Origin of the sequence: Micromonospora sp. NBC_01412, assembly GCF_045040215.1 — a bacterium.
GTDB classification, from domain to species: Bacteria; Actinomycetota; Actinomycetes; order Mycobacteriales; family Micromonosporaceae; genus Micromonospora; species Micromonospora rubida.
The window spans coordinates 978764-1094106 of record NZ_CP109528.1 but is presented as its reverse complement, the minus strand read 5'-3'; the positions used below and the strand labels follow the sequence as shown (position 1 = coordinate 1094106).

General features: G+C 73.6%; 101 protein-coding genes, 1 tRNA gene and 4 pseudogenes (2 of these 106 running past the window's edge). 67 read left to right on the top strand and 39 right to left on the bottom strand.

Annotation, left to right across the window (positions count from 1 at the left end; translation table 11 throughout):
• From hisD to hisF, 12 genes are all read left to right on the top strand, one after another.
• On the top strand, positions 1-687 hold the 3' portion of the coding sequence (hisD, locus tag OG617_RS04650; protein WP_405098977.1) for a histidinol dehydrogenase. Its footprint begins 636 nt before the window's first position; 687 of the gene's 1323 nt are visible here — the last part of the coding sequence; its start codon lies off the left edge, out of view; the stop codon is at positions 685-687.
• A gap of 22 nt (positions 688-709) precedes the next feature.
• Positions 710-1783, top strand: coding sequence for a histidinol-phosphate transaminase (locus tag OG617_RS04645; protein ID WP_405098975.1), 1074 nt, complete (start codon positions 710-712; stop codon positions 1781-1783).
• Positions 1780-2391, top strand: coding sequence for an imidazoleglycerol-phosphate dehydratase HisB (gene hisB / locus OG617_RS04640; RefSeq protein WP_405098973.1), 612 nt, complete (start codon positions 1780-1782; stop codon positions 2389-2391). The genes OG617_RS04645 and hisB overlap by 4 nt, the downstream gene beginning before the upstream one ends.
• 28 nt (positions 2392-2419) lie before the next feature.
• A complete protein-coding gene (locus OG617_RS04635; RefSeq protein WP_405098971.1) occupies positions 2420-2590 on the top strand; it encodes a hypothetical protein in 171 nt (56 codons plus the stop codon).
• On the top strand, positions 2590-3225 hold the full coding sequence (gene hisH / locus OG617_RS04630) for an imidazole glycerol phosphate synthase subunit HisH (RefSeq protein ID WP_405098969.1): 636 nt from the start codon (positions 2590-2592) through the stop codon (positions 3223-3225). Before OG617_RS04635 ends, hisH begins: the two co-directional genes overlap by 1 nt.
• Positions 3226-3285: 60 nt before the next feature.
• The gene (locus OG617_RS04625) at positions 3286-3609 is read left to right on the top strand and encodes a hypothetical protein (RefSeq protein WP_405098967.1); all 324 of its coding nucleotides are present in this window, start codon (positions 3286-3288) and stop codon (positions 3607-3609) included.
• Between the two features lie 48 nt (positions 3610-3657).
• The gene (gene priA / locus OG617_RS04620; RefSeq protein ID WP_405098965.1) at positions 3658-4383 is read left to right on the top strand and encodes a bifunctional 1-(5-phosphoribosyl)-5-((5-phosphoribosylamino)methylideneamino)imidazole-4-carboxamide isomerase/phosphoribosylanthranilate isomerase PriA; all 726 of its coding nucleotides are present in this window, start codon (positions 3658-3660) and stop codon (positions 4381-4383) included.
• A complete protein-coding gene (locus OG617_RS04615; protein ID WP_405098963.1) occupies positions 4380-4769 on the top strand; it encodes a RidA family protein in 390 nt (129 codons plus the stop codon). Before priA ends, OG617_RS04615 begins: the two co-directional genes overlap by 4 nt.
• A gap of 92 nt (positions 4770-4861) precedes the next feature.
• On the top strand, positions 4862-5308 hold the full coding sequence (locus OG617_RS04610; RefSeq protein WP_405098961.1) for a MarR family winged helix-turn-helix transcriptional regulator: 447 nt from the start codon (positions 4862-4864) through the stop codon (positions 5306-5308).
• Between the two features lies 1 nt (position 5309).
• A complete protein-coding gene (locus OG617_RS04605) occupies positions 5310-5741 on the top strand; it encodes an organic hydroperoxide resistance protein (RefSeq protein WP_405098959.1) in 432 nt (143 codons plus the stop codon).
• A 45-nt stretch (positions 5742-5786) separates the two neighbouring features.
• On the top strand, positions 5787-6785 hold the full coding sequence (locus OG617_RS04600; RefSeq protein ID WP_405098957.1) for an NADP-dependent oxidoreductase: 999 nt from the start codon (positions 5787-5789) through the stop codon (positions 6783-6785).
• Positions 6786-6865: 80 nt separating this feature from the next.
• Positions 6866-7633: an imidazole glycerol phosphate synthase subunit HisF gene (gene hisF, locus OG617_RS04595; RefSeq protein ID WP_405098955.1), complete on the top strand. Its 768-nt coding sequence runs from the start codon at positions 6866-6868 to the stop codon at positions 7631-7633.
• Positions 7634-7679: 46 nt separating this feature from the next.
• Here hisF and OG617_RS04590 read toward each other — a convergent pair whose 3' ends face one another.
• Both OG617_RS04590 and OG617_RS04585 read right to left on the bottom strand, forming a co-directional pair.
• Positions 7680-8141, bottom strand: coding sequence for a hypothetical protein (locus OG617_RS04590; RefSeq protein ID WP_396682962.1), 462 nt, complete (start codon positions 8139-8141; stop codon positions 7680-7682).
• A gap of 68 nt (positions 8142-8209) precedes the next feature.
• Positions 8210-8944, bottom strand: a complete 735-nt coding sequence (locus OG617_RS04585) for a YitT family protein (RefSeq protein WP_405098953.1) — start codon at positions 8942-8944, stop codon at positions 8210-8212.
• Between the two features lie 59 nt (positions 8945-9003).
• Between OG617_RS04585 and OG617_RS04580 the strand changes: the two genes are divergently transcribed.
• Both OG617_RS04580 and OG617_RS04575 read left to right on the top strand, forming a co-directional pair.
• Positions 9004-10461, top strand: a complete 1458-nt coding sequence (locus OG617_RS04580) for a PLP-dependent aminotransferase family protein (RefSeq protein ID WP_405098951.1) — start codon at positions 9004-9006, stop codon at positions 10459-10461.
• 109 nt (positions 10462-10570) lie between these two features.
• A complete protein-coding gene (locus tag OG617_RS04575; RefSeq protein WP_405098949.1) occupies positions 10571-11872 on the top strand; it encodes a low temperature requirement protein A in 1302 nt (433 codons plus the stop codon).
• A 55-nt stretch (positions 11873-11927) separates the two neighbouring features.
• Here the strand turns inward: OG617_RS04575 and OG617_RS04570 are convergent, their stop codons facing one another.
• From OG617_RS04570 to OG617_RS04560, 3 genes are all read right to left on the bottom strand, one after another.
• Complete coding sequence (locus OG617_RS04570) at positions 11928-13754, bottom strand: AMP-dependent synthetase/ligase (protein WP_405098947.1); 1827 nt, start codon at positions 13752-13754, stop codon at positions 11928-11930.
• A 126-nt stretch (positions 13755-13880) separates the two neighbouring features.
• Entirely contained in the window at positions 13881-14819 is a 939-nt protein-coding gene (locus OG617_RS04565) for a terpene synthase family protein (RefSeq protein WP_405098945.1), read from the bottom strand.
• Positions 14820-14948: 129 nt separating this feature from the next.
• The gene (locus OG617_RS04560; RefSeq protein WP_405098943.1) at positions 14949-15578 is read right to left on the bottom strand and encodes a TIGR03085 family metal-binding protein; all 630 of its coding nucleotides are present in this window, start codon (positions 15576-15578) and stop codon (positions 14949-14951) included.
• A 149-nt stretch (positions 15579-15727) separates the two neighbouring features.
• Here OG617_RS04560 and OG617_RS04555 point away from each other — a divergent pair, with 149 nt between their 5' ends.
• From OG617_RS04555 to OG617_RS04545, 3 genes are all read left to right on the top strand, one after another.
• A complete protein-coding gene (locus OG617_RS04555) occupies positions 15728-17602 on the top strand; it encodes an ABC transporter ATP-binding protein (protein ID WP_405098941.1) in 1875 nt (624 codons plus the stop codon).
• Positions 17603-17654: 52 nt separating this feature from the next.
• Positions 17655-19442, top strand: coding sequence for an ABC transporter ATP-binding protein (locus OG617_RS04550; protein WP_405098939.1), 1788 nt, complete (start codon positions 17655-17657; stop codon positions 19440-19442).
• 114 nt (positions 19443-19556) lie between these two features.
• A complete protein-coding gene (locus tag OG617_RS04545) occupies positions 19557-20309 on the top strand; it encodes a DUF2470 domain-containing protein (protein WP_405104105.1) in 753 nt (250 codons plus the stop codon).
• Positions 20310-20403: 94 nt separating this feature from the next.
• Here OG617_RS04545 and OG617_RS04540 read toward each other — a convergent pair whose 3' ends face one another.
• Genes OG617_RS04540 through OG617_RS04530 form a run of 3 tightly spaced genes read right to left on the bottom strand, consistent with a single transcriptional unit; the run spans position 20404 to position 22567 of the window.
• Positions 20404-20997 (bottom strand): TetR family transcriptional regulator, encoded by a 594-nt coding sequence (locus OG617_RS04540; RefSeq protein WP_405098937.1) that lies wholly within the window; start codon positions 20995-20997, stop codon positions 20404-20406.
• Positions 20998-21044: 47 nt separating this feature from the next.
• A complete protein-coding gene (locus OG617_RS04535) occupies positions 21045-21800 on the bottom strand; it encodes an ABC transporter permease (RefSeq protein ID WP_405098935.1) in 756 nt (251 codons plus the stop codon).
• Positions 21797-22567: an ABC transporter ATP-binding protein gene (locus OG617_RS04530; protein ID WP_405104104.1), complete on the bottom strand. Its 771-nt coding sequence runs from the start codon at positions 22565-22567 to the stop codon at positions 21797-21799. Before OG617_RS04530 ends, OG617_RS04535 begins: the two co-directional genes overlap by 4 nt.
• A gap of 90 nt (positions 22568-22657) precedes the next feature.
• On the opposite strand from OG617_RS04530, the pseudogene OG617_RS04525 reads away from it, so the two are divergent.
• From OG617_RS04525 to OG617_RS04510, 4 genes and pseudogenes are all read left to right on the top strand, one after another.
• Positions 22658-23506 (top strand): annotated as a pseudogene (locus OG617_RS04525) (hypothetical protein); the annotation flags it as partial.
• A 180-nt stretch (positions 23507-23686) separates the two neighbouring features.
• Positions 23687-24124: a phosphoribosyl-AMP cyclohydrolase gene (gene hisI, locus OG617_RS04520; protein WP_396683044.1), complete on the top strand. Its 438-nt coding sequence runs from the start codon at positions 23687-23689 to the stop codon at positions 24122-24124.
• A complete protein-coding gene (locus tag OG617_RS04515) occupies positions 24121-25674 on the top strand; it encodes an anthranilate synthase component I (RefSeq protein WP_405098933.1) in 1554 nt (517 codons plus the stop codon). The genes hisI and OG617_RS04515 overlap by 4 nt, the downstream gene beginning before the upstream one ends.
• Positions 25675-25751: 77 nt before the next feature.
• On the top strand, positions 25752-26288 hold the full coding sequence (locus tag OG617_RS04510; protein WP_405098931.1) for a Trp biosynthesis-associated membrane protein: 537 nt from the start codon (positions 25752-25754) through the stop codon (positions 26286-26288).
• A gap of 7 nt (positions 26289-26295) precedes the next feature.
• On the opposite strand, the gene OG617_RS04505 is transcribed toward OG617_RS04510, so the two are convergent.
• Complete coding sequence (locus OG617_RS04505; protein ID WP_396682983.1) at positions 26296-26553, bottom strand: hypothetical protein; 258 nt, start codon at positions 26551-26553, stop codon at positions 26296-26298.
• 523 nt (positions 26554-27076) lie between these two features.
• Here OG617_RS04505 and trpC point away from each other — a divergent pair.
• The 5 genes from trpC to OG617_RS04480 are packed head-to-tail and all read left to right on the top strand — an operon-like array spanning position 27077 to position 32439.
• Complete coding sequence (gene trpC / locus OG617_RS04500; protein ID WP_405104103.1) at positions 27077-27880, top strand: indole-3-glycerol phosphate synthase TrpC; 804 nt, start codon at positions 27077-27079, stop codon at positions 27878-27880.
• 40 nt (positions 27881-27920) lie between these two features.
• A complete protein-coding gene (trpB, locus tag OG617_RS04495) occupies positions 27921-29156 on the top strand; it encodes a tryptophan synthase subunit beta (RefSeq protein ID WP_405098929.1) in 1236 nt (411 codons plus the stop codon).
• Between the two features lie 4 nt (positions 29157-29160).
• Entirely contained in the window at positions 29161-29964 is an 804-nt protein-coding gene (gene trpA, locus OG617_RS04490; RefSeq protein WP_405098927.1) for a tryptophan synthase subunit alpha, read from the top strand.
• A 60-nt stretch (positions 29965-30024) separates the two neighbouring features.
• Entirely contained in the window at positions 30025-31236 is a 1212-nt protein-coding gene (gene lgt / locus OG617_RS04485; protein ID WP_405098925.1) for a prolipoprotein diacylglyceryl transferase, read from the top strand.
• A 15-nt stretch (positions 31237-31251) separates the two neighbouring features.
• Positions 31252-32439, top strand: a complete 1188-nt coding sequence (locus OG617_RS04480) for an FAD-dependent oxidoreductase (RefSeq protein WP_405098923.1) — start codon at positions 31252-31254, stop codon at positions 32437-32439.
• 77 nt (positions 32440-32516) lie between these two features.
• On the opposite strand, the gene OG617_RS04475 is transcribed toward OG617_RS04480, so the two are convergent.
• Positions 32517-33368 (bottom strand): GNAT family N-acetyltransferase, encoded by an 852-nt coding sequence (locus tag OG617_RS04475; RefSeq protein WP_405098921.1) that lies wholly within the window; start codon positions 33366-33368, stop codon positions 32517-32519.
• A gap of 144 nt (positions 33369-33512) precedes the next feature.
• Here OG617_RS04475 and gltB point away from each other — a divergent pair, with 144 nt between their 5' ends.
• Together gltB and OG617_RS04465 are read left to right on the top strand one after the other, a co-directional pair.
• Complete coding sequence (gene gltB, locus OG617_RS04470; protein WP_405098919.1) at positions 33513-38210, top strand: glutamate synthase large subunit; 4698 nt, start codon at positions 33513-33515, stop codon at positions 38208-38210.
• Entirely contained in the window at positions 38203-39711 is a 1509-nt protein-coding gene (locus OG617_RS04465) for a glutamate synthase subunit beta (RefSeq protein ID WP_405098917.1), read from the top strand. The genes gltB and OG617_RS04465 overlap by 8 nt, the downstream gene beginning before the upstream one ends.
• A gap of 204 nt (positions 39712-39915) precedes the next feature.
• Here the strand turns inward: OG617_RS04465 and OG617_RS04460 are convergent, their stop codons facing one another.
• A complete protein-coding gene (locus OG617_RS04460; protein ID WP_405098915.1) occupies positions 39916-41469 on the bottom strand; it encodes a M1 family metallopeptidase in 1554 nt (517 codons plus the stop codon).
• A 199-nt stretch (positions 41470-41668) separates the two neighbouring features.
• Here OG617_RS04460 and OG617_RS04455 point away from each other — a divergent pair, with 199 nt between their 5' ends.
• The 3 genes from OG617_RS04455 (at position 41669) to OG617_RS04445 (ending at position 46038) form a co-directional block, all read left to right on the top strand.
• Positions 41669-42469, top strand: coding sequence for an SGNH/GDSL hydrolase family protein (locus OG617_RS04455; protein ID WP_405098913.1), 801 nt, complete (start codon positions 41669-41671; stop codon positions 42467-42469).
• Positions 42470-42625: 156 nt separating this feature from the next.
• Positions 42626-45151, top strand: coding sequence for an FtsK/SpoIIIE domain-containing protein (locus OG617_RS04450; protein ID WP_405098911.1), 2526 nt, complete (start codon positions 42626-42628; stop codon positions 45149-45151).
• Between the two features lie 2 nt (positions 45152-45153).
• The gene (locus OG617_RS04445) at positions 45154-46038 is read left to right on the top strand and encodes a hypothetical protein (RefSeq protein ID WP_405098909.1); all 885 of its coding nucleotides are present in this window, start codon (positions 45154-45156) and stop codon (positions 46036-46038) included.
• Between the two features lie 19 nt (positions 46039-46057).
• On the opposite strand, the gene OG617_RS04440 is transcribed toward OG617_RS04445, so the two are convergent.
• On the bottom strand, positions 46058-47017 hold the full coding sequence (locus OG617_RS04440; protein WP_405098907.1) for an FAD-dependent oxidoreductase: 960 nt from the start codon (positions 47015-47017) through the stop codon (positions 46058-46060).
• Between the two features lie 219 nt (positions 47018-47236).
• On the opposite strand from OG617_RS04440, the gene OG617_RS04435 reads away from it, so the two are divergent.
• From OG617_RS04435 to OG617_RS04425, 3 genes and pseudogenes are all read left to right on the top strand, one after another.
• Positions 47237-48145 carry a LysR family transcriptional regulator gene (locus tag OG617_RS04435; protein WP_405098905.1) on the top strand — a complete coding sequence of 303 codons (909 nt, stop codon included), beginning with the start codon at positions 47237-47239 and terminating at the stop codon, positions 48143-48145.
• Between the two features lie 86 nt (positions 48146-48231).
• The gene (locus OG617_RS04430; protein ID WP_405098903.1) at positions 48232-48684 is read left to right on the top strand and encodes a hypothetical protein; all 453 of its coding nucleotides are present in this window, start codon (positions 48232-48234) and stop codon (positions 48682-48684) included.
• A gap of 63 nt (positions 48685-48747) precedes the next feature.
• Positions 48748-49854: pseudogene (locus OG617_RS04425) on the top strand (class I SAM-dependent DNA methyltransferase); the annotation flags it as partial.
• Between the two features lie 112 nt (positions 49855-49966).
• Here OG617_RS04425 and OG617_RS04420 read toward each other — a convergent pair.
• Both OG617_RS04420 and OG617_RS04415 read right to left on the bottom strand, forming a co-directional pair.
• Positions 49967-51109 (bottom strand): trypsin-like serine peptidase, encoded by a 1143-nt coding sequence (locus OG617_RS04420; protein ID WP_405098901.1) that lies wholly within the window; start codon positions 51107-51109, stop codon positions 49967-49969.
• 428 nt (positions 51110-51537) lie between these two features.
• Positions 51538-51729 carry a helix-turn-helix transcriptional regulator gene (locus tag OG617_RS04415; RefSeq protein ID WP_405098899.1) on the bottom strand — a complete coding sequence of 64 codons (192 nt, stop codon included), beginning with the start codon at positions 51727-51729 and terminating at the stop codon, positions 51538-51540.
• Positions 51730-51833: 104 nt separating this feature from the next.
• Between OG617_RS04415 and OG617_RS04410 the strand changes: the two genes are divergently transcribed.
• The 4 genes from OG617_RS04410 to OG617_RS04395 all read left to right on the top strand — a co-directional run bounded on the left by OG617_RS04410 (position 51834) and on the right by OG617_RS04395 (position 55418).
• The gene (locus tag OG617_RS04410; RefSeq protein WP_161690106.1) at positions 51834-52022 is read left to right on the top strand and encodes a hypothetical protein; all 189 of its coding nucleotides are present in this window, start codon (positions 51834-51836) and stop codon (positions 52020-52022) included.
• A gap of 210 nt (positions 52023-52232) precedes the next feature.
• Entirely contained in the window at positions 52233-52472 is a 240-nt protein-coding gene (locus tag OG617_RS04405) for a hypothetical protein (protein WP_405098897.1), read from the top strand.
• Between the two features lie 287 nt (positions 52473-52759).
• Entirely contained in the window at positions 52760-54982 is a 2223-nt protein-coding gene (locus OG617_RS04400; protein WP_405098895.1) for a M48 family metalloprotease, read from the top strand.
• A 19-nt stretch (positions 54983-55001) separates the two neighbouring features.
• Positions 55002-55418 (top strand): effector-associated constant component EACC1, encoded by a 417-nt coding sequence (locus OG617_RS04395; protein WP_405104102.1) that lies wholly within the window; start codon positions 55002-55004, stop codon positions 55416-55418.
• A gap of 38 nt (positions 55419-55456) precedes the next feature.
• On the opposite strand, the gene OG617_RS04390 is transcribed toward OG617_RS04395, so the two are convergent.
• The 3 genes from OG617_RS04390 to OG617_RS04380 form a co-directional block, all read right to left on the bottom strand.
• Entirely contained in the window at positions 55457-55903 is a 447-nt protein-coding gene (locus tag OG617_RS04390) for a nitroreductase family deazaflavin-dependent oxidoreductase (protein ID WP_405098893.1), read from the bottom strand.
• A 111-nt stretch (positions 55904-56014) separates the two neighbouring features.
• Positions 56015-56887 (bottom strand): aldo/keto reductase, encoded by an 873-nt coding sequence (locus tag OG617_RS04385; RefSeq protein WP_405098891.1) that lies wholly within the window; start codon positions 56885-56887, stop codon positions 56015-56017.
• A 188-nt stretch (positions 56888-57075) separates the two neighbouring features.
• Complete coding sequence (locus OG617_RS04380; protein ID WP_405098889.1) at positions 57076-58701, bottom strand: GMC family oxidoreductase; 1626 nt, start codon at positions 58699-58701, stop codon at positions 57076-57078.
• Between the two features lie 365 nt (positions 58702-59066).
• Between OG617_RS04380 and OG617_RS04375 the strand changes: the two genes are divergently transcribed.
• The 3 genes from OG617_RS04375 (at position 59067) to OG617_RS04365 (ending at position 62038) form a co-directional block, all read left to right on the top strand.
• On the top strand, positions 59067-59432 hold the full coding sequence (locus OG617_RS04375) for a YciI family protein (RefSeq protein ID WP_405098887.1): 366 nt from the start codon (positions 59067-59069) through the stop codon (positions 59430-59432).
• A 279-nt stretch (positions 59433-59711) separates the two neighbouring features.
• The gene (gene pyk, locus OG617_RS04370) at positions 59712-61160 is read left to right on the top strand and encodes a pyruvate kinase (protein WP_405098885.1); all 1449 of its coding nucleotides are present in this window, start codon (positions 59712-59714) and stop codon (positions 61158-61160) included.
• The gene (locus OG617_RS04365) at positions 61157-62038 is read left to right on the top strand and encodes an acyl-CoA thioesterase (RefSeq protein ID WP_405098883.1); all 882 of its coding nucleotides are present in this window, start codon (positions 61157-61159) and stop codon (positions 62036-62038) included. Before pyk ends, OG617_RS04365 begins: the two co-directional genes overlap by 4 nt.
• Here the strand turns inward: OG617_RS04365 and OG617_RS04360 are convergent, their stop codons facing one another.
• A complete protein-coding gene (locus OG617_RS04360; RefSeq protein ID WP_405098881.1) occupies positions 62039-63805 on the bottom strand; it encodes a substrate-binding domain-containing protein in 1767 nt (588 codons plus the stop codon).
• Between the two features lie 32 nt (positions 63806-63837).
• Positions 63838-65313 carry a protein kinase domain-containing protein gene (locus OG617_RS04355; RefSeq protein WP_405098879.1) on the bottom strand — a complete coding sequence of 492 codons (1476 nt, stop codon included), beginning with the start codon at positions 65311-65313 and terminating at the stop codon, positions 63838-63840.
• Positions 65314-65529: 216 nt separating this feature from the next.
• On the opposite strand from OG617_RS04355, the gene OG617_RS04350 reads away from it, so the two are divergent.
• Both OG617_RS04350 and OG617_RS04345 read left to right on the top strand, forming a co-directional pair.
• Positions 65530-66000, top strand: a complete 471-nt coding sequence (locus OG617_RS04350; protein WP_405098877.1) for an RrF2 family transcriptional regulator — start codon at positions 65530-65532, stop codon at positions 65998-66000.
• Positions 66001-66132: 132 nt separating this feature from the next.
• Positions 66133-67116: a sulfite exporter TauE/SafE family protein gene (locus tag OG617_RS04345; RefSeq protein WP_405098875.1), complete on the top strand. Its 984-nt coding sequence runs from the start codon at positions 66133-66135 to the stop codon at positions 67114-67116.
• A gap of 484 nt (positions 67117-67600) precedes the next feature.
• Here OG617_RS04345 and OG617_RS04340 read toward each other — a convergent pair whose 3' ends face one another.
• Positions 67601-69040 (bottom strand): pyridoxal-dependent decarboxylase, encoded by a 1440-nt coding sequence (locus OG617_RS04340; RefSeq protein ID WP_405098873.1) that lies wholly within the window; start codon positions 69038-69040, stop codon positions 67601-67603.
• A 248-nt stretch (positions 69041-69288) separates the two neighbouring features.
• Here OG617_RS04340 and OG617_RS04335 point away from each other — a divergent pair, with 248 nt between their 5' ends.
• Complete coding sequence (locus OG617_RS04335; RefSeq protein WP_405098871.1) at positions 69289-71532, top strand: cellulose binding domain-containing protein; 2244 nt, start codon at positions 69289-69291, stop codon at positions 71530-71532.
• 203 nt (positions 71533-71735) lie between these two features.
• Here the strand turns inward: OG617_RS04335 and OG617_RS04330 are convergent, their stop codons facing one another.
• Positions 71736-72746, bottom strand: a complete 1011-nt coding sequence (locus OG617_RS04330) for an LLM class flavin-dependent oxidoreductase (RefSeq protein ID WP_405098869.1) — start codon at positions 72744-72746, stop codon at positions 71736-71738.
• 56 nt (positions 72747-72802) lie between these two features.
• Complete coding sequence (locus OG617_RS04325; protein WP_396681897.1) at positions 72803-73282, bottom strand: Lrp/AsnC family transcriptional regulator; 480 nt, start codon at positions 73280-73282, stop codon at positions 72803-72805.
• Between the two features lie 83 nt (positions 73283-73365).
• Between OG617_RS04325 and OG617_RS04320 the strand changes: the two genes are divergently transcribed.
• The gene (locus OG617_RS04320) at positions 73366-74544 is read left to right on the top strand and encodes a trans-sulfuration enzyme family protein (RefSeq protein ID WP_396681899.1); all 1179 of its coding nucleotides are present in this window, start codon (positions 73366-73368) and stop codon (positions 74542-74544) included.
• A 52-nt stretch (positions 74545-74596) separates the two neighbouring features.
• On the opposite strand, the gene OG617_RS04315 is transcribed toward OG617_RS04320, so the two are convergent.
• From OG617_RS04315 to OG617_RS04305, 3 genes and pseudogenes are all read right to left on the bottom strand, one after another.
• Complete coding sequence (locus OG617_RS04315; protein WP_405104136.1) at positions 74597-74962, bottom strand: hypothetical protein; 366 nt, start codon at positions 74960-74962, stop codon at positions 74597-74599.
• 276 nt (positions 74963-75238) lie between these two features.
• Positions 75239-75346: pseudogene (locus tag OG617_RS04310) on the bottom strand (terminase gpP N-terminus-related DNA-binding protein); the annotation flags it as partial.
• 32 nt (positions 75347-75378) lie between these two features.
• Positions 75379-75452 (bottom strand) — tRNA-Leu (locus OG617_RS04305).
• Positions 75453-75545: 93 nt separating this feature from the next.
• On the opposite strand from OG617_RS04305, the gene OG617_RS04300 reads away from it, so the two are divergent.
• The 8 genes from OG617_RS04300 to polA all read left to right on the top strand — a co-directional run bounded on the left by OG617_RS04300 (position 75546) and on the right by polA (position 85544).
• The gene (locus OG617_RS04300; RefSeq protein ID WP_405098866.1) at positions 75546-76166 is read left to right on the top strand and encodes an ANTAR domain-containing response regulator; all 621 of its coding nucleotides are present in this window, start codon (positions 75546-75548) and stop codon (positions 76164-76166) included.
• Positions 76167-76239: 73 nt separating this feature from the next.
• A complete protein-coding gene (locus OG617_RS04295; protein WP_405098864.1) occupies positions 76240-77439 on the top strand; it encodes a hypothetical protein in 1200 nt (399 codons plus the stop codon).
• A 265-nt stretch (positions 77440-77704) separates the two neighbouring features.
• Entirely contained in the window at positions 77705-78871 is a 1167-nt protein-coding gene (locus OG617_RS04290) for a branched-chain amino acid ABC transporter substrate-binding protein (RefSeq protein ID WP_405098862.1), read from the top strand.
• A gap of 91 nt (positions 78872-78962) precedes the next feature.
• Positions 78963-79913 carry a branched-chain amino acid ABC transporter permease gene (locus OG617_RS04285; protein WP_405098860.1) on the top strand — a complete coding sequence of 317 codons (951 nt, stop codon included), beginning with the start codon at positions 78963-78965 and terminating at the stop codon, positions 79911-79913.
• Positions 79910-81064, top strand: a complete 1155-nt coding sequence (locus tag OG617_RS04280) for a branched-chain amino acid ABC transporter permease (protein WP_405098858.1) — start codon at positions 79910-79912, stop codon at positions 81062-81064. Before OG617_RS04285 ends, OG617_RS04280 begins: the two co-directional genes overlap by 4 nt.
• Positions 81065-81071: 7 nt before the next feature.
• A complete protein-coding gene (locus OG617_RS04275; protein WP_405104101.1) occupies positions 81072-81977 on the top strand; it encodes an ABC transporter ATP-binding protein in 906 nt (301 codons plus the stop codon).
• A complete protein-coding gene (locus OG617_RS04270) occupies positions 81967-82677 on the top strand; it encodes an ABC transporter ATP-binding protein (RefSeq protein ID WP_405098856.1) in 711 nt (236 codons plus the stop codon). Before OG617_RS04275 ends, OG617_RS04270 begins: the two co-directional genes overlap by 11 nt.
• A gap of 158 nt (positions 82678-82835) precedes the next feature.
• Complete coding sequence (gene polA / locus OG617_RS04265) at positions 82836-85544, top strand: DNA polymerase I (RefSeq protein ID WP_405098854.1); 2709 nt, start codon at positions 82836-82838, stop codon at positions 85542-85544.
• A gap of 25 nt (positions 85545-85569) precedes the next feature.
• Here the strand turns inward: polA and OG617_RS04260 are convergent, their stop codons facing one another.
• The 4 genes from OG617_RS04260 to OG617_RS04245 are packed head-to-tail and all read right to left on the bottom strand — an operon-like array spanning position 85570 to position 87670.
• Positions 85570-85917, bottom strand: coding sequence for a DUF3140 domain-containing protein (locus tag OG617_RS04260; RefSeq protein ID WP_405098852.1), 348 nt, complete (start codon positions 85915-85917; stop codon positions 85570-85572).
• Entirely contained in the window at positions 85904-86122 is a 219-nt protein-coding gene (locus OG617_RS04255; RefSeq protein ID WP_396670857.1) for a DUF2945 domain-containing protein, read from the bottom strand. Before OG617_RS04255 ends, OG617_RS04260 begins: the two co-directional genes overlap by 14 nt.
• A gap of 42 nt (positions 86123-86164) precedes the next feature.
• Positions 86165-86767, bottom strand: a complete 603-nt coding sequence (locus OG617_RS04250; RefSeq protein WP_405098849.1) for a Uma2 family endonuclease — start codon at positions 86765-86767, stop codon at positions 86165-86167.
• A gap of 57 nt (positions 86768-86824) precedes the next feature.
• Positions 86825-87670 carry a class I SAM-dependent methyltransferase gene (locus OG617_RS04245; protein WP_405098847.1) on the bottom strand — a complete coding sequence of 282 codons (846 nt, stop codon included), beginning with the start codon at positions 87668-87670 and terminating at the stop codon, positions 86825-86827.
• Positions 87671-88083: 413 nt separating this feature from the next.
• On the opposite strand from OG617_RS04245, the gene rpsA reads away from it, so the two are divergent.
• Positions 88084-89577: a 30S ribosomal protein S1 gene (rpsA, locus tag OG617_RS04240; protein ID WP_405098845.1), complete on the top strand. Its 1494-nt coding sequence runs from the start codon at positions 88084-88086 to the stop codon at positions 89575-89577.
• 139 nt (positions 89578-89716) lie between these two features.
• On the top strand, positions 89717-90898 hold the full coding sequence (gene coaE, locus OG617_RS04235; RefSeq protein WP_405098843.1) for a dephospho-CoA kinase: 1182 nt from the start codon (positions 89717-89719) through the stop codon (positions 90896-90898).
• 85 nt (positions 90899-90983) lie between these two features.
• On the opposite strand, the gene OG617_RS04230 is transcribed toward coaE, so the two are convergent.
• Positions 90984-92789, bottom strand: coding sequence for a hypothetical protein (locus OG617_RS04230; protein ID WP_405098841.1), 1806 nt, complete (start codon positions 92787-92789; stop codon positions 90984-90986).
• 314 nt (positions 92790-93103) lie between these two features.
• On the opposite strand from OG617_RS04230, the gene uvrB reads away from it, so the two are divergent.
• The 4 genes from uvrB (at position 93104) to OG617_RS04210 (ending at position 97729) form a co-directional block, all read left to right on the top strand.
• On the top strand, positions 93104-95209 hold the full coding sequence (uvrB, locus tag OG617_RS04225) for an excinuclease ABC subunit UvrB (protein ID WP_405098839.1): 2106 nt from the start codon (positions 93104-93106) through the stop codon (positions 95207-95209).
• Between the two features lie 35 nt (positions 95210-95244).
• The gene (locus OG617_RS04220) at positions 95245-96261 is read left to right on the top strand and encodes a helix-turn-helix domain-containing protein (RefSeq protein WP_405098837.1); all 1017 of its coding nucleotides are present in this window, start codon (positions 95245-95247) and stop codon (positions 96259-96261) included.
• A gap of 23 nt (positions 96262-96284) precedes the next feature.
• Positions 96285-96653, top strand: coding sequence for a VOC family protein (locus OG617_RS04215; protein WP_405098835.1), 369 nt, complete (start codon positions 96285-96287; stop codon positions 96651-96653).
• Between the two features lie 116 nt (positions 96654-96769).
• The gene (locus tag OG617_RS04210; RefSeq protein ID WP_405098833.1) at positions 96770-97729 is read left to right on the top strand and encodes a helix-turn-helix domain-containing protein; all 960 of its coding nucleotides are present in this window, start codon (positions 96770-96772) and stop codon (positions 97727-97729) included.
• A 220-nt stretch (positions 97730-97949) separates the two neighbouring features.
• Here the strand turns inward: OG617_RS04210 and OG617_RS04205 are convergent, their stop codons facing one another.
• Positions 97950-98243 (bottom strand): antibiotic biosynthesis monooxygenase family protein, encoded by a 294-nt coding sequence (locus OG617_RS04205; RefSeq protein WP_405098831.1) that lies wholly within the window; start codon positions 98241-98243, stop codon positions 97950-97952.
• Positions 98244-98770: 527 nt separating this feature from the next.
• Here OG617_RS04205 and OG617_RS04200 point away from each other — a divergent pair.
• On the top strand, positions 98771-99769 hold the full coding sequence (locus OG617_RS04200; protein ID WP_405098829.1) for a TerC family protein: 999 nt from the start codon (positions 98771-98773) through the stop codon (positions 99767-99769).
• 194 nt (positions 99770-99963) lie between these two features.
• On the opposite strand, the gene OG617_RS04195 is transcribed toward OG617_RS04200, so the two are convergent.
• On the bottom strand, positions 99964-100914 hold the full coding sequence (locus tag OG617_RS04195) for an NlpC/P60 family protein (protein ID WP_405098827.1): 951 nt from the start codon (positions 100912-100914) through the stop codon (positions 99964-99966).
• A 33-nt stretch (positions 100915-100947) separates the two neighbouring features.
• The gene (locus tag OG617_RS04190) at positions 100948-102045 is read right to left on the bottom strand and encodes a mandelate racemase/muconate lactonizing enzyme family protein (protein ID WP_405098825.1); all 1098 of its coding nucleotides are present in this window, start codon (positions 102043-102045) and stop codon (positions 100948-100950) included.
• A 44-nt stretch (positions 102046-102089) separates the two neighbouring features.
• On the opposite strand from OG617_RS04190, the gene OG617_RS04185 reads away from it, so the two are divergent.
• Entirely contained in the window at positions 102090-102887 is a 798-nt protein-coding gene (locus OG617_RS04185) for a tyrosine-protein phosphatase (RefSeq protein ID WP_405098823.1), read from the top strand.
• A 169-nt stretch (positions 102888-103056) separates the two neighbouring features.
• Here the strand turns inward: OG617_RS04185 and OG617_RS04180 are convergent, their stop codons facing one another.
• Positions 103057-103929, bottom strand: a complete 873-nt coding sequence (locus OG617_RS04180) for a serine hydrolase (RefSeq protein WP_405098821.1) — start codon at positions 103927-103929, stop codon at positions 103057-103059.
• A 100-nt stretch (positions 103930-104029) separates the two neighbouring features.
• The gene (gene typA, locus OG617_RS04175) at positions 104030-105898 is read right to left on the bottom strand and encodes a translational GTPase TypA (protein WP_405098819.1); all 1869 of its coding nucleotides are present in this window, start codon (positions 105896-105898) and stop codon (positions 104030-104032) included.
• 134 nt (positions 105899-106032) lie between these two features.
• Here typA and OG617_RS04170 point away from each other — a divergent pair, with 134 nt between their 5' ends.
• Positions 106033-107475 (top strand): DedA family protein, encoded by a 1443-nt coding sequence (locus OG617_RS04170; RefSeq protein WP_405098817.1) that lies wholly within the window; start codon positions 106033-106035, stop codon positions 107473-107475.
• Between the two features lie 57 nt (positions 107476-107532).
• Here OG617_RS04170 and OG617_RS04165 read toward each other — a convergent pair whose 3' ends face one another.
• The gene (locus OG617_RS04165; protein WP_405098815.1) at positions 107533-109671 is read right to left on the bottom strand and encodes an MMPL family transporter; all 2139 of its coding nucleotides are present in this window, start codon (positions 109669-109671) and stop codon (positions 107533-107535) included.
• A gap of 191 nt (positions 109672-109862) precedes the next feature.
• Between OG617_RS04165 and OG617_RS04160 the strand changes: the two genes are divergently transcribed.
• Positions 109863-110378, top strand: coding sequence for a MarR family winged helix-turn-helix transcriptional regulator (locus OG617_RS04160; RefSeq protein ID WP_405104100.1), 516 nt, complete (start codon positions 109863-109865; stop codon positions 110376-110378).
• Between the two features lie 211 nt (positions 110379-110589).
• Positions 110590-111459: a hypothetical protein gene (locus OG617_RS04155; RefSeq protein ID WP_405098813.1), complete on the top strand. Its 870-nt coding sequence runs from the start codon at positions 110590-110592 to the stop codon at positions 111457-111459.
• 112 nt (positions 111460-111571) lie between these two features.
• Here OG617_RS04155 and OG617_RS04150 read toward each other — a convergent pair whose 3' ends face one another.
• The gene (locus OG617_RS04150; protein ID WP_161690055.1) at positions 111572-111775 is read right to left on the bottom strand and encodes a cold-shock protein; all 204 of its coding nucleotides are present in this window, start codon (positions 111773-111775) and stop codon (positions 111572-111574) included.
• Positions 111776-111991: 216 nt separating this feature from the next.
• Between OG617_RS04150 and OG617_RS04145 the strand changes: the two genes are divergently transcribed.
• Together OG617_RS04145 and OG617_RS04140 are read left to right on the top strand one after the other, a co-directional pair.
• On the top strand, positions 111992-112651 hold the full coding sequence (locus tag OG617_RS04145; RefSeq protein WP_405104099.1) for a class I SAM-dependent methyltransferase: 660 nt from the start codon (positions 111992-111994) through the stop codon (positions 112649-112651).
• A 95-nt stretch (positions 112652-112746) separates the two neighbouring features.
• Positions 112747-113409: pseudogene (locus tag OG617_RS04140) on the top strand (DedA family protein); the annotation flags it as partial.
• Positions 113410-113449: 40 nt separating this feature from the next.
• On the opposite strand, the gene OG617_RS04135 reads toward OG617_RS04140, so the two are convergent.
• Together OG617_RS04135 and OG617_RS04130 are read right to left on the bottom strand one after the other, a co-directional pair.
• Positions 113450-114103 (bottom strand): MBL fold metallo-hydrolase, encoded by a 654-nt coding sequence (locus OG617_RS04135; protein WP_405098811.1) that lies wholly within the window; start codon positions 114101-114103, stop codon positions 113450-113452.
• A gap of 4 nt (positions 114104-114107) precedes the next feature.
• Positions 114108-114824, bottom strand: a complete 717-nt coding sequence (locus OG617_RS04130) for a maleylpyruvate isomerase family mycothiol-dependent enzyme (RefSeq protein ID WP_405098809.1) — start codon at positions 114822-114824, stop codon at positions 114108-114110.
• Between the two features lie 178 nt (positions 114825-115002).
• On the opposite strand from OG617_RS04130, the gene rsgA reads away from it, so the two are divergent.
• Positions 115003-115343, top strand: the 5' portion of a protein-coding gene (gene rsgA, locus OG617_RS04125; RefSeq protein ID WP_405098807.1) for a ribosome small subunit-dependent GTPase A. It continues 712 nt past the right edge of the window; 341 of the gene's 1053 nt are visible here — the first part of the coding sequence; its start codon is at positions 115003-115005; its stop codon lies off the right edge, out of view.

The following is a 115343-nucleotide window of genomic DNA, read 5'->3' as shown; positions in this document are numbered from 1 at the left end:
GACATGATCACCGGTCCGGGCAACATCTGGGTGACCGCCGCGAAGCGGCTGCTGCGCGGGGTGGTCGGCATCGACGCCGAGGCCGGCCCGACCGAGATCGCCATCCTCGCCGACGACACGGCCGACCCGGCGCACGTCGCCGCCGACCTGGTCAGCCAGGCCGAGCACGACCCCCTCGCGGCCAGCGTGCTGGTCACCCCGTCGCCCGCGCTGGTCGAGGCGGTCGAGCGGGAGCTGGCCCGGCAGGTGCCCGCGACCAAGCACGCCGAGCGGGTCACCACCGCGCTCACCGGTGAGCAGAGCGGCGTGGTCCTCGTCGACGACCTGGAGGCCGGCCTGCGGGTGGTCGACGCGTACGCCGCCGAGCACCTGGAGATCCAGACCGAGAACGCCCGAGAGTGGGCGCTGCGGGTGCGCAACGCCGGGGCGATCTTCGTCGGCGCCTGGTCGCCGGTGTCGCTGGGCGACTACTGCGCGGGCTCCAACCACGTGCTGCCCACCGGCGGCTGCGCCCGGCACTCCTCGGGCCTGTCGGTGCAGTCCTTCCTGCGCGGCGTCCACCTCATCGAGTACACCGAGCAGGCGCTGCGCGAGGTGGCCCCGCACGTGGTCGTCCTGGCCGGGGTGGAGAACCTGCCGGCCCACGGCCAGGCGGTCAGCGTGCGCTTCCCGGGGGACGCCCCGTGAGCGGGCGAGGCGGGGTGGCGGCGTGAGCACTATCGACGACCTGCCGATCCGCGACGACCTGCGGGGGCTGTCCCCGTACGGGGCGCCGCAGCTCGACGTGCCGGTGCGGCTGAACACCAACGAGAACTCCTACCCGGTGCCCGAGCCGGTGGTCGACGCGATCGGCAAGGCCCTCGCGGCGGAGCTGCGCGACCTCAACCGGTACCCGGACCGCGACGCCGTGGCGCTGCGCGCCGACCTGGCGGCGTACCTGGGCCACGGGCTCGCCGTCGAGCAGGTGTGGGCGGCCAACGGCTCCAACGAGATCCAGCAGCAGCTGCTCCAGGCGTTCGGCGGCCCGGGGCGCAGCGCGCTCGGCTTCGCCCCGGCGTACTCGATGCATCCGTTGCTGGCCCTGGGCACCGGCACCCGCTGGGTGCCGGCCCGGCGTGGGGCGGACTTCGGGCTGACCGCCGACGAGGCGGTGGCCCAGGTCCGCGAGCACCGCCCCGACGTGGTCTTCCTCTGCTCGCCGAACAACCCCACCGGCACCGCGCTGGATCCGGCGGTGGTCGCCGCGGTGCTGGCGGAGGCCCCCGGCATGGTGGTGGTCGACGAGGCGTACGCCGAGTTCGCCCGCCCCGGCACGGTCAGCGCCCTCGCGGTGCTGCCCGGCCACCCGAGGCTGGTGGTGACCCGGACGATGAGCAAGGCGTTCGGCTTCGCGGGCGGCCGGCTCGGCTACCTGGCCGCCGACCCGGCGGTGGTGGCCGCGGTGCAGCTCGTGCGGCTGCCGTACCACCTCTCCGCGCTCACCCAGGCCGCCGCCCGCGCGGCGCTGGCGCACCGCGACGCCCTGCTCGGCACGGTCGAGGCGATCATGGGGCAGCGGGACCGGATCGTCGCCGAGCTGCGCGCCCGGGGTCACCGGGTGGCCGACAGCGACGCCAACTTCGTGCTGTTCGAGGTGGGTGGCGACCAGGCGGTGGCCTGGCGTGCCCTGCTCGACGCCGGTGTGCTGGTTCGCGACGTCGGGCTGCCCGGCTGGCTGCGGGTCACCGCCGGCACCCCCGCCGAGACCGACGCCTTCCTCACCGCGATGGAGAGACTTCAATGAGCCGGACCGCCCGGGTGGAGCGGATCACCAAGGAGACCAAGGTGTTCGTCGAGATCGACCTCGACGGCACCGGAGCGGCCGAGATCGGCACCGGGGTCGGCTTCTACGACCACATGCTGCACCAGATCGCCCGGCACGGCGGCTTCGACCTGACCGTGCGTACCGTCGGCGACCTGGAGATCGACGCCCACCACACGATGGAGGACACCGCGCTGGCCCTGGGCACCGCGTTCGACGAGGCGCTGGGGGACAAGGCCGGCATCCGGCGGTACGGCTCGGCCACCGTCCCGATGGACGAGGTCCTGGTCCGGGCCGCCGTCGACCTGTCCGGCCGCCCGTACGTGGTGCACGACGAGCCGCCGCTCGCGCCGTACATCGGGCCGGTCTACCCGACGAGCATGACCCGGCACATCTGGGAGTCCTTCGGCCAGGCGGCCCGGATCACCCTGCACGTGGACGTGCTGCGGGCGGCCCGCCCCGGCGGCCACCCGGACGCCCACCACGTGGTGGAGGCCCAGTTCAAGGCGGTCTCCCGCGCCCTGCGCGAGGCCACTGCCATCGATCCGCGCTCGGCCGGTGCGATCCCCAGCACGAAGGGCGCGCTGTGAGGCCGGGCGCGCGGAAGGGACGATCCTGATGGGATCTGTGCTGCCGACGCTGCTGTTGATCCTCGCCGGGGTGCTGGTCGGCGGGGTGTGGTCGCTGTACCGCCAGGGCGCGCCGCGTAGCGCGGTGGTGATCACCGCGTTGCTCGCGGTGGTGGCCACCGTCGGCGGGGTGCTCTGGCTGCTGCCCGGGGAGGGCTGATGGCGAAGCGGATCGTGGTGCTCGACTACGGCTCGGGCAACCTGCGCTCGGCCGAGCGGGCCCTGGAACGGGCCGGCGCGCACGTCACGGTGACCGACGACCTGACCGCCGCCGCCGAGGCCGAGGGCCTGGTCGTCCCGGGCGTCGGCGCGTTCGCCGCCTGCATGGCCGGGATCGAGGCTATCGGCGCGGGTCCGGTGATCGCCGAACGGGTCGCCGCCGGCCGTCCGGTGCTGGGCATCTGCGTCGGCATGCAGGTGCTCTTCGAGCACGGGGACGAGCACGGGGTGGTCACCAAAGGGCTCGGGCTGCTGCCCGGCGCGGTGACGCGGCTGGCCGCCGCCCGGCTGCCGCACATGGGCTGGAACACCGTGCACGCCCCGGCGTCGTCGACTCTCTTCGCCGGCCTGCCGGCGGACAGCCGCTTCTACTTCGTCCACTCCTACGGGGTGACCGACCCGGCGGCGCTGGCCGCGGCCGGGGCGACGGTGACCACCGCGCACCACGAGACGGACTTCGTGGCCGCGGTCGAGCGGGGCGCGCTGTCGGCCGCCCAGTTCCATCCGGAGAAGTCGGCCGACACGGGCGCGGCGCTGCTGCGTAACTGGCTGGCCACCGTGACCGTCGATGGCTGAGCGGGTCATCCGGCCGGGCCGCCCGCCCGCCGGCCCGGCGACGCCGAGCGGGGGCGTCCGATGAGCAAGGAGCGGGCCCGCCGCCGGGAGGCCCGCGAGGCCCAGTTGGAGCGGGAGCGGGCCGTCCGCCGCCGCCGGGTGGCCCGCCGGGAGCGCCGCCGCGCGGTGGTACGCCGGTTGCTGCCCCGCCGGTCGCGCCGCAGTTCGGGCCGGCTGGCCCGGCACACCAGGGGCGAGCGGGCCGCGATCGTGGGGCTGACCGGGGTGGCGATGGTCGGCATCTGGAGTTTCGTCGACGACCTGGCGCTGCGGGTGGTGCTGGTTGTGTTGTTGCTGCTGGTTCTGCCGGCGGCCGTGGTGATCGCCCTGGGCCGCCGGTCCTGATCCATCGTGTTTCCGATCCATCGTGTTCCTGATCCGAGGAGAAGAGCGTTGAGCCTCACCCTGTTGCCCGCCGTGGACGTCGCCGACGGCCAGGCCGTCCGGCTCGTGCAGGGCGCCGCCGGCAGCGAGACCACCTACGGCGACCCGTTGGAGGCGGCGCTGGCCTGGCAGCACGACGGCGCGGACTGGATCCACCTGGTGGACCTGGACGCCGCGTTCGGCCGGGGCTCCAACGCGGCCCTGCTCGCCGAGGTGGTCCGCCGGCTCGACGTCAAGGTGGAGCTCTCGGGCGGCATCCGGGACGACGAGTCGCTGCGGGCCGCCCTGGGCACCGGCGCGGCCCGGGTCAACATCGGCACGGCCGCGCTGGAGGACCCGCAGTGGTGCGACCGGATCTGCGGCGAGTACGGCGACCGGGTCGCCATCGGGCTGGACGTGCGGGGTCGCACCCTGTCGGCGCGCGGCTGGACGCGCGACGGCGGCGACCTGTTCGAGGTGCTGGAGCGGCTCGACAAGGCCGGCGCCGCCCGGTACGTGGTGACCGACATCACCAAGGACGGCACCATGCGCGGGCCGAACCTGGACCTGCTGCGCGAGGTGTGCTCCCGCACCGCCGCCCCGGTGATCGCCTCCGGCGGCGTCTCGACGCTGGACGACCTGCGGGCCCTGGCCGCCCTGGAGTCGGTGGGCGTGGAGGGCGTGATCGCCGGCAAGGCGCTGTACGCGGGCGCGTTCACCGTGCGGCAGGCCCTCGACGTGCTGGCCGCCGCGTGACCGTCACCCGGCTCGGCTCGGGCGGCCCCTGGGAGCAGCTCTACGGCTACTCCCGGGTGGTCCGGGCCGGCGACCGGGCCGTCACGGCCGGCTGCACCGCCACGGTCGAGGGGCGCGTCGTGCACGTGGGGGACGCCGCCGCGCAGACCGCCCAGGCGCTGCGGATCGGCCTGGCCGCCCTGGCCGAGGTGGGCGCGGGGCCCGGGGACGTGGTGCGCACCCGGATGTACGTGACCGACCGCGCGTACGCCGACGAGGTGGGCCGGGCCCACAACGCGGTGTTCGGCGCGGTCCGTCCGGTGGCGACCCTGGTCGTGGTGGCCGCCCTGCTGGACCCGGACCACCTGGTCGAGGTGGAGCTGGAGGCGTACCTCGGGGACCGCTGACCGCTCGCCCCGCCCCTGGAGGGCGGGGTGAGGCGGGCCACCGTCCGGCCAGATCGGTTGTGCACAACTCAATTGCCCGCTATTTTTCTGGGGTGACCGATGATCTGGTGTTGCGCCGGCAGGTGTGCTTCGCGCTGTACGCGGCGTCGCGCGCCCTGACCGACGTCTACCGGCCGATCCTCGACGAGTTCGGGCTGACCTACCCGCAGTACCTGGTGCTGTTGGTGCTCTGGGAGCGCGACGACGACGCCCCCACGGTCTCCGAGCTGGGCGCCGCGCTGCGGCTGGACTCCGGCACCCTCTCCCCACTGCTCAAGCGGCTGGAGGCGGCGGGCCTGCTGGTCCGCTCCCGCTCGGCGCGCGACGAGCGCCGGGTGGAGGTGCGCCTGACCGGCGACGGCGGGGCGCTGCGCGAGCGGATGGGCGACGTCCCGCTGCGGGTGGCCCTCGCCACCGGCCTCGGCGAGGCCGAACTGGTCGCGCTGCGCGACACCCTGACCCGGGTCACCGAGACGATCCACCGACAGAAGGAGCAGTGACATGAAGGTCCTCTACACCGCCAACGCCCGCGCCACCGGCGACGGCCGCGACGGCCGCGTCCGCACCTCCGACGACACGTTCGAGCTGGACCTCGCGGTCCCGAAGGAGATGGGCGGGGCCGGCGGCGCCGCGAACCCGGAGCAGCTCTTCGCCGCCGGGTACGCCGCCTGCTTCCACTCGGCGCTGCGCCTGGTCGCCCGCGGGGCGAAGGCCGACGTCACCGGCTCCGTGGTCGACGCCGAGGTGGGCATCGGCCCGAACGGCACCGGCGGGTACGGGCTGACCGTGGCCCTCGTGGTGGACCTGCCGGCCGTGCCCCGGGAGGCCGCCGAGCAGCTCGTCGCCCAGGCCCACCAGGTCTGCCCCTACTCGAACGCGACCCGTGGCAACGTCGAGGTAGCGCTCACCGTCCGCGAGGCCCTGGCCGCCTGACACCTCGTGCAGCGCAGCCCGACCAGCGACCGAAGGGACGACACAGTGACCGTCAACCGTGAGATCCACCTGGCCTCCCGCCCGCAGGGCTGGCCGACCGCCGACAACTTCCGCCTCGTGGAGACCGAGGTGCCCACCCCGGGCCCCGGCCAGCTCGTGGTGCGCAACCAGCTCATGTCCGTCGACCCGTACATGCGGGGGCGGATGGACGACGTCAAGTCGTACGTGCCGCCGTTCGCCCTCGACGCCCCGCTCGACGGCGGCGCGCTCGGCGAGGTGGTGGCCGGCGAGGCCGACGGGATCGCCCCGGGCGACACGGTCCTGCACGGCCTCGGCTGGCGGGAGTACGCCCTGGTCGACGCCCGGGGCGCCCGCAGGGTGGACCCGGACCTGGCCCCGGTGAGCGCGTACCTGGGCGTGCTCGGCATGACCGGGCTGACCGCGTACGCGGGGCTGCTCGACGTGGCCGCGATGAAGCCGGGCGAGACCGTCTTCGTCTCCGGCGCGGCCGGCGCGGTGGGCAGCATGGTCGGCCAGATCGCCAAGCTCAAGGGCGCCGGCCGGGTGGTCGGCAGCGCCGGCTCGGCCGCCAAGGTCGAGCGGCTGAGGGTGCTGGGCTTCGACGCCGCGTTCGACTACCACGACGGCCCGGTGCGCGACTCGCTCAGGGCCGCCGCGCCGGACGGGATCGACGTCTACTTCGACAACGTCGGCGGGGAGCACCTGGAGGCGGCCATCGGCGCGATGAGGCTGCACGGCCGGGCCGCGATCTGCGGGATGATCGCCCAGTACAACGACACCGAGCCGCCGGCGGCCCCGCGCAACCTGGCGCTGGTCATCGGCAAGCGGCTCACGCTGCGCGGCTTCCTGGTCGGCGACCACGGCCACCTGCGCGACCGGTTCGTCCAGGAGGTCGCCGGCTGGCTGCGCGAGGGGAAGCTCTCGTACGACGAGACGGTCGTCGACGGCATCGCCCGCGCCCCGGAGGCCTTCCTCGGCCAGCTCCGCGGCGAGAACCTCGGCAAGATGCTCGTCCGGCTGTAGGCCTCCGTTCCGACGTTGCCGGTGAGGCGGGGCGCGGGCGGTCACGGACGGGCCGGGCGGGAGAGGATAGGCTTCGCCGCATGACGGTGGCGGTACGGGTCATCCCGTGTCTGGACGTGGACGCCGGGCGGGTGGTCAAGGGGGTCAACTTCCTCGACCTGCGCGACGCCGGCGACCCGGTTGAGCTGGCGGCGGCGTACGACCGGGCGGGAGCGGACGAGCTGACCTTCCTGGACGTGACCGCCTCCTCCGGCGAGCGGGGCACCATGCTCGACGTGGTGCGGCGCACCGCCGAGTCGGTCTTCATCCCGCTCACCGTGGGCGGCGGCGTCCGGCAGGTCGCCGACGTTGACATCCTGCTGCGCGCCGGCGCCGACAAGGTCGGGGTGAACACCGCCGCCATCGCCCGCCCGGAGCTGATCGCGGAGATCGCCGAACGGTTCGGCCGGCAGGTGCTGGTGCTCTCCCTCGACGTGCGCCGGGCACCGGCCGGGACCACCCCGAGCGGCTTCGAGGTGACCACCCACGGTGGCCGCCGGGGCACCGGGATCGACGCCGTCGAGTGGGCGCGGCGCGGCGCCGAGCTGGGCGCGGGGGAGATCCTGCTCAACTCGATGGACGCCGACGGCACGAAGGCCGGCTTCGACCTGGAGCTGATCGGCGAGGTCCGCCGGGTCGTCGACGTGCCCGTGGTGGCCAGCGGCGGCGCGGGCGAGATCGCCCACTTCCCGCCGGCGATCGCCGCCGGGGCGGACGCGGTGCTCGCCGCCAGCGTCTTCCACTTCGGCGAGCTGACCGTCGGCGAGGTCAAGGGCGTGCTGCGCGGCTCGGGTCACCCCGTCCGCTGACGCCGCCCTCCCCGCCCCGAGCCTGTGCCGGGCCGGGGCCGGGGGTTCAGCCCCGCCCGGAGTGGCCCTCGGGGGAGCGGCGCGGGGCCGGGATCGAGCGGACCACGTACTCCTGCACGGCGGCGGCGTGCTCCTCCTTCTCCAGCGTCCAGTCGGCGCTGCCGGGGGCGTGCCGGCGGCTCAGCACGCCCTGCACGGTGTCCACGGCGGTGGACAGGCCGGCGCTCGGCCGGGTGCGCCACAGCCGCTCACCGTCGGCGGTGAGCCGGAACCAGCCGTCCGAGACGCTGACCAGGCCGGCGCCGACGAGCCGTCGGACCGCCGTCTCCACCTCGTCCCGTTCGGGGATGGCGTGGTTGAGGTGGTCGGCTGTGGAGAGCACGTCAGCGAGCCGGACGCCCTCCGGCCGTCGGGTGGACGCCGCCCGGCGGTGTCGTCCCGCGCCGTTCGCGATCACCAGTGAAACGAAGATCCAAGCGTCGGCCCAGCGCCATCCGGTCTCCCCCATGCAGGAATGATGCCGTGCGCCGCCGAGCAAGGAAACACCCACTTTTCCCGGCGCGGCATTTCCGCAGCTCAGCGCGGTTGAACGCAGTCCGTCGCCGGTGCTTCGACCACATTATGGCCGCCCGGCTCCGGCCCGGCCGCGATCCGACCGCCCGGCTCCGGACCGGCGGGCTCCGTCACGGCGGGCTCCCGGGACGGCAGAGCCACCATGAAGACGGGCAGGAAGAACTGGGCAAGCGGCCCGATGGTGAGCGCGTAGGCGACTGTGCCGACGCCGACGGTGCCGCCGAGCAGCCAGCCCAGGATCAGCACGGTGACCTCGATGACGGTGCGCACCAGCCGGACGGACCGTCCGGGCCGGCGGGCCACGTACCCGGTCATCAGGCCGTCGCGGGGGCCCGGGCCGAGCCGCGCGCCGAGGTAGAGGGCGGTGGCGGCGCCGTTGGCGACGATCCCGGCGACCAGCAGCGCCGCCCGCGCCGCGAGCGGGCCGCCGCCGGGCAGCAGGGCCAGGGTGGCGTCCACCACCAGCCCGATCACCAGCACGTTGCTCACCGTGCCCAGGCCGGGACGCTGCCGCAGCGGGATCCACAGCAGCAGCACCAGCACGCCGACCGCGATGGTGACGGTGCCGAACGACAGCCCGGTGTGCCGGGAAAGCCCCTGGTGGAACACGTCCCAGGGATCGAGGCCGAGCCCGGAGCGGATCATCAGCGCCATGCTGACGCCGTAGAGGACCAGGCCCGCGTAGAGCTGGGTCAGCCGCCGGACCGGCCGCTGCCGGAGATTGCCAATCGGTGCCATGCATGCCACCCTAGGGTCCAATTGGCGCGGCATAAGGAGCCAATATCGGGAGGGTGGCCATGACGAGTCAGGTGCGTGGCACCCAATTGGCCCGACTGCTCGGGCAGTGGCACGCCCTACCGGGTCGTCGCCGCAGCCCGGACTACGCGGCGCTCGCCGCCGCCGTCCGGGGGCTGCTCGCCGACGGCCGCCTGCCCCTGGGGGTGCGCCTGCCCGCCGAGCGGGAGCTGGCCGAGGCGCTGCGGATCAGCCGGACCACGGTCACCGCCGCGTACCGGTTGTTGCGGGAGACCGGCCACCTGGCCAGCCGGCGGGGCGCGGGGAGCTGGACCATGCTCCCGGGCACCCACCGGGTCGCCAGCACCGGGCTGTGGACCCCGCAGGACGACCGGGACATGATCGACCTCGGGGTGGCCGCGCTGGCCGCCCCGGCTGAGCTGATGCCCGCCGCCCGCGCCGCCGCCGAGGACCTGCCCCGGTACCTGGGCGGCGCCGGCTACCACCCGACCGGCATCATCGAGCTGCGCGAGGCCGTGGCCGCCGGGTACACCGACCGGGGCCTGCCCACCTCGCCCGACCAGATCATGGTCACCAGCGGCACCCAGCACGCGCTGGACCTGGTGCTGCGGCTGGCCCTGGCCCCCGGCGGCAGCGTGCTGGTCGAGTCGCCGACCTACCCGAACGCCCTCGCCGCGCTGTCCGCCCGGCGGGCCCGGATCACCACCCACGGGCTGGCCACCGACGGCGCCGGGTGGGACGCCGACCTGCTGCTGGGCAGCCTGCGCCAGGGGCGGCCGAAGCTGGCGTACCTGATCCCGGAGTTCCAGAACCCGACCGGGCACCTGATGCCCACCGAGCTGCGCGAGCGGGTGGTCGGCGCGGCCCACGCCGCCGGCACCGACCTGGTCATCGACGAGTCGTTCGTGGACCTGCCGCTGGACGGCACCCCGCTGCCGCCGCCGGTCGCCACCTTCGACCGGCACTCCCGGGTGATCTCCATCGGCGGGATGAGCAAGCCGTACTGGGGCGGCCTGCGCATCGGCTGGGTGCGCGCCTCCGCCCCCCAGGTGCAGCGGCTGGCCGCCGCCCGGGTCGGGGTGGACATGGCCGGCCCGGTGCTGGACCAACTCGTCGCGGTCCACCTGCTGGCCGACGCGCCGACCATCGTGGCCGCCCGGCGGGTGCAGCTCGCCGCCCAGCGCGACGCGCTGACCGCCGCGCTCGCGCAACGGCTGCCCGACTGGCGGGTCACCGTCCCGCGCGGCGGGGTGACGCTCTGGGCCGAGCTGGACGGGCCGATCTCCAGCGCGCTCGCCCGGGCCGCCGAGGAGGTCGGCGTGCGGCTGGCCCCCGGCCCCCGGTTCGGCCTGGACGGGACGCTGGAGCGGTTCCTGCGGCTGCCGTTCACCCTGCCCGCCGCGGACCTCGTCGAGGCCGTGGGGCGGCTCGCCGCAGTCCGGTACGACCTGGACCGCGGCGGCCGGACGCACTGGCGGGAGCCGGCCGTCATCGCCTGAGCGGCGTGCCGCCGCCCGGACGACGTCCCGGCCTGGCCGCGCCGTCACCCGACACCGTGATGTCGGTGATCCGGGGCGGGGCGGGGACGTCACTTGACAGACTGGCGAAGTGGGCAACGGGGTCTGGTCCCAGCGGGTCCGCCCCGGTGCGCCCGGCTCCCGGACCACCCGGCTGGAACTCTTCTACGACCTCGTCTTCGTCTTCGCCTTCCTCAACGTGACCGCGCTGACCTCGAGCGAGCCCTCCGCCACCAAGCTGTACCGCTGCCTGCTGGTGCTGGGGCTGCTCTGGTGGTGCTGGACCGGGTTCGCCGGGCTGGCCAACTACGTCCGCGCCGACCAGGGAATCCTGCCGCTGATCGGGTTCATCACCATCGCCGCCACCTTCCTGCTCGCGCTGAGCATGCCGGGGGCGTTCCTGGATCAGCCGGGCGGGCTGAACGGCCCGCTGGTCTTCGCCGCCTGCTACTTCGCGGTCCGCGCGTCGCAGCTCGCCGTCCTCGGCTGGTTGGCCCGGGGAGACCGGGAGCGGCTGCGGCGGTTGGGGCTGCTCGCCCTGCTGCCGGTGGTCGCGACCGCCCTGCTCGTCGTCTCCGCGATGGTGCTGCGGATCGCCGATGGGGGCACGGCGACGACCGTGCAGCTGGTGCTGTGGACCGTCGCGCTCCTCGTCGAGTACGGCGTGGGGGTGGCGCTCGGCGGCACGTACTGGGCGGTGGTGTCCGCCGGGCACTGGGCGGAGCGGCACGCCCTCATGGTCCTGATCGCGCTCGGCGAGTCGATCCTCGCGCTCGGGCTCGGCCCGGGGTTCGTCAACGGGCTGCCGCTGACCTGGCCGGTGGTGGTCGCCGCCGTGACCGGCATCGCGGTGGCATCGACGCTGTGGTGGGCTTACTTCGACACCCTGGCCCTCGCCGTCGAGCAGGCGCTGCACCGGGCCCGCGACCCGGCGGCCCGGGCCCGGCTGGCCCGCGACGCGTACACCTACCTGCACCTGCCGATCATCGCCGGGGTGATCTTCTTCGCCCTCGGGATCAAGGGCGTGCTCGCCGAGGCGGCGGACCCTGAGACTCCGGCCTGGGGGGATCCGCTGGGGCCGTTCTGGATCCTCATCCTCTACGGCGGGGTCGCCCTCTACCTGCTCAGCCTTGTCGGCTGCGGAATGGTGGCGCTCCGGGTGCTCCGCTGGCCACTGCTGGTCGAGGTGGCGCTGCTGGCCGTGCTCGCCCCGGTGGCCGTCCGGTTGCCGGAGCTGCAGGCGCTGGTGTTGCTGGCCCTGGTCTGCGTCTCCGTCACCGTCGGGGAGACGCTGGGCGGGCGGCGCCGCCGGAATCGGGTACGGCAGCTCGCGCTGGAGGAACAGCGGGCAGCCGAGATCGAGGAGAGCCGGTGGCGGGGTGAGCACCTGTGAGACGACGGCGGCCGTGCCCCGGGACGGGGGGACACGGCCGCCGGCGGAACCGCGGTCAGAGCTCGGCGAGCGTGCCGGCGTACATCTTCTCGATCTCGGCCGCGAAGTTGCCCTCCACGCCCCGACGCTTGATCTTCAGCGACGGGGTCATCTCGCCGTGCTCGATGGTCAGGTCCCGGGGAAGAACGGCGACCTTCTTGATCGTCTCCCAGCGGTTGAGCTTGGCGTTGAGCTGGGCGACGTACTCCTCGACCATGAGCCGGGCCTCGTCGGAGGCGACGATCTCGGCGTACCCGCGGCCCTCCAGGGGGCCGCCGGCCGCCCAGCCGGCGATCGCGTCCGGGTCAAGGCTGACCAGCATGGTGCAGTAGTTGCGGGCCTGGCCGATCACGATCGCCTGCGAGGTGTACGGGCAGAGCGCCTTGAACATGCCCTCGATGTGCGACGGCGCGATGTACTTCCCGCCGGAGGTCTTGACCAGGTCCTTCTTCCGGTCGGTGATACGCAGGTAGCCGTCCTCGTCGAGGCTGCCGATGTCCCCGGTGCGGAAGAACCCGTCGTCGGTGAACGCGGCGGCGGTGTCCTCGGGCAGGTTGTGGTAGCCGCGCATCACCGGGCGGCCCCGGACCAGGATCTCCCCGTCGGTGTCGATCCGGCACTCCAGGTCGCCCATCGCCCGGCCCACGGTGCCGATCCGCAGCCCGTCCGGCGGGTTGACGAAGTTGCCGGCGCTGGTCTCGGTGAGGCCGTACCCCTCGGAGATGGGCAGGTTGGCGGCGGCGAAGAAGCTGGCGATCTCCTTGCTCAGCGGCGCGGCGCCGGAGACCAGCACCCGGATCCGCCCGCCGAGGCGGGCCTGGAGCTTGCTGAACACCAGCTTCTCGGCCAGCGCGTACTTCAGCCTCAGCCCGGCCGGCACCGGCCGGCCGGCCTGCTCGATGGCCACCTTCGCCTGGCCGACCCCGACTCCCCAGGCGAAGATCTTCGCCTGGGCGCCGCCGCCGGCCCGGGCGGTGGTTACCACCTTGTTGTAGATCTTCTCGAACACCCGGGGCGCCCCGCACATCAGCGTCGGCCGGATGACCCCGAGCAGGTCGACCAGTTTCTCCACCCGGCCGTCGACGTAGGTCGGCAGGCCGACGTGGGTGGCCCCGCAGAGCAGGGTCTTGCCGAACGAGTGGGACAGCGGGAGCCACAGGTACTGCAGGTCGTCGTCGCGCAGCAGCCCGACCTCGTCCTGCGCCACCCCCTCCCAGCACCAGCCGCCGTGCAGCAGCTCGACGCCCTTGGGTCGGCCGGTGGTGCCCGAGGTGTAGATCAGGGTGGCCAGGTGGTCCGGCCCGATCCCGGCCACCAGCCGCTCGATCAGCCCCGGCTCGGCGGCGAGCGCCCGGGTGCCCTGCTCCTCCAGCTCGGCCAGGGTGAGCTGGGGCACGGCCGCCGCGGGATCGGCCACGCCGTCGAAGAGCACCACGTGGGTCAGCGCCGGCAGCTCCGTGCCGGCGATCTTCGCGGCCTGGGCCGGGTTCTCGGCGAACAGCACCCGGGAGCCGGAGTCGGCGACGATGTACGCCGCCTCCTCGGGCTCGGTGGTCGGGTAGACGGTGGTGGTGGCGCCGCCGGCGCACATGATGCCGAAGTCGGCGATGACCCAGTCGAGCCGGGTGTTCGCCAGGATCGCCACCGGGTCCTCCTGGCCGACACCGAGCCCGTGCAGCCCGGCCGCGACCGCCTTGGCCCGGTGGCCGACCTGCTCCCAGGTCAGCCAGATCGGCCCGGAGTCATCGGGGGCGGGGTGGGCGAAGGCGTGGTTGTCGGGGGTCGCCGCGACACGCTTGAGGAACATGTCGGGGATGGAACGGTACGGTACATCGAGAGCCATCGCTGTAGCCGCCTTCAGGGGTGGAGGCGTGACGGGGGTCACGTCATTCTGCGGTTACCGAAGGGTATTGCCTGCACCCGTGCGTCGGCTAGCCCTGGCGATTCCCCGGGGCCCCGGGGCGCGGGATCAGGCGTACCGGGCGGCGCGGGTGGACCAGTCGTAGGTGGCCCGTACCCAGTTGCTCCGGGCGGCCAGGAACGGGCGTGCCGTCGGGTCGGCGGCGAGCAGGGTCGCCTCCCGCTCGGCGTACACCGCGAGGGTGTGGTTGAACCGGTCGGCGGCGGCGCGCAGCGCCGCCGGCTCGTCCCGGCCGGTCTCGGCCGCGATGGCGCTGACCAGGTTGTGCGCGTCCGGACCCGACTCGTTCTCCTTGCCGTACGAGAAGAGGTCGTTGCACCAGCAGACCAGGTCCGCGGCGAGGGCCTCGACGTCGACCAGCGCCGGCTCGACCCGGCGCGCCGCCGTTGGCGGGGCGTCGTACGCCAGGTCGGTCAGGGTGAACGCGGGGTGCACGGCGCCGGTGTGCCGGCGTAGCTGGACGTACTCCGCCACCCCGGGGGTGCGCCGGCGCTCCCGGTTCGTCGCCTCCCAGAGCAGGGCCAGCAGGTAGTCGCGCACCTGGCCGACGAAGCGCATCAGCAGCCCGGGGGAGCCCTGGGCCCGGGTCCGTCGGCACAGGTCGTCCAGGGCGCTGCCGATCGGGTCGCCGCCCGCGTTCCCCGGTGCGCCGTGCCGGTCGAGCACGTCGAGCAGGTCGGCGACGGCCGGGGCCAGCCGGGTGGGGGCGGCGCCGAGGCCGTCCTCGTCGCACGCGTCGTCCACCACGAACAGCCAGGTGACCAGGTCGGTGAGCAGGCGCAGCCGTTCGCCGGCCGCGTCCGGGCAGGTGCGCCCGGCCAGCTCGGCGGCGGCCGCCCCCCGCAGCCGGACCAGCCGGTGTCCGTTGGTGATCAGGCCGAGTTCCTGCGCCCAGACCAGGCTCGCCTCGGCGGCCAGGTCGGTCTCGGCGTGCCGGCGCGGGGGGAACGGCGGTTCGTCCAGGGCCGAGACCGCGAAGCTTCGCATGTCGCCCCTTCCGGATGTGGCCGCCCCGGAATGGGGCGACGGCCGGACGAGGGTACGTCAGAATCGATCGACATTCATAATTCGGCCACGACCGGTTCACACCCGTATGTGACGGGAGAAGCGCGGCCGTCAGATGCCCAGCTTGGCGGACCTCAGCCGCTCGGCCAGCTCCGCGGGCCCGTCCACCTGCACCCGGGCCACCCGCTGCCGGCCGGTCAGGAACAGCACCAGTTCGCCCGGCGGGCCGACCAGCCGGCCCCGCTGCCCGCCCCGCCCCGCCGACTGTTCGCCGTGCCCGGGCGCCTGCACCAGCAGGTCGGCCGGGAAGCGGCGCAGCGCCAGCCGGCCCAGCAGCGTGGCCCGGCGCCACAGCACGGCGTGCAGCCCGGCCGGCAGGTCCCTCGGCCGCCACCCGGGCCGGGCCCGGCGGACGTCCTCGTGGTGGATGTAGAACTCCACGGTGTTGACCAGCTCGTCGGTGAGCGGATTGCTCACCGGGCTCCACACCGGTGGGCGGCGGACCTGGCCGACCAGCTCGGGGAACGGCCGGGCGGCGATCCGGGCCACGACCCCCTCGCCGTACCCGCGCAGCGGCGACAGCATGATCCCGACGGCGGCGTCCGGCCGGCGTTCCCGGGCGATCAGGTGGGCGGCGAGATCGCGGACGGACCAGCCCTCGTTGATCGTCGGTGCGTCCGGACCCAGGCTCAGCATGAGGTCGGCGAGCGCTTCGCGCTCCGACCGGGCGTACCGCGTCATCGCCCGATCGTAGGCCGGTTCGGCGGGGCCGGCGCTGCGGCGCCGTCGACGGTCGAGACGTGATCACCGACATACCCGGTCGGGAACGGCGAGGTGGACCGGACCGGTAAGGATGAGGGGGATAATTGTGGCTTACGGCGGGGGAGAGCGTGACCAGCAGGACAAGTCGGGACGTGCTCGGCAGAGGGCTGTCCGTGCTCGGCCGGGCGATCCGGGAACAGCCCCGGATCTTCGCGGTCGCGGTGACCGGCAGCGTGCTGTTCGGCGGGCTGGTCATCGCCAGCGCGTACATCGTCGGCGCGGTGGTCGGCGACGTGGTGGTGCCGGCGGTCGAGCGCGGATCGGTGGGCGTGGCGGCCATCGCCCTCGCCGCCGGGGCCCTGTTCGGCATCAGCGTGCTGCGGGTGGTCGGCATCTTCGGCCGCCGGCTCGGCGCCGGCTACATGCAGTTCCGGCTCCAGGCCGCGTACCGTCGCCGGGTCACCCGCCGCTACCTGGACCTGCCGCTGTCCTGGCACCAGCGCAACGCCACCGGCACCCTGCTGTCCAACGCCAACTCCGACGTCGAGGCGGCCTGGTACCCGATCGCCCCGCTGCCGTTCGCGGTCGGCACGCTGGTGATGCTCGTGGGCGCGGTCGCCTCGCTCTTCGTCACCGACTGGGCGCTGGCCCTGGTCGGGCTGGCCGTGTTCCCGGCGCTGTTCGCCCTCAACGTGATCTACTCCCGCTGGATGGCCCCCCGCCAGGCCCGCGCCCAGCGGCTGCGCGCGGAGGTCAGCGGGATCGCCCACGAGAGCTTCGACGGCGCCCTGGTGGTCAAGACGATGGGCCGCGAGGCCCAGGAGACCGCCCGGTTCTCCGCCCGGGCCGGCGAGCTGCGCGACGCGCTGATCGCCGTCGGCCGGCTGCGCGGCGTGTTCGACCCGCTGCTGGAGACCCTGCCCAGTCTCGGCACCCTCGCCGTGCTGGTGGTCGGCGCGTTCCGGCTCCGGCAGGGCGCCATCACGGTCACCGAGCTGGTCAGCGTGGCCTTCCTGTTCACCGTCCTGGCGTTCCCGGTGCGGGCCATCGGCTGGGTCCTGGCCGAGCTGCCGCGCAGCGTCGCCGGCTGGGACCGGGTGCGCCGGGTGCTCGACGCCACCGGCGAGATGCGGTACGGGGACGTCGCGCTCGACCCGGCCGACCCCGCCCCGGCCACCCTGACCTTCGCCGACGTCGGCTTCGCGTACGAGCCGGCCGAGGCGGACCTGCCCGGCGTCGAGGTGCTCGGCGAGGTCTCCTTCACCGTGCCGGCTGGGAAGACCGTGGCCCTGGTCGGGCCGACCGGCTCCGGGAAGTCGACGATCGCCGCGCTGGCGGTGCGGCTGGTCGACCCGCACACGGGCGCGATCCGCCTCGACGGGGTGGACGTCCGCCGGCTCACCGCCGGGTCGCTGGCGGGCGCCGCCGCGCTGGTGGCCCAGGTGCCGTTCGTCTTCGACGACACGGTCCGGGCCAACATCACCCTGGACCGGCCCGGCATCGCCGACGAGGACGTCTGGGTGGCCCTGCGACTGGCCGAGGCGGACGGCTTCGTCGCCGCGCTGCCCGACGGGCTGGACACGATGGTCGGCGAGCGGGGCACCTCGCTCTCCGGCGGGCAGCGGCAGCGGCTCACCCTGGCCCGGGCGCTGGCCGGGCGACCCCGGCTGCTGGTCCTCGACGACGCCACCAGCGCGGTGGACCCCCGGGTGGAGGCGGCCATCCTGGCCGGGCTGCGCGCCCCGACCGCCGGGGGGCCGGCCGCCTCGATCCTGGTGGTGGCGTACCGGCGGGCCACCATCGCGCTCGCCGACGAGGTGATCTACCTGGAGCAAGGCCGGGTGCTCGCCCGGGGCACCCACGCCGACCTGCTCGCCACCGTCGCCGGCTATGTCGATCTGGTCACCGCCTACGAGCAGGCCGAGACCGACCCCCAGCCGCAGCGCACGCCCGACGAGATCACGCCGTTGGCTTCGGGCCTGGAGATCGAGGTAGACCGGTGAGTGCGAGGAGTGAGGTTGCGAGCCCCGCAGTCGCGAACGGAGGGCGGTACCGGTGAGCGTGAAGGAGGCCGAGCGGCAGCCGGCAGAGCCGGCTGAGAGCACCTGGCAGACCCTGCGGCGGGGGTTGGCCCTCTCCCCGGAGCTGCGCGCCGGCCTGGCCGGCACGCTCGCCCTGGCGTTGGTCTACATGGTCGGCCGGGTGGCCGTGCCGGTGGCCGTGCAGCAGGGCATCGACAAGGGCATCGTCGGTGGGCTCGACCTGGCGGTGGTGTGGACGGTGGTGGCGGTCGCCGTCGCCGTGCTGGTGGTGACCACCACCTGCGGGTACCTGATGATGCGGCGGCTGTTCACGGTCAGCGAGACCGCCCTGGCCAACGTGCGCACCCGGGCGTTCCGGCACGTGCACGACCTGTCGATGCTGCACCAGCAGTCCGAGCGGCGCGGCTCCCTGGTCTCCCGGGTGACCAGCGACGTCGACCAGATCACCCAGTTCCTCCAGTGGGGCGGGGTGATCCTGATCGTCAACCTCGGTCAGCTCGCGGTGACCACGGTGGTGATGCTGGCGTACTCGTGGCAGCTCACCCTGGTGGTGCTTGCCGCGTTCGCGCCGGCGCTGCTGGTGATCCGGCTGTTGCAGCGCCGCCTCGCCGGGGCGTACGGGGTGGTCCGGCAGCGGATGGGGACGCTGCTCGGGACGATCGCCGAGAGCGTGGTGGGGGCGCCGGTCATCCGGGCGTACGGGATCGCGGGGCGGACGGCCCGTCGGCTGGACGTGGCGATCGAGGGGCAGCGGCAGGCTCAGCAGCGGGCGATCCGGATCAGCATTCTGGGCAGCTCGGTGGGGGAGCTGGCGGCCGGGCTGGCGCTGGCCGGCGTCGTCGTCCTCGGGGTCACCCTCGGGGTGGACGGCACCCTGTCGGTCGGTCAGCTCACGGCGTTCCTGTTCCTGGTGACGTTGTTCATCCAGCCGGTGCAGATCGCCACCGAGGTGCTCAACGAGGCGCAGAACGCGATCGCCGGCTGGCGGCGGGTGCTCGACGTGCTGGACGCCGTCCCGGACGTGGCCGACCCGGCCGAGCGGGGGCGGGAGCTGCCGTCCGGCCCGCTGGACATCCGCTTCGCCGGGGTGGGTTTCGCCTACCCGGGTGGCCCGCCGGTGCTGCACGACGTCAGCCTGGAGATCCCGGCGAAGAGCCGGGTGGCCGTGGTGGGTGAGACGGGCAGCGGCAAGACCACCTTCGCCAAGCTGCTCACCCGGCTGATGGACCCGACCGGCGGCGAGGTGCTGCTGTCCGGGGTGCCGCTGCGGCAGGTCCGGTTCGCCTCGTTGCGCACGCGGGTGGTGATGGTCCCGCAGGACGGCTTCCTCTTCGACGCCACCGTCGGGGAGAACGTCCGGTTCGCCCGGCCGGAGCTGACCGACGCCGAGCTGACGGCGGCCTTCACCGAGTTGGGGCTGGCGGACTGGCTGGACGGGCTGCCCGCCGGGTTGGACACCCAGGTCGGCGAGCGCGGCGAGGCGTTGAGCGTGGGGGAGCGGCAGCTCGTCGCGCTGGCGCGGGCGTACGTCGCCGACCCGGACCTGCTGGTGCTGGACGAGGCGACCAGCGCGGTCGACCCGGCCACCGAGGTCCGCCTGCAGCGCGCCCTGGACGCGGTGACCCGGGGGCGGACCACCCTCGCGATCGCGCACCGGCTCTCCACGGCGCAGGCCGCGGACGAGGTGATCGTGGTGGATCGGGGCCGGATCGTGCAGCGCGGCCCGCACGACGAGTTGGTCCGCGAGCCGGACTCGGTCTACGGGCTGCTCTACGCCTCCTGGCTGGAGCAGACCCGCTGACCGGGTGGACCGGCCGGAATCGGCAAGGCGGTGGACGTGGGAGGCGCGGGTGGTCTACCGTGCCACTTAGGTAAGCCTAACCTTCGGAGGTGGGTCATGCGCCCCAGCACCGCCCTGCGGCCCAGTCCCGCCGAGATCGTCCGGACCCTGGCCGCCGGCCGGCTGCCGGGCCTGGCCTACCTCGCCCAGCGGCCCGGCCCGTTCCACGTCCGGCACGTCACCGACGCCGAGGGCCGGGTGCTGCTGCTCGTGCCGGTGCACAGCGACCTCGCGGCGGCGCTGCCGCCGGGCGACGACGTCGCCGTGGCGCTCGACGTGCTGGACCTGCCGCCGGCGGCCGGCGCCCCGTCGCTGGGCCGGGCCTGGGTCTCCGGCTGGGCGGCCGCGCTGCACGGCGAGGCCGCCCGCCACGCCGCGCTGGACTACGCCGAGGTGGACCCGACGGGCGACCTGCTCGACGTCGGCACCCGGTTCCGGCTGCACCGCTTCGAGGTGGCCGAGGCCCGCCTGGAGCGCCCCGACGGACTGCTCCGGATCGACCCGCTGGCGTACGCGGAGGCCGAGCCGGATCCGCTGCACCCGGTGGAGGCGGAGCTGCTGGCCGAGTTCACCGTGCACCACGGCCGGGAGATGACGGCGTACGTCCGGCGGCAGCTCGGCCTAGTCGACGCGGCCCGGGTCGACCCGCCCCGGGTGGTGCGGGTCGACCGGTACGGCCTCGTGGTCTCCTTCGGCTCTGGCGGCGCGCGGCGGCGGGCCCGGTTGGCCTTCCCGCAGCCGGTGGCCGACCACGGCGAGCTGGCCCGGCTGCTGCACCCCGTGTACTGCCGGCACGCCGAGTCACCCCGCTCCGACCGCCCGCTCTGACCGGCCTGCGCCCGTGCTCGCCGCGCCCGCGCCGCAGGCGTCCCCGCCCGGCGTGAGCGGGGGACCGGCCCCGCCGGAGGCGTCGACCGGGGCCCTACGAGAGGTCGCCGCGTAGGTACCGCTGGACCGTGGGGGCGATCGCGGCGACCAGGGTCTCCGCCGGTGCGGAGGCGACCGGCTCCAGCCGGATCACGTGCCGCATCATGGCCAGCCCGATCATCTGGGTGGCCACCAGCGACCCCCGCAGCGGCCGCTCAGCCGGGGCGACGTCGAGGTGGTCCAGGACCCGGCGCAGCACCTGCGTGACCAGGAACTCGCGCAGCAGCCGGGCGGTCCACTCGTTGCTCATCCCGGATCGAAGCAGGGCCACGGCGGCGGCGCCCGCCGGGGAGTCCCAGACCTCCAGGAAGGTGCGGACCAGCCGCTCGCCGACTCCGTCGGCGTCCCCGCCGAGCATCCGGGGGAGCAGCTCGCCGGGGTCGAGCGGGGCGTCCATCGCGGCCAGGAAGAGCCGGTCCTTGCCGCCGAAGTAGTGGTGCACCAGCGCCGGGTCCACCCCCGCCGCCCCGGCGATCGACCGGATCGAGGTCGCGTCGAACCCCCGCTCCGCGAACGCGGTGCGGGCCGCGTCGAGGATCGCCTCCCGGGTGTCCGGGTTGCCGGGTCGCCGACCGGTCCGCCGCGCCATCGTCGCCCTTCGCTCGTCCGTCGTCGTGCCGTCCGCGCCCCGGCGGCTCAGCCGCTGCGCCGGCGCAGGGTGGCCGCGGCCAGCACCAGCGCCAGCACCACCGCGCCGGCCACCACCCCGAGGTCCCGCCACATCGTGCCGGTCGGGTCGGCGTGCGCGCCGACCTCCTGCAACGCCTCGACCGCGTACGACAGCGGGAGGGCGTAGCTGACCGCCTGGAGCCAGCCGGCCATCTCGTCGCGGGCGACGAAGAGCCCGCAGAGCAGCAGTTGGGGGATCACCACGACCGGCATGAACTGCACGGCTTGGAACTCGGTGCGGGCGAACGCGCTGCAGAACAGCCCGAGGGCCACCCCGAGCATCGCGTTGAGCACCGCGATTCCGATCACCAGGGCGCTGCTGCCGGCGGTGGTCAGCCCGAAGACCCGGTACGCCACGGCCGCGGCGATCGAGGCCTGCCCGGCGGCGGCGACGCCGAACGCGATGCCGTAGCCGAACAGCAGGTCGAGCCGGCCGAGCGGGGTGGTGAGCAGCCGCTCCAAGGTGCCGGAGGTGCGCTCGCGCAGCATCGCGATGCTGGTCACCAGGAACATGATCACGAACGGGAAGACGCCGAGCAGCACCAGCGCCACCCGGTCGAACATGCTCGGCCGGCCCGGCGGGGTGGGCTGGTCGGCGTACATGAAGTAGACGAGGGCGAGCAGCAGTGCCGGCACCACCACGAGCAGGGCGACGGTGCGCCGGTCGTGCCGGAGCTGACGCAGGATGCGCCCGGTGGTGGCGGCCAGGATGCGCGGGTTCACGACGCGCCCCCGTCCGGGCCGGTCGAGCGGCCAGTGCTGTCGGCCGCGACCCCGGCCGTGCCGCCGGCCCTGATCAGGCGCAGGAACGCCTCGTCGAGGTCGTCGACCCCGGCGGCGGCGCGGACCGCGTCGGGGGTGTCGTCGGCGATCAGCCGGCCCTCGCGGATCAGCAGCAGCCGGTCGCAGCGGGCCGCCTCGTCCATCACGTGGCTGGACACCAGCAGGGTCGTCCCGGCTGCGGCGAGGGCGTGGAACCGGGCCCACAGGTCGGCGCGCAGCACCGGGTCCTGCCCGACGGTCGGCTCGTCGAGGACGATCAGCTCCGGCTCGCCGACCAGGGCGCAGGCCAGCGACGCCCGGCTGCGCTGGCCGCCGGAGAGGGTGCCGACGAGCTGCCCGGCGGCCTCCGCCAGCCCGACGTCGGCCACCGCCCGGTCCGCCTCGGCCCGGCCCCGGCCCTGCAGGACGGCGAAGTAGCGGGCGTTCTCCCGGACGGTGAGGTCGGCGTACACGCTGGGCGCCTGGGTCAGGTAGCCGACCCGGCTGCGCAGCGGCGCCGAGCCGGCCGGGCGGCCGAGCACGGTCACCGAGCCGGAGCGGACGGTCTGCACGCCGACGACGGCCCGCATCAGGGTGGTCTTGCCGCTGCCGCTTGGCCCGAGCAGCCCGGTCACCGAGCCGCGCGGCACCGCGCAGCTCACGCCGTGCAGCACCGGCCGCCGGCCACGCTCCACGACCAGGTCGCGGACCGCGATCGCGTGGTCCATCGTCACCTCCGGATTTCATCACCCAATGAAATCAACGCTAGATGAACTGCCCCCCGCGCACAACGGGGTTGACTTCGTGGCCGGCGAAAGGTGCCCCGAGGCAGGAATGAGAACGACCGGGCACTAGCCTTCGGACCGGGCACTAGCCTTCGGATCCGGACAGCCGGTCCGGCATCGGGCATTGCGCCCCGAACGGGCGTACGGCACGATGGCGCGGTGGGTCACGCTGCGTCACCTGAGAGTGGGTTCCTCGACGACTGGGTCGCGCGGCTGCGGCAGGCGGCCGAGCGGCCCGTCGTCGGCATCCTGCTGCGCGGAAGCCACGCCCGAAGGGCCGCCACGGCGCACAGCGACGTCGACATCGACGTGCTCGTCACCGACGGGAGGCCGCCCCGGCCGGCCGGCCCGCCGATCAACGCCCCGTACGCCGCCCGCCGCGCCTACCTCGCCGAATCCGGCGGTCGGCTGACCCACGTCTCGGTGGCGGTCCGGGACGTCCGCTCCTGGCTGGTCCGGCTGGCCCAGCCGGCCGACTGGGCGTTCGGGTTGCCGGTCACCACGCCCACCCGACTGCTGTGGGCCGAGGAGCACTGGCGCGACCGGATCGACCTGACGGTGCTCTGCCAGCCCGCCGACGAGCCGCGGCTGGAGGAACTGATCGCCACTCTCGGTAAGGTCGCCGGGGCCGGGGCCCGGGAGGACCACCTCGGCGTCCGGCTCGCCGCCGCCGACCTGGCCCGGCTCTGCCCGTCCGTGCTCCGGCTGGCCAACCCGACGGTGCGGGTGGTGTCCCGGCGGGCCGCGTTCACCGCCGCCCTCGACCTGCCGGTCGCCCCGCCCGGGTACCGCGACGACATGCTGCTCTGTCTCGGCGGGCGACCCGGCTCCACCGGGCAGCTCCTGGCCGCCGCCGGGCGGCTGGTCACCGGCACCGTCCCGCTGGTCCGCCCGTACGCCGACGAGATCGCCGCGGTGGCCGGCGCGGACCTGGCCGACGCCCTCGTCGACGGGCGGCTGGACCGCTATCTCGCCCAGCTCACCGGTGTCGCGGCGGCCGTACCACGGCCGCGGCGGGAGCCGTCGCCGGTGCCCGCGCCGCGTGCGGGACAATTGGTCACTGTGCCCGTACCTGACGCGCCGCCGACCGGCGCCAACGCCCCTGCGAACCCGTCGGCGGCCGGTGCGCCGACCGGCCCGTCCCGGCTCGACCCGGCCGTCGCCGCCCGGCTGCGCCGCAACCCCGACGGCCTCGTGGCCGCCGTGGTCCGCCAGCACGACACGGGCGAGGTGCTGATGGTCGCCTGGATGGACGACGAGGCGCTGCACCGCACCCTCACCACCGGCCGGGCCACCTACTGGTCGCGCAGCCGGCAGGAGTACTGGGTCAAGGGCGCCACCTCCGGCCACCACCAGCACGTCCGCTCCGTCGCCCTCGACTGCGACGGCGACGCGCTGCTGGTCAGCGTCGAGCAGGTGGGCGCGGCCTGCCACACCGGCGAGCGGACCTGCTTCTTCACGGAGCTTCCGGTCACCTCCACCCCGGGAGACCCCTCATGACCGACGGCTCCGTCAGCCCGGACCGGGTCACCTTCGCCGACCTGGCGGCCCGCTGGCGGGTCGTCCCGGTCACCCGCCGGCTGCTCGCCGACGCGGAGACCCCGGTCGGGGTGTACCGGAAGCTGGCCGGCGGGCCGGGCACGTTCCTGCTGGAGTCCGCCGAGCAGGGCGCCGGCCCGGCCGGATCGGCCTGGTCGCGGTACTCGTTCATCGGGGTGCGCAGCGGCGCGACGCTCACCGAGCGGGACGGGACCGCGTACTGGACCGGCCAGCCGCCCGCTGGGCTGCCCACCGGGGGCGACCCGGTCCGGGTGCTGCGCGAGACGGTCGACGCCCTGGCCGGCCCGGCCTGGGACCCGGCCAGCGGCATGCCGCCGCTCACCGGCGGCATGGTCGGCTACCTGGGGTACGACCTGATCCGCCGCTTCGAGCGGCTGCCCGAGCTGACCGAGGACGACCTCGGCGTGCCCGAGCTGGGCATGATGCTCGCCACCGACATGGTTGTCCTCGACCACTACGACGGCTCGGCGATCCTGATCGCCAACGCGGTGCTCCCGCCGCCGGACGAGCCGGACCGCGACGCCCTGGTCTCCGCCGCGTACCACCACGCGGTGGGACGGCTGGACGCGATGACCACCGCGCTGTCCCGGCCCATCCCGCCGATGATTTCCACGGTCGACCGGCCGGCGGTCGGCGACGTGGTCAGCCGCACCGAGGAGGGCGGCTACCCGAAGGCCGTCGATGCGGCCAAGGAGGCGATCCGGGCTGGCGAGTGCTTCCAGATCGTGCTCGCCCAGCGCTTCGAGCGGCCGACCCACGCCGACCCGCTCGACGTGTACCGGGTGCTGCGCACCACGAACCCCAGCCCCTACATGTACCTGCTGCGCTTCGACGGCTTCGACGTCGTCGGCTCGTCGCCGGAGGCGCACCTGAAGGTGAGCGCCGGCCCGGACGGGCAGCGCCGGGCGCTGCTGCACCCGATCGCCGGCACCCGCCCGCGCGGCGACGACCCGGAGGAGGACGCCCGGCTCGCCGCCGAGCTGCTCGCCGACCCGAAGGAGCGCTCCGAGCACGTGATGCTGGTCGACCTGGGCCGCAACGACCTGGGCCGGGTCTGCCGGCCGGGCACCGTCGAGGTGTCCGAGTTCGCCACCATCGAGCGGTACAGCCACGTCATGCACATCGTCTCGACCGTGGTCGGCACCCTGCGGGAGGACCGGACGGCCTTCGACGCGCTCGCGGCGACCTTCCCCGCCGGCACCCTGTCCGGTGCGCCGAAGGTTCGGGCCATGGAGATCATCGAGGAGTTGGAACCGGTCCGGCGCGGCCTGTACGGCGGCACCGTCGGGTACTTCGACTTCGGCGGGGACCTGGACATGGCGATCGCCATCCGCACCGCGCTGATCCGCGACGGCCGGGCGTACGTGCAGGCAGGCGCCGGGGTGGTGGCCGACTCCGACCCGGCCGCCGAGGACCAGGAGACCCGGAACAAGGCCGCCGCCGTGCTGGCCGCCATCGCCGCCGCCGAGACCCTCCGGCCGGCGCGGTGACCGGCCCGGTACCTGGCCCGACAACCGCAGCGGGCGCCGGCGGGGCGGGCGCGCCGGCCGCGCGGCGCCGGCGCGAGATGACGTACGCGGTGCTGCTCTGCCTGGCCGGGGCGGGCCTGGCGCTGTGGGCGTCGACCCGGACCTGGTCGGTCGAGCTGACCGTCCGGCCCACGCCGCTGCCGCCAATGCGCGAGGCGCGCACCGGGGCGGTGCTGCTGCCCTGGCTGTCGGCGCTGGCCGTGGTCGGGCTGGCCGGCGGCGGCGCGGTGCTGGCCACCCGGGGGGCGTTGCGCCGGCTGATCGGCGCGCTGCTGCTGGCGCTCGGCGCGGCCGTGGCGGCCGGCGGCGGGTACGGCCTGGTCGCCGCGTTCGACGGCGAGGTCAGCCGGCAGTGGCCGGCGCTGTGCCTGGCCGGCGGGCTGCTCGCCGGCGCCGGCGGGGCGCTCACCGCACTGCGCGGCGCGGGCTGGCCGGCGATGGGGGCCCGCTACGAGCGACCGGCCCGGCGGGCCGCCACCGAGCCGGGGCCGGCGGCGGCCGGACCGGTGACCGGGCGGCGCACCACCGAGGCGTGGGACGCGCTGGACCGCGGCGAGGACCCGACGGCCGGTTGACGGGCGGTCAGCCGACCGGCTGGCGCTCGCGGGCGGCGGCCCGGGTGGCGACCAGCTCGGCCACCAGGCGGTCCAGCTCGGCGCGCTGGTCGGCGCGGGCCCGGTCGGCGCAGACCGCCTCCCAGGCGTTGCCGCGCGCGGTACGGACCCGGCCGTCCCCCACCACGGCGCGCTCCAGGGTGTGCACCACCCCGGCGGCGAGCGACGCGACGGTACGGGAGATGGTGGTCAGCCCGATGGCCGGGTTGGGCTCGGTGTTGCTCATGGTCACCCCGCACGAGATCGTTCCGACGGTTTCGGGCTGCGCGTCGCCGCGCCACCCGACGCCCCGAGCAGGCGCGTGATCGAGTCTGCCCGAGAAGGACGATGCCCGGCTCACGTTTCGCCCCGGTCACCGGCACGTCAACTCTCCCCCGGAGTCGGCGACCTGGACAGGGCCGTTCCGCCTTGACCTTCGTCACAGCACTCACCGAGATGCGCGGGGGGAGGGCGCGGGCCGACAATGGTCGAATGGAAATGGGTGCCCGTCGATGGGCTGACCGGCGCGCGCGCCGGCCGCGGGGTCACCGCGATCGACGGGCGTGGTGGCGCTGCGTGATGCGGCGTTCACCGGAAGTCGGGCATTATGCCGCAGCCCATTTCGTGAGGAGCGCCATACCCCCCGGCATCCGGTCCCAGGTGGCGCCACCTAGCATCGGCCCATGACACCCGGAGAGGGGAGTCCGTTGGTGACTGCTGACCATGCGCACGCGGAGGGGGACGGGGCCGGTCAGGCGGCGTCCGGAAGCGTGCTCGACGAGATCCTGGCCGGTGTCCGCGAGGACGTCGCCCGGCGGCAGGAGCAGGTTCCGCTGGAGCGGATCCGCGAGCTGGCCGCCGCCGCGCCCCCGCCGCTGGACGCGTACGCGGCCCTGCGCCGGCCCGGCGTGGCCGTGATCGCCGAGGTGAAGCGCTCGTCGCCGTCCAGGGGACAGCTGGCCGAGATCGCCGACCCGGCCGAGCTGGCCGCGGAGTACGCGGCCGGTGGCGCCCGGGCGATCAGCGTGCTCACCGAGGGGCGCTGGTTCGGCGGGTCGCTGGACGACCTGGCCGCCGTCCGGGCCGCGGTGAAGATCCCCGTGCTCCGCAAGGACTTCGTGGTCTCCAGCTACCAGGTGCACGAGGCCCGCGCGCACGGCGCCGACCTGGTCCTGCTGATCGTCGCCGCGCTGGAGCAGAACGCCCTGGTCGGGCTGCTGGAGCGGATCGAGTCCCTCGGGATGACCGCGCTGGTCGAGGTGCACACCGAGGAGGAGGCCGACCGGGCCATGGAGGCCGGCGCCCAGGTGATCGGGGTCAACGCCCGTGACCTGCGTACGCTGGAGGTCGATCGCTCGGTGTTCGAGCGGATCGCCCCCGGCCTGCCCAGCAGCGTCGTCAAGATCGCCGAGTCCGGGGTGCGCGGCCCGCACGACCTGATCCGGTACGCCTCGGCCGGCGCCGACGCCGTGCTGGTCGGCGAGGGCCTGGTCACCCAGTCCAGCCCCCGCGAGGCGGTGGCCGGACTGGTCAACGCCGGCAACCACCCGGCCACGCCCCGCCCGGCGCGCTGACCCGCGCCGGGGCGACAAGCAGCAGCGAGAGGACACCGCGATGAGCGCCAACGCCCCGGCCCCGACCGGCCAGCTCCCCGACGCCGCCGGTCACTTCGGCCGGTTCGGCGGCCGGTTCGTCCCGGAGGCGCTCGTCGCGGCGCTCGACGAGCTGGACGCGGCGTACCGCAAGGCGATGGGCGACGAGTCGTTCCTCGCCGAGTTCGACGGGCTGCTGCGCGGCTACGCCGGCACCCCCTCGCTGCTCTACCCGGCGGAGCGGTTCTCCGCGAAGATCGGCGCCCGGGTGCTGCTCAAGCGGGAGGACCTCAACCACACCGGGGCGCACAAGGTGCGCAACGTGCTCGGCCAGGCGCTGCTGACCAAGCGGATGGGCAAGCGGCGGGTGATCGCCGAGACCGGCGCCGGCCAGCACGGCGTGGCCACCGCGACCGCCGCCGCCCTGTTCGACCTCGACTGCGTGGTCTACATGGGCGAGGTCGACACGCGGCGGCAGGCGCTCAACGTGGCCCGGATGCGGATGCTCGGCGCCACCGTCGTCCCGGTCACCACCGGCTCGCGCACCCTCAAGGACGCGATGAACGAGGCGATGCGGGAGTGGGTCGCCAACGTCGACGACACCCACTACCTGATCGGCACCGCCGCCGGCCCGCACCCGTTCCCCGAGATGGTCCGGGACTTCGTCCGGGGCATCGGCGAGGAGGCCCGCCAGCAGTGCCTCGACCTGACCGGCGCGCTGCCGGACGCGGTCGCGGCGTGCGTCGGCGGCGGCTCCAACGCGCTGGGCATCTTCCACGCCTTCGTCGGCGACCCCGGCGTGCGGCTGTACGGCTTCGAGGCCGGCGGCGAGGGCATGGAGACCGGGCGGCACGCGGCCAGCATCACCGGCGGCTCCGCGGGGGTGCTGCACGGCACCCGCACGTACGTGCTCCAGAACGAAGACGGGCAGACCATCGAGTCGCACTCGATCTCGGCCGGCCTGGACTACCCGGGCGTCGGCCCGGAGCACGCGTGGCTGCACGACAGCGGCCGGGCGACGTACACGCCGGTGACCGACCGCGAGGCGATGGCCGCGTTCGAGCTGCTCTGCCGCACCGAGGGGATCATCCCGGCGATCGAGAGCGCGCACGCGCTCGCCGGCGCGCTGAAGATCGCCCCAGGGCTCGCCGCCGAGCTGGGCCGGGAGCCGGTCATCGTGATCAACCTCTCCGGCCGGGGCGACAAGGACGTGCACACCGCCGGCGAGTACTTCGGCATCCTCGACAAGGAGCAGTGAGAACGTGAGCCGCATCGGGGTCGCCTTCGACAAGGCCCGGGCCGACGGGCGGGCCGTGCTGGTGGGCTGCATGCCGGCCGGTTTCCCCACCGTCGAGGGCAGCATCGCCGCGATGACGGCGATGGTGGAGGCCGGGGTGGACGTCATCGAGGTGGAGATTCCATACTCCGACCCGGTGATGGACGGCCCGGTGATCCAGAAGGCCAGCGACATCGCCCTGGCGGGCGGCGTCCGTGTCGCCGACACGCTGCGCATCATCGAGGCGGTCGCGGCCACCGGCGCCCCGGTGGTCACGATGACCTACTGGAACCCGATCGAGCAGTACGGCGTCGACGCGTTCGCCCGGGACCTGGCCGCGGCCGGCGGCACCGGCCTGATCACCCCGGACCTCATCCCCGACGAGGCCGACGAGTGGCTGGCCGCCTCGGACGCGCACGGGCTGGACCGGACCTTCCTGGTCTCCCCGTCGTCCACCGACGCGCGGCTGAAGATGACCGTGGAGCACTGCCGGGGCTTCGTCTACGCCACGGCGGTCATGGGCGTCACCGGCGCCCGGGCGCAGACCTCCGACGCGGCCCCCGTTCTGGTCTCCCGGCTGCGCGAGGTCACCGACCTGCCGGTCGGCGTGGGGCTCGGCGTCGGCACCGGCGCGCAGGCCGGCACGGTCGCCGGATACGCCGACGGGGTGATCGTCGGCAGCGCGCTGGTCCGCTGCGTGCTCGACGCGCCAGACCCGGCCGCCGGCCTGGCCGCCCTGCGCACCCTGAGCGCCGAACTCGCCGACGGGGTGCGCAACCCGCGTCGCTGACGCACCGGTCACCCGACCGGGGTGCCGCTGGGGTGGTGCACAGCGGTAGCGTGTGCACCCGTGACCCTCGCCTCGATGATTCCCCAGGCGGCCCTGCCGAGCCCCAGCACGGCTGTCTGGCAGCTCGGCCCGCTGCCGCTGCGGGCGTACGCGCTCTGCATCATCGCCGGAATCGTGGTGGCCTGCGTGGTCACCGAGCGGCGGCTGCGCCAGCGCGGCGTCGCCCCCGGCGCGGTTCTCGACATCGCCGTCTGGGCGGTGCCGACCGGCATCATCGGCGCCCGGATCTACCACGTGATCACCTCCCCGGAGAAGTACTTCGGCGCCGGCGGCGAGCCGCTCAAGGCGTTCGCCATCTGGGAGGGCGGCCTGGGCATCTGGGGCGCGGTGGCCGGCGGGGCGTTCGGCGCCTGGATCGCCGCCCGCCAGCTCGGCATCCCGTTCACCGTGGTGGCCGACGCGCTCGCCCCGGGGCTGCCGCTGGCCCAGGCCGTCGGCCGGTTCGGCAACTGGTTCAACAACGAGCTCTACGGCGGCCTGACGACCCTGCCCTGGGGGCTGCGGGTGCACGACATGGACCCGAGCAACCCCGGCCACGCGAAGGTCGTCGACGGCGAGCCCGTGCTGCTTCCCGGGCTGTACCAGCCGACCTTCCTCTACGAGGCGCTGTGGAACGTCGGCGTCGCCGCCCTGGTTCTCTTCCTCGACCGGAAGCTGCGCCTCGGCAAGGGGCGGGCGTTCGCGCTCTACGTGATGGGCTACACCGCCGGCCGGTTCTGGATCGAGCTGATGCGCACCGACGAGGCCACCCACATCCTCGGCGTCCGGCTCAACGTCTTCACCGCGGCCCTGGTCTTCGTCGGCGCGCTGATCTACTTCCTACGGGTCCGTGGTCCCCGGGAATACCTGGTCCCGATCGGTGGGCCCACCCCCGCCCCGGCCGCCACCGGCGGCGACGTCTCCCAGGTCGACCTGTCCCAGCGGGAGGCCGGCGCGCAGGCGGCCGCCCCGGAGGGGTACCGGGTGGTGGGCGAGGAACAGTTCCACGCGTACCGGGACACGGGCGTGGTCCCCGACGGGCCCGACGCGACCGTGGACGACGACGACACTCCGGGCCCCGACGGGCCCGACCCGGACGTGGACGACGACGACACTCCGGGCCCTGGGGCGACCGGGGACGACGCGCCGGACGACCGCGAGGCGGGCGACGTGCCGGCGGGCGACGAGCGGGCCGGCACGACCGGCCCGCGCGCCACCGACCGGGAGAGCTGAGCGGGGAGGGACGGCATGCGTACCGCGGTGGTGGTCGGGGCCGGGATCGGCGGCCTCGCGGTCGCCGGCGCGCTCGCCCGGTCCGGGTGGCAGGTCACCCTCCTGGAGCGCGCCGACCGGGTCCGCCCGGACCCGACGGCCGTCGTGCTCTGGCCCAACGGGGTACGCGCGCTGCGCGCCCTCGGCCTGGGCGCGGGCCTGGACGCGATCGCCACCCCGCTGCCCGACGGCGGGATACGCCGGCCCGACGGGCACTGGCTGGTGCAGCCCCGCCCCACCCCGGCCGACCGGATGCCGGTGGTGGTGCACCGGGAGGACCTGCACGACGCGCTGATCGCCGGCCTCGGCGAGCGGGTGGAGCTGCGTACCGGCGTGACGGTGCGCACGGTCCGGGCCGAGCCCGGTGAGCGGCCCTCGGTCGGCGACGGCCGGCAGCGCTTCGAGGCCGACCTGGTGGTCGGGGCGGACGGCACCGACAGCGAGATCCGCCGGCAGTTGGCCCCCGAGGCGGGGGTGGTCAGCTCCGGCTGCGCCGCGTGGCGGGCGGTCATCCCCTGGTACCGGGCGCCCCGGCTCCCGGCGGACCAGCCGGTCGGCGGGGAGACCCTGGGCGCCGGGTACCGGTTCGTGGCCGCCTCGCTGGGCGAGCGCGGCTCGTCCGGCGGGTCGAGCCGGGGCGGCATCTACTGGGTGGCCACCGCGGCCGGAGCGCCCCGGCCGGAGTCCCCGGAGACCCAGCTCGCGCTGCTCCGCCGCTGGTACGCCGGCTGGCCCGCCCCGATCGGCGAGCTGCTCGACGCCACCGACCCGGCCGACGTGGTCCAGCAGGAGATCCGTGAGCTGCGCCCGCTGCCCCGGGCCTACGGCTTCCCGGCGGGGCCGGGCGGGGTGGTGCTGCTGGGCGACGCCGCCCACGCCATGCCTCCGCACCTGGGCCAGGGCGCCTGCCTGGCCTTCGAGGACGCCGCCACCCTCGCCTCGCTGCTGCGCGAGGCCCGCCTCCCAGACGCCGTCGCCACGTACGACCGGCTGCGCCGGCCCCGGGCGGCGACCGTGGTCCGGCAGACCCGGCGGATGTCGGCGGTGCTCCAGGCCCGGGGCCGGCTCGCCCTGCGGGCCCGGGACGCCGCGCTGGGCACCATCAGCCCTCGCCTGCTCTCGACCGCGGCCTCCGTCGCCGCCCAGTGGCGCCCGCCGGCCTGACCGGCTCACCCGCCGGGCCGGCCTGACCCGGCCCGGTCGGGTGGCGGGCACCGGGGGAACCGGGCGGCGGGGCGCGCTCAGATGAGCGCGGCGGGCTCCGCGATGCAGGCGGTGCCGACCCGGCGGAAGCCGACCCGGACGTAGACCCGGGCGATCTCCTCGCTGCCGGCGGAGAGGAACACCAGGTCGGTGCCGGCGGCGCGCAACGCCTGGGCGAGGGCGGCGGTGACCGCCGCGCCGAGGCCCCGGCGGCGGGCCGCCGGCAGGGTGGCGACCCCGGCGATCTCGGCCACCTCCCCGACCCGCATCGCCATCCCGCTGGCCAGCGGACCCTCGGCGGGCGTCCCGGCGAGCGCGGACAGCCGGTGGCCGTCGGCGACGCGCGACCGCTCCTCCTCCAGCGCCGCCATGTCCAGGTCGGTGACCGCGGCGTCCCGCTGCGCCGGGCCGGCCTCGCCCCGGGCGGTGCCGGCGGCGTAGAACCCGACCGCGGCGACCGCCCGGCGGGCGGCCACGTCGGCGGCGAAGCCGGGCACGTCGGGGTCCAGCAGCCACACCGGTACGTCGGTGAACTCCTCGGGGACGGCCAGCGCGGCCGGGTCGAGCACCATCAGCGGGGCCTCCAGCACGGCCAGCCCCGCCGAGCGGGCCACCGCCAGCAGGTCCGGGCTGCGCTCGTGCACCCACTCGAACGCCTCCGGCAGGCCCAGCTCGCGCTGCCGCTCCCGTACGGCGGTCACGTCGGCCAGCGAGGGCGGCTCGGTGGCGTCCAGGCGGGGCCGTGCGTAGAACGGCCAACCCGCCCCTTCCCGGACGAACAGCACGAGGGGGCCGTACTCCTCCGCCCGGGCGGAGTCCCGGGGCACCGCGTCGTAGAAGTGCTCCAGCCGGTCGAACGTCGCAGTCGTCTCAGCGCGTACGTGATCCACCGCGCGAGACTATCGTTCCCAGCATCTGGAAGTGTGATCAATCTGAACTGGCCTTGCGTCGCAACCCCTAACGTAGACTCAATAGACCCATAAGGGCCGACGTCGTCCCGACCATGATCAACCTGAGTGACGACAGGAGGCCCGGTGGCCTTTCCGTACCCTCCCAGCCAGCAGTCGGCCCCGCGCGCGACCGGGCTCTACGACCCCGTGCACGAGCACGACGCGTGCGGGGTGGCCTTCGTGGCGGACCTCTACGGCCGGCGCTCCCACGCGGTCGTGGCCAACGGTCTCGGCGCCCTGCTCCGGCTGGATCACCGGGGCGCACGAGGCGCGGAGCACAACACCGGCGACGGCGCCGGCATCATGATCCAGGTGCCGGACGCGTACCTGCGCGCGGTGGTCGACTTCCCGCTGCCGCCCGCCGGCGAGTACGCCACCGGCCTGGTCTTCCTGCCGACCGACGACGCTGGCGAGGCCCGCGCCCGCCGGGTGTTGGAGAAGTACGCCCTGGTCGAGGGCGCGGAGATCCTGGGCTGGCGGGACGTGCCGACCGACCCGAGCGGCCTCGGCGAGACCGCGCTCGCGGCGATGCCCCGGGTCCGGCAGGTCTTCCTCGCCGCCCGCCGGCTCACCGACACCCCGGCCGGCCCGGCCGGCTCCCCGCTGTCCGGCCTCGATCTGGACCGGGTGGCGTTCTGCGTGCGCAAGCAGGCCGAGCGGGAGACCGCCGAGCGGGGCGTGCCCGCGTACTTCCCGTCGCTGTCCGGCCGGACCATGGTGTTCAAGGGGATGCTCACCCCCGACCAGCTACCCGAGTTCTTCCCCGACCTGACCGACGAGCGGGTCGACAGCGCCATCGCGCTGGTGCACTCCCGGTTCTCCACCAACACGTTCCCGTCCTGGCCGCTGGCCCACCCGTACCGGATCATCGCCCACAACGGCGAGATCAACACGATCCGCGGCAACCGGAACTGGATGCAGGCCCGAGAGGCGCTGCTGCGCAGCCCGGCCATCCCGGGCAACATCCGCCGGGTCTTCCCCGTCTGCACGCCCGCCGCCTCCGACTCGGCGAACTTCGACGAGGTCCTGGAGCTGCTGCACCTGTCCGGGCGCAGCCTGCCGCACGCGGTGCTGATGATGATCCCCGAGGCATGGGAGAACGACCCGGACATGCGCGCCGACAAGCGCGCCTTCTACCGGTTCCACGCCAGCCTGATGGAGCCGTGGGACGGGCCGGCGTCGGTCGCGTTCACCGACGGCGAGATCGTCGGGGCGGTGCTGGACCGCAACGGCCTGCGCCCGGGCCGCTGGTGGCGCACCGCCGACGGGCTGGTGGTGCTCGGCAGCGAGGCCGGCGTGCTCGACCTCGACCCGGCCACCGTGGTCGCCAAGGGGCGGCTCCAGCCGGGCAAGATGCTCCTGGTCGACACCGTCGCCGGCCGGATCGTCTCCGACGACGAGATCAAGACGGAGCTGGCCGCCGCGCAGCCGTACGGCGAGTGGCTGCACGCCGGGCTGATCGACCTGACCGACCTGCCGCCGCGCGAGCACACCGTCTACACCCACGACTCGGTGCGCCGCCGCCAGCAGACCTTCGGGTACACGGAGGAGGAGCTGAAGATCCTCCTCGCACCGATGGCCCGCACCGGCGCCGAGCCGCTCGGCTCGATGGGCACCGACACCCCGATCGCCCCGTTGTCCACCCGGCCCCGGCTGCTCTACGACTACTTCCACCAGCTCTTCGCCCAGGTCACCAACCCGCCGCTGGACGCGATCCGCGAGGAGCTGGTGACCAGCCTTCAGCACACCATCGGCGCGGAGGGCAACCTGCTCGACCCGGGCTCGGCGAGCTGTCGGCAGATCGTGCTGCCGCACCCGGTGATCGACAACGACGATCTTGCCAAGATCCTCTCCATCGACGAGGACGGCGACCTGCCCGGCTTCAAGGCCGTGCGGGTCTCCGGGCTGTACCGGATCCGCGACGGCGGGCCCGGGATCAAGGCCCGGCTCACCGAGATCTGCCGGCACGTCTCCGAGGCGATCGAGGACGGCGTGCGCATCCTGGTGCTCTCCGACCGGGACTCCAACGCCGACCTCGCCCCGATCCCGTCGCTGCTGCTCACCGCCGCCGTGCACCAGCACCTGGTCCGCGAGCAGACCCGCACCCAGGTGGCGCTGATCGTCGAGTCCGGCGACTGCCGCGAGGTGCACCACGCGGCCGTGCTGATCGGGTACGGCGCCGCGGCCGTCAACCCCTACCTGGCCTTCGAGTCGGTGGAGGACATGATCGCCACTGGGGTGATCACGCGAGTTGAGCCGGCTGAGCCGGATGAGGCGCCATCGCGGATGGCGGCGAAGGCGGTGCGCAACTACGTCAAGGGGCTCGGCAAGGGCGTCCTGAAGATCATGTCGAAGATGGGTATCTCGACCGTCTCGTCGTACTGCGGGGCGCAGGTGTTCGAGGCCGTCGGTCTGGACACCCGCCTCGTCCAGCGGTACTTCCGGGGCACCCCGAGCACCATCGGCGGCATCGGGCTGGACGGCATCCACGCCGAGGTGGCCGCCCGGCACTCGCTGGCCTGGCCGGCGCCGGGCGCCGTGGCGTCCGACCGGCTGGAGGTCGGCGGCGAGTACCAGTGGCGCCGCGAGGGCGAGCTGCACCTGTTCAACCCGGAGACGGTCTTCCTGCTCCAGCACGCCACCCGCAGCCGCCAGTACGACGTGTTCCGCCAGTACACGGCGAAGGTCGACGAGCTGGCCGCGAAGGCCGGCTCGCTGCGCGGCCTGTTCACCCTGCGCACCGGGGTTCGCCCGCCGGTGTCGCTGGACGAGGTCGAGCCGGCCACCGAGATCGTCAAGCGGTTCGCCACCGGCGCCATGTCGTACGGGTCGATCTCGGCCGAGGCGCACGAGACCCTCGCCATCGCGATGAACCGCCTCGGCGGCAAGTCCAACACCGGCGAGGGCGGCGAGGACGCCGAGCGACTGCACGACCCGCAGCGCCGCTCCGCGGTGAAGCAGATCGCCAGCGGCCGATTCGGCGTGACCAGCGAATACCTGGTCAACGCCGACGACCTCCAGATCAAGATGGCCCAGGGCGCGAAGCCCGGCGAGGGTGGACAGCTCCCCGGCAACAAGGTCTGGCCGTGGATCGCCCGGACCCGGCACGCCACCCCGGGCGTCGGCCTGATCTCCCCGCCGCCGCACCACGACATCTACTCGATCGAGGACCTGGCCCAGCTCGTCCACGACCTCAAGTGCGTCAACCCGGCAGCCCGGGTGCACGTCAAGCTGGTCAGCGAGGTCGGCGTCGGCACGGTCGCGGCCGGCGTGGCCAAGCTCAAGGCCGACGTCATCCTGATCTCCGGCCACGACGGCGGCACCGGCGCGTCCCCACTGAACTCGCTCAAGCACGCCGGCACCCCGTGGGAGCTGGGGCTGGCCGAGGCGCAGCAGACCCTGCTGCTCAACAAGCTCCGCGACCGGGTCACCGTGCAGGTCGACGGCCAGCTCAAGACCGGCCGGGACGTGCTGGTCGCGGCGCTGCTCGGCGCCGAGGAGTTCGGCTTCGCCACCGCCCCGCTGATCGTCGAGGGCTGCGTGATGATGCGGGTCTGCCACCTGGACACCTGCCCGGTCGGCATCGCCACCCAGAACCCGGTGCTGCGCGAGCGGTTCACCGGCAAGCCGGAGTTCGTGGAGAACTTCTTCCTCTTCCTCGCCGAGGAGGTCCGGGAATACCTTGCGGAGCTGGGCTTCCGCACCATCGAGGAGGCCATCGGCCGCGTCGAACTGCTCGACGTCGTCGGCGCCATCGACCACTGGAAGGCCCAGGGCCTCGACCTCGGCCGCGTACTGCACCTGCCGGAGCTGCCGGCCGGTGCCGCCCGGCGCGGCGTGCGGGCCCAGGACCACGGCCTGGAGCTGGCGCTGGACAACGAGCTGATCGCCCTCGCCGGGCCGGCGCTCACCGACGGCACGCCGGTGCGGGTCGAGGTGGCGGTGCGCAACGAGCACCGCAGCGTCGGCGCGATGCTCGGCGGCGAGGTCACCCGCCGCTTCGGCGGGGCCGGCCTGCCCGCCGACACCATCGAGTTCCTGCTGCGCGGCACCGCCGGGCAGTCGTTCGGCGCGTTCCTGCCCAGCGGGGTCACCCTGCGCCTGCACGGCGACGCCAACGACTACGTCGCCAAGGGCCTGTCCGGCGGCCGGATCGTCGTCCGTCCGGACGCCGCCGCGCCGTTCGTCGAGGGCGGGGCCATGCCGGGCGAGCGCGCCGAGGACCAGATCATCGCCGGCAACACCATCCTGTACGGGGCCACCGCCGGCGAGGTCTTCCTGCGCGGCCGGGTCGGCGAGCGGTTCGCGGTGCGCAACTCCGGGGCGGTGGCGGTCGTCGAGGGCGTCGGCGACCACGGCTGCGAGTACATGACCGGCGGTACGGTGGTGGTGCTCGGCGAGACGGGGCGCAACTTCGCCGCCGGGATGTCCGGCGGCACCGCGTTCGTCTGGAACCTCGACCGGCGCCGGATCAACACGGAGCTGGTCGACCTGTCGCCGCTGCGCGACGAGGAGCGGGACCGGCTGCACGAGCTGGTGCACCGGCACTTCGCCGAGACCGGCTCGGCGGTCGCCGAGGCGCTGCTGAAGCGCTGGCCGGAGGCGGTGGAGGAGTTCACCGCCGTGGTGCCCCGGGACTACCGCCGGGTGTTGGAGATCATGCGGGCCGCCGAAGCCGCCGGCCGTGACGTCGACGACGCGGTGATGAGCGCGCTGAGCGCGCCGGCCGCGCCGCTGCCGCCCGCCCCGCGGGCGGTCGTCCAGGAGGTGGCTCGTGCCTGACCCGAACGGTTTCCTGCGCTACAACCGGCGGCTGCCCGCGCGCCGCCCGGTGCCGGTGCGGATCAGCGACTGGCGGGAGGTGTATCCGCCGGCCGGCGAGGCCCTCGTCCGCGAGCAGGCCACCCGGTGCATGGACTGCGGCATCCCGTTCTGCCACGACGGCTGCCCGCTGGGCAACCGCATCCCGGACTGGAACGACCTGGTCCGGACCGGTAGCTGGGACGCGGCGGTGGAGTCGCTGCACGCCACCAACAACTTCCCCGAGTTCACCGGCCGGCTCTGTCCGGCCCCGTGCGAGGCCGCCTGCGTCCTCGGCATCGGTGGCGGCGCCCCGGTCACCATCAAGCAGGTCGAGGTGGAGATCGCCGACGCGGCGGTGACCCGGGGCGGGCTGGAACCCCGCCCGCCGGCGGCCCCGACCGGCCGCTCGGTCGCCGTGGTCGGCTCCGGCCCGGCCGGCTTGGCTGCCGCCCAGCAGCTCGCCCGAGCCGGCCACGCCGTGACGGTGTACGAGCGCGACGACGCGATCGGCGGCCTGCTCCGGTACGGCATCCCCGACTTCAAGCTGGAGAAGCAGCACATCGACCGGCGGCAGGCCCAGTTGGCGGCCGAGGGCGTGCGGTTCCGCACCGGGGTGAACGTCGGCGTCGACGTGACCGCCGAGCAGCTGCGCGAGGCGCACGACGCGGTGCTGCTCGCCTGCGGCGCGCTCCAGGGCCGGGACACCCACGAGACCCCGGGGCGGGAACTGCGCGGCGTGCACCAGGCGATGACGCACCTGGTCGCGGCGAACCGGGTGGTCGCGGCGGCCGGCGAGGGCCGGCCGGCGCTCGCCGTGCTGCCCGACGGCACCCCGATCGACGCGGCCGGCAAGCACGTGGTGATCATCGGCGGCGGCGACACCGCCGCGGACTGCCTCGGTGTGGCCCACCGCCAGGGCACGGCCGGGGTGCACCAGCTCGACCTGTACCCCGAGCCGCCGCACTCCCGCGACGCCGGCCGGGACCCGTGGCCGACCTGGCCCTGGGTCCTGCGCAACTACCCGGCGCACGAGGAGGGCGGCGACCGGGTGTTCGCCGCGGCCGTACAGGAGTTCGTCGACGACGGCACCGGGCAGGTGAAGTCCGTCCGGATCGCCGAGGTGAGCGTCGAGAAGCGCGACGGCCGCCGGATCGTCACCCCGTTGCCCGGCTCGGAGCGGGACCTCCCGGCGGACCTGGTGCTGCTGGCGATCGGCTTCGAGGGCACCGAGCGGCAGCCGCTGCTGGAACAGTTCGGGGTCAGCCGCAACGCCCGGGGCGCGATCGACGCCCGGCCGGACTGGCAGACCGACGCCGACGGCGTCTTCGTCGCCGGGGACATGCACCGCGGCGCCTCGCTGATCGTCTGGGCGATCGCCGAGGGGCGCGCGGCGGCCGCCGCGATCCACACGTACCTCGGCGGGGTCGGCGAGCTACCCGCCCCGGTCGACCCGGCTCGGCAGCCCCTCGCCGCCCGCTGACCATGACGGCCGGCGGGCCGGGCCCTCGTGTCCCGGCCCGCCGGTCGCCGTGCCGTGCCGTGCCGGCGGCCAGAGGCTCGCTGGGTCGCCGTGATGTGGTCCTACTGCGGCTGAGTCGTCTGCGACATCAGCTCCAAAGGCGACACGGGACCCCCGCCGGCGGCCGGCGGAGGCCCCGTGCCCCATACATCAATTGGGGATGGGTCAGTGGGCGAGGAGCCGGTGGGACTCGCGGAGCCTCGCCCACGACTTCGGCTCGGCCAGTTCGGTCGGCGCGGTGGCGGTGCGGGCGGCGGCCTCACCGGACAGCTCCGGGCGGCCCCTGGTGAACAGCCAGGTGGTGAACACCGCGTCCAGGTCCTGGCCGGAGGCCTGCTCGGCGAGGGCCTGGAACTGCTCGACCGTGCCGTTGCCGTGCCGGTGGGCGGCGGTCCACTGCGGCAGGATCCGGAAGAACGCGTCGTCGCCGACGGCCAGCCGGATCTGGTGCAGGGCCATCGCGCCCCGGTCGTAGACCGCCCCGTCGAAGATGTCGTTCGCGCCCGGGTCACCCGGCGGGACCTGCCAGAAGTCGTCGTCGGCCGGGTAGGTGGCGTAGGTGAAGTCGAACAGCTCCTGCGCGGTTCCCTCGCCCTGCTCCTCCGACCAGAGCCACTCGGCGTACGAGGCGAAGCCCTCGTTGAGCCAGATGTGCCGCCAGTCCGCCACCGAGACCGAGGCGCCGAACCACTGGTGGGCATTTTCGTGGACGATCACGTAGGTGTTCGACCCGCGCCGCCAGAAGCCCGGCCCGTACACCGGGCGGGTCTGCGTCTCCAGGGCGAAGCCGATTCCGTCGACCGGCCCGGCCACGCCGCCCTGCGCCTCGAACGGGTACGGCCCGAAGATCGTGCTCCCCCACTCGACGATCTCGGCGGTCCGCTCGATGCTGGCCCGCGCCGCGGGTGCGAGCGGGCCCAGCGTGGTGCTGTAGGCGTTGACCACCGGCTGCCCGTTCGGGGCGGTGTCGGTGACGATGTCGTACTGCCCGACGGCCAGGAACGACTCGTACGTCGCGCCGGGGCTGGTGCTGCGCCAGCTCCACCGCACCCGGTTGCCCGCCTCGGCCAGCGGCGGGCGCGGCTGCACGCCGTTGCTGACCACCTCGACCCCGGCCGGCACCGACACCGAGACGTCCCAGTTCGCCTTGTCGAGGGGGTGGTCGTTGCTCGGGTACCACCACCAGGCCGACTCGGGCTCGTTGACGGCGAGGCCGCCGTCGGCCGTCCGGGTCCAGCCGCTGTAGCCGTTGACCCGGGTCGTCGACGGCACGCCGGCGTACTTCACCACGATGGTCAGGGACTGGCCCTTGACGATCGGCCGGGGCGCGTTGATCGCCAACTCGTGGACGCCCTCCCGGGCGAAGGTGGCCGACCAGCCGTTGACCCGCACCGACTCGACGCCCAGCAGGAAGTCCAGGTTGAACCGGGACAGGTCCTGGGTGGCTCGGGCCAGGATCGTGGTGGTCCCGCTGAGCTGGTCGGTGGCCGGCTCGTAGCGCAGCCGGATGTCGTAGTGGTCGACGTCGTAGCCGCCGTTGCCGTAGTCGGGGAAGTAGCTGTCGCCCAGGCCTGGGCTGCCGGGGGTCGGCGCGGCGGGGGCGAGGGTCGGCCGGCCCCAGCCCGATCGGGCGGCGGCCTGGCCGGGGGCGCCGGTCACGGCCGTGCCGGCGGTGGTGACGGTCAGGGCGGCGATGGCCGCCGCGAGAACTCGTCGCACGAGGTGGACTCCCTCCGTCGGGGTGTACGCACGATCAAACTAATCGACAGATGTGAACATGTGTATCCCGTGGGCGAGTTCTCCGGGCTGTTCCCTATATCTAGATGTTTCGATAGCATTACCGTCCAGTAACCACCATCACCCTTGGCCACGCGCGCGGTCCCGAGGATCCACCACCCCTGTCCCGTGGAGGTTCTCCATGCCCCAACGCCCGCTGGCCCGCGCCCTGACCGCGCTGGTCGCCGTCCTCACCGCCGCCGTCGGGGCGGTGGCCGTCCCCGGCGCCGCCCAGGCTGCCGCAGCCGTCAACTACGTGGCCCTGGGTGACTCGTACTCCTCCGGCGTCGGCGCCGGCCCGTACGACCTGTCCACCTGCCTGCGCAGCGAGAAGTCGTACGCCCCGCTCTGGGCCGCCGCCAACCGGGTGACCAGCTTCAAGTTCCCGGCCTGCGGCGGCGCGGTCACCTCCGACGTCATCGACAGCCAGGTGAGCGCGCTGAGCATCGGCACCACCCTGGTCACCATCACCATCGGCGGCAATGACGCCGGCTTCGCAGACGTCATCACCAGCTGCCGGTTCGGCAGCACCAGCAGCTGCACGGACGCGGTGAACGAGGCGAAGGCCTTCGCCACCGGCGAGCTGCCCGGCCGGCTCGACCGCACCTACGCCGCGATCCGCGACCGGGCCCCGAACGCCCGGCTGATCGTGCTCGGCTACCCGCGCCTGTTCGAGACGGGCTCGTGCGGGCTGCTCGCGATGAGCACCTACAAGCGCACCATTCTCAACGAGGCGGCAGACCTGCTCGCCTCGGTGACCGCCGGCCGGGCCGCCGCGGCCGGGGCAACCTTCGCCGACACCCGCCCGTACTTCGCCGGGCATGGCGTCTGCGCCGCCGCGCCGTGGATCCGCGACGTCAGCGGCGTCATCGAGGCGTACCACCCGAACGCCGACGGCTACCGCTACGGCTACCTGCCGGCGCTGACCGCCGTCACCGGCTGACCCGGGCCCGCCCCCTGCTCAACGTCCGTCGGGGTCGCTCGGCCGGCCCCGCGGGCGGTACGCCCCGTCGCCGTCCTGGCTGCGGGACTGTCCGTCGCAGCCATGCGTCCGTTAGGGTTCGCTGGATCGGACGGCCATCGCGTGGGGGGCACAAGGGTGGGCAGGCTCGCGGCGGCGTACGGCCAGGCGGTCACCGCCCACCGGCAGGCCCGTGACCGGTTGGAACGGGCCCGGCTGGCCCTCGGCGCACCGCCGGCGGCCGTGACCGGCGCCGCCGAGGTCGTCGCCCGGCTGGCCCGCCTCGGCGGGCGGCTCGCCGCTCCCACCCCCGGCGTGACCCCGCTGACCGAGGCGCCCGCCGGAGTCCGGGTCGGCGAGGCGACCACCCTGGACGGTGGCTTCCCGGTGCTCGTACCGCTCGGCGGCGGCTACCACCTCACCGTCGACGCCGACGCCCGCGATCCCCGCGTCGGCGAGCTGCTGCGCGCGCTGGTGCTGCGGCTGCTCGCCACCGCCCCGGCCGGCACGGTCCGGGTCGCCGGGATCGACACGGTGGCCTTCGGGGCCACCTTCCTGCCGCTGCGCCCGCTGCTCGACGCCGGGGTGCTCGCCCCGCCCGCCACCACCGCCGCCGAGGTCGCCGCGCTGCTCGACGAGGCCGAGCGGCACGCCCGGGCGGCGCAGCACGCTGCCCCGGCCGCCCGGGAGCTGCTGGTGCTGGTCGCCGCCGCGGCGCCCTCGCCCCCGGATCTGGCGCGGCTCGCCGCGCTCACCCACGCCGGCCCGTCCGCCGCGGTCTGCGTGCTGCTCGCCGGCCACCCGCCGGCCGGCGCGGCCGACCCGCCGCCGCTGGGCGCGGCCACCGCGCTGCGGCTGATGCAGCGGTACGCCCACGTCGGCGACCCGCCCGGGTACCCGTTCAGCGGCGACGGCTCCGGGCTGGCCGCCCCCGTCGTGCTCGACGGCGACCTGCCGCCGGCCACCGTGGCCGCCCTCGCCGGGCACCTCGGCCCGGCCGTGCGCCGCGACGCCCCGCCCACCTTCGCCGACCTGCTGCCCGCCCGGCGTTGGGCCGAGTCGAGCGCCGCCGGGCTGTCCACCGTGGTCGGCCGGGCCGGGCGACAACCGGTCACCGTCGCCTTCGACGACGCGACCCCGCACTGGCTGGTCGCCGGGCGCACCGGCGCCGGCAAGACCGTCTTCCTGCTCGACGTCCTCTACGGGCTGGCCGCCCGCTACTCCCCGGCGCAGCTCCAGCTCTGGCTGCTCGACTTCAAGGAGGGCGTCAGCTTCACCGAGTTCGTCCCCACCGAGCGGGACCCGTCCTGGCTGCCGCACGCCCGTGCCGTCGGCATCGAATCCGACCGGGAGTACGGCCTCGCCGTGCTGCGCGAGCTGCGCCGGGAACTGAACCGGCGGGCGGGCGTGCTGAAGCGGCACGGTGTCACCAAGCTCGCCGACCTGCCCGGCGACGCGGCGGTGCCCCGGATCGTGGCGGTCGTCGACGAGTTCCAGGTGCTGCTCGCCGGCACCGACGCCGTGGCGCGGGAGGCCGTCGACCTGCTGGAGGAGTTGGCCCGCAAGGGCCGCTCGTACGGGGTGCACCTGGTGCTGGCCAGCCAGGCCACCACCGGAATCGAGTCGCTGTACGGGCGCGCCGAGGCGATCTTCGGGCAGTTCCCGCTGCGGGTGGCGCTGCCTGGCGGCGCGGGGGCGCTCGACCCGCTCAACGGTGCCGCCAACGCGCTGCCGATCGGCGCGGCCGTGTTGAACACCACCGCCGGGGCGGCCGGAGCCGACACCGTGGTCCGCTTCCCCGACGCGTACGCCGCCCGCGCCGACCTGGCCCGGCTGCGCCACGAGCTGTGGCGGGACCGGCCGGCCGGCGACAGCCCTCCGGCCGTCTTCCGGGGGTACGAGCCCGCGCGGCTGGAGGACGATCCCACCTTCGCCGGGCTGCGTCCCGGTGTCGGGCCCCCGGTCGTCCTGGTCGGCCGCACGGTCGACGTGGCCGGCAGCGCGGCGTCGTTCACCCTGGACGCCACCCCGGGCCGGCACCTGGCCGTGGTCGGCACCGCGACGGCGGGCGCGGACGTGCTGCGGGCCGCCGCCCTCAGCCTCGCCCGGCAGCACACCCCCGGCGAGGCCCGGTTCCTGCTCGCCCCGCTGGTGGCCGCCGCCGGCCCGGCGGCCGACGACACCGCCGCCGCGCTCGCCGCCGCCGGTCACCCGGTCGAGCGGCTCGACCAGGCCGCCCTGCGGGACCGGCTCGCAACCCTCGCCGCCACCCCGCCCGCCGGCCGGACCTATCTGGTGCTGTTCGGCGCGGACGCGGCGTCGGCCACCCTCGCCGGCGTCGACCCGGTCACCTTCCGCTCCGGCCACGACGACCTGCGCGCCCTGCTGCGCGAAGGCCCGGCCCGCGGGGTGCACCTGCTCGGTTGGTGGCGCGGGCTGCGCCGGCTCGCCGACGACCTCGGCGGGTCGCACCACCGCGACGACGCCGCCTGCCTCGTCGCGCTGAACGTCCCGGGTGCGGAGCTGGGGCTGCACCTGGGCGAGCACGACCTCGCCCACACCCCACGCGCCGACCGGGCGCTGCTGGTGGACCGGCACGACCAGCGCACCCGACTGATCGTGCCGTTCGCGTGGGCCGGGCACGAGCGGGACGAGGAGAGCTGACGGTGTCCACCTTCTCCGAGTACGCCGCCCTGGCCCGGCAACTCGCCGACCAGCGCCGCGAGACCGATCAGGACGCCGCCGCCGAGGCCGGCCGCCGCCGCGCCCTGCACACCATGCTCGACCAGCTGACCCGGCGCCTCGCCGTCCAGTCCCACCGCCTCGGCCAGCTCGGCCACGCCATCGGCCTGCCCGCCGACCCGGCACCCACCGCCGGGGGAGACCGCCCCGGGACGACCGCCCCTGGAAGCAGCGCCCCCGGCGTGACCGATCCCGGCCCGGGCGTCTCCGGGTCGGGTGGTTCCGGGGCGACGTCGTCCGGCGGGACCTCTGGGACGGGGGTGGTGTCCGACGGCGGCGCAGCCGCCGCGCCGGGGCGGCCGGGCGTCGGGGCGTACCCACCGGGGGCCTTGGGCGGGGCGGTGGTGGCGCTGCCGGCGGCGGCCGGGGTGCCCGCGCCCCGCGCCGGGGTTGCCGACCCGGCCGCGGAGCTGGCCGAGGCCCGGCGGCTCGCCGACGAGACCGACCGGCTGGTCCAGGTCGCCGAGGCCGTCGCCCGGCAACCGCCGCTGCTGCCGACCTGGTCGCCGCTGGCCCGGGCCCTGGCCGTGTACGTCGGCTGCGCGGCGGCCGGGGTGGTGCTGATGCTGATCATGGTGGTGGCCGCCGACCTGGCGGTGGTGGGCCTCGGTGCCCTCTACGCCGCCACCTGCGCCGGGCTGCCGGTGCTCTCCTTCGTCGCCGGGTACCTGGTGCTGGGCCGGTGGGGGCGGCCGGCGCTGGGCTCGGAGCAGCCGCCCCGGTTCGTCCCCCTCGGCTTCGTCACCTGCGTGCTGCTCGTGCCCCTCGCATACTGCGGCTACCTGGTGCTGTCCCGCCTCATGCACTGACCGCCGGCCACCGGGCGGGTCAGTCTCCCAGGGCCAGGCGGGCGACCTCGGCGGCGCAGCCCCAGGAGAGGGTGACTCCCGCGCCGCCGTGCCCGTACGCGTGCACGAGCCGGCCGCCGCCCGGTCCGGCCTGCTGCGCCTCCACTCGGGGACCGCCGTGCCGGGCCGGGCGGAGCCCGATCCGCTCACCGAGCACCGGCGCGTCGGCCAGCTCCGGCACCAGAGCCACGCAGCGGCGCCGGATCGCCGCCGCCGTCTCCAGGTCCGGCCCGGTGTCCCCCACCCCCGGCTGGAACGTGCCGCCGAGCACCACGTCGTGCCGGCGCGGGTGCACGTAGGTGATCCCGGCCGGGTCGTCCTCGTCGCGCATCGAGGTGGTCAGCCCCGGGTTCGCCACCAGCACGATGTGCCCGCGCACCGGATGCACCGCCGGGTCTGCGGCGAGCCAGCCGGCCGCCAGCCCGGTCGCGTTCACCACGGTGGGAGCCGCCTCGAACGCCTCGTCCAGCCGCTGCACCCGGCGGCGCAGCACCCGCCCGCCGCCCGCCTCGACCCGCTCGGTCAGCCACGCCAGGTACGGCGTCATCTCCACCGTGGGCGCGGTGAACCGCAGCAGCGTCGCGTACGGCTCGGCGGCCGGCTCGGCCGTCAGGTCCCCGGTTGCCTCCGCCCACCACGGCGGCCCCGCGTAGGGGTGGCGCAGCAGCATCCGGGTCGCCCGGTCCACCACCCCCGGCACCCCGCCGGCCGCCTGGCGGCTCAGTTCCGCGTGGGTCTCCCGGGCCCAGCGCAGCACCCGGGGGTCCTCCTCGGTGTGGCTCGGGTACCAGACCGCGGCGGCCACCGTCGACACGATGTCGGCCGGATCGTCCGCGGCCCACACCGTCACCCGCGCGCCCCGCTCCTGAAGCGTCACGGCGGCCGTCAGCCCGATCACCCCGCCGCCGACCACCACCACATCCGTCGTCTTCTCCGTCATCGCCCGCTCCCTCCGGTCGCCCACGGCCGTCGTGCCGTGGCTGTCGTCCGTTGCCTGTCCTCTGCCTCTTGTCCGTTGCCTGTCTTCCACGGCCGTCGTGCTGCTGCCGTCGTCGTGCTGCGGCAGTTGTGCCGTGGCTTCGGATCGTGCCCGGACGGGCGGTGCGCCGTCCAAGACGGAAACGGCAGTGGGCGATAAGCGGCGCTTATAATGGCGGCCATGCCCGACTCCCCGCCCCGGGACCCCTGGTGGGACCTGCGCCGGCTGCGATACTTCGCGGTGCTCGCCGAGGAGCTGCACTTCACCCGGGCCGCTGCCCGCCTGCACATCGCCCAGCCGGCGCTCAGCCAGCAGATCCGGGCCCTGGAACGCCAGCTCGGCGTCCCCCTCGTGCACCGCACCAGTCGGGGCTGTGTCCTGACCGAGGTGGGGCAACGGGTCGCCGCCGAGGCCGGCCGGCTGCTCGCCGAGGTCGACGCCGGCACCGACCGCATCCGAGACCTGGTGCGGGGCCGGGAGGGCCGGCTCCGGCTGGCGTACACCCGCTCGGCCCGGGGCGGCCGGGTGGACGCCCTGATGACCCGGTTTCGGGCCGCCCACCCCGACGTGGAGGTGGTCGCCGAGACCGCCTGGACCGCCCCGAACGTCGCCGGCCTGCTCGCCGGCCGGCTCGACGCGGCGTTCGTCCGCACGCCGGTCGAGGAGCCGGGCCTGAGGTGCCGGTTCGTCGAGGCCGAGGAACTGCTGCTCGCCCTGCCGACTGGGCATCCGCTGGCCGTCGGCCGCCGCCGGATCAGCCGGGCCGAGGTGGTCGACCTGCCCGCCGTGATGTGGCCGCGCGACAACGGCCCCGGCATGTTCGACCGGACCATCGCCCAGGTGTGGCCGCAGGGCGGCTTCCGCCTCGTCCGGCAGGAGCCGGACGACGAGCAACTGCTCCGCGCGGTCGCCGGGGGAGACGTGGTCGCGGCGGTGCCGGCCGGGCGCGCCCGAGCGCTGAAGGTGCCGGGGGTACGGCTGCGCCGGTTCACCGCCCCGACCCCGACGGTGGACGTGCGCCTGGCCTGGCCCCGCGACACCACGAACCCGGCCGTCCACCACCTCCTAGCCCAACTCGACGACGCCTGACCGACCCGGGGCTGCGGCCCCGACATGCCGCATTCGCTCTCGGCATTCGCGGACCTTGGACAGTTGTCGTCTGCTGTGGACGATAGGTGTCCAAGGTCCGGCGGCGGGCCGGGTCGGGCGACGGGGAGGTGCCGGTGAGCGGCGAGTTGGACGGGTTCGTCATCGGGTATGTGCCGGCGGGGATCGGCGCGGAGGTGTCCGACTTCGCCAGCGAGTGGGAGGACGTGCGCTTCCGTACCCGGGTGTGGGAGCGGCAGGTCGAGGTGGGCTACCGGGTCGACCTGCGGGTGCACGTCCTACGCGGCGGCGGGCTGGGCACCCTCGACGAGCTGCGCGACTTCCTCGCCGGCTACCACGAGCGGGACGCGGCGCGGTGGCGGCCCACCGAGTTCTCCGACGGCGACGTCACCGGGCTCGTCGGCGACGGCGAGGCGTTCCGGCTGGTCGGGCCCGGGGTCGCGCTCGACGTGCTGGCGGACCCGGAGCTGGTGCCGGAGGCGGAGTTGCGCGCGGTGCTCATCCAGATCCACCCGGGCTGAGCCTGCGGCGGCGCCCTGATTGGCAAGCAGGAGTAGCCGGGCACTGGGGTCGACGTCAAGGGCGACGCGTACGAGGAGCTGCTGGCCAAGGGCGCGGAGGACGCGAAGTCCGGCGCAGGCCAGTACTTCACCCCGCGCGCCCTGACCGCCGCGATGGTCGACTGCATGCTGCCCACCCCCGACGACAGCATCACCGACCCGGCCTGCGGCACGGGCGGCTTCCTGCTGGCGGCGTTCGAGCGCATCCAGCGCCACCACGGCAGCGCGCTCACCCCGGATCAGCGGCGGGGGATCGCCAACGGGGCGATCACCGGCACCGAGCTGGTCGACGGCACCGCGCGGCTGGCGGCGATGAACATGCTGCTGCACGGCATCGGCACCCCCAACGGCCGGTCGCTGATCACCGTGCGGGACGCCCTCGGCAGGGAGCCGGAGAGCCGGGTCAGCCTGGTGCTCGCCAACCCGCCGTTCGGGCGCAGCTCGTCGATCCGGATGGCCGGGGAGGGCGGCAAGGCCAGCCGGGAGGAGCGCGAGATCGAGCGTGCCGACTTCTGGGCCACCACCGCCAACAAGCAGCTCAACTTCGTCCAGCACATCGCCGCGCTGCTGGAAATCAACGGGCGGGCGGCGGTCGTCCTGCCGGACAACGTGCTCTTCGAGGGCGGCGCGGGGGAGACCATCCGGCGGCGGCTGCTCAAGCAGTACGACCTGCACACCATGCTGCGCCTGCCCACCGGCATCTTCTACGCCGGCGGCGTGAAGGCCAACGTGCTGTTCTTCGAGCGTAAGCGCGCCCGCGAGCAGCCGTGGAGCGAAAAGCTCTGGGTGTACGACTTCCGCACCAACGAGCACTTCACGCTCAAGCAGAACCCGCTGCGCCGGGAACACCTCCAGGACTTCGTCGACTGCTACCTGCCGGGCAAGGACCGGTCGGAGCGGGTGGAGACCGAACGGTTCCGGGCCTTCTCGTACGACGAGCTGATCGCCCGCGACAAGGTCAACCTCGACATCACCTGGTTGAAGGACGCCTCCCTGGAGGACGCCGACGCGCTGCTGCCACCCGAGGTGATCGCGCAGGAGATCGTCGAGGATCTACAGGCGGCGCTACGCGAGTTCGCCGCCATCGCCGAAGCGCTCGGCGCGTCGGGCTCGCGAGTCGACCCGGACTGATCGCCGTCCCTTGGGGCGGAGTGAGACGGCGGGCTGCCCGGCCGGTCGGTCCGACCGGGCAGCCCTCTTCCGAACTGAGCGCCAACTCGGCGGCGGTGCTCCGATCAGATCATCAGGACGGAGTGTAGTTCTTCACCTCGTCGTAGAATTCGCGCGTGCTCATCCCGTAGTAGGGCGAGAACATGTGTCCCCGAACACCGTCCACCGTGAAGGCGTTGTGCCCGTTCACCAGGCCGGTCACGCCGTTGAACTCAGCCAGCCAGTAGCCGCCCGAGCTTCCACCGTTCATCCCGCTCAGCATGTAGCTGACGCTGGCTCCGGCGTCGCCTGACGGACTGTTTGCTCGCCACAGAAGCTCCCCGTTGAACGGCGCTTCGGCCGGGTATCCGAAAGCGGCGATAGACGGGTAGTAGGGCAGGCTGAAGGCGATGCCCTGCGAGCCCACCACATTTTGGAGCAGCTTGTCACCGCGGAACTGCATGATCACTGCACCCAGGTCACTGTACTGCCTCTTGTAGTCGATCCAGTCACGAGCGGCGAACAAGGCAGCGGCATACCAGATGCCGTAGGGGGCGACAGGATTTCCGTAAGAGTTCAGGGTGTAGTTCGGCACGAAGATCCAGTTGTGAGCCCAGGTGCCACTACTGCCACCCCCGTGCACGCAGTGGCCGGCGGTCCACACCAGCGCCTTGCCCGGGCTGCTCACCACCCCGGCCGAGCAGACCATTTCCTGTCCTCCCATGGTGAAGAAGACCTTGCCCATGGTCCGGGCCACCTGGTGACCCGTCGGGTAGTCGGGCAGGTAGGTGTTGGGGCTGGTGACCGGAGGGGGCTCGTTGGGCGGGATGGCGTTGGGGGTTACGACAGCGTTCCCGTTGGTCGTGGCGACCTCCGCCGGGGGTGCGACCGTCGGGGCGGCCGGTGGAACGATGACAGGCTCCTGGGCGCGATCGATCCCGGCCCCGGCCGGGAGGGTGGTGCCAGGCTCCATGGTCTTACGCAGCACCGTCTCCACCGGGCGGGCGTTGCGCATCCGTTCCGGAGTCCAGTACTCGGCTAGAGCCCGGTTACGGGCGGCGGGGTCGGTGCCTTTAACCTTCCGGGCCACATCTGGGCTGAGCTGGGCCGAGGTCCCGGCCGCCTGCCTTAGCTGCGACGACGAGGAGTCGACCGCGCTGGCCGGCCCCGCTGCCGAGGCCACGGCCACCGTGAACGTTGTGATCACGATGAGACTGCGGCGCAAACTTCGCAGCATGCTACCTCCGAGTGCGAGAAATGATGATCGAAGACTAGGCATCCGGATGCCGCTGAACTGTCGCCTGCCGGACGATTTGATCATCGGGATTGAGTGGACGTCGGCAAGGATGATGTGCGTCGGGTGGCGGTGAGGCAGGGTCATTGCGTAGTCGGGTAACTACTGGTCAGGGCGGTGATGAGGCCGTGGGGCGGCGGTTGGCGTGTCGCTGCCGGACTCTCCCGGCGTGGCATGACCCTCACCGTCGAGGGTGTGCTCGTGCCAAGGCGCAGCACGCCCGGGTGGAGCAGAAGTGGACTCCGGGCCGCTGGGCTTCCCTTGCGTGAGCGGTCCCGCCGAGTAGCGCAGGAGATGCTCGGCGAGAGCGGGAAGCTGGCCCCTGCGGGATGATCTGAGCCCGACCTGCCAACGGTGCGGCGGCTGCCCGGTCAGCCCGGAATGTCGTCCTCGGTCGGGCGGGGCTGGCGGTACTTCTTGATCCACTCTTCGACGTCCTCGGCCAACCACACCTTCATGCCGCGTAGCTCCTGGTAGGGCTTCGGGAAGGTGGGGTACCGGGCGAGCTGCTGGAACCGCTGCCGCGAGACGCCCAGGCGTTCGGCGATCTCGTAGGGCCCCATCAGGCTCCCCGGGCCACGCTCCATGGGGGCTGAAAGTAGTTAGGTGATTACTGTCTGATCGGCTATTGCCATTTGACTCGTTGTCCTACCGGGATCGTGGCCGTATGCGGCGACGAGTGTCCTTCAAGGAGTATCTGCTCGCTACGGCCATGACCCTGGCCCGCCGGCACCGGCCGGTCTGGTCGTGGATCAGGTGGCGGTACGTCTGCAAGTGCGGCAACGAGCTGCCCTGCCGGCACAGACACCGGATCCCCATCAGCCGGAACAACTGGCCGGGGGAGGAGGACCAGTGACCGCACACGGCCCGTCCTGCCACTCTGGCTCTGCGCCGGCTGCTCCGCCCCTTGGCCCTGCGCCACCCGCCGCAACGAACTGCTCCAGGAGTACGCGACCGCGCCGATCTCCCTCGCGCTCTTGATGGGCTCGTATTACGTGGCCGCCAGCCAGGACATCACCTGGGCCCCGGCCGGCACGCTCCACCGACGCTTCCTCGGCTGGGTGCGGTGACCGCCCTCCGGGCCGGGATGCTCCTCCACCTGACCAGTGCGGCGAGCCCGCAGTTCGTCCGGCCGATCTTCTTCCGGCTGATCCGCGTGCACGCCGACTGGATCACCTACTACGGCTGGATCTGGCTCGACGGCTACCAGCTCGACGCCAAGGGCGACGCGGTGGCGCGACGGTCACTCTTCGTCCAGGAGGCCGGGCTCCGGGTGCTGAAGTCCGACGCCCCGCCCCGTTCGTGAGCAGAGGCGTGTCGCGCGGGACTCCGCCCCCAACCACTCGCCTGATCGCACTGGAATTCGGGTCTATCCGCTGCCGTTCATCGTCGGATCCCTGACCGATTATCGGTAGCGAGATGGATTCGGATGCCGGTAACGTTGTCCGACGTCGATTCCCCGCACGTTTCGACGTCAATCTCACGACTAGGCAATTTCGTCGGTCGCTCCAACGGCCGGCCGATACGCCATGCCTGAGCCCGTCCGCCCTCCGCCGCTCCCGGGGGAGGGCGTCTCAGTCGAGGAGGCGCCCCGTGCGCGATCCCGATCCTGACCAGGTCAGACCCGCCATTGAGGAACCGCCCGCCGGGGACCCACCCACCGGGCCGCAGCCGACGACCGGGTCGAACCGGATCGAGCAGCGCTTCGCCAACCGTCCGCCGGGATATCCGAACGCGCTGGTCTGGCTGCGCGCCGGCATCATGCGGGACTGGCGCGGGGTGCTCGGCGCGTTCGTGGCCACCTGGTTCTACGTACCCGTGGCCCTGCTCGCCGCCGTGTACGGCGCGTTCAGCCTCGCGGTCATCGGCCTGATCGGCGGCACCCAGGTGGCCGAGTCCGTGCCGCAGGAACTGCGGGACGCACCGCTGATCGGCGGCCTGATCGACGCCTTCCTCACCCGGTCCGGGGGCGTGCTCGGCGGCTTCATCGGGTTCGGGGTGGGATTCCTGGTCGGTTTCCTGGTGCTGCTGGTGCTGCCCTGGCGCACCGTGGTCGACGAGCCGGCGACCCTGTTCACCGGCCTGGCCGGCATGGTGGCCGCCGCCGCGCTGGTCGGCCTGCTCTACACCCTCTACCGGGTGCTGCTGGAGCCCTGGCTGCTGAGCGTCTCCGGGGCCCGGCGGCTCAGCCGCCGGGAGACCGAAAGACTTCGACCCATCCTGTACGACTGCGCGCAGCGCCTCGGCCTGCCGAGCGTTCCCCGGCTGCTGATCGAGGACAACACGGTGCTGACCAACGCGCGGGCGTACTCCCGGCACGTGGTGGTCACCACCAGCCTGCTCACTGAGTCCGACGAGGACATCGCGGCCCTGCTCAGCCACGAGTTGGTGCACTGGCGCACCGGCGACGAGGTGACCAGCGCGTTCGTCCGGGGGGTCGCGCTGCCGCTGGTGCTGATCCACGCTGTGCCGACCTGGCTGATGCGGACCTTCCCCCACCCGGTCACCGACTTCCTGCTCTTCGTCTTCTTCTGGCCGGTGCTGCTCACCATGAAGTACGTGGTGCTGCCGCTGCACTCCCGGGACGTCCGGGCCGCCGAGTACCGCGCCGACGCCGGCGCCGTGCTCGCCGGTCACGCGCAGGGCATGCGGGACATGCTGGAGCAGCGCAAGTCCTTCGAGAGCGGGCGCAGCGGTTGGGACGAGGCGGTCTGCGCCACCCACCCGGCCTCGGAACTGCGGCTGGACCGGCTGGAGCGGCTCTGTCCGGTCACCGAGGCCGGTGGGGTCCGGGCTGACGACGACGCGATTCTGGTCAGCTCGGCGGACCTCTTTCCCGGGCCGGGGTCGGTGGCGAACCGGCAAACCCTGGTGGTGGCCGGCGCGCTGGCGCTGGTCTGCTGCCTCGGCGGCACCCTGCTCACGGTGACGCAGTGGGCGCTGTTCCGGCCCCAGGTGGTGGTCGGCGACTACTTCTCGGCCCTCGACGACCACGACGGCAGGGAGGCCCTGTCGCTGCTGGACCCGGACGTGCGGGCCGGCCTGGACGGCGACCAGCTCGCCGCGATGGTCGGGGCGAAGGGCTACCAGCCGCCCACCGACGTGAAGGTGACGTCGATGAAGCGCGACGGCGACGAGGCGGTCGCCACGGTGGCCTTCACCCTCGCCGGCCAGCAGGTGACCTCGGAACTGCCCCTGCGGCGGGAGGAGTCGGCCACCCTCGGGCTGTTCCACGGCTGGCGGATCACCGCCGGCCTGACGGCGCTGAGCCTTCCGGGAGTGCCGGGGCTGACCGTCAACGGGGTGCCGGTGCCGGTGGCCGAGGAGGGCACCGTCGTGGCGCTGCTGCCTGGGGCGTACACCCTGGGCGGTGCGAGCAACGCCCTCAGCGAGACGCCGTCGCAGACCGTCGCAGTCCGGCCCGGCCAGGACAGCGTGTCGAACGTGCGGCTCACGCCGACGCTGACCGCGACCGGGCAGGAGGCGGCGGAGCAGAGCGTCCGGCAGTACCTGGACGCCTGCGCCGCGACGACGGTGGCCGCGCCGGAGAACTGCCCGTTCCGCTTCTACAACGGCGCGCCGGTCCAGAAGATCGCCTGGAAGATCATCGAGTACCCGAAGATCCAGATGGAGCTGACCGGCCCGACCACGGCCCGGGTGAGCACGCCGTACGAGACGCAGGGGTCGGCTCGGGCGACCGGCAGCACCGCAGGCTTCTCCGGGACCACCCCGTTCACCGAGGACGAGACCTTCGGTGTCAGCGGAGTCCTGTCGCTGGTCGAGGGGAAGCTGACGTTCCGAGCCGGCGACGAGTAGGAGAAAACCCGTGACCGACATGTCGACCCGGCCCGGGCGACCCGTACGACTGGTGCTGACCCCGCGCGCCGGCCGGCCGCCCCGGGTGCCGCTGCTGGCCTTCATCCACCAGCATCCGGAGTTCCGCGCGGCGGTGCGGGACGCCGGCGGCGGGCGGACCGGCGGCCGACCCGGCTTCAGCGACGCGGTGATCATCGCGGTGGTGGCCCAGGGGCTGCTGCCGGGGCTGTTCAGCCTGTTGCAGAGCTGGGTCGACCAGCAGCGCACCGAGGCGAGCATCCGCATCCAGGTGGGCGACGCCGAGGTGGAGGTCCAGGTCAACGGCCGGACGGACGCGACGAAGCTGCTCGACCAGGCGACTCGGGCGCTGCGGCAGGCCGGGGGAGTGGGCGCGGACCAGCCCGACCAGCCCGACCAGGCCGGCCCGGCCGCCTGATCGACGGGCCTGACCGGCGTGGCCCCGAGCCCCGCCGGTCAGGCCCGCTCGATCACCACGACCGGGATCTCCCGGTCGGTGTCGCGCTGGTAACCGGCGTACCGGGGGAAGACCTTCGTCATCAGCTCGAACAGCCGGGACCGCTCCTCGCCGGAGACCGTCCGGGCCCGGCCCCGGAACCGTTCGGCACCGATCTGCACCTCCACCTCCGGGTCGGCGGCGAGGTTCAGGTACCAGTTCGGGTGCGCCGCCGCGCCCCCGTTGGAGGCGACCAGCACGACCCGGTCGCCGCCGTCCCGGCCGTAGTACAACGCCGTCCGCCGCAGGGTGCCGGACCTGCGGCCCCGGGTGGTGACCAGCAGCGCGTCGTAGCCCTGGTACCTGGCCCCCTCGGCGCCGTCGGTCGCCACGTACCGCCGTACGTGCTTGGCCACCCAGCCGACCGGGCTCTCCTCGATCGTCTCGTCCTGCTCCGGTGCGGCCATGCCGTCGCCTCCTCGCGCTCGCGGGACACCCCTGCGTCCCCCATCGGAGGGTAACGACCGCCTGCCCGGCCGTGGGACCGTCGCCGGGCCGGGTGCGGGGTCGACCGGCGCTCAGGCGGCCTTCGCCAGGGCCTCGTACTCGTCGTCGGTGAGTCGCACCTCGGCGGCGGCCACATTCTCCTCGAGGTGCGCCACCGACGACGTTCCCGGGATGGGGAGCACGACCGGCGAGCGGCGCAGCAGCCAGGCGAGCGCGAGCTGCGCGGGCGTCGCCCCGTGCCCGGTGGAGATCGCGTCCAGCGGCCCGCCCGGCTTCGCCAGGTTGCCGGTGGCCATCGGGAACCACGGAATGAACGCCAGGTCGTTGCGTTCGCAGTAGTCGAGGACGCCCTCGGCGCTGCGGTCGGCCAGGTTGTAGAGGTTCTGCACCGACACGATCGGGGTGATCTCCCGGGCCGCCTCGATCTCATCCACGGTCACCTCGGAGAGCCCGATGTGCCGGATCTTGCCCTCCTGCTTGAGCAGTGCCAGCTCGCCGAGCTGGTCGGCCAGCGGCACCTGGGCGTCGATCCGGTGCAGCTGGTACAGCCCGATGGCGTCCAGGCCGAGGTGGCGCAGGCTCAGCTCGCACTGCTGGCGCAGGTACTCCGGCCGGCCCACCGGCCGCCAGTCGGCCGGGCCGGCGCGGGTCAGCCCGGCCTTGGTCGCGATGACCAGGTCGTCGGCGTACGGGTGCAGCGCCTCCCTGATCAGCATCTCCGAGACGAACGGGCCGTACGAGTCCGCGGTGTCGATGAAGGTGACGCCCAGCTCGTACGCCCGGCGCAGCACCCGCACCGCCTCGGCCGGGTCCAACGGATCGCCCCAGACGCCCGGCCCGGTGAGCTGCATTGCCCCGTAGCCGAGCCGGTCGACCTGGAGGTCGCCGCCGATCCGGTACGTGCCGGAGGCCTTCGCGGGCTGCCTGCCAGCGTCGTTGCCCATGAGAGGAACCCCAATCCCCGTGTGCCGTCGTCGGCGGACCCCGACGTCCTACGGTGGCATTCCCCCGGATCGCGGCCCGCACGCCGATCGCGGGGTGTGCCCGGCGACACCGGGTCAGGGCCGCAGGTGCAGGGGAGCGGGCATGTGGTCGAGGTGGGCGTGCCGGAACGGTTCCCACGCCCAGGGAGCTATGCCGCCGATCCGACACCCGTCGGCTGCGCCGCCCGGCCCAGGATCAGGTCGGCTGCCCGCCAGGCCAGCGCCATCACCGGGGCGTTGAGGTAACCCGACACCAGCACCGGCAGCACGGAGGCGTCCACCACCCGCAGCCCGTCGATCCCGCGCACCCGCAGCCGGGGGTCGACGACGTGCTCGTCGCCCGGCCCCATCGCGCAGGTGCCCACCGCGTGGTACCCGCAGTAGCCCAGCGCCAGCGTCGCCTCGACGATCTCCCGGTCGTCGCGCACCTCCGGGCCGGGCACGGTCTCCACCGCGATCCGCCCGGCGATCGGGTCGGTCGCGAACAGCTCCCGCATCCGCCGGAAGGCGTTCACGGCGACCCGCCGGTCGTGCGGGGTGTCGAGGTAGTTGGCGATGATCCGGGGCGGGGTCGACGGGTCGGCCGAGGTGATGGCGAGGCTGCCCTCGCTGTCCGGCCGGGTGACCGTGCACAGCCCCATCATCCCCGGCTCGGTCTCCAGCTCCAGCGCGTGACCCGGGCGGCGTGGGGCCGCCGAGAAGGGCGCGACCAGCAACTGTGCGTCCGGATGATCGACGTCGGGGGTGGAGCGGATGTGCGCCCCGATGTCCTGCACGGGCAGGCTCAGCGGCCCGCTCCGGGTCAGCGCGTACCGCAGCGCGGCCAGCCCCTGCCCGACCAGGCTGCCCAGCATGTGGTTGTAGCCGCCGTTGCCGGCCAGCCGGAACTGCACCGGCGTCGACCGGTGCTCGCGCAGCCCGCGCCCCACCCGGGGCCGGTCCAGCAGCACGTTTACCCCGGCCCGGCGCAGCGTGTCCGCCGGCCCGATTCCGGAGACCTGCAACAGCTGTGGGCTGGCGATCGCCCCGGCGGCGAGGATCACCTCGGCCGAGGCGGCGTAGTCGACCGTCCGTCCGCCGCGGCGGGCCCGCACCCCGATGGCCCGGCCGGCGTGTACGAGGATCCGCAGCACCTCCGTCTCCACGGCCACGGTCAGGTTGGGCCGGTCCCGGACCGGGTGCAGGAACGCGTCGGCGGCGCTGACCCGGCGTCCGTCGCGGATCGTCGCGGTGACGTAGCCGATCCGCTCGCCGTCCTCGGCGTTCAGGTCGTCCACCCGGCGCCAGCCCAGCGCCTCCCCGGCGCCGATCGTCGCCTCGCACAGCTCGTCGGTGCCGGTCGCCGAGGACAGCCGCAGCGGCCCGCCCGCGCCACGCATCTCGGAGGCGCCCAGCGGGTGGTCCTCCAGCCGTTTGAAGATCGGCAGCAGGGTGTCCCAGCCCCAGCCTGGGTTGCCCAGCTGCTCCAGCCCGTCCCAGTCGACCCGGTCGCCCCGGCCGTACACCATGCCGTTGATGGAGCTGGATCCGCCGACCAGCCGGCCGCGCTGCCACACCTCGCGCCGCGCGGGCGCCGCCTCCGCCGGGTAGTGCCAGGCGGTGCGCCGGTCGTCCATCAGCCGGCTGAACCCCTTCGGCAGCCGCACGAAGGGGCTGCGGTCCCAGCCGCCCGCCTCGACCAGCAGCACCCGGGTCGCCGGGTCCTCGCTCAGCCGGTTCGCCAGCACGCACCCGGCGGCGCCCGCGCCCACCACGACGTAGTCGTACTCCTGCATGGGGCCCCTCGCTTCGACGGATACGAGAACCACTCAGAAGGTAGTTGCTCGGCCACCGAGGGGGAACAGGGGGTCGCCCCCCGCGTCCGACGGGTCACCCCGCGTGGCGGGATTGGGCCGGGCCGGGTCGCCGCCCAGCGCGCCGCCGATCCGGGGCCGCACCCGCCGAGCGCGCCCAGGGCGTCGGTGACGGGACCGGCGGGGCTCGCCAGCCCCGGTGATCAAGAGGTTTGTGTCGGAGGTGATCTCCAGATTGACGCAAACCTCTTGATCACCGGGGCGAAGCCCCCGGCCCCGGGGCGATTGCGCCGAGCGGCCCCGCCGCCGGCTCGCCCGTGCGACGCTGGGTCGGGGGGAGGAGCGCCATGACGGGGATGCCGCAGGTCGACTTCGCGCTCGACACCTACGAGTGCATCGTGCTCTACCCGGGTCCCTCCGGGCGGGCCCTGCCCGACGAGACGGTCCAGCGGTTGCAGGCCGAGCACACCGAGCACATGCGGGCGCTGCAACGGCGGGGCATCGTGCTGGTCGCCGGTTCGATCGACGGTCCCGCCCGCGAGCCCGACCCGCCGATCGGCTTCGGGCTGGCCCGCACCGGCTCGGTGGACGACGTGCGCGGCGTCATGGAGGCCGACCCGGCGGTGCAGGCCGGGCTCTACCGGGTGGACGTGTTGACGTTCCTCTGCCCGGCCGGCGCGGTGGAGTTTCCCCTGGCCAAGACGGAGAGCTGACCGCCCGGCGGCCGGTGGGGTGTCGGCATCGTGACGGCGGCCGCGGTCCGTCCGCTGATACCGTCGCCCGGTGGTGGGGAGCGCGCCCGAGGGAGGTGACGCCGGGCGGTACGATTCCCGGCGCGCGGTCGCCGATGCCCGCCGAGACGACGATTCCGGACGCTGGTTCCGGATGTGGTTCCGCCCGCCGGGTGCGCGGGTGTGGCGCGTCGTCGCAGAACTGTTCCGCAATCCGAAAGGGGTCGGCCCGTAGACCGACCCGGAGGAGAGACTAGCCTGATGGGCGTGACACGCCGCGCGAAGATCGTCTGCACTCTTGGCCCCGCCACCTCGTCCCCGGAGCGCATTCGGGGGCTCGTCGAGGCGGGCATGAACGTGGCGAGACTCAACTTCAGCCACGGCAGCCACGCGGACCACGAGGCGGTCTACCGACTCGTCCGCGAGGCCTCCGACGCCGCCGGCCGGCCGGTGGCCCTGCTCGCCGACCTTCAGGGCCCGAAGATCCGGCTCGGCCGGTTCGCCGACGGCCCGCACGAGTGGCGCACCGGTGACTCCGTGGTGATCACCGGGGACGACATCCTCGGCACCAAGGAGCGGGTCTCCTGCACCTACCGCAAGCTCCCGCAGGAGGTGAAGGCCGGCGACCGGTTGCTGATCGACGACGGCCGGGTGGCCGTCGAGGTGAGCGACGTGGTCGGCAACGACATCCGCTGCCTGGTCACCGAGGGTGGCCCGGTCTCCAACAACAAGGGCGTCTCGCTGCCCAACGTGGCCGTCAGTGTCCCGGCCCTGTCCGACAAGGACGCCGAGGACCTGCGCTTCGCCCTCGGGCTGGGCGTCGACATGATCGCGCTCTCCTTCGTCCGCTCGGCGGAGGACATCAAGCTCGTGCACAGCATCATGGCCGAGGAGGGCGTGTACCGGCCGGTGCTTGCCAAGGTCGAGAAGCCCGAGGCGGTCGACCACCTCGAGGCGATCGTGCTGGCCTTCGACGGCGTCATGGTCGCCCGCGGTGACCTCGGCGTCGAGATGCCGCTGGACCAGGTCCCCCTGGTGCAGAAGCGCGCCGTGCAGCTCTGCCGGGAGAACGCCAAGCCGGTCATCGTGGCCACCCAGATGCTCGACTCGATGATCGAGAGCTCGCGGCCGACCCGCGCTGAGGCCTCCGACGTGGCCAACGCGGTGCTCGACGGTGCCGACGCGTTGATGCTCTCCGGCGAGACCAGCGTCGGCAAGTACCCGGTGCTCACGGTCAGCACCATGGCCAAGATCATCACCACCACCGAGGGCGGCTCGATCGGGGTGCCCCGGCTCCAGCACGACCCGCGCACCCACGGCGGGGCGCTCACCGTCGCCGCGTCCTCGATCGCCCGGGCCATCGGCGCGAAGGCCCTGGTGGCCTTCTCGCAGACCGGCGACACCGTCAAGCGGCTCAGCCGGCTGCACTGCGACCTGCCGCTGCTGGCCTTCACCCCGGTGCCCGAGGTGCGCAGCCAGCTCGCCCTCTGCTGGGGCGTGGAGACGTTCCTGATGCCGTTCGTCGAGCACACCGACGACATGTTCCGCCAGGTCGACCAGGCGCTGCTCGGGCTCAACCAGGCCAACCCCGGCGACTACGTGGTGATCGTCGCCGGTAGCCCGCCCGGCACCCCCGGCTCCACCAACACCCTGCGGGTGCACCAGCTCGGCTCGCTGGTCGACGCGGCGTCGGCGCGGGCGTTGCAGTGACCGACCCGGTCGCCGTCGGCCAGACTGCCGTCGACCAGCTCCTCGGGGTTCTCGACCTGGAGCAGATCGACGAGATGACCTTCCGGGGGATGAGCCCCCAGGTCGGTCCGCAGCGGGTGTACGGCGGCCAGGTCGCCGGCCAGGCCCTGGTCGCCGCCGGCCGCACCGTCGACCGGGAGCGGTTCGTGCACTCGCTGCACGGCTACTTCGTCCGGCCCGGCGACCCGTCCGAGCCCATCGAGTACCAGGTGGAGAACGTCCGCGACGGCCGGTCGTTCTCCGTGCGCCGCTCGGTGGCGCTCCAGCACGACCAGCCGATCTTCTTCATGTCGGCGTCGTTCCAGCGGACCGAGGAGGGCCTGGAACACCAGGCCCCCACCCCGCCGGACGTGCCCGCGCCGGACGACGTGCCCACCATGACCGACCGGCTGTCCCGCTACCCGGAGCGGCTGGGCATCTGGGGGCAGATCCCGCGCCCGATCGACGTGCGCTACGTCGGCGAGCCCGGCTGGGTCCGCCCCGGCGACCGGCCCGCCGACCCGCACCAGCGGGTCTGGATGCGCATCGACGGCAAGCTGCCCGACGACCCGCTGCTGCACGCCTGCGCCGTGACGTACGCCTCCGACCTGACCCTGCTGGACTCGGTCCTGTCGGTGCACGGCGAGGTGTGGGGGCCCGGCGGCGTGATCGGGGCCAGCCTCGACCACGCCCTGTGGTTCCACCGGCCGTTCCGGGCCGACGAGTGGTTCCTGTACGACTGCTGGAGCCCGTCCGCCTCCGGCGCGCGCGGGCTGGCCACCGGCCGGTTCCTCACCATCGACGGCCGGCACGTCGCCAGCGCCGTGCAGGAGGGCCTGCTGCGCCGGGTCGGCGACTGATCAGAAGCTGCTGACCAGCTTCACGAACGCCTCGTCGATCGTCGCCGGGTCTCTGGCGTCGAACGCCTTGCCGGCGCTGGCCTTGGCGATCTTGTCGAGGGTGGCGAAGTCGGACTCCAGGTCAAAGGCGACGCAGAAGACCTTCACCGGCCGATTCGGGTCCAGCGCGATGTCCTTCAGCAGCCGGGCGAGGTCGCTGTCCTTCGGGTACTCGTTCTTGCCGTCGGTGAGGACCACCACCGCGTTGATCCGGTCCGGGTCGTAACTCGCGAGGAGCTGGCGGTGCGCCGCGCGGACCGTCGAGTACAGCGCGGTGCCGCCGTCGGCCTTCAGGCCGCCGAGTTTTCTGGTGAAGCCGGCCTCGTTGAACGGCGAGAGCCGAAGCTCCTCGCGGTGCGGCTTCGGGCGCTGCGACGTCTCCGAGGAGAACGACCAGAGGGCGACCTGGTCGGCCGAGTTGAGCAGGCCCACCGCCTTGCCGGCGGCGCCGGTGGCGATCTGGAGCCGGGACCGGCCGCCGATCTTCTTGGTCATCGAGCCGGAGACGTCCACGGCGAACAGGATGTTCGCCTTCTTGCGCAGCGTGTTCCACCCGCGCAGGATCGCGTCCACCACCTCCGGCTCCGGCGGATCGAAGTAGTTGAGGTTCCCGGCGGGCCCGCCCCGCACGGCGGCGACCAGCTCGTCCGAGGGCAGGCCTTCGTGGTCGCGGAAGCCGAGCTCGGCGAAGCTGCGCTGCTGCGGGTCGCCCTGGAGGAAGAGCAGGAAGTCGTGCGCCGCCGCGCGCTGCGCCTCGTCGGCCGAGGGCAGCACCACGTACGGGTGGTCGAGGTTGAACGTGCCCTCCTTCGGGTGCACCGCCACGAGCGGGACCCGGGGCTTCTGGCCCGGCGTGGGGCTGAGCTGCCCCTGGTTGTACTGGTAGACCAGCTCCTCCTGCACCACGATCGCGCTCATGTCCCGCGTCCGCGCGTCGCCGGCCGCGCCCAGGTCCGCCTCGGCGAGGTCACGCAGCAGGTCCACCGAGTCGTCGCTGTAGTGCGAGACGTTCGCCTCGATCTCGCGGACGAACTGGGTCACCCTGGGCTGCGCGAGGTCGGGCTCGGTCAGGTCGCTGGAGCGCTGCACCGCCGCGTAGTAGGTCGCGATGGTGGCCGCCAGCCCCGAGGTGGACAGGTTGGGGTTGTCCTTGCCGAAGGTGAACCGGCCCCACTCGGGCCGGTCAAAGGCCGCCCAGCCCTGGTCCCCGGACAGCCCGAGGACGTCCTTCCAGCCGAGGGGGCCGCGCTGCTGCACCAGCTCGCCCTTCTCCTTGGGCATGGCGATGACCAGCGGGCTGTTCGCGATCGACGGGTACTGGTCGGGGGTCTGGGCGGGCCCGCCGTTCTTCTCGTCCAGCAGCCGCAACCGACCGGTCCACAGCGACGACGTCGGCAGCCACACCTGCGGCGCCGGGATCGCGGGCTGCTGTCTGGCCCAGCCGCCCGCCAGCGCCTCCATCGCCTTGCCCGAGTTGAGCCCGTGCACGGTCACCTGGGCGCAGCGCTTGCCGAAGCGCCGGTCGCTGTCGTTGTACTTCGCGGCGAGTTGGCCGAGCAACTGGTCCTTCTCCGTCGACGAGTTCACCTCCAGCGCCACGCACGAGGAGCGGTCCGGTCCGGGACCCGGTCGGACGATCACGTACGCCGCGGTGATGACCGCGAGCCCGGCGACGATGGCCACCGTCAACGGCAACCACGGCCGGGCGGAAGTCTGACCGGTGGCCATCGGATCCTCCAGGGGTTCGCGGGTTCGCGGGTTCAGGCGTTGGGGTGGGCTGCGGGGCCGCCCCGGTCGGACGTGGGCGCCGCCCCGGGCCCGTCCGGTGCGGCAGCGTCCTGTGCGGGGGCGTCCGGTGCGGCGGCTCCGGGCAGCGCGGTGGCGACGACCAGACGGACACCGTAGACCACGACGAAGGTCACCGCCCCCACGGCGGCGGCGGTGCCCGCGACGGTGGTCGCCACGTACCCGGCGGCCCCGCCGGCCGCGCCCAGAAAGATGGCGGCCGAGATCCCCCAGGCGTCGGCATACTGCCGGCGCAGCCGCCGCGACCACGTGTCCCGCGCCGGCCCCTGCGCCGCCGGCCGGTACGTGGTCGGCGCGGGCGCCGTCGACTGGTAGGCGGCCCCCTGGTACGCGGTCGGCGGCTGTCCGGTCGACTGGTACGCCGTCGGCGGCCGTCCTGTCGGCCCGTGCGTCGTCGGCTGATAAGCGGTCGGTTGGGGAGCCGCCGGCGCGTGTGTCGTCGATCGGTACGCGGTCGGCCCGTGCGTCGCCGGCTCGTGTGTCGTCGGTGGGTATGCGGTCGGCCCGTGCGTCGCCGGCTCGTGCGTGGTCGGCGGGTACGTGGTCGGCTGGCGAGGAACCAGCTGGGTGGCCGCCGCGTCGGTGCCCGCCCGCAGCGCCGTCTGGATCGGCACCGGCGCACCGGCGTGCGGGGTGTGCCCCAGCAGGCGCAGCAGGACCTGTTCGGCCGGCGGCCGGGCCCGGTGGTCCTTGTCCAGGCACTGCCCGACCAACTCGCCCAGCGGGCCGGAGAGGCCGGCCAGGTCCGGCGGGTCGTGCAGCACCCGGTTCATCACCGCCACGACAGTCCCGGTGCCGAACGGCGGCCGGCCCGCCGCGGCGAACGCGATGGTCGCAGCCCAGGCGAACACGTCGCTGGCCGGGCCGACCTCGTCGTCGCGGAACCGTTCCGGCGCCATGTACGGCGCGGTGCCCATGATCCTGCTGGTCATCGTCTCGGTGACATCGAGGGCCCGGGCGATGCCGAAGTCGATGACCCGGGCGCCGTCCGCGCCGAGGACGACGTTGTCCGGCTTGAGGTCGCAGTGCACCACGTCGGACTGGTGGATCGCGGCGAGCGCGGTGGCGGTGCCCACGGCCAGCCGGTGCAGGGCGTTGCCGGTGACCGGGCCGTACTCGCGGACGTGCCGTTGCAGGGTCGGGCCCTCGATGTACTCGCTCACCACGTACGGCGGGTCGCTGTCCACGTCCGCGAAGAGGATCTGCGCGGTGCAGAACGGCGTCACCCGCCGGGCGGCGGCGATCTCCTTGGCGAACTGGGCCTTGGCACGCGGGTTGTGGTGCAGGTCGAGGTTGATCATCTTGACGGCGACGAACCCGCCCTGCTGTTCGCGGCCCAGGTAGACCACGCCCTGGCCGCCCGCGCCGAGGCGGCCGAGCAGCTCGTAGGGGCCCGCCCGGTCCGGATCCCGCGGACCCAGCGGTGTCATCTCCGGCATCGCTGTCGCTGCCCCTATCGGCCTGGCTGTCTTCCGCTCTGCGCGCTGATGGTCGCCGGCCCCCCGTCGCGCGACGACACCGGTATGGTGCCACGACCGCGCCACCGACGAGAGCCCGCCCGGCCGGGCGGTGGGACGACGGAGGTTCGACCGTTCGGCCGAGGGGTGGCAGCCTGGCCGGTCGGCTCGCGGACTAACCTGGCCGACATGCGTCTCTCCGCTCGGGTCGACTACGCCCTCCGTGCGGCCGCCGAACTCGCGGCGGTCGCCGAAGGTGCCGGTGCCGTCCGGGCCCGCCCGGTGACGGCCGAGCAGATCGCCAAGACGCAGGAGATCCCGCCGAAGTTCCTGGAGAGCATCCTGCTGCAACTGCGCCGCGGCGGGATCGTGCACGCCCAGCGCGGCCCCGAGGGTGGGTACTGGCTGGCCCGGCCGGCCGCCGACATCTCCCTGGCGGAGGTGATCCGGGTGATCGACGGGCCGCTGGCGCACGTCCGGGGGCAGCGCCCGGAGCAGCTCGGCTACCTGGGCGCCGCCCGGGCGTTGCAGGACGTGTGGATCGCCCTGCGGGCGAGCGAGCGGGAGATCCTCGAACTGGTCACCGTCGCGGACGTGGCCAACGGCACCCTTCCCGCTCGGGTCAACGAGCTGGCCGCCGACCCGCGCGCCTGGAGCTGACCGGCGCCACCCGCCACGCGCTACGGACCGCTGGCCGCGCCACGGGTGGCGGCCGTCCGGCGCGTCCCATCAACCGATCGGGGACTTGACCCGGGTCGGTCCGTGCCGCATTGTCGACCAAGTTGATAGGAGATGCCGAAAAGTCAGGGGGCGCTCGTGCGCAAGCTGCTGGTCCTCGCCCTGGTCGGGCTCGTCGCGCAACTGGTCGACGGCTCGCTCGGCATGGCCTACGGGCTGACCTCGTCCACCCTGCTGCTCGTCGCAGGGGTCGCCCCGGCCGCCGCGTCGGCCTCGGTGCACCTGGCAGAGATCGGCACCACGCTCGCCGCCGGGGTGGCCCACTGGCGGTTCGGCAACGTCGACTGGCGGGTGGTCGCCCGCATCGCCGTCCCCGGTGGGCTCGGCGCGTTCGCCGGCGCCACCTTCCTCAGCGCCATCTCCACCGAGGCCGCCGCGCCGTGGATGGCCGCGATCCTGTTCACCCTCGGGGCGTACCTGCTGGTGCGCTTCTCCCGGCCGCTGCGCGCCAACCGTGCCGCCGGCGGGCTGCGGAGCCGATTCCTCGGCCCGCTCGGCCTGGTCGCCGGCTTCGTCGACGCGACCGGCGGCGGGGGATGGGGTCCGGTTGCCACCCCGGCGCTGCTGGTCTCCGGCCGGATGGAGCCCCGCAAGGTCATCGGCTCGGTCGACACCGCCGAGTTCGTGGTTGCGGGCGCGGCCAGCGCCGGTTTCCTGATCGGCCTCGGTACCGAGGGTTTCCTGCTGCCGACCGTCGCCGCCCTGCTGATCGGCGGCCTGATCGCCGCCCCGATCGCCGCCTGGCTGGTCCGGATCGTCCCCGCCCAGCTCCTCGGCGCCACCATCGGCGGTGTGATCGTGCTGACCAACGCCCGCACCCTGATCCGCGTCGGAGGCCTCCCCGGAGGGGTCCAGTGGCTGGTCTACGGACTCCTCGCCGCCGGTTGGCTCGTCTCGATCGTCCTGGCCGTCCGCGCACTGCGCCGCGTCCGCCGCGCCCGCGCCACGGTCGAGGCCGCCACCGGGTCGGGGGTGCCGGCGGCCCCGGGGCACGCGGCCCCGGAGCGGTCCCTCCCGCTGGCCACCGTCGAAGGCTGACAGACCCGCCCGGCCCGCCCGTCTGCCCGGCCCGCCGTCTGCCCGCCCAGCCTGCCCGTCTGCCCAGCCGCTCGTCTGCCCGGCGTGTTCTGCGACCGCCGCCCGATTTCACGGTCGAGGCGGGGCGGACACGCCGGCGGCCCGACGGCTGGTGCCCGTTCGCGGTGAGGAATCGGACGGCGGCGGGCCCGGCCGGTGGGGCGCCGTCTCGTCAGGGCGCCGTCTCGTCGGTTCGTGCCAGCGCCAGCGCCCGGTTCGAGGCTGGGGAGCGGCCGTCACCCGCCAGCGCGCTTTGGAGCTGATGGCGCGAACGACTCAGGGTCAGATGTCCCGCTGATGTCGTCAACGATTCAGCTCCAAAGCGTCCCGACAGTCTGCCGTCGGGGCCGGACGTCGCCCGGCCCAGGGCCTGACGTCGCACCCGGCTGGGTGGCCCTGCCCACCCCCGCACCCGTCCCGCGCGCGGGGGTGGGGCCGGCCGAGGTTACTCGCGGGAGGCCGACAGCTTCTCGACAGCTTCGCTCAGCAGTTCCCATGCCTCGTCCACGTGCGCCTGTGTGGTCAGCGGCGAGCCGACCGCCAGGCGAAGCGTGTACCGGCCGGCGACTCGGGTGTGGGTGAGGAACACCCGGCCCGTGGCGTTGACCCGGGACAGCAGTTCGGCGCTGGCCTCGTCGCCGGCGGTGAGCCGGAAGCAGACCAGCGAGAAGGGGTGCGGCGCGGCGAGCGCGAAGCGGTCGTCGGCCTGGACACGGGTGGCGAACCGGTCGGCGAGGGCCACCCCGGAGCGGATGTGCGCCCGCAGTCCCTCCACTCCGTACCAGCGCAGCACGAACCACAGCTTCAGGGCGCGGAACCGGCGTCCCAGCGGCACCTGCCAGTCCCGGTAGTCGATCACCGCGCCGGTCTCGGTCGCCGCGTTGTGCAGGTATTCCGGCAGCACCGTCAGCGCCTCGATCAGCTCACCCCGGTCGGCCACCCAGAACGCGTCGCAGTCGAAGCCGGTGAGCAGCCACTTGTGCGGGTCGAAGCAGTACGAGTCCGCGTACTCCAGGCCGACGTGCGACCAGCGCAGCTCCGGGCAGACCGCCGCCGCCCCGGCGTACGCGGCGTCGACGTGCAGCCAGACGCCGAGTTCCGCGCAGATCGCGCCGATCTCCGGCAGTGGGTCGATGGCGGTGGTGGAGGTCGTGCCGATCGTGGCCACCACGATCGCGGGCACGTCGCCGGCCGCCAGGTCCGCCCGGATCGCCTCGCGCAGCGCGTCCGGGCGCATGGCCAGGGTTTCCGGGTCGACGTCGACCACCCGCACCCCGTCGAGGCCCAGCCCGGCGATCCGGGCCGCCTTCTCGATGGACGAGTGGCCCTGGCTGGAGGTGTAGGCGCGGTAGCGGCGGTCGATCCCGGTGTCGCGCCAGCGCCCCCCGCTGGCCCGGTGCAGCGCGGCGAGGGTGGCCACCAGGGTCGCCGAGGAGGCGGAGTCCTGGATCACGCCGCCGCCGCTGCCCGTGGAGCGGAACCGCTGCGGCAGGTCGAGCAGCCCGGCCAGCCAGTCCAGCACCACCGTCTCCAGTTCGGTGCAGGCCGGGCTGGTCGCCCACAGCATGCCCTGCACGCCGAGCCCGGAGCTGATCAGGTCGCCCAGCACGCTCGGGCCGGAGATGTTCGCCGGGAAGTAGCCGAAGAAGCTGGGGTGCTGCCAGTGGGTCAGCCGTGGGGCGACCAGCGTGTCCAGGTCGGCGAGCAGGGCCTCGACCGGCTCGCCGTGCGCGGTCGGGCCGGTCGGCAGCGCGGCGGCCAGTGCCCCCGGCGGGTCGTGCGAGGTGACAGGGCGCTGCCCGAGCGTCGCCCAGTAGTCGGCGATCCAGTCCACCGCAGCGTGCCCGGCCCGACGGAACTCCTCGGGGTCCATGTGCTCAGCCATCCGCCGAGTCGATCAAAAGCCGCCGTCGCAGGCAAGTCCCCGCTTGCGAGACGCGTCCCGGGAGCGGGGACGGCGCGGTGGTTGCCTGTGGGAAAGCGGTGTTCTAGCATCCGTGCTGCGCGGAGTCGATCCGTGGACGTCGATGCCGTCCGCTCACCGCCGCAGCGCGGCGTACACCTCCCAGCGGTCCAGGGCAGGCCGACGGTGCACCGTGTCGCCGCGCGCCCGACCTCCCCGGAGGCATGCTCGTGCAACCCACCAGATCCCGCCGCCGCACCATTCTGCTCGCCGCGGCGGCGGCCGGCACCCTCACCGTCGGCACCCTCACCGCCGTGACCGCCTCGGCCGCCGCCGGCGGCTGCCGCGTCGACTACAAGATCACCAACCAGTGGGGCGGCGGCTTCGGCGCCGACGTCACCGTCACCAACCTCGGCGACCCGGTCAACGGCTGGACCCTCACCTGGTCCTACACCGCCGGCCAGCAGGTCTCCCAGGCGTGGAACGCCACCGTCACCCAGTCCGGCGCCCAGGTCACCGCTCGCGACGCCGGCTACAACGCCGCCATCGGCACCGGCGGCACCGCGAACTTCGGCTTCAACGCGTCGTGGAACGACGCCAGCAACCCCGTTCCGGCGAGCTTCGCGCTCAACGGCACGGCCTGCGCCGGCGGCACCACCCCCACCACCCCACCACCGACCACCACCGCGCCCCCGACCACCCCACCACCGACGACCCCGCCCGCCGGGGCAAAGCAGCTGGAGGACCTTGACCGGGGCCTGATCAGCGTCCGTTCCGGCAGCGGGAACCTCGTCTCCTGGCGGCTGCTCGGCACCGAGACCTCCGGGGTGTCGTTCAACCTCTACCGGGGCTCCACCAGGGTCAACGGCAGCCCGATCGCCGGTGCCACCAACCACCTCGACAGCGGGGCCGCCGCCGGATCGGCGTACACGGTGCGGGCCGTGGTGAACGGCGTCGAGCAGGCGGCGTCCGCCCCCGCACTCCAGTTCGCGGGCGGCTACCTCGACGTGCCGATCCAGCCGCCGGCCGGGGGCACCACCCCGACCAGGGAGGCGTACACCTACGCCGCCAACGACGCCAGCGTCGGCGACCTCGACGGCGACGGCCGGTACGAGATCGTGCTCAAGTGGGATCCGTCCAACGCCAAGGACAACTCCCAGTCCGGCTACACCGGCAACGTCTTCGTCGACGCGTACACCCTCACCGGCACCCGGCTGTGGCGGATCGACCTCGGGCGCAACATCCGGGCCGGCGCCCACTACACCCAGTTCCAGGTGTACGACTACGACGGCGACGGCCGCGCCGAGGTGGCCATGAAGACCGCCGACGGCACCCGCTCCGGCACCGGCCAGCTCATCGGCTCCTCCTCGGCGGACCACCGCAACTCCAGTGGGTACGTCCTGTCCGGCCCCGAGTACCTGACCGTGTTCCACGGCCAGACCGGCGCGATCCTGTCCACCGTCGACTACGACCCGCCGCGCGGCACCGTCTCCTCCTGGGGCGACAGCTACGGCAACCGGGTCGACCGGTTCCTCGCCGGCACCGCGTACCTCGACGGCCAGCGCCCCTCACTGATCATGGCCCGGGGCTACTACACCCGCGCCGTCATCGCCGCCTGGGACTTCCGCAACGGCACCCTCACCAGGCGGTGGACGTTCGACTCCAACGCCTCCGGCAACTCCGCCGCCGCCGGCCAGGGCAACCATCAGCTCTCGGTCGCCGACGTCGACGCCGACGGCCGGCAGGAGATCGTCTACGGGGCCGCCACCATCGACGACAACGGCCGGCTGCTCTACTCCACCGGCAACGGCCACGGCGACGCCCTGCACGTCGGCGACCTCGACCCGGCCCGCGCGGGCCTGGAGGTCTTCAAGGTTGACGAGGACGCCAGCAAGCCCAGCTCCTGGTTCGCCGACGCCCGCACCGGGCAGATCATCTGGTCAACCGCCGCCTCCGGCGACAACGGCCGGGGCGTCTCCGCCGACATCTGGGCCGGCAGCCCCGGTGCCGAGTCCTGGTCCTCCGCCGTCGACGGCCTCGCCAACACCCGGGGGCAGAACGTCGGCCGCAAGCCGTCCTCGGCGAACTTCCTCGCCTGGTGGGACGGCGACCCGGTGCGCGAGCTGCTCGACGGCACGAAGATCGACAAGTACGGCACCGGCGGCGAGACCCGGCTGCTCACCGGCAGCGGAGTCGCGTCCAACAACGGCACCAAATCGACCCCGGCGCTCTCCGGCGACCTCCTCGGCGACTGGCGCGAGGAGGTCGTCTGGCGCACCAGCGACAGCACCGCCCTGCGCATCTACAGCACCCCGACCCCGACCGGCACCCGGATCCACACGCTGATGCACGACCCGCAGTACCGGGCCGCCATCGCCTGGCAGAACACGGCCTACAACCAGCCGCCGCACCCGGGATTCTTCATCGGGGACGGCATGGGAACCCCGCCCGTGCCGAACATCTACCTGCGCTGAGCGCTCATCGGCAGCAGGGTGGCAGGCACCGGGCCGCAGCCGCGGAATCCGCACAGCTCCGGCCCGGTGCACCACACCGCGGCACCCCCGACCCGTCCCGACCGGGGAGTGCCGTACCACCACCGGAACCAAAGTTACGCGGCGTCCGCGTCGCGGGGGTGACGCCGTTATGAAGACCGTGTTTCGGGCGTTTCCAACGGGGTTCACCCGTCCCGGCGCAGCCCGCCCACCACCTTGTCCGCGATCAGCTCGTACGAGCGCACCCGGTCGGCCACGTCGTACACCAGCGTGGTCAGCATCAGCTCGTCCGCGCCGGTGCGCTCCAGCAGGCCGGTGAGCTGCCGGCGAACCGTCTCCGGCGACCCCAGCGCCTGCCCCTCCCGCCGGGCGAGCGCGAACTCCCGCTCCGCCTCCGTGTACGGGTACGCCGCCGCCTCGTCCGGCGTGGCGAGGGGCTCCGGCCGCCCCGAGCGCAGCCTCAGGAACGACAGCGCGCTCGGCCCCGCCAGCCACTCCGCCCGCTCGTCGGTGTCCGCGCAGACCGCGTTCACCGCCACCATCGCGTACGGCTTCTCCAGGAACCGCGACGGCCGGAAGTGCTGCCGGTACAGCGCCAGCGCCGGAACCGTGTTCTGCGCGCTGAAGTGGTGCGCGAACGAGAACGGCAGCCCGAGCAGCCCGGCGAGCTGCGCGCTGAACCCGCTGGACCCCAGCAGCCAGACCGCCGGCTGCAGGCCCCGCCCCGGCGTGGCCGTGATCGGCCCCGGCCGCTCCCCGGAGAAGTAGTTCATCAGGTCCGCCAGCTCCCGGGGGAACCCCTCGGCCGACAGCCCTTCCATCGTCCGGCGCAACGCCAGCGCGGTGACCTGGTCGGTCCCCGGGGCCCGGCCGATCCCCAGGTCGATCCGGCCAGGGTGCAGCGCTTCGAGGGTGCCGAACTGCTCGGCCACCACGAGCGGGGCGTGGTTGGGCAGCATCACCCCGCCCGAGCCCAGTCGGATGGTCGAGGTGTTCGCCGCCAGGTGCGCGAGCAGCACCGCCGGCGCGGAACTCGCGATCGCCGGCATGTTGTGGTGCTCGGCCACCCAGAACCGGCGGTAGCCCAGTTCCTCCGTGCGCCGGGCCAGCTCGGTGGTGTGCCGCAGGGCCGCGCCGGCGGTGGCGCCGGCCGCGACCGGGGCAAGATCAAGAACAGACATCGGTACGTTGATCACGCGATCATCCAACCCGTCCCGTGCCGGATTTGTTCCCCTCGCCGGGTCCGTGTGGCTCAGCCCATCCCGCGCGCCTGCTCGAAGATCAGGCTGGTCTGGGTGTGCTGAACCGCCGGGTCCACCGCGAGATGGTCCAGCACGAAGTCCCGCAACGCGTCCCCCGACGCCGCCCGCACGTGCAGCACGTAGTCCTCCGCGCCCGCCACGTGGAACACCGACACCACCCCGGGCAGCCGCACCGACCGGGCCCGGAACGCGTCCACCGCGGCCCGCTCGTGCGCCGTCAGCCGCACCGACACCAGCGCCTGCAACGGCAGGCCCACCGCCGCCGGGTTCACCTCGGCGTGGAACCCCCGGATCGCCCCGCACTCCCGCAGCGACCGGGTCCGGGTCAGGCATGTCGACGGCGCCACCCCCACCCGGTCCGCCAGGGCGTTGTTCGGCAGCCGGCCGTCCGCGGCCAGCTCGGAGAGGATCGCGCGGTCGACGTCATCCAGGGCGGCGAAGGGCCGCACATCATTCGGTGCGAGGGGCATCCAGCCATCCTGCTCCGAATCATCGCGTTGTCAAAGACCAACAAACAGAATCTTCTGCGACCCTATTGCCGATCGCCACCCTGATGTTCGACCCTTCCCGCATGACGACCGTGGACACCAGAGCAGTACACGCCGGCCGCGCCGACCTCGCCGCCCTCGGCGTCCACGTCCCACCCATCGACCTGTCCACCACGAACCCCCTGCCGTCGGTCACCGACGGCGGCGACGCGTACGAACTCCTCGCCACCGGCGGCACCCTCCCGCCCGGCGGCAGCGCCGTCTACCAGCGCCTCTGGAACCCCACCGTCGCCCGCTTCGAGACCGCCCTCGCCGAGCTCGAGGGCACCGCCGCCGCCGTCGCCTTCGCCAGCGGCATGGCCGCCCTCACCGCCACCATCCTCGCCGCCACCCGCGACGGGAAGCGGCACATCGTCGCCGTCCGCCCCCTCTACGGCGGCACCGACCACGTCCTCGCCACCGGCCTGCTCGGCACCGAGGTCACCTGGGCCCGCCCCGACGGCGTCGCCGCCGCCGTCCGCCCCGACACCGCCCTCGTCATCGTCGAGACCCCCGCCAACCCCACGCTCGACCTCGTCGACATCGCCGCCCTCGCCACCGCCGCCGGCGACGTGCCCCTGCTCGTCGACAACACCGTCGCCACCCCCGTCCTCCAGCAACCCGCCCGGCACGGCGCCGCGCTCATCCTGCACAGCGCCACCAAGAGCATCGGCGGCCACGGCGACGTCCTCGCCGGGATCGTCGCCTGCGACGACCAGTGGGCCGCCCGGCTGCGCCAGGTACGCGCCCTCACCGGCGCGATCCTGCACCCCCTCGGCGCGTACCTGCTGCACCGCGGCCTCCAGACCCTGCCCGTGCGGGTCCGCGCCCAGTCCGCCGGTGCCGAGAAGCTCGCCGGCTGGCTCGCCGGCCACCCCGCCGTCGCCCGCGTGCACCACCCCGGCATCGACGACCCCGCCGGGCTCGTCGGCCGGCAGATGGCCGGCACCGGCAGCCTGCTCGCCTTCGAGGTACGCGGCGGCGCGCCCGCCGCGGCGGCCGTCGCCGGGGCCTGCCGGCTGATCACCCACGCCGTCTCCCTCGGCGGCGTGGACACCCTCATCCAGCACCCCGCCTCGCTCACCCACCGGCCGGTCGAAGGCGACGCCAAGCCGGCCGGCGGCCTGCTGCGGATCTCCGTCGGCTTGGAGGACCCGGAGGACCTGCGGGCGGACCTGGAGCAGGCCCTCGCCGCGATCGGCTGACCGGCAGCTGTCCGCCGGGTGCGGTCAGGACCAGCTGTTCCACCGGGTGCGGTCAGGACTTCGGGCCGACGTGCCGGTCCAGGGCGGCGACCGCCTCGCGCCGGGCCACCGACAGCGAGTTGCGGCGGTTCATCCGCCAAGAGACGCCGAGCAGGTCCAGCGCCCACTGGCACAGCCCCATGATGTCGGCCGACTCGTTGCTGAACATGTAGCGGGGATAGACGTAGGCCCTGCCGCGCACGGTCACCCGGTTGGCCACCCGGCAGCCGTCGGAGTGGAACAGGCCGCGCACGAAGTCGCCGGGGTGGGCGGCGACGATCTCCCGCTGCCAGTCGGTGAGGACGATCGGCCGCTCGTGCTTCTTTCCCGGCCCGTGCTGCGGCAGCAGGCAGGGCCAGTGCACGCCGTAGCTCTGCACGCTGACGCACCCCTGCTGCTGAACCCGTTGCACTCTCGCCGCCAAGACCGCTCGCATGGCGGAGTCGCAAGCCTCGATAAGGTCCGGCCACACGTTGCTGCACGAGATCCTCAGGACCGGAACCCGACTCGAGGTGGTGAGGTGCCCATCTCCGAGGTAAAGCCCCAGGAGATAGGCATAGGCATGTGGGTCTGTCGGATTGCCGATACCGGGACCGCAGCGGAAGCAGCGGAAGGCAGTGCCTTGCTGCTTCGGCTCAGGGCGATGCCTGCACCACTGACGGACCGTCGCATAGGGGAGGCCGACACTGCGGGCGGTTTCGGCGACGGTCGCCCCGGAGAGGTAGAGGCGGCGGGCGCGCGCTCGGATCTCAGGTGGATGCACCCGTCCAGCTTCGTACGCGCGTACGATATTTGTGCCCCCGGTGGGATTCGAACCCACACTGTATGCAGTTTGAGTGCATCGTCTCTGCCGGTTGGACTACAGGGGCGTTCTGTGGTTCGGCCCCATCAGGGTACCCACTACGCTAGGGGCGGCGACACCCGGCACGGCGGTGTCGGGCACAGACTGGTGGGAGTGGCTCGTGGCCGAGACGCAGACGGATGCCGAGCGCAGGCGGGTGTTGATCGCCGAGGATGAGGCGCTCATCCGGCTGGACCTGGCCGAGATGCTGGTCGAGGAGGGCTACGAGGTGGTCGGCGAGGCAGGCGACGGCGAGACCGCCGTCCGGCTCGCCGAGGAGCTGAAGCCCGACCTGGTCATCCTCGACATCAAGATGCCGATCATGGACGGGCTGGCCGCCGCCGAGCGGATCGCCGGCGCCCGGATCGCCCCGGTGATCATCCTGACCGCGTTCAGCCAGCGTGACCTGGTGGAGCGGGCCCGGGCGGCCGGCGCGATGGCGTACCTGGTGAAGCCGTTCCAGAAGAGCGACCTGGTGCCGGCGGTGGAGATCGCGCTGTCCCGGTACTCGGAGGTCGCCGCGCTGGAGGCCGAGGTCGCCGGCCTGACCGACCGGCTGGAGATTCGCAAGGCCGTGGAGCGCGCCAAGGGCGCGCTGATGACCACGTACGGGATGACGGAGCCGCAGGCGTTCAAGTGGATCCAGCGCACGGCGATGGACCACCGGATGACCATGAAGGAGGTCGCCGAGCGGATCCTCGCCGAGACCGCCGGCGGCGAGGCGGCCCAGCCCGCCTCCTGACGGGGCGCCGTCCGGGGGGAGCCGCGCGCATCGCGGCTCCCCGTCGTTGCGATTGATCGATACGATCGCGTCCATGCCTTCTCGGTGCCTGCGGGCGATGCCCGGCGTGGTGGCCGTGTGCGCGCTGCTGCTGGCCGGGTGCTGGTCGGCGCCGCGTCCCGCGCCGGAGCCGACCCCGCTGCGCCCCGACTGGCGGGCGGTGGCCCTGCCGACTCCGCCCGGCGCGGCGGGGCGGCTGCTGCTGCGCGACGCGGCGGCCTGCGGTGGGCGCTGGTTCGTGGTGGGCGCGGTCGCGGACGCGGCGGGCGTGACCCGGCCGGCGGCGTGGTCCAGCCCGGACGCGGCGGCGTGGACCCCGCTGCGGCTGTCGGCGCGCAGCGGGTACGGCGCGGAGAACGTGCTGAAGGCGGTGGGCTGCCGCGACGGCCGGCTGGCGGCGGTGGGCGCGAAGAGCGGCGGGGTGCACGGCAATCCCCGGGTGAGCACGTGGCGGCAGCTCGCCGACGGTTCGGTGGTGGAGGTGCCGGCGGAGTTCGAGGTGTTCGGCGGCCCGGACGCGGTGAACGTGGGGCGGATCGCGGGCGGCCCGGAGGGTTGGGTGATCGCCGGTAACCGGGGCACCGGCGCGGCGGCCTGGTCCTCGGTGGACGCGGGGGAGTTCCGGCTGGTCAGCGGCGTGCCGCCGCTGGCGTCTGACGCGGCGGGGCGGACCTGGGCGGCGGACGTGGCAGCGGGAGCGTCGGGTTGGGTGCTGGTGGGCTCGTCGCGGGCGCCGGGGCGGCCGGGCGGTGAGCCGGCGGTGTGGACCTCGCCGGACGGCCTGGGTTGGCGGCGGGAGGCGCTGTCGGGCGTGGACGCGCCGGGTGATCTCCAGCGGGTGGTCCGGGCGGGGGAGCGGCTGGTCGCGGTGGGTCGGCGCGGTGACGGCGTGGGGGCCTGGATCGAGGGGCCCGGCGGGGCTGCGGGGGCGGCCCGGGCGGGTTGGCGGCCGGGCGGGGTGCTGGAGCGGGCCGGGGGCGCGTCGGCGCAGGTGGCGGGCCTGGCGGCGGTGGACGGCGGGATGGTCGCGGTGGTCCTGTCCGGCGCGGGCGGGGCGGCCTGGTTCTCGACGGATGGTGGTGGCTGGTCGCCGGTGGCGGTGCCGGCCCCGTTGCCGGTGGGGGCGGACCGGTCGGTCGCGGTGGCCGGGGCGGGGGACCGGATGCTGCTGCTGGTGGATGGCGTGCGGGGTGCCGGGGTCTGGTCGGCGCGAGTGCCGCGCGGGCCCGGGTGAGCGTGCCTGCGGTTTGTTTCCGGACAGTGTCGGATGCCCGATTTCGCCCTTTCCCGCGGGTGTGTGTTACAGCACCTCAGTGAATCTGGCCACTCAACGTAACGGTTAGGTCAACCCCGCTTCCTAAGTCTTACGGCGTGCCCTGCTGGTGGGATAACGTCCCGCCCCAGACCGGGTACGCGGTCGGTTCGATCCCCTCCAGCAAGAGCCAATTTCCACATTGCGGCGGGTGATTCGGGCCTTCGGACGGAGGAGGGTACGAGCCGTGAGGCAGAAGCTCGCACGGGTGCTGGGTGGCGTGGCCATCAGCGCGCTCGTTTTCAGTGGCACGGCCGCGTGTAAGGCCGACAGTGGCACCGAGGAGGGTGGCAGCTCCGCCGCCTGTGGCCTCAAGATCGGCTTCTTTGGCCCGCTCACCGGCGACGCCGCGGGTCTCGGTATCCACATGCGCAACGGCACCAAGCTGGCGATCGACCAGTACAACAAGGACAACGCGGACTGCAAGGTCAACCTCGAGCAGTACGACTCGCAGGGCGACCCGGCCAAGACCCCGCCGCTGGCGCAGCAGGCGGTGGGCGACACCAAGGTCGTCGGCCTCGTCGGCCCGGCGTTCTCCGGCGAGTCCGAGGTGGGCGGCCCGATCTTCGACGCGGCCGGCCTGCCGACCATCACCCCGTCGGCGACCCGCCCGAGCCTGAGCACCAAGGGCTGGAAGGTCTTCCACCGGGGCGTCGGCAACGACACCTCGCAGGGCCCGGCTGCCGGCCGCTACATCAAGAACGTGCTGAAGGCCGAGAAGGTCTACGTCGTCGACGACCAGTCGGCGTACGGCACGGGCCTGGTGGACGAGGTCAAGAAGGTCATCGGCACGGTCGTCGGCGAGGACAAGGTCCAGGTCAAGCAGACCGGCTTCTCCGCGGTCGTCACCAAGATTGTCGGCAGTGGCGCGACGGCCCTCTTCTTCGGTGGGTACTACACCGAGGCGGGCCTGCTGCTCAAGCAGCTCAGGGGCGCCGGCTGGAAGGGCACCATGATCGCCGGTGACGGCGTGAACGACGCCCTCTTCATCAAGGTCGCCGGTCAGGCGGTCGCCGAGGGCACCATCCTGACCTGCCCCTGCGCCCCGGCCACCGCGGCCAAGGGCAGCTTCGTGACCGACTACAAGGCGGCCTTCGAGAACGCCGAGCCGGGCACCTACGCCGACGTCTCGTACGACATTACGAAGATCTACCTCGAGGGCATCAAGGCCGGCAAGGCCACCCGGGCCGACCTCCTGGCCTTCGTGAAGTCCTACAACAAGGCCGGTGCCGCCACCGGTGTGACCTACAAGTTCGAGGCCAACGGCGAGCTGGACCCGGCCCAGGTGCTGGTCTGGGCGTTCAAGGTCAACGCGGGCAAGGTCGTTCCGGACATCGAGATCCCGAAGGCCTGACCGGTTCTCCGGTTCCGCCAGGGATACCAGACGACGCGGCCGGGAGTAGTCCTCCCGGCCGCCTCGTTTGGCCGCACAGTTGGAGCCCCACTTGAACTTCGATGAGTTGTTCGGGAATTTCCCGGCCCTGACCATCACCGGGCTGGAACAGGGCGCGATCTACGCCCTGGTCGCCCTCGGCTACACCCTGGTCTACGGCGTCCTCCGCCTGATCAACTTTGCCCACTCCGAGGTCTTCATGGTCGGTACCTTCACCGCCTTCTGGACCTGGGAGGCCCTCGGCTACGACCAGAACTCCACCGCGCCGGCCCTCGGCCCGCTGATCCTCGCGCTGGCGGCCGGCCTCATCGTGGCGGGCGTCGCCTCCGCGGCGACGGCGGTGACCGTGGAGTTGGTCGCCTACCGACCGCTGCGGCGGCGCAACGCGCCACCGCTGGCCTTCCTCATCACCGCGATCGGCGCGTCGTTCGTGCTCGCCGAGTCCTTCGGCATCGGCACCCGCCGGGCGCCGTTCGGCATGCCGACGCTGCTTCCCTCCGAGACGCTGTTCACCGTCTTCGGCGCGGACGTCACCAACGTCCAGCTGTTGATCCTCGGCGTGACGCTGGTGATGATGGTCGGCCTGGACCAGTTCGTGAACCGCAGCCGGCTCGGCCGCGGCATCCGGGCGGTGGCCCAGGACCCGGACACCGCCGCCCTGATGGGCGTGAACAAGAACCGGGTGATCCTGCTGGTGTTCGTGCTCGGCGGCCTGATGGCCGGCGTCGCGGCGCTGCTGTGGAACGTCCGCTACGGCTTCACGAAGTTCAACGTCGGCTTCCTGCTCGGGCTGAAGGCGTTCGCGGCGGCGGTGCTCGGCGGCATCGGCAACCTGCGCGGCGCGCTGCTCGGCGGCCTGCTGCTCGGGGTGGCGGAGAACTACGCCGCCGGCCTGTTCGGTGGGGACTGGAAGGACTTCACCGGCTTCGTGCTGCTGATCGTGCTGCTGATGTTCCGCCCCACCGGCCTGCTCGGCGAATCTCTCGGGAGGGCGCGCGCATGACCGCCACCGTGGACAAGGGTCGGCCCGCCGGCTTCAAGGGCCGCTGGGCGGCCATGCCCAAGCAGATCCGCTGGGCCGCGATCGCGGCGCTGGTCGTCCTGCTCTACATCCTGCCCAACAAGTGGTTCTACGAGTACCTGGGCTTCCCGATCGGGAGCGAGTACTTCGCCCTCTACACCACCCGGTCGGACTTCGCGGGCGTGCTGTTCGACACCGCGGTCTTCGTCCTGCTGGCCGTGGGGCTCAACGTGGTGGTCGGCTTCGCCGGCCTGCTCGACCTGGGCTACTTCGGCTTCTACGCGCTCGGCGCGTACACGGTCGCGTTGTTGACCTCGCCGGAGAGCCGGCTCGGGACGAACTGGCCGTGGCTGGCGGCGGTGCCGATCGCGGTCATGGTCGCGATGATCTCCGGCGTCATTCTCGGTGGCCCGACGCTGCGGCTGCGCGGCGACTACCTGGCCATCGTGACCCTCGGCTTCGCCGAGATGATCCGGCTCTACGCGGCCCGCAACGAGGGCGTGCTGCAGGGGCAGCGGGGCATCCCGTCGATCCCGCACCCGCCGGGCTCCGGCTCGGACGGCAAGCCGCTGTTCGGGGTGGTGGACGCCCGGCCGTACTACTGGCTCCTGCTGACGTTGATCCTCCTGGTGATCGTGCTGGTCCGGAACCTGGCCAACAGCCGGGTCGGCCGGGCCTGGGTCGCCACCCGCGAGGACGAGGACGCCGCCGAGGTCATGGGCGTGCCGACGTTCAAGTACAAGCTCTGGGCGTTCGCGATCGGGGCGGCGGTGGCCGGCCTGACCGGTGCGGTCTTCGCCGGCAAGCAGACGTTCATCAACTCGGACCAGTTCGTGCTGGAGAGTTCCATCCTGGTGCTCGCGGCGGTCATCCTGGGCGGTGTCGGCAACATCAAGGGGGCCATCGTCGGCGGCGCGATCACCTGGTACCTGCCGGAGTGGTTGCGCGGCGTCGGCGAACTGCTGGGGGTGGAGTTCGACGCGGCGGAGTACCGGATCCTGATCTTCGGCCTGGTCGTCATCGTGATGATGATCTTCCGTCCGCAGGGTATCGTGCCCAACCGGCGGCGGGCGGCGGAGTTCGCCGACCGGCGCCAGGAGGCGGTTCCGCAGGAGAAGGTGCCCAGTGAGTGACCCGCAGATGAAGAGCGAGCGCGACCCGAGCAGCGACCGCGACGTCACCGCCGACGGCCGCAGCACCGTCGGCGTGCCGCCGGAAAAAGGCCCCGACGGGCCCACGGCCACCGCCCCTGTGGCGCGGGACGCCGCGGGGCGGGAGCCGCTGCTGGAGGTCGACGACGTCACGCTGCGCTTCGGCGGCGTGGTCGCCCTCGACAAGGTCAACTTCACCCTCTACAAGGGGGAGATCCTCGGCCTGATCGGCCCGAACGGCGCCGGCAAGACGACCTGCTTCAACGCGATGACCGGCGTCTACCGGCCCACCGAGGGCGAGATCCGGTTCAAGGGGCAGCGCACCAACGGCAAACGGCGGTCGTGGATCACCAAGGCCGGCATCGCCCGGACGTTCCAGAACATCCGGCTGTTCCCCGAGATGACGGCGCTGGAGAACGTGATGGTGGGCGCGGACGTCCACCACAAGACCAGCGTCATCTCGGCCATGCTGCGCCTGCCGCGGCACTGGCGGGAGGAGCGGGAGGGCCGGGAGAAGGCGTACGAGCTGCTGCGGTTCGTCGGCATCGAGCGGCGCGCGAACGACCTGTCCCGCAACCTGTCGTACGGCGAGCAGCGCCGGCTGGAGATCGCCCGGGCTCTCGCGACGGACCCCGCCCTGCTCTGCCTGGACGAGCCGGCCGCCGGCTTCACCCCGGCGGAGAAGGAGGAGCTGCTCGGCCTGATCCAGTTGGTCCGTGACAACGGCACGACCGTGCTGCTGATCGAGCACGACATGCGGCTGGTGATGGGCGTGACCGACCGGATCGTCGTGTTGGAGTTCGGCAAGAAGATCGCCGAGGGGTTGCCGGCCGAGGTCCGGGACAACCCGAAGGTGATCGCCGCGTACCTGGGGGTGCCGACCGATGCTGCTTGAGATCAAGGACCTGACCCTGTTGTACGGGCGCATCCAGGCGCTGCACGGGATCAGCCTGGTGGTCAACGAGGGCGAGGTGGTCGCGCTCATCGGCGCCAACGGCGCGGGCAAGACCACCACCATGCGGGCGGTCTCCGGGCTGCGTCCGGTGGCCCAGGGCTCGATCGTCTTCGACGGCACCGACGTCACCCGGATGCGGGCCGACCTGCGGGTGACCCGCGGGATCGGTCAGGCGCCCGAGGGCCGGGGCGTGTTCCCCGGCATGTCGGTGCTGGAGAACCTGGAGATGGGGGCGTACACCCGCCGGGACAAGGCGGAGATCGCCAAGGACATGGCGATGGTGCTGGACCTGTTCCCCCGGCTGGCGGAGCGGCGCAAGCAGGCCGGCGGCACCCTTTCCGGCGGTGAGCAGCAGATGCTCGCCGTGGGTCGGGCGCTGATGGCCCGGCCGCGGCTGCTGCTGCTCGACGAGCCGTCGATGGGTCTGGCGCCGAAGCTGATCCAGCAGATCTTCGAGATCATCACCCGGATCAACGAGCAGGGCACCACGATCCTGCTGGTGGAGCAGAACGCCCAGCAGGCGCTGTCCCGCGCCCACCGGGGGTACGTGCTGGAGACCGGCCGGATCGTCAAGGAGGGCACCGGCCAGGACCTGCTGCACGACCCGGCGGTCAAGGAGGCGTACCTCGGCGTGGCCTGAGGTCGTACCGTCGGCGGCCGGCTGTCCCCACCCGGGGGCGACCGGCCGCCGACGTCTGTGCCCCCGGCGCCGGGACGCCCGGCCGCCTGGGCGATTCCCGGCTCCGCCGGCCGTGCCACCGGGCGGCGATGTCGGGCGTACGGACTAGAGTCGCCTGCGTGACAGCTACGACGCCGCGCCTACTCCTCGTCGACGGACACTCCCTGGCATACCGGGCGTTCTTCGCCCTGCCGGTGGAAAACTTCTCCACCACGACGGGGCAGCCGACAAACGCCGTCTACGGCTTCACCTCGATGCTGATCAACGTGCTGCGCGACGAGCGGCCGACCCACATCGTCGTCGCCTTCGACGTGTCCCGCCGCTCCTTCCGCACCGAGAAGTACGCGGAGTACAAGGCGGGCCGCAGCGAGACCCCGGCGGACTTCAAGGGCCAGGTCAGCCTGGTCAAGGAGGTGCTGGAGGCGCTCCAGATCCCGGTGGTGGAGAGGGAGGGCTACGAGGCCGACGACGTCATCGCCACCCTCGCCTGCCAGGCCCGCGACCAGGGCATGACGGTGCTGATCTCCAGCGGCGACCGGGACGCCTTCCAGCTCATCGACGACAACATCACGGTGCTCTACCCCCGCAAGGGTGTCTCCGACCTGGCCCGGATGGACGCCGCCGCGATCGAGGCGAAGTACGGCGTCGGCCCGCAGCGCTACCGCGACCTGGCCGCCCTGGTCGGCGAGACCAGCGACAACCTGCCGGGCGTCCCGGGGGTGGGGCCGAAGACCGCCGCCAAGTGGATCAACCTGTACGGGGGGGTCGACGGGGTCGTCGCGCGGGCCGACGAGATCAAGGGCAAGGCCGGCGACAGCCTGCGCGAGCGGCTCGCCGACGTGATCCGCAACTACGAGCTCAACCGCCTGGTCTCCGACCTGGAGCTGCCGGTCCGTCCCGAGGACGCCCGCTGGGCCGGCTGGGACCGGGAGGCGGTGCACCAGGTCTTCGACACCCTGGAGTTCCGCATCCTCCGCGACCGGCTCTACCAGTACCTGGAGGCCGTGGAGCCGGAGGCGGAGGCCGGGTTCGACCTGACCGGCGAGAAGCTCACCGAGCCCGGCGCGCTGGCCGGCTGGCTCGACGCGCACGCCCCGGCCGGCACCCAGGTCGGCGTCGCGGTGAAGACGCCGGCGAAGCCGACGACCCCCCGGGAGCGGTACGAGCCGCAGCTCGACGGCGTGGCCCTGGCGCTGGCGGCCGGCCCGGCGGCCTGGTTCGACCCGGCGGAGCTGGTCGAGGCCGACGAGCGGGCCCTGGCCGGCTGGCTGGCCGACCCGCAGCGGCCCAAGGTGGTGCACGACAGCAAGCACGCCCGGCTGGCGTTCGCCGCCCGCGGCTGGGACCTGGCGGGCGTGGCCCGCGACACCGAGCTGGCCGCCTACCTGGCCCGCCCCGACCAGCGTTCCTACGACCTGACCGACCTGGCGCTGCGCTACCTGCACCGGGAGCTGCGGGTCGACGCCCCGGAGACCGGTCAGCTCACCCTGGACGGCCTCGGCGACGACGGCGAGGCCGAGCAGAACCTGATGCTCCAGGCCCGGGCCACCCTCGACCTGGCCGACGCGATCGACGCCGAGCTGTCCCGCGACGGCGAGCAGTCCGCCCGGCTGATGGCGGGGGTCGAGCTGCCGCTGTCGGAGGTGCTCGCCACGATCCAGCGGGTCGGCATCGCCGCCGACCTGGACTACCTCCAGGAGCTGGAGGCGCACTTCGCGGGCGAGGTCAAGGCCGCCGCCCAGGGCGCGTACGCCGCGGTGGGGCGGGAGTTCAACCTGGGCTCGCCGAAGCAGCTCCAGGAGTTGCTCTTCGGCGAGCTGGAGCTGCCCAAGACCAAGAAGATCAAGACCGGCTACACCACCGACGCCGACGCCCTCCAGTGGCTCTACGCGCAGAACCCGCTGCCGGTGCTGGAGCACCTGCTACGCCACCGGGACGTGGCTAAGCTCAAGTCGACCGTGGACGGCCTGCTCAAGTCGGTCTCCGACGACGGCCGCATCCACACCACGTTCAAGCAGACGGTGGCGGCCACCGGCCGGCTCTCCTCCACCGATCCCAACCTGCAGAACATCCCGATCCGTACCGAGGAGGGTCGGCGGATCCGCCGGGCCTTCGTGGTGGGGCAGGGGTACGACTGCCTGCTCACCGCCGACTACAGCCAGATCGAGATGCGGATCATGGCGCACCTGTCGTCGGACGATGCGCTGATCGAGGCGTTCAACTCCGGTCGCGACTTCCACGCCGCCACCGCGTCGTCGGTGTTCGGGGTGCCGGTGGAGGCGGTCACCGCCGACCAGCGCCGCAAGATCAAGGCGATGAACTACGGCCTGGCGTACGGGCTGAGCGCGTTCGGCCTGTCCCAACAGCTCGGGATCACCGCCGAGGAGGCGCGCGGGCTGATGGAGAACTACTTCGCCGGCTTCGGCGGGGTCCGTGACTACCTCAACGAGGTTGTCGCCCGGGCCCGGCACGACGGCTACACCTCCACCGTCCTGGGCCGCCGGCGATACCTGCCCGACCTGGTCAGCGACAACCGGCAGCGCCGGGAGATGGCCGAGCGGATGGCGCTGAACGCCCCGATCCAGGGTTCGGCGGCGGACATCATCAAGGTCGCCATGCTGCACGTCGACGCGGCGCTGCGCGACGCCGGCCTGCGGTCGCGGGTGCTGCTGCAGGTGCACGACGAGTTGGTCTTCGAGGTGGCTCCGGGCGAGCGGGAGTCCCTGGAGACGCTGGTCCGCAAGGAGATGGGCGGGGCGTACCCGCTGTCGGTCCCGCTGGAGGTCTCCGTCGGCGAGGGCCGCGACTGGAACAGCGCCGACCACTGACGCTCCCGGGAGGGCCGCGGCCCGTTCACCTGAGCGGGTCGTGGCCCCAGTTCATCAGCGACCACCGCCACTTCGTGTCGCGCACGTTCCCGGACGGCCGTTGCGCCATGTGCCGGCGGACGTACCCGACGACCTTGCGCATGTGCTGGTAGTCGGCCTCGGAGAGCCCGGCCCGTCCGCGCCGCAGCAGATTGACGATCTTCCGACCGGATTCGTGCCCGACCGACTCGCCGCCGCCCGCCCGGCCGCCCTTGTGCGAGCCGACCTGCTTCGACTCGTCGGTCTCCAGCCACGTCGACAGCTCGCCCGGCTTCATGTTCACCGCCTCGGCGAACTCCCGGTACGTGTCGCGTCCCCGCTCAGCCCTGCTCACGACGCAGCGCCTCCGGCCGGTGGGCGACGTCCCGTCCCGAGTCGTCGACGCGGATGCGGTACTGCGGCTCGTCCTGCGACGCGTTCACGGCGTGCCCGCGCACGTGCGTCCGCTCGGTCAGCTCCTCCCGCACCACTCCGTGGGCGCGGCCGCTGTGGCTGGCCCAGGAGACGTGGTCACCCCTGCGGAACTTGTTGTCGGCCATGAGGCTGGCTACCCGGGGCTTTCCCGGCCAAACGGGCGGCGGCTACGCGGTGAGCTCGGCGACCGGCAGCTTGATGTCGAACGGCTCGGTCAGCTCGATCAGCTCCGCGCTGTCGGCGACCAGCTCGTACTGCCGCTCACCGCTCAGGCTGAGCTGGCCGCTGAGCCGGTACGCGTACACGTGCACCGGGTCCTGCTCGATGCGCCAGTAGAACGGTATGCCGGCGGCGGCGTACTCGCCCGGCTTGGCGAAGCGGTCGACCCGTCGGGTGCCGGGGGACACCACCTCCACCGCGAGGACGACGTCCTCCGGCAGGAGCAGGGAACGGTCGGACCGCACCTCGGCGCGGCGCAGCAGCACGTCCGGCTGTCGGCTGGTGTTCGCGTTGAGCGCCACCCCGACGGCCTGCGTGGCGCGGAGGTGGTCGGGCGCGTGTTGCAACAACCAGCGGGCCAGGAGCAGGGAGATGTCCTGATGGCCCAGGGTGGGGGAGGGTGTCACCTGGATGACTCCGTCGACGAGTTCGACGCGCGGGGCGTCGTCCGGCAGGTTGGGCAGGTCTTCCAGCGTGTAGTCGGCACGCTGCTGCCGGATCGGGTCCGGACACCAGGGGCCAGGTGGTGTCGCGATCGGTTCGGCGCTCACCCGGTCAGCGTAACCCCGGCCCTCGCCCGGGGCGTCGCACCCGCTGTGCGACGCCGCTCAGCCGGCGGGCTTCTCCGCGACGAAGATGGCGGTGCCGGGGAAGAGCCGGCCGCGCAGCGGGCTCCACTGCCCCCAGATCCCCTCGTGCCCCTCCGGCCACTCCGGCTCCACCAGGTCGACCAGCCGGAACCCGGCGCCGACCAGTTCGCGGACCCGGTCGCCGAGGGTGCGGTGCTGCTCGACGTACGTGGCCGCGCCCGACTCGTCCTGCTCCACGTACGGGGAGCGGTCGAAGTACGAGTGCACGGCCGTCAGGCCGTCCTCGCCCGGGTCGTCGAGGAAGACCCAGCGCATCGGGTGGGTCACCGAGAACACCCACCGGCCGCCGGGCCGCAGCACCCGGAACACCTCGCGCATCACCGCCGCCGAGTCGGCCACGAACGGGATCGCCCCGAACGCCGTGCACGCGGTGTCGAACGCCGCGTCCGCGAAGGGCAGCGCGAGCGCGTCGGCCTGCACCAGCGGCACCCGTACACCCGTGCGATCGGCGGCCGCCGCGGCGTGCCGCAGCATGCCGATGGACAGGTCCAGCGCGACCGGCCTCGCCCCCGCCTTGGCCAGCCAGCGGGCGGCGGCCGCCGCCCCGGCGCCCACCTCCAGCACCCGCCGCCCGGCGACGTCGCCGAGCAGCCGGGCCTCGGCCTCCCGCAGCCCTTCGGGGCACCAGACGAACTCCACGTCGCCGAGGAACGCGCCGTGCTCGGCCTGGTAGTCGTCGGCGTCGGCGTCCCACCAGCCACGGTTCGCCCGGCGGCTCTCCGCGTTGGTGACCGGGCGCCGCAGCACGCCCGGCGGGTCGGCGTGGTCGGCGTGGGTGGCGGCACCCGCCCGGTCGTCGGTCATCGCGGCAGTCTATGTGGCCACCCGGCCGGCTCCCCGGCTCCGCGCCGCCGGGGCGCCGCCCGGCGCGATGCTCCCCGGTTCCGCGCCGCCAGGGCGCCGCCCCGGCGCGGCGCCCGTCGGACGGGGCAAAACACCGCCGGTCGGGACGTAAGAGACGGCGCATCGCGAAAGCGGGCTGGATCACTTATCCCCGGGGCTTGCACGCTGTGGTAATGCACACGGTAGGCTGGACGATGCGCTCGCGGATCGTGTGCCTCGGCAGGGAGCAGGTGCGCGGTCGACGGAGCTACATCAGGATCTCACTCAGCGATCGTTCGGTGTGCCCGGCGACGGATCCGTTGGCGCGAACAGGTCACCGCGACACCAGCCTGCTGTGACAACCCAAAACCCATCCGACCGGAGCAACCGCCCACATGACGAGCAGCATCGAGGCCCCCTCGAGCGCCACCCGGGTCACCCACGACGATCTCGGTTCCGAGGAGGCTTTCCTCGCCGCGATCGACGAGACCATCAAGTACTTCAACGACGGCGACATTGTCGAAGGCACCGTCGTCAAGGTCGATCGGGACGAGGTCCTGCTCGACATCGGCTACAAGACCGAGGGTGTCATCCCCTCTCGGGAGTTGTCGATCAAGCACGACGTGGACCCGGCCGAGGTCGTTTCGGTCGGTGACCACATCGAGGCCCTGGTCCTCCAGAAGGAGGACAAAGAGGGTCGTCTGATCCTCTCCAAGAAGCGGGCGCAGTACGAGCGGGCCTGGGGCACGATCGAGAAGATCAAGGACGAGGACGGTGTCGTCCGCGGCTCGGTCATCGAGGTCGTCAAGGGTGGTCTCATCCTCGACATCGGGCTCCGCGGCTTCCTGCCCGCGTCCCTGGTCGAGATGCGGCGGGTGCGCGACCTGCAGCCGTACGTGGGCCGTGAGCTCGAAGCCAAGATCATCGAGCTGGACAAGAACCGCAACAACGTGGTCCTCTCCCGCCGGGCCTGGCTGGAGCAGACGCAGTCCGAGGTGCGCACCGAGTTCCTCAACAAGCTGCAGAAGGGCCAGGTCCGCAAGGGCGTCGTGTCCTCGATCGTCAACTTCGGCGCGTTCGTCGACCTTGGCGGCGTGGACGGCCTGGTGCACGTCTCCGAGCTGTCCTGGAAGCACATCGACCACCCGTCCGAGGTTGTCGAGGTCGGCCAGGAGGTCGAGGTCGAGGTCCTGGACGTCGACCTGGACCGCGAGCGGGTCTCGCTGTCGCTGAAGGCGACCCAGGAGGACCCGTGGCGGCAGTTCGCCCGTACCCACGCGATCCAGCAGATCGTGCCGGGTAAGGTCACCAAGCTGGTGCCGTTCGGCGCCTTCGTCCGGGTGGACGACGGCATCGAGGGCCTGGTCCACATCTCCGAGCTGGCCGAGCGCCACGTGGAGATCCCGGAGCAGGTCGTCCAGGTCGGCTCCGAGGTCATGGTCAAGGTCATCGACATCGACCTGGAGCGTCGCCGGATCTCGCTGTCGCTCAAGCAGGCCAACGAGGGCTTCGTCGAGGGCGAGGAGCACTTCGACCCGACCCTCTACGGCATGGCCGCGACCTACGACACCGAGGGCAACTACATCTACCCGGATGGCTTCGACCCGGAGACGGGCGAGTGGCTCGAGGGGTACGACAAGCAGCGCGAGACCTGGGAGAACCAGTACGCCGAGGCGCGTACCCGCTGGGAGGCCCACACCAAGCAGGTGCAGACCTCCCGGGCCGCCGACGCCGAGGCCGCTGCGAACCCGGCTCCGGCCGTGTCCGCTGGTGGCACCACCACCTCGACCAGTTCGGCCCCGAGCCGGCAGGCCGAGGAGCCGGCAGGCACCCTGGCCACCGACGAGGCGCTCGCCGCTCTGCGGGAGAAGCTCGCCGGCGGCAAGTGACCCGCTGACGACGACGGGCCTCGTCCCTGCGATCCGGTTTCACCGGGTCGCTGGGGGCGGGGCCCTCGCCGTGTCCCGGCGTCGGCACCGGCCGTCGGGCCGGTTTGGCTCGGCGCACGGGATCCGGTTGACTGGTCCGGTGTTGATGATGGGACTGACCGGCGGAATCGCGTCCGGCAAGAGTGCTGTCGCGGCGCGGCTGGCCGCGCTCGGCGCGGTGTTGATCGACTCCGACCGGATCGCCCGGGAGGTGGTCGCCCCGGGCAGCGAGGGACTGGCGGAGATCGTCGCCGCCTTCTCCGATCGGGTGCTCGGCCCCGACGGCGCACTGGACCGGGCCGCGCTGGGCGCGGTCGTCTTCGCCGACGAGTCGGCCCGCCACCGGCTGGAGGCGATCACCCATCCCCGGGTCCGGGCCCGGAGCGCCGAACTCGTCGCGGCGGCGGCCCTCGACGCGGTCGTCGTCAACGACGTGCCGCTGCTGGTCGAGGTCGGGCTCGCTCCGACGTACCACCTGGTGGTCGTCGTGCAGGCGGAGATCTCGACCCGGCTGACCCGGCTGGCACGCGACCGGGGCATGGACCGGGCGGACGCCGAGCGGCGGATCGCCGCGCAGGCCGACGACGCCCGCCGCCGGGTGGCGGCCGACGTGGTGCTGTCCAACGACGGCACCCTCGACGAGTTGCACGCCGCGGTGGACCGGCTGTGGCGGGACCGGCTGCTGCCGTACGAGGCGAACGTGCGCGACCGGCGCGCGGTGCGCCCCGAGCGGGTGAGGCTGACCGAGCCCGACCCCACCTGGCCCCAGCAGTACGGCCGGCTGGCGGCCCGGATCCGGCACGCGATCGCCCCCGCCGACCTGCGGATCGACCACATCGGGTCGACCGCCGTGTCCGGCCTGGCGGCCAAGGACGTCATCGACGTCCAGCTCACGGTGCCGAGCCTGGCCGAGGCGGACGGTCCGCTGGCGGATCGCCTCGCGACCGCAGGTTTTCCCCGGGTACCCGGCCAGTGGTGGGACAGTCCCCGGCCGGCGGGCAGCGACCGGTGGGAGAAGCGTCTGCACGGCAGCGCCGACCCCGGCCGCCCGGTGAACCTGCACCTGCGGCAGGAGGGCTCGCCCGGCTGGCGCTACGCCCTGCTGATGCGGGACCACCTGCGCGCGGACCCGAACCAGCGGGCGGCGTACCTGGCGCTCAAGCGGGAACTGGCGGCCAGTGGGCCGGACACCGTCACGTACACCACCGCCAGGGACCCGTGGTTCGACGAGGAGCACCACCGCGCCGAGGAGTGGGCGGCGCAGACCGGCTGGCGGCCCTGACCCGTCGTACCTGTCCCGCACCGCGGGGCGGCTCGGCCGGGGCGGCGCGGCGGTGCGGCGGCGCGGTGGTGCGGCGGTGCAGGCGTCAGCGCCCCGGCTTGCCGGCGGACGGGACGGGCGACGGCAGCGCCGGCACCAGCCCCGGCCCGAGGTCGAGCTGGGCGTACGTGCCGAGCCGGGTACGCAGCTCCAGCCGGCGGAGCAGGCCGGCCCGGTCGATCCAGTAGCGCAGCCGGCCGTGCCGGGCGTCCACCTCGATGACGTCGACGGTCCGGTCGGCGATGCGGTCCCCACGGATCCGGGTGGCTGGCCGGGGCGCCCCGGTCGCCGAGCCGACCCGCAGCGCGGCGGCCAGCAGCACGTCGACGTCGTCGGCGCCGGGCCCGGCGCGTCCCCAGGTGTGTCCGGTGCGCGGGGGCGGCAGTGGCGGCGCGACGAGCGCGTTCCCGGCGTCCGACGCCGACCAGACCCCGGTGGCGTCGTAGCGGCGCAGGGTCCGCCCGGCGGGTGCGGCGCGGGCGCCGACCGACAGGTACGCGGCCCGCTCGGTCCAGCTGATCCAGCCCGTGCCGCGCAGGGTGACGCCTGGGGCGACGGGCGCGGTGAGGGTCGCGGTCGCGCCACCCTCGGCGCGCATCCGGGCCGCCGTCCGTGCGAACCGCTCCTCCTCCGGGCCGGTGAGCGCTCGGGGCAGCCCCGCCCGGCCGCCCAGCGCCGCCACCGGCCACAGCACCGGCCGGTTGGCCCGTTGCAGTTCCACCGTCACCGGCACGCCGCCGGGTAGCTGTCCCTCCAACCGGTGCAACCGGGCGTCCCGATCGATCCACCAGCGCGCGGCCCCGTCGAGGAGCGCGGTGCCGGCGGGCCTGGCGGCTGCGGCCGGCAGGCTCACCGCCGGGCCGGGCCAGCCTGCGCTGCCGGATCCCCGTGGGGACGCCGTGGGTGAACCCGCGGACCCGGCCGCGCCGGTCGGCGTGCTGCGGGGAGCCCCCCTGCCGGTCGTACCGGGTGGGCTCGTCGTGTTCGGCGGACTCACCGCGCCCGCCTGGCCGGCGGTGCCGCGCGCCGGCGCCGTGTTCGACGGGCCTGTGGTGGCGGGCGGGCCGGACGGGTGGGAAGCGGTGCCTGGGGTCGACGGGGCAGGTCGGCCGGCTTCCGGGGCGTCCTGCGGTCCTCGCCGGTCGGCGTCGTCGGGCAGCGGGGCCTGGAGGACGTCCACCGGCTGCCTGCCGGCCTCGGCGCGGGCCAGCCACCGGGCGGTGCCGGCAGGGATCGCCCCGGCCGGCTCGGTTCGGGGCGCGGCGAGCGCGAAGAGCAGGTCGAGGGTGGGGCGCAGGGGCCGGGCGGCGGACCCGTCGGCGACCCGCCACCCGTCGACCGGGGGCACCAGCGGCGGGGATGCCGGGGCCGGCACCGCCGTGGGGTCGGGCCGGGCCATCAGCAGCCCGGGGGTGGCCTGGACCAGGCCCCGGCCCGGCCCGGCCCCCGGACCGCCGACGTCCACGTAGGCCAGCGGCCGGGACCAGTCCACCCAGCCCACCACGTCGGTGCGGGCGGCGGCGGTGCCGATCGTGATCCGCAGGCCGGACCGGACGTCCCGGTGGTTGGTGACCCGGACAGCGGCGAGCCGCTCCGCCTCGGTGGGGGTCAGCGGCCGGGCCGGCTCCGCAGCCGGCGGCGCCCAGGTCAGCAGACCGGCGGCCAGGCCGGCGGCGGAGGCGACCGCGATCACCCCGAGGGCGACCACGGTGGTACGCCGACGCCGGCCGTCGAGCCGGTCGGTCCCGGCGGGGGCGTCCGGTCCGCGGGGCCTCCGGTCGCTTGCGCCGCCGGTCGCCGAAGGGCCTGGGGCCCGGTCGGGCCGGGGCGTCGGGTCGGGGGAGTTGTCCACGGCAGGATGAACTTCGTGCGCCTGTGACAGGTGACGCACGAATCGCCCCCTTTGTGGGGGCGCTCGCGGCGGCCGGTCTGCGCGTCGCGCGACCACCTCGGGTGCGCACGCCGGTGTTGCCCGGGTGCTGCGACCCCAGTGCCAGGGGCGTGCCGGCCGTTGAGGCCAGGCCGCCGGCCCGGACGGCCGCCGCGAGCGGCCTACGGCCCATACCCTAGCGTGGTGAGATGTGCCACACAATGCGAATATTGAAGCCGATCACTGACTGACGGTGGTCGCCGCGTTGTGTCGGACCTCCGGCGTACCGTTGGGTCATGGCGCTTGACATTCCCCGGCTCGATGGCCGCTTCCAGGTGGTCAGCGATTTCCAGCCGGCCGGCGACCAGCCGGCAGCCATCGACGATCTTGAACGTCGGGTGCGGCGTGGCGATCGCAACACGGTCCTGCTCGGCGCGACCGGCACGGGAAAGAGCGCCACCACGGCCTGGCTCGTCGAGCGGTTGCAGCGCCCCACCCTGGTGCTCGCCCCCAACAAGACGCTCTGCGCCCAGCTGGCCAAGGAGTTCGGCGAGCTGCTGCCGCACAACGCGGTGGAGTACTTCGTCTCCTACTACGACTACTACCAGCCCGAGGCCTACATCCCGCAGACCGACACCTACATCGAGAAGGACTCCTCGATCAACGAGGAGGTCGAGCGGTTGCGGCACTCGACGACCATGTCGCTGCTCACCCGCCGCGACGTGGTCGTGGTGGCCACGGTCTCGGCGATCTACGGCCTCGGCACCCCGGAGGAGTACCTCGACCGGGCCGTCCGGGTCGCCGTCGGGCAGGAGCTCGACCGCGACCAGCTGCTGCGCCGCCTCGTCGACATCCAGTACACCCGCAACGACATGTCCTTCCAGCGGGGCACGTTCCGGGTGCGCGGCGACACGCTGGAGATCATCCCGGCGTACGAGGATCTGGCCGTCCGGATCGAGCTGTTCGGCGACGAGGTGGAGAAGCTCTACTACCTCAACCCGCTGACCGGTGACGTGGTCCGCGAGGTCGACGGTCTGATGATCTTCCCGGCCACGCACTACACCGCGGGGCCGGAGCGGATGGAGCGGGCCACCCGCGACATCGAGACCGAGCTGGCCGAGCGGCTCGCCGAGCTGGAGCGGCAGGGCAAGCTGCTGGAGGCGCAGCGGCTGCGAATGCGCACCACCTACGACCTGGAGATGATGCGTCAGGTCGGCTTCTGCTCCGGCATCGAGAACTACTCCATGCACATCGACGGCCGGCAGCCCGGCAGCCCGCCGCACTGCCTGCTCGACTACTTCCCGGACGACTTCCTCACCGTCATCGACGAGTCACACGTGACGATCCCCCAGATCGGCGGCATGTACGAGGGCGATGCCTCCCGCAAGCGGATGCTCATCGACCACGGCTTCCGGCTGCCCAGCGCCGGCGACAACCGGCCGCTCCGCTTCGACGAGTTCCTGGAGCGGGTCGGCCAGATGGTCTTCCTCTCCGCGACTCCCGGCCCGTGGGAGCTGGAGCGCGCCCAGGGCGAGTTCGTCGAGCAGGTGATCCGCCCGACCGGCCTGATCGACCCCGAGGTGGTGGTGAAGCCCACCCGGGGGCAGATCGACGACCTCATGCACGAGATCAAGCTGCGCACCGAGCGGGACGAGCGAATCCTGGTCACCACGCTGACCAAGAAGATGGCCGAGGACCTGTCCGACTACCTGTTGGAGAACGGCATCCGGGTGCGTTACCTGCACTCCGAGGTGGACACCCTGCGCCGGGTGGAGCTGCTGAGCGAGCTGCGCAAGGGCGACTACGACGTGCTGGTCGGCATCAACCTGCTCCGGGAGGGTCTCGACCTGCCCGAGGTGTCCCTCGTGTCGATCCTCGACGCCGACAAGGAGGGCTTCCTGCGCAGCGCCCGATCGTTGATCCAGACCATCGGCCGGGCCGCCCGGAACGTTTCCGGCCAGGTGCACATGTACGCGGACAAGATCACCCCGTCGATGGCGATGGCGATCGAGGAGACCAACCGGCGCCGGGACAAGCAGATCGCCCACAACGAGGCACACGGCATCAGCCCCGAGCCGCTGCGCAAGAAGATCCACGACATCCTCGACGACATCTACCGGGAGGCGGAGGACACCGAGTCCCGGATCGGCGGGGCGGCGCGGCAGCTCTCCCGGGGCAAGGCGCCGGTCAAGGAGACCCGCAGCCGCAGCCGGATCGGCGCGGCGGGCCCGTCCCGCGAGGGGATGGCCCGGGCCGACCTGGCCCAGCTCATCCAGGAGCTCAACGACCAGATGCTGGCCGCCGCCCGGGAGCTGCAGTTCGAGTTGGCCGCCCGCATCCGCGACGAGGTCGCCGAGCTCAAGAAGGAGATGCGGGGGATGGACGCGGCCGGCGTGAAGTGACCGGGGAACGGGCCCCCGGGAAAGGCACCGGGCCGGTGGGTTCCGGTGCCCCGCCGTCGCATCCCACCGGGCCGTCGCACTCCATCCGCGAGCGGGCGGCTGCCCCGGTCGACCCGTTCGACGAGGCCGTGGTCGGTCTGCCCGCCCCGGCGCTGCGCCCGTTCGTCGGCCACTACCTCGGCTACCGGCAGCGCGTCGAGCGGGAGCTTCGCCGCCGCGAGGTGGCCGGGGCCTTCGTGGTGGTCGTACTCGGCTGGGGAGCCCCGCTGGACATCGTGGATCCGCGCGACGCCGCCAGGTCGGCGTACCGGGTGGACTCGTTCGTGGCCGGCACCTTCGACGCGTGGTGCACCACCAGCACGGTCGGGGTCGGCACCGGCGTGCAGCTCACGCTCACCCCGCCGGCCGCCCGTCGGATGCTCGGCGTGCCGCTCGGTGAGCTGACCAACCGGGCCCTCGCAGCGGAGCAGCTTCCCGGCGGCTGGCTCGACCGGCTGCGTGGGCGGCTGGCCGACACGCCCGACTGGGCCGGGCGGTTCGCGCTGCTCGACGCCGCGATCGGGGCCAGGCTCGCCGTGGCCGACCCGGTGGATCCCGCGCTGCGGTGGGCCTGGGGGCGGCTCGCCCACAGCGGCGGGCTGGTGGGCGTCGGGGCGCTCGCCGAGGAGCTGGGGTGCAGCCGCAGGCACCTGGCGGCACGGTTCCGCCGGGAGCTGGGGCTCACCCCGAAGACGACCGCTCGGCTGCTGCGCTTCCAGGGGGCGTACGCCCTGCTGACCGGCGCCCCGCCCGCCGGCGCGCCGACGGAGCCCGGCGGTGCGGACGAGCGTGGGACGGGCCCGGCCGAGCGCGGCGGCAGGGGGTCGGGCGGTGCGGCCGGGCACGTCCGCCGGGACCCGTACGGCCCGGCGGGCCGGCCCGCCGGCGCGGAGCTGGCGGCGGCCTGCGGCTACTACGACCAGTCCCACCTGATCCGCGACTTCCGCGAGTTCGCCGGGGACACCCCGGCTGGCCTCATGGGTTCCCGGTCACATTCGTCCAATCCCCGCTGACCGGCCGTCCGCAGAATCAGGGTATGCGTACGATCTACCCGATCCTCCGGTATCCCGACCTCCAAGCCGCCGTCGACTGGCTGCACGCCGCCTTCGGCCTCGAACCCCGGGCGGTGCACCGCGCGCCGGACGGGACTGTCGTCCACGTCGAGCTGGTGCGGGAGACGGGCATGGTCATGCTCGGCGCGGGCCCCGGCCCCCGGTCCCGTCCGGCCGATGACGACTACGCGGTCTACGTCGCGGTCGACGACGTGGACGGCCATCACGCCCGGGCCCGGGCCGCCGGTGCCCGGATCGTCCGCGAGCCGTTCGACACCGACTACGGCTCCCGGGACTACGCCGCCCGGGACCTGGTGGGCAACGTCTGGTCGTTCGGCACCTACCGTCCCTGACCCGCCCTCGGGTGCGGGTGGCGGTGACGGGGGCGCCACCCGAACCCGTTGCGGACGGCGAGCGAGGTATTGCAGCGTGTGATCGATCTGCGTACGCTCCGTCCTGGGAGGCGGGGATGCCGTTGCCAACGAGTCCGGTGATTCGACGTGCGCGACTCGGTGCCGAGCTGCGCCAGCTACGCAGGCGGGAGGAGCTCACCCTTGAACAGGTCTGCGAGCGGCTGGGCTGGGCGTCGACCTCCAAGCTGTCCCGCATCGAGCTGGGCCAGAGCCGACCCGATCTCGCCGACGTGCTCGACCTGCTCGACGTCTACCGGGTCGCCGCCGAGGAACGCGAGGCGCTGATCGTCATCGCCCGGGACGCGGCCATCGGTCGCGGCTGGTGGAAGACCCTCGGCGGGATGGGCGAGCGCCAGCGCGCGTACGCCGAGCTGGAGGCCGGGGCGGCGACCGTGGTGGAGTACCAGCCGGCCGTCGTGCCCGGCCTGTTGCAGACCCCGGCGTACGCCCGGCTGCGCCTCGGGGTCGCCCGGCTGCTGCACCCCGACATCGACGTGGAGGCCGACGTGCGGGCCCGGCTGGTGCGGCAGGAGGTGCTGCACCGGGCCGAGCCGCCGCACTACACGGCGTTGCTGGAGTTCACCGCCTGCGGCCCGGGTGGATTGCCGGAAGGGGTCTGGCGCGAGCAGCTGCGCCACCTGGCCCTCCTGTCCCGCAAGCCGAACGTGACGATCAGGGTGGTGCCGCCCGGCGTCACGACCGGTGGCGTCCACCCGCTGACCCCGTTCGCCCGGTACTCCTTCCCCGACCCGGCCGATCCCCGCACCGTGATGCTGGAGGCGTTGACCACCGATGTCCGGCTGGTCTCCGCCGCCGACCTCGCCTGGTACGACACGGTGGTCGACCGGATGCTCGACGCCGCACTCCCGGCCGCCGAGACGACGGCGCTGCTGGCCCGGCTGGCCGACGATTCGGCGCTGCCGTCGCCGACCGGTCCGGGCGGCCACCCGTTGGCCTTCCGGGTGCGGCCGGAGGAGGTGGCGGCGGTGCCCCGGCCCCGCCCGCCGCAGGACTGAGCCCGGGCTGTCGCCGCGCCGCCACCGGGCCCGGCGGCCCCGAGCCCGTCGGCACCGGTGGCCGGCGCGTCAGACGCACCGTAGGCGGGGGGTACGACATCGGCGGTCGGCCGCAGCGGCGGACGTGCCGGGCCGGGGTATCCGCCCATCGCGTGCAGCACGTTGCGCCCGGCCATCCGCTGGTGGCGGGCGACGGGCGTAGCCGCAGTGCCGGGGCAGCTCAGGCAGGTACGTCGACGAAGTGCTCGACCAGCGGCGGGCCGGCGAAGTGGGGGCCGATCAGCTCCCGCCACCGGGTGAACCGCTCGGTGCCCCGGAAGTTCGCCTCGTGCGCCTCGACGGAGTCCCACTCGACCAGCAGCACGAATCGCGACGGCGACTCGACCCCGCGGGTCATCCGCACTGAGCGGCAGCCAGGCGTCGTCGCGAGGATCTCGTGACCCTGCGCGTACGCGGCGGCGAAAGTGTCCTCGTGTCCGGGCATCACATCGATGAGCGCGACCTCAAGCACCATGCCCCTGAGCCTGCCATGTCCCCGGCCGGGACGAACGACGCGGGGGGACTGTCCCGCCGGTCGGACCGCTCCGCTGCCGCCCACCCCTCCCGCGGGCTTTCGCGGCCTTGCCCGCCGCGCACGTGCCGGCCAGCCCGGCCCTGGTGCGGCTGCTGGCGGGAAGCTGCCGCCCGCCGACCGGGACCGCCCCCGGGTTCCGGGGTGGCCTCCTAGGAAGCTCTGCGGGCGGAGACTTCCGTCACGCCGGACGTGGTGGGAACGTCGATGTGCGGGCCCGGAGATGCGGCCGGAGGCCTCGATGGTGAAGAATGGCGGCGAAGGAGGGGAGTATTCCCCCGTGACGGAGTCGTCAGCACGGTCGACCATCGCCCCCGATGGCCCGACCCGGCTCCGTCGGTCACCGCCCCACACGTGGGCCGGTGGCGGAAGAGACCTCCGACAGTCACCAGTGTCCGCGTTGCCGCAACCTGCCCGCCCACACGCGGCGTACGGTGTGCCCGACGCCGCGTGTCTGCCGGAGGATTGGATTGAACGTGTCCGGATTGGTGTGGGCGGGAACCCTCGTCGCACTGACAGCGGTTCTGGTCGTCGACCTGTTGATCATCGGTCGTCGGCCGCACGAGCCGAGCGTCCGCGAGTCGAGTCTCTGGGTCGGCTTCTACGTCGGGCTGGCCCTGGTCTTCGGCGTGGGGCTCTGGCTCACCGCCGGCCCCGGCGTGGCCGGCGAGTTCTACACCGGCTGGCTCACCGAGTACAGCCTCTCGGTGGACAACCTCTTCGTCTTCGTGATCATCATGGCCCGCTTCGGGGTGCCTCGACCGTACCAACAGAAGGTGCTGCTCATCGGCATCGTGCTGGCGCTGGTCATGCGCGGCGGGTTCATCGCCGCCGGCGCGGCGCTGATCTCGCAGTTCTCCTGGGTCTTCTACCTGTTCGGCGCGTTCCTCATCTACACGGCGATCAACTTCTTCCGGCAGGGTGAGCCGAACGAGGACGACTTCTCCGAGAACCTGCTGATCCGGTGGAGCCGGCGGGCGCTGCCGATCTCGCGGGACTACGACGGCGCGAAGATGACCACGCACGAGGGCGGCCGTAAGCTGTTCACCCCGATGCTGGTCGTCATGATCGCGATCGGCACCACCGACCTGATCTTCGCGCTGGACTCGATCCCGGCGATCTTCGGGATCACCCAGGAGCCGTACCTGGTCTTCACCGCGAACGTGTTCGCGTTGATGGGGCTGCGCCAGCTCTACTTCCTGCTGGGTGGGCTGCTGGACCGGCTGATCTACCTGAGCATCGGGTTGTCCGTGGTCCTCGGCTTCATCGGCGTGAAGCTGGTCCTGGAGGCGCTGGCCGACAACCACCTGCCGTTCGTCAACGGTGGGGAGCCGGTGGGCTGGGCCCCGCACATCCCGATCTGGCTCTCCCTGGTGGTCATTCTCGGCACCCTGCTGGTGGCGACCGTGGCCAGTCTGATCAAGTCGGCCCGGGACCGGCGACGAGAGCTGGCCGCCGCCCGAGGCTGACAACCCATCGCGACACCAAGGGGCGCTCCCGGTGCGGGAGCGCCCCTTGGTGTCGGTGCCGGGCGGGTTGCGCCATGCCGCAGCATCGTGGTGCCGGCCGGTCGCGCCACGCCCGTAGTGTCGTGGTGCCGGCCGGTCGCGCTACAACCGCAGCGTTCCGGTGCCCGGTCGGCCGGGCCTGGCCGGCGGACGGGTCAGACCCGGTGTACGCCGACCAGGGTGGCGGTCCGGCCGGCCGGCATCGCCTCATCCAACACGCGCCGATGCTGGTAGCAGGCGTGCAGGAGGTGCCGGTTCGCCGCAGCGTCCGGCTCGGCGCTGACGAAGCCGATGTGGTGGATCCGCCGGCCGGGCCGGGCGAAGAAGTACAGGTCGCCAGGGCGCTCGGCGCCCAGCGGCAGCGGGGTGGTCGCCTCGGCCTGGTCGGCCGCGTCGCGGGGCAGCACCACGCCGAACCGCCGCCAGGCCAGGTGCACCAGGCCCGAGCAGTCGATCCCGTACGCCGACAACCCACCCCAGACGTAGATCACGTCGCGCAGCCGGGCGGCGACGGCCAGCACGTCCCGGGCGGGCGGCGGCTCGGTGGGCAGGGGCACGAGGTCGCTGTCGGGCAGCCAGAGCGGCCGGTCGTGCCCGGGGGCGTGCACGGGGCGCCAGCCGTCGGCCGGCGGGCCTGCCGGGGCCAACCGGGTGCCGAGGACGATGCCGGCGACGACCGGCTCCCCGTCCGGGGCGGCCCGCAGGGCGGTGATGGTCGCGTCGACGACCCAGGGGGCGTCGGGTCCCTGCGGGTCGTCGGATGCGACGGGGGCGAGCTGGGCGGCCGGCAGCCAGCCCGGGTAGCCGCGCGGGTCGTGGGTCGCCGCCGGCTGCTCGACGGCCACCACGTGCGCCCAGCCGTCGGGGCGCAGCACGGTGACCAGCACCCGTTCCCCGAACAGCAGCTGGCTCAGGACGCAGTCACCCACCTGCTGCTCGGGGTCCATGCCGGAGATCCAGGCGGCGACGTCGGCTTGCGGGTCGAGGGCGGGACTGTCGACGGGGCGTACCTTCTCGGGGCTGGTCCACAGGGTCGCGACCGCGACTCGGACGACGGCCTCACGGCCCGGTTGCAGTTCCACGTCCACTCCCAGCTCCGGTGTCATCTGCCGTGACCATATGAAAGAAAGCTCCGAGCATCAACCGGGCGACTGCATATTTGCTACAGACACCGAGGTGATGCCGAGGCCGGGGGCATCCGGCAGCAGCACCGTCGCCCCGTCGTACCGGATGCCGCCCCGCACCGGCGACGAGGCCAGCCACCAGGCGGCGTCGAGGTCGGAGACGGCGGTGGTCCGGTACGCGGCGACCAGGCTGGCTGCGGCCCCCACGCCGACCTGGCTTTCCATCATCGAGCCGACGATGGTGCCGACGCCGTGCGCGGCGGCGAGGTCGAGCAGGGTCCGGGCGGCGTGCAGGCCGCCGCACTTGGCGAGCTTGACGTTGACCATGTCGGCGGCCCGCCGCCGGATGACCTCGACCAGGTCGCGCACGCCGAACACCGACTCGTCGGCCAGGATCGGCACGCCGACCCGGTCGCTGACCCAGGCCAGCCCGTCGAGGTCCCAGCGGGCCACCGGCTGCTCCACCAGCTCCACGTCCAGCCCCGCGTCCTCGATGCCGCGGATCACCCGGACCGCCTCGCGGGGCGTCCAGCCCTGGTTGGCGTCCAGCCGGATCTGCACGTCCGGGCCGACGGCGGCGCGGACCGCGCGGACCCGTTCCAGGTCGCCCGCCGCGTCGGTGCCCACCTTCAGTTTCAGCACGGCGAACCCCTCGGCCCGCCGCTGCCGCGCGGCAGCGGCAAGGTCGCTGGCGTCGCCCGCGGCCAGGGTGACGTCCGTCGGGACCCGCAGGGCCGTGCCGCCGAGCAACCGCACCAGGGGTACGCCGAGCCGCCGCGCGGCCAGGTCGTGCAGCGCGGTGTCCACCGCCGCCTTGGCGGCCTCGTTGCCGGCCACCGTGCGCTGCACCTCAACGCAGCGGGCCACCAGGTCGTCGGCGTCCCGCCCGACCAGGCCCGGTGCGAGCATCTCCCGGACGCACGCCTCGGCACCGGCCAGCGACGCCCCGGTCACCTGCCACACCTGCGGCGCCTCGCCGAAACCGGACCGCCCGTCGTCGTCGACCAGCTCCACGATCAAGGTGTCTACCGTGGTGGTGCGGCGCAGCGCCGTCGCGAACGGGGTGTGCAGGGGCGCGGAGAGCCGGTGGGTGCGTACCGCGGCGATCGTCATGTGCGGCACCCTATACCGCGGTGCACGACGACAGGGGAGGCCGGATGACGGGGCAGGACTGGGAGCTGGTTGGCGCGCCGAACGCGCGTGACCTCGGCGGCATGGTGGGCGCGGACGGGCGGCGGGTGCGGACGGGCCGGTTGATCCGAACGCCGGCGCTGGGCCGGTTGACCGACGACGACCTGTCGACGCTGGGGAGGATCGCCCCGGCCTGCGTGGTGGACCTACGCGACGACTCGGAGATCGCGGCGGCCCCGCCGAACCGGCTGGCCGGCGAGCCCCGGGTGGTGCGGCTGCCGGTGTACGACGAGGCCCACCCGGTCTTCACGGCGGTGTCGGAGGTGCTGCTCGGGCACGACCTGGGCGCGGAGGCGACGCTCGCCATGCAGGGCAGCCCGGCGGCGATGGCGGGGATCTACCGGTGGTTTGTCACCGGGGAGGCGGCCCGGGTGGGCTTCGGCGGGGCGGCCCGGCTGGCCGCCGACGCGGGGAACCTGCCGCTGCTGTTCCACTGCTCGGCCGGCAAGGACCGCACGGGCTGGCTGTCGGTGGTCCTGCTCACCGCGGTGGGCGTGGACGAGGCGGCGATCCGGGCGGACTACCTGCGGACCAACGCGCAGACGGAGAGCCTCAAGGAGGTCATCCTCTCCGCGATGCGGGCCCGGCAGCCGGAGCTGGCGGAGGCGGCGATCCGGCCGCTGATGGAGGTGCGCGGTGAGTACCTGGACGCCGCGTACGACGAGGTCCGGCGGGCGCACGGCTCGTTCGACCGGTACCTGCGCGACGGGTTGGGGCTGACCGACGCGCACTTGGCGGCGCTGCGGGACAACCTGCTGGACTGAGGCCGGCTCCGGCGCGGCGACGGATCGGAACGCCACCGCGCGGGCCTGCTGCGGGCGTGCCGGCGTCCGCGGGGGCGCGGTGAGCTGCGGCTGTGGGACGCCGCGCCGGCCCACCGGCCGGCACCGCGCTGGTGCCGGCCGTGCCTGCCGGGACTTGGCGGGGGCAGGACTAGCCGGCGGGGCGCAGGTCGTGGCGGGCGACCCAGGCCCGGGCGGAGATGTCGGCGAGGACCAGGCAGGCGTCGTCGGAGGTCTCGTCGCCGCTGGGACCCCCGTTGGCGAGGTCGGTGGTGGTGCAGACGACCAGCACGTACGGCGGGGCGTCGGGCGGGTAGATCACCCCGGCGCTGTGCCGTACGCCGGGTATCCAGCCGTTCTTGTGGGCGATGCGGACCCCCTCGGGCAGCCCGGCGGCGAGGTCCTCGCGCAACTCCTGGGCGAACAGGACGTCGAGCATGGTGGCGCAGCCGGCGGGGGAGGCGAGCGGCCCGGGCCGGATCGCCCCGGTGGCCAGCCCGCCGAGCAGGGCCGCCAGGTCGGCGGCGGTGACGAGGTTGGTGATTCCGGCCTCCCGGGCGGCGAAGTCCTCGATGCCGCGCCCGGTGACACTGTGCCGGGCGCCGGCGAGCGCCCAGGCGTCGGCCACGGCGGGCAGCCCGACGTGGCCGAGGCAGATGTTGGTGGCCAGGTTGCTGGAGCGCACGATCATCCGCTCGGCGAGCCAGCGCAGGGGCGCGCTGTGGCCCTCCCGCTGCCAGACTTCCCCGTCGCTGTCGTCGTGCCGGTCGCAGGAGAACCGGGGCGTGCCGGGCTGGGCGGAGTCGAACTCGTTGCGCACGTCGACGAGGGCGGCCAGGTCGAGGGTGCCGGCCTCGGCAGCCCGGTGCAGGGCCAGCAGCACGGCGACCTTCATGGTGCTGGCCGCGTAGTGGGTGGCGTCGGGTTGGCGGGTCCAGGTGGGGGCGGCGTCGAGCCGGCCCAGGTACGCCGACATGGTGCCCGGCAGCGTGTCCAGATGCGCGTCGAGGTCGTCCCAGATCATGCCGGTGACCGTAACGGATCCGGATTCCGCCGGCGGACCGGGTGCGGGGCGGACCGGGAGGTGGTCTCTCCCGGTCCGCCCCGCGCGTCGTGCTCGGCTGTCAGCCGGCGTGCTTGCGGCGGGCGGTCGCTCGGGCGCGCTGCGTCTGGTCGAGGACGACCTTGCGGATGCGCACGGACGCCGGGGTCACCTCGACGCACTCGTCCTCGCGGCAGAACTCCAGGGCCTGCTCCAGGGACAGCTTGCGCGGCGGGATCAGCTTCTCGGTCTCGTCGGAGGAGGAGGCCCGCATGTTGGTGAGCTTCTTCTCCTTGGTGATGTTGACGTCCATGTCGTCGGCGCGGGAGTTCTCCCCGACGATCATGCCCTCGTACACCTCGGTGGTCGGATCGACGAAGAGCTGGCCGCGCTCCTGAAGGTTGATCATGGCGAACGAGGTGACCGCGCCGGACCGGTCGGCGACGAGCGAGCCGTTGTTGCGGGTGCGCAGCTCGCCGAACCACGGCTCGTAGGACTCGAAGACGTGGTGCAGGATGCCGGTGCCCCGGGTGTCGGTGAGGAACTCGGTGCGGAAGCCGATCAGGCCGCGCGCCGGGACCAGCCACTCCATCCGGATCCAGCCGGTTCCGTGGTTGACCAGCTGCTCCATCCGGCCCTTGCGGGTCGCGAGGAGCTGGGTGATCGCGCCCAGGTACTCCTCGGGCGCGTCGATGGTCAGCCGCTCCACCGGCTCACAGGTCTTCCCGTCGATCTCCCTGGTGACCACCTGCGGCTTGCCGACGGTCAGCTCGAAGGACTCGCGGCGCATCTGCTCGACCAGGATCGCCAGGGCCAGCTCGCCGCGGCCCTGAACCTCCCAGGCGTCGGGCCGCTCGGTGGGCAGCACCCGCAGCGAGACGTTGCCGACCAGCTCCTTGTCGAGGCGGTCCTTGACCATCCGGGCGGTGACCTTGGCACCCTTGACCCGGCCGACCAGCGGCGAGGTGTTGGTGCCGATGGTCATCGAGATGGCCGGCTCGTCGACGGTGATCAGCGGCAGCGCAACCGGGTTCTCGGCGTCGGCCAGGGTCTCGCCGATCATGATCTCCGGGATGCCGGCGACCGCGATGATGTCGCCCGGTCCGGCCGACTCGGCCGGCCTGCGCTCCAGGCCCTCGGTCATCAGCATCTCGGAGATGCGGACCCGCTGGTTGGTGCCGTCGGTGCGGCACCAGGCGACGGTCTGGCCCTTGGCGATGGTGCCCTGTCGGACCCGGCACAGGGCCAGCCGGCCGAGGAACGGCGAGGCGTCGAGGTTGGTCACGTGCGCCTGCAACGGCGCGCCCTCGTCGTACGCGGGCGGCGGGATGGTGTCCAGCAGGGTGCGGAACAGCGGCTCCAGGCTGGTGCTGTCGTCGGGGACCGAGCCGTCGGCGGGCTGGGTGAGCGAGGCGATGCCGTCGCGGGCGCAGGCGTAGACGATCGGGAAGTCGATCTGCTCCTCGTCGGCGTCCAGGTCGAGGAAGAGCTCGTAGGTGTCGTCCACGACCTCCTTGATCCGGGCGTCGGGGCGGTCCACCTTGTTGATCACCAGGATGATCGGCATCCGGGCGCGCAGCGCCTTGCGCAGCACGAAGCGGGTCTGCGGCAGGGGGCCCTCGCTGGCGTCGACGAGCAGCACCACGCCGTCGACCATGGTGAGGCCCCGCTCCACCTCGCCGCCGAAGTCGGCGTGCCCGGGGGTGTCGATGATGTTGATGGTGACCGGGTCGGAGCCGTCCGCCGGCAGGTAGCGCACGCCGGTGTTCTTGGCCAGGATGGTGATGCCTTTTTCCCGTTCCAGGTCCCCCGAGTCCATCACCCGCTCGGTCGTCTCACCGCGGGCGCCGTAGGCGCCGGCCTGCCGCAACATGGCGTCGACCAGGGTGGTCTTGCCGTGGTCGACGTGAGCGATGATGGCGACGTTGCGGAGGTCGGTGCGAAGCTGCATGGGTTCCATCCTCCTGCCTGCGCGGATCAGGGGCGGCGTCGGGGTCACCCCGGCGCTTCCCGGATCTGTGCCGAAACCGCTGTCGCCCTGCTTATCCCGGCTGGCATGCTGGCCGCCGTGATCCCGGGGCTGTCGTGCACGATCTGCTGAACTCGGTGCGGGACCTGCCGCCCCTGCTGGTCTACCTGGCCGCCGCGGCGATCGTGGCCGGCGAGACCGCCGTGATCGTCGGGCTGCTGGTGCCAGGGGAGGCGACCCTGCTGCTGGTCGGCTTCCTCACGTACACCGGTGCCCTTCGGTTGGGACCGGCGCTGCTGGTGATGATTGTCGCAGCGGTGGCCGGTGACGCGGTGGCGTTTCGGGCGGGTCGCCGGTACGGGCCCCGGCTGCGGGCCTCGGGGCTGGGCGCCCGGGTGGGGCCGGGCCGCTGGCGGCGGGCGGACGAGCTGCTGGAGCGGCTCGGTGGACGGGGGGTCTTCGCCGCCCGCTGGGTCGCCTTCGCCCGGACCCTGGCGCCCCGGCTGGCCGGGGCCGCCGGCATGCCGTACCGCCGGTTCGCGCCGTGGAACCTCGCCGGGGTGGCGACCTGGGTGGGCGGGTCGGTGCTGTTGGGCAACGTGGCCGGGGAGTCGTACGAGACGGTGTCCCGACTGCTCGGGCGGGCCACCGGGGCGGTGCTGGTGCTGCTCGGCGGGATCCTCGCCGTGCTGCTGGTCGGCCGTTGGCTGGGCCGTCACCCCGACCCGGCGCGGGCGCTGCTGGCCCGGGTGACGGCGTTGCCGCCGGTGGGCTGGTTCGCCGCCCGGTACGGCGTGCTGTTCTTCCTGCTGGCCATGCGGATCGGCCCGGCCTGGACGTTGTTGATCAACCTCGCGGCGGGGCTCGCGCTCCTGTTCGCCGCCGGGTTCGCCGTCGCCTGGCTGCTCGAGACGGCGATGCGGTGGAGCGGACTGGCCGCGGTCGACGACGCGATCGCCGGCTGGTTCACCGACCGGCGCACCCCCGGCGCGGCCGACGTCGCGTTCACCCTCGTCTCGGTGCTGCGCGGCTCGGTGCTGATCGTGCTGGTCGCGGTGGTGGCCGCCGGGTTGGCCTGGCGGCAGCGGCCGTGGCGGGCCGACCTGCTCAGCGTGGTGGGCTCGGTCGGGGCATTCCTGCCGCTGGTGGTCCTCGCAGTGGTCACCGACCTGACCACGCCGGGGCGGGCCGCGTCGGGGGAGGGGAGCGTGCTGTTCCCGACGCAGAACGCCGTCGTGGCGGCGAGCCTGTGCACGCTGGCCTGGCTGCTGTCCCGGGGCGCGCGCTGGCCGGTGGCGGTGGCCGCCTGGACGGTGGCCGCGGCCGGGGTGTCGGCGATCGGCGGCGCCCGGCTCTACCTCGGGTTGAGCACCGCCAGCGGCACCGTCACCTCGGTGCTGCTCGGCTCGGCCTGGACCGCGCTGTTCATGGTCGCCTGGGCCACCCGGGACCGGGCGGCGGGCGGCGGCGGGGAAGCGCGCGCGGCGACGCCCGAGGAGGGACCGCCGCCGGCGACCGATGGCGGGGCGGGGCCGGGCCGCTGCGCCAGCAAGGGGTAGCGGCCCGGCACGGGGTAGGGCCGGGAGCGGGACGGACCGGAAGGACGGGGCGGGCGGTCAGTCGCGGCCGGCGGTCGGTTCGGCGGGGCCGCGGTCCTGGTCCGCCGGGGCGTCCTCGGGCGTCCGGTCGATCCGGCCCGGCCACCAGAAGCGGTCACCGAGCATGAACGCGAGCGCCGGCACGAGCACCGTGCGTACCAGCAGGGTGTCGAGCAACACCCCGATGCACACGATGATCCCGATCTGGGTCAGCGTGATCAGCGGCAGGACGCCGAGGACGGCGAAGACCGCGGCGAGCAGGACGCCGGCGCTGGTGATCACGCCGCCGGTGACGCGCAGCGCCGACAGCATGCCGTCGCGGGTGCCGGTGCGCCGGGCGTCCTCGCGGGCCCGGGTGACCAGGAAGATGTTGTAGTCCACGCCGAGGGCCACCAGGAACACGAAGGCGAGCAGCAGGACGCCGCTGTCCAGCGCGGGGAAGCCGAGGACGTGGTCGAACAGCAGCCATGCCGCGCCGAGGCTGGCGAAGAACGACGCGATGACGGTGAGCACCAGCAGCAGCGGCGCGACCAGGCCACGCAGCAGCAGCACGAGCACCGCGCCGACGAGCAGCAGGATGATCGGCAGGATCAGCCACAGGTCCTTGGCGTCGGCCTTGTCGGAGTCGTAGGTGGCGGCGACCGTGCCGCCGACCACGGCGCCGGTGAACGGGTCGGCGCCCTCGACGGCCGGCGGCGCGGAGCCGGGGATCGCGGCGACGGCGTCCCGCAGCGCCTCGACCGTCCGGTCCGAGGCGGCGGTGCCCGGCTCGGCCTCCAGCACCACGTCGACCTGGGCGACGGTCGTGCCCGCGTCCCCCGGTCGGGCCGAGGCCACGCCGGGGACGCTCGCGGCGGCGTCGGTGACGGCCGCCACGGCGGCGGGGGTGGTGAGCACGGCGACCGGCTGGGTGGTGCCGGCGGGGAAGGCCTTCGCGAGGGTCTCCGCGCCGGCCACCGCCTCGGGCTTGACCCGGAACTGCTCGGTCTCCGACAGCCCGGTGCGGATGCCGAGCCCGCCGAGGGCGAGGCCGGCGAGCAGCAGCGTCGTGAGGGCCGCGACCGGCACGGGCCGGCGGACGACGGCGGCGCCGAGCCGGCCCCAGAGCCGGCCCTCGCGGGCGGGGCCGCCGACCCGGGGCACGAACGGCCAGAACAGCCCTCGGCCGAAGATCACCAGCACGGCGGGGAGGAGGAACAGCGCCGACAGCATGGCGAACACCACACCGGTGGCGCAGGCCACGGCGAGGGCCTGGTTGGTCTCCTGCTCCGACAGCAGCAGGGTGAGCACGCCGAGGACCACCGTGCCGCCGCTGGCCAGGATGGGTTCGGCGGTGCGTCGCAGGGCGGCACGCATGGCGGCGAAGCGGTCCTCCTCCCGGCGCAGCTCCTCCCGGTAGCGGGCGATGAGCAGCAGGGCGTAGTCCGTGGCGGCGCCGAAGACCAGGACGCTGGCGATGCCGGTGACCTGGCCCTCCTGGAGGTGGATGCCGAAGGCCGGGACGATGGTGTCCACGGCGCGCAGGGTGAGTTGCTCGGTGGCCGCGACGACGACGAGCGGCACGATCCACAGGAACGGGCTGCGGTAGGTGATGAGCAGCAGCAGGGCGACGACGCCGGCGGTGACGGCGAGCAGCGTGATGTCCGCGCCGTCGAAGACCTTCGTCAGGTCGGCGGAGAACGCCGGCGCGCCGGTCACCTCGGCGGTGAGCCCGTCGGGCAGGCCGTCGAGGGCCGCGCGGAGGTCGGCCACCGTCGTCACGACGGCCTCCTGGCCGCCGGCGGTGGACAGCGGGACGGCGACGAGCGCCACGGTGCCGTCCGGGGAGGTCTGCGGCGGGCCGACCCGCCCACCGACGGCGAACCGACCCAGCTCGCCCGAGATGCCGGTGACCGCGGCGCGGTCCGGCTCGGTGAGCGGCCCGCCGTCCGCGCGGCTGACGACGACGATCGCCGGCTCGACGTCGCTGGCGGGCAGCTCCTCCTGGAGCCGTTCGACCTGGGTCGACTGCCATCGCACCGACAATCCGGTGGACGAGACGGGGGCGGGGTTGTCCGGCTCCGGGAACCCGAAGACGGCCGCGCCGAGGACGATCGCGACGGCCACGGTGAGCCAGGCGGCGAGCCGGCCCCGGGCGACGCGGGTGAACACAGACATCGGGTTCCCTCAGGGTTGCCGGGAACGCGGTCCCGGGTACGGCGGTGCGGTTCGACGGTTCGGCGGCTCGACGCGAGGGTGCGCTTAGCGCGTCTGTCGAGTATCTTGACAGGCGAGATTATCCGCCGCGCGTCTATGCTGCAAGCGGGACCGCAACGGCAGGGGGAAGCGGCGGCGTGACACGGCACGGCATGTATCGGCGGCGCGACAGCCGGCGCGACCAGCTCGTCGCCGAGATAACCAACGATTTGCGCCGGTACTCCGTCGACGCCCAGCACATCGGGCACGCCTTCGCCGGGCTGCACGGGCTCAACCCCACAGACCTGCACGCCCTGATCGCCGTCATGGACGCCGAGCTGCTCGGCACGCCGATCACCCCGGGGCGGCTGGGTGAGCAGCTCAACCTCTCCTCCGGCTCGGTCACCGCGCTGGTCGACCGGCTGGAGCGGGCCGGCCACATCCGCCGGGACCGGGACACCGCCGACCGGCGCAAGGTGTTCCTGCACTACGCCGACCGGGGCGCCGCGTTGGCCAGGGATTTCTTCCAGCCGCTGGGCCGGCGGACCGACCGGGTGATGGCCGACTTCGGCGACGCCGAGCTGGAGATCGTGCACCGCTTCATGGCGACGATGGTCACCGCGATGCGGGAGCACCGCGACACCGTGCGGGCCGCCCGCCCCGACTCCCCCCGCCGCCCGGCCGGCTGACCGAGCACCGCTGTCCGCGCGGGGCCGACCCCGCCTGGTTTGGCGGATCGTTGCCCTATTCGAAAATCAGGCCGTTGACCTGGCAAAACGCCAGAAAGTCCGGCTACTTTCGAGTCACCTGCCCGACGCCGTGCACCCCGGCCGGGCCCACTTCGACCCAGGACCACGGGTCACCGCCACCCGGCCTTCCCGCTACCGGAAGGGGGGCGCCATGACCCGGGCCCCGACGAACCTGTTGGCCGTCCGAAGTCTCCTGTTGGCACATCTCGACCTCGATCCCGCCGCCGCACGACCGCAGGACCTGGAGCCGGCCGAGGTCGGCATCGTCGGCGACGCCGACCACGTCGGGGGCTACCACTGCGGCTCCGACCGAGTCGTCGCCGGCGACTACTCGGTGGTCGAGTCACCCCGGGACGCTGCGGGGCTCACCCTCGACGCCTCGGCGCTGGACATCGGCCGGTTCTCCGTCACCTCGGGCGGAGACGTCCACGACCTGCGTTCCTTCTCCGCCTGGTGCGTCGCGCAGTGCGTCGCCGGGGCGGACGACACCCGGGACATCCGCGAGATCATCTACTCCCCGGACGGGACCACGGTCCGACGGTGGGACCGGCTCGGGCGGCGCAGCACCGGCGACGCGAGCCATCTGTGGCACACCCACCTCAGCTTTTTCCGCGACTCGACCAAGGCGGGCCGGGACCAGACCCCGCTGTTCCGCCGCTACCTGACCACCATCGGTCTCCTCAAGGAGGACGACATGAGCGCCCAGGCCGAGAGCCAGATCAACAGCCTCTTCAACGCCGTGTTCAACGGCGGGTCAAGCATGGGGCGCCGGGTCGACCCGGACGGCCCCGGCCCCAGCCCGGAGTCCAACAGCGTCGTGGCCAAGCTGGACTACACCATGTACCGCCTCGACGCCGCGCTCGCGCAGCTCGCCATCCTGTCCGGCAAGGACTTCACCGACGAGCCGGCGATCGTGGCCGGAGTGCTCGCGTCGCTGACCCCGGAGAAGATCGCCGCCGCACTGCCGCCCAGCCTGGCCCAGCAGGTGGCCGACGAAATCGCCCGGCGGATGGCGGCTTGAGATTGGCCGGCGGCGAGGCCTGCGGGGCGGGGCCTGCGGGGCGGGCGGTCCCTGGTCAGCGCGCGCTGTGACGGCGGCCGGGTCAACCCGGCCGCCGCCACCGGCACGAAGGCTAGATCGGACGGACGTTGTCCGCCTGCGGGCCCTTCTGCCCCTGGGTCACGTCGAACTCGACCTTCTGGCCCTCATTGAGTTCCCGGTAACCGCTGGACGCGATGGCCGAGTAGTGGACGAACACGTCCGGACCTCCGCCGTCCTGCTCGATGAAGCCGAAGCCCTTTTCCGAGTTGAACCACTTGACCGTGCCGGTAGCCATGCATCTCTCCCTGTTCAAAGCGGGAGACCACCGACCGCTGGCCGATGATCGCCCTGTACCTCCCCGACAGTAACTGGCGAAACCCCGATCCGCTGGTCGAAGTGCCGTAGGTCGGCCGGCAAAAAAATCTCACACCGGCCACGCCGGGGGGAAAGCCGCCCGGAGATCGGGCCGCTCGGGCATGCTTGCCCGGTGAAAGGACCCGCAGCCGCCGCGCTGTCTGAGCTGGAACGGGAGGTCAGCGCGCCCGGGGACGGGCTGGACCGGCTCCGGATCGTCGCCACCCCCTTCGTCCCCGAGGTACGGCTGCACCTCGCCGAGGACGCCATCGTCTGGTGGGCCCGGATGGAGGCCGCCTCCGGGCACGCCCTGCCGGCGCCGTACTGGGCGTCGGTCTGGGCAGGCGGGCAGGCCCTCGCCCGGCACCTGCTCGACCACCCCGAGCTCGTCGCCGGCCGCCGCGTGCTGGACCTGGCCTCCGGCTCGGGCCTGGTGGCGATCGCCGCCGCGCTGGCCGGCGCGTCCCGGGTCGTGGCCAACGACATCGACCCGTACGCCGTGGCCGCCGTCACGCTCAACGCCCGGGCGAATCGGGTCACCGTCACCGCCACCGGCGAGGACCTGCTCGACTCCGCTGCCGACGACGTGGACCTGCTGGTCGCCGGGGACGTCTTCTACGACGAGGAACTGGCCGAGCGGATGCTGCCGTTCCTGCGCCGCGCCGCCGCCCGGGGCAGCCACGTGCTGGTCGGCGACCCCGGCCGCGGCCACCTGCCCCGCAACCGGCTGGACCTGGTGGCCAGCTACCAGGTGCCCACCACCGAACCCGCCGTCGACACCCCGGTGCGCCGCGTCGAGGTGCTCCGCCCCCGCTGACGCCCCGGCTCGGGGCCTACCCCGAGAAGGGATCAGGGGCTGGTGGGGGATCGGACCCGATGCCCGCCCCGGCCGGGAGGTCGTAGCGTACGGGCATGGCGGACTGGACGGCGCAGGTCGGGGAGCTTCCCACCATCGGGCTGATGGGGGCGCTCGGGGTGGTGATGTTCCTCGACGCCGTACCGCTGCTGGGGGTGCTGGTCCCCGGTGACGTCGCGGTCCTCGCCGCGGTCGGCGTCGGACAGCCGGCCGCCCGGGCGGCCACCGTCGCCGCCGTGGTGGCCGGCTGCCTGGCCGGCTGGTCGCTGAGCTTCCTCGCCGGCCGACGGTACGGCGACCGGCTGCGGCACAGCCTCGTCGGCGGCTGGATCGGCGAGGACCGGTGGGCGGCGGCCGAGGCGGTCCTGCGCCGCGGCGGGGGCAAGATGGTGCTGGTGGCGCCCTTCCTGCCGGTGTTCAACGCGCTGCTGCCGCTGGCCGCGGGCGGGCTGCGGATGTCGTACCGGCGGTTCCTGGTCAGCGCGGCGGCCGGCGCCACGCTCTGGGCCGGCCTCTACGTGGCCGTCGGCACGGTCTCCCGGTCGCTGGCCGGGCTGCTCCCCGGGGGTGTCTCGCCGATCCTGGTCACCATGGCGGTAGGGGCGCTCCTGGCGGGCGTGATGCTGCTCGCCACCCGGCGCGGGCTGCGCGCCGCCATCGGCCCGGCCCCGGGCGGGCGGAGCCGCCGCCCGGGTCGGGTCCCCGGGGACGAGGTGGGCGGCGGCGCGCCGGCACGGGGGCGGCGCGCCGCCCCCGGGGTCACCAGCCGCGTGCCCGCCACTGGGGCAGCGACGGGCGCTCCGCGCCGAGAGTGCTGTCCCCGCCGTGCCCCGGGTAGAACCACGTCTCGTCCGGCAGCCGGTCGAACAGCCGGTGCTCCACGTCGTCGACGAGCTGACCGAAGCGCTCCGGGTCCTTGTCCGTATTGCCCACCCCGCCGGGGAAGAGCGAGTCTCCGGTGAACAGGTGCGGGATGCCGGCCGGGTCGCGGTAGAGCAGGGCGATCGAGCCCGGGGTGTGCCCCCGCAGGTGGATCACCTCCAGCTCGCACTCGCCGACGGTCACGGTGTCCCCGTCGGCGAGGGTGTCCGCCTCGATCGGCAGGCCGGCGGCGTCGTCGGCGTGCACCAGCGGCCGGGCGCCGGTCTTGGCGACCACCTCCTCCAGGGCCACCCAGTGGTCCATGTGCTGGTGGGTGGTGACCACGGTGGCCAGACCGGCGTCGCCGACCAGCTCCAGCAGCCGGGGGGCCTCGTTGGCGGCGTCGATCAGCAACTGCTCGCCGGTGCCCGTGCACCGCAGCAGGTAGGCGTTGTTGTCCATCGGCCCCACCGACACCTTGGTGACGGTGAGCCCGGCGAGTTCGCGTACGGCCGGCGCGTCGCCGGGGCTGACGTCTCCGCTGTAGGTCAAGGTTCTACATCCATTCCGGTGGGTTCGGCAGGGGACCATCGGGGGTGACGGCGAGCGTCTCGCCGGCACTGCGGCCGGTCAGCCAGGCGGCGAGTTCGGAGGCGGGGCCGGTGATCGTGGGCGCCGCGCTGCGGTCGCCGACGACCAGCTCGTGGTGGCTGCCGTCGAAGCGCAGCACCATCGCCGGCGCGTCGGGCCGGCCGGACAGGCCGGTCGTGACCTCGTGCAGCAGCCGCTGGGCGAACGCCTCCGGCCAGTCGGCCGGGAGGTACCCGGTGGCCAGGTCCACGTGGTGCACCTCGATCTCGCGCAGCCGCCCCCAGACCAGCATCGCGGCCGGCCACGGGCCGCGTCGCGTCTGCACCGTGGCCGCCCACGCCTCGACCGGCATGGCGGCGACCGCCTCGGTGAACCGCTCCGCCGACCGGCGCAGGTCGTCCAGGTGGGCGGCGGGCGGCCGGAACGCGCCGGCGGAGATGTCGGCGGCGCGGGCCGCGGTGCTGGCGTACATCGGGATGCGCTCGCCGGTGCGGGCGGCGGTGAGCAGGTTGACGAACCCGTCGGCGTTGCGGGCCAGGTGGGTCAGCACGTGCCCCCGGGCCCAGCCGGGCAGCAGGGACGGCGCGGCGACGCCCGCGGTGTCGAGGGCGGCCGCGGTGCGTAGCAGGCGGGCCGTGGCGTCGTCGAGGTCACCGGTCAGCAGCAGCGGATCCGCGGTCACGACCCGACCCTAGCGGTCCGTTCCCCCGGCGTCGCCGTGGAAATCGCTTTCGGCGCGTCGGCCCGCCCCCTACCGTCGGCGTCGTACGCGGCACCCGGGACGTCGGAGGAGGTGGTGCCCATGCCGGTCGTAGCACGCGAGTCGCGCCACTGTTCACCACGACACCGGAGAGGTTCCGATGACCATCGACCTGACCGCCCTCGGCTGGGACGCCGAGCGGGCGGCCCACGTACGTAACCGCACCCACCAGCGGCCGGGCCGGGTGGCCCGGGTCGACCGCGGCGTGTGCACCGTGCTCGGCGCCGACGGCCCGGTCCGCGCCACCCTGGGCGCGGCGGTGCTGGCGGCCGCCGCCCGTGACCTGACCCGGCTGCCCTGCGCGGGGGACTGGGTGCTCCTGCACACCTGGCCGGACGGGCCGGTCACCGTGGAGGCCGTGCTGCCCCGGCGCACCGCGCTGGTGCGCCGCACCGCCGGCAAGGACGCCAGCGGGCAGGTGCTCGCCGCCAACCTGGACGC

Coding starts and splice junctions, on each gene's coding strand:
- hisB (WP_405098973.1), top strand. CDS start 1,780: ATGAGCCGGACCGCCCGGGTGGAGCGGATCACCAAGGAGACCAAGGTG.
- OG617_RS04635 (WP_405098971.1), top strand. CDS start 2,420: ATGGGATCTGTGCTGCCGACGCTGCTGTTGATCCTCGCCGGGGTGCTG.
- hisH (WP_405098969.1), top strand. CDS start 2,590: ATGGCGAAGCGGATCGTGGTGCTCGACTACGGCTCGGGCAACCTGCGC.
- OG617_RS04625 (WP_405098967.1), top strand. CDS start 3,286: ATGAGCAAGGAGCGGGCCCGCCGCCGGGAGGCCCGCGAGGCCCAGTTG.
- OG617_RS04605 (WP_405098959.1), top strand. CDS start 5,310: ATGAAGGTCCTCTACACCGCCAACGCCCGCGCCACCGGCGACGGCCGC.
- hisF (WP_405098955.1), top strand. CDS start 6,866: ATGACGGTGGCGGTACGGGTCATCCCGTGTCTGGACGTGGACGCCGGG.
- OG617_RS04590 (WP_396682962.1), bottom strand. CDS start 8,141: ATGGGGGAGACCGGATGGCGCTGGGCCGACGCTTGGATCTTCGTTTCA.
- OG617_RS04585 (WP_405098953.1), bottom strand. CDS start 8,944: ATGGCACCGATTGGCAATCTCCGGCAGCGGCCGGTCCGGCGGCTGACC.
- OG617_RS04580 (WP_405098951.1), top strand. CDS start 9,004: ATGACGAGTCAGGTGCGTGGCACCCAATTGGCCCGACTGCTCGGGCAG.
- OG617_RS04570 (WP_405098947.1), bottom strand. CDS start 13,754: ATGGCTCTCGATGTACCGTACCGTTCCATCCCCGACATGTTCCTCAAG.
- OG617_RS04565 (WP_405098945.1), bottom strand. CDS start 14,819: ATGCGAAGCTTCGCGGTCTCGGCCCTGGACGAACCGCCGTTCCCCCCG.
- OG617_RS04560 (WP_405098943.1), bottom strand. CDS start 15,578: ATGACGCGGTACGCCCGGTCGGAGCGCGAAGCGCTCGCCGACCTCATG.
- OG617_RS04540 (WP_405098937.1), bottom strand. CDS start 20,997: ATGGCGCGGCGGACCGGTCGGCGACCCGGCAACCCGGACACCCGGGAG.
- OG617_RS04530 (WP_405104104.1), bottom strand. CDS start 22,567: ATGGACCACGCGATCGCGGTCCGCGACCTGGTCGTGGAGCGTGGCCGG.
- OG617_RS04515 (WP_405098933.1), top strand. CDS start 24,121: ATGACCGACGGCTCCGTCAGCCCGGACCGGGTCACCTTCGCCGACCTG.
- OG617_RS04510 (WP_405098931.1), top strand. CDS start 25,752: ATGACGTACGCGGTGCTGCTCTGCCTGGCCGGGGCGGGCCTGGCGCTG.
- OG617_RS04505 (WP_396682983.1), bottom strand. CDS start 26,553: ATGAGCAACACCGAGCCCAACCCGGCCATCGGGCTGACCACCATCTCC.
- trpB (WP_405098929.1), top strand. CDS start 27,921: ATGAGCGCCAACGCCCCGGCCCCGACCGGCCAGCTCCCCGACGCCGCC.
- OG617_RS04480 (WP_405098923.1), top strand. CDS start 31,252: ATGCGTACCGCGGTGGTGGTCGGGGCCGGGATCGGCGGCCTCGCGGTC.
- OG617_RS04455 (WP_405098913.1), top strand. CDS start 41,669: ATGCCCCAACGCCCGCTGGCCCGCGCCCTGACCGCGCTGGTCGCCGTC.
- OG617_RS04440 (WP_405098907.1), bottom strand. CDS start 47,017: ATGACGGAGAAGACGACGGATGTGGTGGTGGTCGGCGGCGGGGTGATC.
- OG617_RS04435 (WP_405098905.1), top strand. CDS start 47,237: ATGCCCGACTCCCCGCCCCGGGACCCCTGGTGGGACCTGCGCCGGCTG.
- OG617_RS04420 (WP_405098901.1), bottom strand. CDS start 51,109: ATGCTGCGAAGTTTGCGCCGCAGTCTCATCGTGATCACAACGTTCACG.
- OG617_RS04415 (WP_405098899.1), bottom strand. CDS start 51,729: ATGGGGCCCTACGAGATCGCCGAACGCCTGGGCGTCTCGCGGCAGCGG.
- OG617_RS04410 (WP_161690106.1), top strand. CDS start 51,834: ATGCGGCGACGAGTGTCCTTCAAGGAGTATCTGCTCGCTACGGCCATG.
- OG617_RS04395 (WP_405104102.1), top strand. CDS start 55,002: ATGTCGACCCGGCCCGGGCGACCCGTACGACTGGTGCTGACCCCGCGC.
- OG617_RS04390 (WP_405098893.1), bottom strand. CDS start 55,903: ATGGCCGCACCGGAGCAGGACGAGACGATCGAGGAGAGCCCGGTCGGC.
- OG617_RS04385 (WP_405098891.1), bottom strand. CDS start 56,887: ATGGGCAACGACGCTGGCAGGCAGCCCGCGAAGGCCTCCGGCACGTAC.
- OG617_RS04380 (WP_405098889.1), bottom strand. CDS start 58,701: ATGCAGGAGTACGACTACGTCGTGGTGGGCGCGGGCGCCGCCGGGTGC.
- OG617_RS04375 (WP_405098887.1), top strand. CDS start 59,067: ATGACGGGGATGCCGCAGGTCGACTTCGCGCTCGACACCTACGAGTGC.
- pyk (WP_405098885.1), top strand. CDS start 59,712: ATGGGCGTGACACGCCGCGCGAAGATCGTCTGCACTCTTGGCCCCGCC.
- OG617_RS04360 (WP_405098881.1), bottom strand. CDS start 63,805: ATGGCCACCGGTCAGACTTCCGCCCGGCCGTGGTTGCCGTTGACGGTG.
- OG617_RS04355 (WP_405098879.1), bottom strand. CDS start 65,313: ATGACACCGCTGGGTCCGCGGGATCCGGACCGGGCGGGCCCCTACGAG.
- OG617_RS04350 (WP_405098877.1), top strand. CDS start 65,530: ATGCGTCTCTCCGCTCGGGTCGACTACGCCCTCCGTGCGGCCGCCGAA.
- OG617_RS04345 (WP_405098875.1), top strand. CDS start 66,133: ATGCCGAAAAGTCAGGGGGCGCTCGTGCGCAAGCTGCTGGTCCTCGCC.
- OG617_RS04340 (WP_405098873.1), bottom strand. CDS start 69,040: ATGGCTGAGCACATGGACCCCGAGGAGTTCCGTCGGGCCGGGCACGCT.
- OG617_RS04325 (WP_396681897.1), bottom strand. CDS start 73,282: ATGCCCCTCGCACCGAATGATGTGCGGCCCTTCGCCGCCCTGGATGAC.
- OG617_RS04320 (WP_396681899.1), top strand. CDS start 73,366: ATGTTCGACCCTTCCCGCATGACGACCGTGGACACCAGAGCAGTACAC.
- OG617_RS04295 (WP_405098864.1), top strand. CDS start 76,240: ATGCCTTCTCGGTGCCTGCGGGCGATGCCCGGCGTGGTGGCCGTGTGC.
- OG617_RS04280 (WP_405098858.1), top strand. CDS start 79,910: ATGACCGCCACCGTGGACAAGGGTCGGCCCGCCGGCTTCAAGGGCCGC.
- OG617_RS04275 (WP_405104101.1), top strand. CDS start 81,072: ATGAAGAGCGAGCGCGACCCGAGCAGCGACCGCGACGTCACCGCCGAC.
- OG617_RS04270 (WP_405098856.1), top strand. CDS start 81,967: ATGCTGCTTGAGATCAAGGACCTGACCCTGTTGTACGGGCGCATCCAG.
- OG617_RS04255 (WP_396670857.1), bottom strand. CDS start 86,122: ATGGCCGACAACAAGTTCCGCAGGGGTGACCACGTCTCCTGGGCCAGC.
- OG617_RS04245 (WP_405098847.1), bottom strand. CDS start 87,670: ATGACCGACGACCGGGCGGGTGCCGCCACCCACGCCGACCACGCCGAC.
- rpsA (WP_405098845.1), top strand. CDS start 88,084: ATGACGAGCAGCATCGAGGCCCCCTCGAGCGCCACCCGGGTCACCCAC.
- uvrB (WP_405098839.1), top strand. CDS start 93,104: ATGGCGCTTGACATTCCCCGGCTCGATGGCCGCTTCCAGGTGGTCAGC.
- OG617_RS04215 (WP_405098835.1), top strand. CDS start 96,285: ATGCGTACGATCTACCCGATCCTCCGGTATCCCGACCTCCAAGCCGCC.
- OG617_RS04210 (WP_405098833.1), top strand. CDS start 96,770: ATGCCGTTGCCAACGAGTCCGGTGATTCGACGTGCGCGACTCGGTGCC.
- OG617_RS04205 (WP_405098831.1), bottom strand. CDS start 98,243: ATGGTGCTTGAGGTCGCGCTCATCGATGTGATGCCCGGACACGAGGAC.
- OG617_RS04195 (WP_405098827.1), bottom strand. CDS start 100,914: ATGACACCGGAGCTGGGAGTGGACGTGGAACTGCAACCGGGCCGTGAG.
- OG617_RS04190 (WP_405098825.1), bottom strand. CDS start 102,045: ATGACGATCGCCGCGGTACGCACCCACCGGCTCTCCGCGCCCCTGCAC.
- OG617_RS04185 (WP_405098823.1), top strand. CDS start 102,090: ATGACGGGGCAGGACTGGGAGCTGGTTGGCGCGCCGAACGCGCGTGAC.
- OG617_RS04180 (WP_405098821.1), bottom strand. CDS start 103,929: ATGATCTGGGACGACCTCGACGCGCATCTGGACACGCTGCCGGGCACC.
- typA (WP_405098819.1), bottom strand. CDS start 105,898: ATGCAGCTTCGCACCGACCTCCGCAACGTCGCCATCATCGCTCACGTC.
- OG617_RS04165 (WP_405098815.1), bottom strand. CDS start 109,671: ATGTCTGTGTTCACCCGCGTCGCCCGGGGCCGGCTCGCCGCCTGGCTC.
- OG617_RS04160 (WP_405104100.1), top strand. CDS start 109,863: ATGTATCGGCGGCGCGACAGCCGGCGCGACCAGCTCGTCGCCGAGATA.
- OG617_RS04155 (WP_405098813.1), top strand. CDS start 110,590: ATGACCCGGGCCCCGACGAACCTGTTGGCCGTCCGAAGTCTCCTGTTG.
- OG617_RS04150 (WP_161690055.1), bottom strand. CDS start 111,775: ATGGCTACCGGCACGGTCAAGTGGTTCAACTCGGAAAAGGGCTTCGGC.